This window comes from Streptomyces sp. CB02400 (assembly GCF_001905725.1).
In the GTDB taxonomy this organism is placed as follows: domain Bacteria; phylum Actinomycetota; class Actinomycetes; order Streptomycetales; family Streptomycetaceae; genus Streptomyces; species Streptomyces atrovirens.
Window position 1 is genome coordinate 57,672 of sequence record NZ_LIWB01000020.1, and the last position, 103,270, is coordinate 160,941.

Below are 103,270 nucleotides of genomic sequence, written 5' to 3' on the forward strand. Positions count from 1 at the left end.
GTCGGTACGGCCGTTGGAGGTGCCGGCGGAGAGGCTGATGACGTCGGGCCAGCCGTCCTGGTCGACGGCCTCGAAGAGCTTCTCGCCGAACTCGGACTCCAGGATCGCGCCGGCGTCGTTCAGCGTGCCGCGGACGGTGATGTCGGTGTTGGGGGCGACGGCGGCGACGAGTCCGGCGATGAACGTGCCGTGCCCGCAGTACTGCCGGAGGATCCCGTCGCCGTCGCACTCCTCGACCTGGGCGTCGCCCCGGGTGTGGGCGAGCAGCGGGTAGGAGCGGTGGTCGTGCATGAGGCCGGTGTCGATGACGAGCACGCCGACGGCGGTGTCCGGGTCATGGGCGGTCTCGGCGGCGGCCGGGTTGGGCTGCCCGCCGGGCGCCACCGGCACGGGCTCGTCGCCGGGGCAGGCGTTGACCGCGATCGACACCACGTGGTTGCGGCTGATCAGCCGGCGCCCGGCGCGGCCCTCGGCCGCCGACAGAGCGCGCAGCGCTCCCGCGACCGCCGGGTCGCCGCTGCCGTCTCCCTGGCCCGGGTCGGCGACCTGGATACGGGTGATGCCGGAGCGGTTGGTCTCCGGGCTCGCCCGGCGCACATGGTCCGGGGCGAGCCCGGCGAAGGTGGTGAAGTGCTGTCGCACGGTGTCCTCGACGACGCGGGCCTCTTCTCCGTCGCGGGCGAGGACGACGCCCTTCTCGTAGAGGAACTCGCCCGCGTCGTCCGGTCCCATCGCCAGGGGGACGCCGGGCATCGAGCGCTGGATCTGTGCGAACTGCTCGCGGAATCGCTGTGGTGCCATGGCGTGTCCTCCACTGGTGCGACGGCGGCCGGTGCCGCGGAGCTGTCGTGATGAAGAGCCCCCGGGCGGACGTTTGATACAACGTCACACCTGTGAGGCGTGATGACGGACCACTACCATCGTGGGGTGACAGCGGGAAGCGACACGGTGCTGGAACTGCTGCCGATGGTGTTCGCCGCCCCGGGTGAGGCGCTGGCGAGGGCGGAAGAGGTGCTGGGCGGCCGTCCACCGCCCCTGCACGCCTCCGTCGCCCATCAGGTGATCGGCATCTGGCAGCGGGACTTCGGCGACATGCGGCTGGCCCTGACCCATCTGCGTCGGGCCCGGTCCTGGGCGGCCCGCGCGGACTCGGCCGAGCGGGAGGCGGACGTCCTCGCCACGCTGGGGGTCGCACTGGTGCACGCGGGGCGCACCCGGCAGGGCATGGACGCGCTGCGGCGGGGCGTCGAGCGCGGCACCGGACACACCCGCGCGCGGGTGCTGTTCCGCCGGGCGTACTCGTGGTGGGTGCTGGGCCATCACAAGGAGGCCTTGGAGGACGTACGGCGGGCCATTCCCGTACTGCGGCAGGCCGAGGACGTGATCTGGACGGCGCGGGCGCTGACGCTGCGGGCGACGGTGCATCTGGCGCTGGGTTCGGTGGAGCGGGCGAACGCCGACTTCACGGCGGCCGAGGCGCTGTGGGACACCACAGGCCAGGAGCACGACAAGGCGGACGCGGTGGAGAGCCGGGGGCTGGCCGCGTTCCGCGCGGGCGACGTCCCGGCGGCGCTGCGGCTGCTCGACGAGGCGGAGGAGCGGTACGCCAAGCTCGGCACGCCGACGTTCATGCTGGACATCCGGCGCTGCGAGGTGCTGATGGCGGCCGGTCTCGCCGCGGAGGCGCTGGCCGAGGCGGACGCGGCGCTCCGGGCGCTGGACGGGATCGGCGGGCAGTCCACGCGCAAGGCGGAGCTGCTGCTGGCCGCCGCGCGGGCGGCCCGGCTGGCCGGCGAGCCACAGACGGCGATCGCCCGCGCGGCGCTCGCGGTGCGGCTGTTCGCGGGGCAGCGGCGCACCTGGTGGGAGACGCACGCGCGGCTGGTGCTGATCGGGGCCCGGCACGCGGCCGGGCGCGGTTCGGGCCGGCTGGTCGCGGACGCGGCGGCGGTGGCGGAGCGGCTGGCCGCGCTCGGCGCCCCGGCCGCCCCTGAGGCGTCGCTGCTCGCGGGCCGGATCGCGCTGGACCTGGGCTGGACGGCGGACGCGGAGCGGCATCTGGCGGTCGCCGCGCGGAGCAGACGCGGCGGGCCGCCGCTCGCGCGGATGACGGGCTGGGCGGCGCAGGCGCTGCGCGCGCAGGCCGCCGGTTCCGCGCGGGGCGTACTGGAGGCCTGCCGGCGCGGTCTCGACGTGCTCGACGACCACCGGATGACGCTGGGCGCCTCGGAGCTGCGGGCCCGCGCCACCGCGCAGGGCGCGGAGCTGGCCGCCCTCGCCCAGCAGGCCAGTCTGGTCTCGGGCGGGCCGCGGCGGCTGCTGGTGTGGAGCGAACGCTGGCGGGCCACCGCGCTGTCCACGCCGCCCACCCGGCCGCCGGCCGATCCGGCGCTGCTCAGCGGCATGACCGCCTACCGGGAGATCGCCGCCCGCGCGGAGGAGGCCCGCATGGAGGGCAAGCCCGTGCCGGCGCTGGAGCGCGAACAGCGGCGCCTCGAACGGGAGATCCGCTCCCGGACGCTGCACATGCGCGGTGAGGTCCCCGACGGCGGTGACCGCTTCGACGTCGGCCGGCTGCTCGCGCGGCTGGGCGACAACGACGACGGACAGCTCGTGGAACTCGCCGTGCTCGACGGGCGGGTGCAGGTGCTGCTGTGCGGGCAGGGCAGGGTACGGCGGTTCGAGGCGGGGCTGCTGGCGGCGGCGGAGACCGAGGCCGAGCACGTACAGGCGGGGCTGCGGCGGCTGGCCCACCCGGGGGCGCAGGCGCGGCTGCCGGTGGTGGAGGCCGCGGGCCGCCGGCTGGAGGAGCTGCTGCTGGGTCCGGCCGCGGCGCACCTCGGTGACGGCCCGGTGGTGATCGTGCCGCCGGGGCGGCTGCACCGGGTGCCGTGGGCGCTGCTGCCCTCGCTGCGGGAGCGGGTGCTGAGCGTGTCGCCGTCGGCGAGCAGCTGGCTGCGCGCGAAGGAGACGGCGCCGCCGCCCGGGGGCCGCCAGGTGCTGGTGCGCGGTCCGGGGCTCGCGACGGGCGGCGCGGAGGTGCCCGAGCTGGCCGGCCGCTACGGCGGCGCGACCGTCCTGGAGGACGACGACGCGACGGTGCCGCGCGTGCTGCGGGAGCTGGACGGGGCAGGGCTGGCGCACATCGCCGCGCACGGCGCGTTCCGCGCGGACGGCCCGCTGTTCTCCTCCCTGCGGATGGCCGACGGGCCGCTGATCGTCCACGACTTCGAGCGGCTGGACCGCAGCCCGTACCGCATCATCCTGTCCTGCTGCGACACCGCGCGGTTCGCCACGGTGGGCGCGGACGAACTCCTCGGCCTGGTGACGGCGTTGCTGCCGCTGGGTACGGCGGGGGTGGTGGCGTGCAGCGCCCCTGTCAACGATGCGGCGGTCGTCCCCCTCATGGTGGCCCTCCATGAAGCCCTTGGTACGGGGCTCTCCTTGGCGGAGGCCTTGCGCGATGCGCGTGCCGGGCTTCCGGCCGATGCGGTGCATAGGGCGACGGGGTGGGCCTTCACCGCGTTCGGGGCGGCATGATCCCTCCGTGGGAGGCTGCGGGTGGTCGGTGGTTGCTCGCGCAGTTCCCCGCGCCCCTATGAGGGGGGTGCAGCTGACCCACCTCAAGGGGCGCGGGGAACTGCGCGACCAGCCACGACCCACCCGCAGCCGCCGACGAAACAGGTCCCCCGAGCTGTCAGGCGATCTGGCGGGGCAAGGTGGCCCCCAGCCGGGTGTACGCCCCGTACAGGTGATTTCCGACCGTGCGAACGGAAAGGGTGAGGCGTTCCGCGATCTGCCGATTGCTCAGCCCCTCCGCGGCCAGCGCGACGATCTGCCGCTGACGGGCGGTGAGTTCACCGAAAGCAAGGCCCGCAAGCGCCGGCGTGCGGGCACCCTCGCAGCGGCGGGCGAGAGCGACCGCACGCGTGCGCGCGGTGCGGGCTGCGTGCGGTTCCCGGTGGGCGGAGACCGCCTGCGCGTGCGCCTCCGCGGCGAACAGCAGGAAGCCCCGTCGCTCGAACTCCTCGCCCACCCGGTCCAGTGCGGGCCCGTCGGCCCGTGCGAGGGCGTCGGCGTGGTCGGCGAAGACGCCGGTGAGCCGGCCGGCGGCACGCGCGGGGGTGCCGAGGCGTACGGCGTCGTACGGGTCGCCGTACGCCTCGGGGGTCCCTTCCGCGAGGGTGAGTTCGGTGCGGCAGGACGGGTCGGCGGGGGCGGTGCGCAGGCCCTCGCGTGCCCATGCGGCCGCCTCCCGCAGTGCGCCGCGCAGCCGCGCGTACCGGGCGCGCAGGGCCGCGTACCCGGCGGGGACCGGTGTCCCCTCGCCCACGAGCCAGTCCCCGACGGGCGCCGAGTCCGCCGTCACGTCGGCCCGTTCGATCCGCCGGGTCAGTTCCGCCGACTCGGCGGCCAGGGCGGGGGCGCAGTCCTCGGGTGTGCGGGCGAGGCGGCGGGCGCGCAGCCGGCCGGCGGTGGCCCGCAGGACCGGGCCGTGCAGGGGGTGGGCGAGGCGGATACCGCCGTGGTCGTCGACGTGGACCAGGCCCGCGGTCTCCAGGCGTTCCAGGACGGTGAGGTCGGGGCCGTCGCCGTCGAGCGGCAGGGGTTCGGCGAAGGCGAGGCGGTCGAGGGTCTCGCGGTCCTCGGGGCGGGCGCGGTCCAGGAGGTGGGCGGTGCGTTCGCGTACGGCCGGGGTCAGGGGCAGCGGGCCCCGCCCTTCCCAGGTGCCCGGGACCTCGGTGGGCCGGCCGTGTTCGCGCACCGCGTCCGACAGGTCGCGCAGCAGCCGCAGGTCCCCGTCGCACAGCCGGTGCAGCCGGTTCGCGGTGAGTGGCTCAGGGGTGGGGCCCGCGCCCGCCGCGAGCAGCCGCGCGGTGTCCTCCCGGGGCAGCGGTGGCAGGGCGAGCCGGGGCAGCAGTTCCCCGGTCCACAGCCGGGACACGGCGGCGGGCACCGGTTCGCCGTCGGTGACGACGATCAGCAACCGGGTGCGTCCGTGTACGGCGAGCTGGTGGGCCAGGGCGGCGGAGGCGTCGTCGAGCAGATGGGCGTCGTCGACGAACAGCGTGCGCACACCGGACAGTTGACGCAGTGCGAGGTGCAGGGTGGCGGGCTCGGGCAGCAGCGGGGCGAAGGCGGCGAAGGGCAGGTGGCGGGTCCCCGGCGTCCCGGTGACACGGGCGCAGTCGGTACCCCGTACGGCCTCGGTGACGAGGCGGGTCTTGCCCCGTCCCGCCGGTCCGGTCACCACGAGGCCTCGCCCCGCGCCGGTCAGCGAGCGCCGTACCAGGTCGAGTTCGTCCTCCCGGCCGGTGAACGGCCAGGGCGTTCGCAGTGTCGTCGCGTCCTTCTCGTACGGACCGGTGGCATCGCGTCGCAAGGTCATCACAAGAACAGGAGCACGGATACTCAAGCCTGATACAGGGCGACTTGAGCAGACCCCGACTCAGGCGCCCGGAGCGGCGGCACGGCAGCCTGTGATCCATGACCGTCCGCCACTGCTCGCTGCCGCCGCAGCCGGCCCCCGCGTATCCGCCGGGCCTGGCCGCCGAGCGGCTCGGCGCGTTGATCGGCGGGCGGCGGCTGTGGGTCGACGGCACCGTGCTGCACTACTGCTTCTTCGGCGACGACACCGCGGGGTCGGAGATCGCCGTGCCCGGAACCGGGCGGACCCGGTGGGTTCCGTGGGGCGGGGCCGAGGAGCAGCAGGACGTGGTGCGCGAGTGCTTCGAGGAGTGGCGGGGGCTCGGGCCGGGCCTGACGTTCACCGAGGTCCGCGACCGCACCGAGGCGGAGCTGCGCATCGGGTTCCAGCTCGGTGACGGCTCCTGGTCGGCCGTGGGCAGGGACGCGCTCCGGGTCGGCGTGCACGAGCGCACCATGAACTTCGGCTGGGACCTGACCGCACCGGGTGAACGCGCCACGGCCCTGCACCAGATCGGGCACGCGCTGGGAATGCTGCACGAGCACCAGAGCCCGTACGCCGGTATCCACTGGGACGACGAGGCCGTGTACGCCGAGCTGGCGGGTCCGCCGAACCACTGGAGCCGGGACAGGACGTACCACAACATCCTGCGCAGGCTCGGCCCGGACGAGGCCAACGGCTCCGTCTGGGACCCGCAGTCGATCATGCAGTACGCGTTGCCGCCGGGGCTGGTCCTGGAGCCGGAGCAGTACCACGGGGGTGTGCATCCGCCCGGCACCCTCTCCCCCGCCGACAAGGAGTTCGTGCTCCGCCGGTACCCGCCGGCCGATCCGCCGCTGCCGCCGCCGCTGGTGCCGTTCCGTTCGGTGCCGCTGGGTCTGGGCCCCGGTGAGCAGGCGGACTTCCGTGTCGATCCGCCGGAGACCCGCGACTACACGGTGGGCACCTTCGGCGAGGCCGACCGGGTCGTCGTGCTGTTCGAGGAGCGGGACGGGGAGCCCCGCTTCCTCGCCGGCCACGACGACGGGGGGACCGCGCACAACGCGGCCGTCACGGCCCGGCTGGTCAAGGGCCGCCGCTATTACGTCCGGGTCCGCCTGTACTCCGCGTGGGGTCCGGGCGAGACGGCGGTCATGTGCTGGTGACGGCACCGACCGCACACACCAGAGCCATTTCCGGCGCCGGGGGAGCGGCCGGGGACGTCACCTTCGGGGGAGGGTGACGTCCCCGGCCGGTGTTGTGGGGGTACGGTCCGGAAATCTCCGGCGGGCAGGCGGGCGGCCCTGGCTGCCGGTCTTCTCCGGCACCGCTTGAACTGGGTGCAGACCGCGGTGCCTCCACTGGCATGCCGCCGTCGAACGCGGCGATCGTGCGGTCCGGCTCGATGACGGCGCGGCGCACCGCCGCAAAGCGCGGCCCGTCGTTCCCGTCCGTCGAGGAGACCGCCGACGGGTCGCCCAGCAGCACGGATGACGTCGACGGACATGCCGGACCGTTCGGCCGGCTCTTCTTGCGTCAGGGAGAAAGACGGCGCAAGCAGCGCGGGGCGCGGCCACCCACCGGGCCCACAACGACGACGGCTCCGAACCCAGTGGGTTCGGAGCCGTTCCGATGTCCTGGGACATCGCACTGTCGGGACGACAGGATTTGAACCTGCGACCCCTTGACCCCCAGTCAAGTGCGCTACCAAGCTGCGCCACGTCCCGATGCGGTTCGCGCGGTGGACCGCGTGATCTCGCAGGTCAACAGTACCGCATCGGGACGCGGGTCAGCCGCGTACGGCGGAGGCCGCGGGCTTTGGTCCCGGAATGGCCGGCTGTGCGGAGGGGGAGGCCGGGCGGGTGGTGCGGCGGGCCGGGACCAGGAGGGCCGCGCCCGCTGCCGCGAGGCAGAGTACGGCGAGCAGGGCGAAGCCCCGGGTGTAGCCGGACTCGTACGGCAGGCCCGAGGGCTGGAGCCGGCCGGTGACCAGGACGCTGGTGATCGCGGCGCCGATGGAGCCGCCGATGGTGCGGATGTTGGCGTTCATGCCGGTCGCGGCGCCGGTCTGGTCGACGGGGACGCTGCCGACGATGAGGTTGGCCATGGCGGCGAAGGCCAGTCCGATACCGAGGCCGAACACGCCCGCGGCCAGGGCGATCTGCCACTGCCGGCCGTGCCAGAGGGCGAGGATGGCGCAGGCGAGCGAGCCGAGCGCGGCGCCGGCCGTCAGGAGCGCCTTGGCGCCCACGACCGGCTCCAGCCGGCCGCTGAGCACCCCGGAGAGGAACATCGCGACCAGCATGGGCAGCATCAGCAGCCCGGCGGCGGTGACGCTCGCGCCGAAGCCGTAGCCCGCCGAGTCCGGGGTCTGCACGAAACCGGGGAGGAAGGACCAGATGGCGTACATGCCGGCGCCGAAGAGCAGTGCGGCCGTGTTGGTGGTCCACACGGCGGGCAGCCGCATGACACGCAGGTCGATCAGCGGACTGCGGGAGCGGGACTCGGCGTACAGCCACAGCGCGAACAGGACGACGGCGGCGCCGAGGAGTCCGAGGACGCGGGCGGAGCCCCAGCCCCAGCTGCCGGCCTGGCTGAGCGGCAGCAGCAGGGCCACCAGCCAGGCCGAGAGGAGCCCGGCGCCCGTCCAACTGACGCTGCCTTCGGAGCGGTTGGGGGACTCGGGTATGTAGCGCAGGGCAATCAGGGTGGTCACCGCGACGACGGCCACGGGGATCCAGAACAGCCAGCGGTAGTCGAGTGCGGTGACGATCGGGCCCGCCGCCACCATGCCGACGCCACCGCCGGCGGCGATCACGGCGGACAGGTTGCTGATGCTGCCGCTCACCTCGGAGGCCTGGAACTCGTCGCGGATGATGCCGAAGGAGAGCGGGAACAGGGCGCCGCCGACGCCCTGGACGACCCGGGCGAGGATGAGGACGCCGATGGTCGGCGCGAGGGCGGCGAGCAGACAGCCGATCGCCACGGTGACGAGGACGCCGACGAGGGTCCGCTTGCGGCCGATCAGGTCGCCGACGCGGCCGAGGACCGGGGTGAACACCGAGGCGGACAGCAGGTACGCGGTCATCACCCAGGTCGCGGTGGACTGCGAGGTGTGCAGCGCGTGCTGGACGGTCGGCAGGGCCGGCGCGATCAGCGACTGCAGCATGGAGAACACGCCGGCACCGGTCGCGAGGACCGCGAAGGTGAGGCGGGTGGACGAGCGGGGCATGGAGAGCCTCTCCGAATCCGAACAGGGTGCGGCCGTCGTTCCGCGGTCGGCGTGCCGCGGCGGCCGGGTGCGGGCCGGTGCGGCACGCGGGCGGCATCGGGCACTCCGGCGGCCGCGGGAGGCGGTCGCGGAACGTAGGCACGGGACGGGGGCGGTGCGCCTGGCGCAGGGCCCGTGAGGGAGGTCGTGCGCGGAGGTACGGGAGCAAGGGGGTAGGGGTGCCGAAGCGCCCGTGGACGCGTGCGGCCGCACGCGTCCACGGCGATCGCACCCCGCACTGCTAAAGTGGAGGTACCCCTCCACTGTAGCGGAGGCACCCCTCCGTTTCAATCCGAGTTCTGTCCGGGAGGCAGCCGTGACCGCCCAGCCGTTCCCCGTCAGCGAGATCGTGGCGTCCCGGCGACCGCACCGCAAGGACGCCGCCCGCAACTACGACGCCCTGCTGGCCGCGGCCCGCGAGGCGTTCGCCGAGCACGGCTCGGAGGCCTCCCTGGAGGACGTGGCGCGCCGCGCGGGCGTCGGCATCGGCACCCTCTACCGCAACTTCCCGACTCGCCGGAACCTGTTCGAGAGCGTCTACGCGGGCGAGGTGAACGACCTCTGCCGGTACGCCGAGGAGGTCGCCGGTCGGGAGCCGTGGGAGGCGCTGACGGCGTGGCTGCGCCGGTTCGTGGACTACACGGTCACCAAGCGCGCCATCCGGGAGGCGCTGGACGGCGAGTCGGAGATCTTCCAGGTGTGCCGGGAGTCGATGTACGCGGCGGGCGGTCCGCTGTTCGAGCGGGCGCAGCAGGCCGGACGGGCGCGGGGCGACATCGCCTTCGACGACCTGCTGCGGATGGTCGCCGGGATCACCGCGACGAACTTCGCCGACGACGCCCAGCGCGACCGGGTCCTGACCGTCGCCCTGGACGGGGTACGCACCGAGCGCTGAGCCGCCACGCACCGCGGGGCGGCCCCTCCTCCCCCGGGGCCGCCCCGCGGTCTTGTCAGGTGGTGCGCGGTCAGTGGCGTCCCGTCGGCGGGGGCGTGACGCCCAGCCGTGCGGCGCTCTCGTTCAGCTCGCGCCACACCTTCGGCACCACCGGTGTCTCCCGCTCGGCCGCCACGGCCGTTCGGGGGACACCGGGACAGAACACGCCGTCGGTGCCCTCCGCGACCGGCAGACCCTTGAGCGTGGCCGGGGTGTCGTCCACGGTCCGCGGTGAAGTCCGCCGTGCCGCCGCCGAAGGCGGCCGGGTCGAGGGCGACGAGCAGGGCGTTCTGACGGTGTTCGCGCCCGGCCGGGTCGTCGGAGTGGAAGATCGGTGCGCCGACCAGCACGCCGGTGATCAGCTCAAACGCGAGGGACACGCCCGCGACGAGCACGTGACGGTCCTCGACGGTGAGGCGGAGGTGTGGGTCGGCGGCGAGGTGACGAGGCTGGAGCGGTACGACACCACGTACGTCCCCTCCCCCGTCCCGCACCTGTTCCGCAATGTCGGCGACACCCCGCCGCGCATCCTGTGGGTGTGCTCCTCGGGGCCGGTGACCCGGACGTTCACGGAGACGGGCAGGACGGTGGAGCACCTGTCGGACGAGGACCGGATGGGCCGCGACCGAGCGGCCCCCGAAACAGCCGCGCGCAGTTCCCCGGGGATGCGGGGAACTGCGCGACGGGAGCCGGAATCAGCCGGTGGCGACCAGCTGCCGCGGCTCGCCGTCCCGCCGCTCCGACCGCGCGGTCCGCAGCGCGGCGATGCCGATGAAGACCATCGACGCCGCGCCGGCCATGGCGAAGGCCGTGAAGCCCCAGTCGCCCTTGTCCGCGGCGAGCAACTGGCCGCCCAGCCACGGTCCGAAGACCGCGCCGAAGCGGCCCATGCCGGAGGTCCAGCCGACCGCCGTGGCCCGGTTGGCGGGGGCGGAGCCGATGGACACGGTCGCGTAGATCATCGTCTGGGCGCTGTTGAGGAACACGCCGGTGAGGAAGACGACCACGAAGGTCAGCGTCAGCGGCATGTGGACGCTGAGCAGGAAGACGCCGCCGGCGGTCAGCGCGAACCAGATCGCCGAGATGCGCGGGGCGCCGAAGCGGTCGGAGGCCCGGCCTGCGACCAGCATGCCCACGATGCCGCCGAGGTTGAACAGCACGACGAAGGTGAGCGCGGAGCCGAGTTCGTAGCCCTCGCTGCGCATCAGGGTGGGCAGCCAGGTGGCGACGCCGTAGACGAGGAGCAGGCCGCCGAAGGAGGCCAGCCAGTACAGCAGGGTCTGGACCCACTCGCCGCCGCGGAACAGGTTGAGCAGGTTGGCCCAGGGGGCGCCGGCGGCGGTCCGGTCCTTGGCGGCGGGCAGCTCGACGTCGTAGCGGCCGGCCAGCGCGCGGGCCTCCTCCGTGCGGCCGCGGGCGACCAGGAAGCTCAGCGACTCGGGCAGGAACCGGGCGAGCACGGGGACGAAGAGCAGCGGAACCACACAGACCCAGAAGGCGGCACGCCAGCCGAGTGGCTCGACGATCCACAGGGCCACGTAGGCGGAGAGGATGCCGCCGGCGTGGTGGGCGGTCATCAGCAGGCCGATGGTGAGGGCGGCGCGAGCGCGCGGGGCGTAGTCGGAGACCATGCTGATCGCGGTGGGGAGCAGGCCGCCGAGGCCGATGCCGGCGAGGGTCCGGCCGAGGCCGAAGACGGCGACGCCGTTGGAGACCGCACAGAGGCCGGAGGCCAGCGAGAAGAGCGTGACGCAGGAGACCATCAGCTTCTTGCGGCCGATGCGGTCGGCGACCGTCCCCGCGGCCAGCGCGCCGACGAGCATGCCGAAGGTGGCGTAGCTGCCGAGGTCACCGGCCTGGGCCGAGGTGATGCCGAGGGCCTTCTCCTCGAGCATGTGGGGCAGCACCGAGCCGTAGATGAACATGTCCAGGCCGTCGAAGAGGACGGCGAGCCAGCACAGGCCGACGACCAGCAGGGCCAGTCTGCTGCCGCGGGCGGACAGCGCGGAGGAGGAGGACATCGTTGTTTTCCTCTCGTCCAGGAGGAGTTTCCCTGGAGGGGACGTGTGATGGGGCGACGCTAAGGACCCCGCTCACTCAGTGTCAACACTTTTGTTGACAATCACAGCGACAATTTGGGGGGTGGGTCGCGCACACATGTGTGCGCGACCCACCCCCCGGTGTGCGGTCCTCGTCAGGCGGTCGGCGGTGTGCCGTGGGTGTGGAACGACGCGATGGTCTTCAGGCCCCAGGCCTGCCCCTTGGCCCGCTCCGCCTCGGTCCAGGTGACCAGCGGCCAGTCGGGCGCCAGCACCAGGCGGGTGAGCGGGTTGCACAGCTCGATGCGGTTGCCGCCGGGCTCGTAGACGTAGAGGAAGAACGTCTGCTGGATGGCGTGCTTGTGCGGGCCCGTCTCGATGAACACGCCGGTGTCGATGGCGAGGTCGGCGGCGCGCAGGATGTCCTCACGGGTGTCGGCCGCGAAGGCGATGTGGTGCAGCCGCCCGGAGGAACCGGTCCAGTCCTCGGTGTAGACGACGTCGTACGACTTGTCGGTGAAGGTCAGCCAACGGGCGGCGATCTTCCCGGAGTCGAGCCGGATCTGCTCGGTGGGCCGGGCGCCGAGGAGCTGTTCCTGGAACTCGGCGTTGGCGAGCACGTCGGCGGCGAGGAAGTTGACGTGGTCGAGGCGGCGTACGCCGACGCCCCGGTTGGGCCTGGCCTGCGGCTGGTTCTTCAGCGCCGGCCGCAGTTCGTCGGGCGCCCGGTAGTGCTCGCTCTCCCAGTACAGGGCGTGCTCGTGGCCGTCGGGGTCGGCGGTGAGGTAGAGCCTGCCGATGCCGGGCTCGTCCTCGACCCACTTCCCGGACCGGCCCGCCGCTTCCAGGGCCGCCACCCGGCGCTGCAGCGCCTCCTCGCTGGAGGTGCGCAGCGCGAGCCGGCCGAGGCCGGGCCGTTCGCGGGCGGTGAGGACCAGGCTGTGGTGTTCGTAGTCGTCGTAGGTGCGCAGGTAGACGGTGTCGCCGTCCTGGCCGTTGACGGTCAGGCCGAGGTAGTCGGTGAAGAAGGCGACGCTGGCGTCCAGGTCGGGCGTGAAGAGCTGGGCGTGGCCGACATGGGCGATGTCACCGAGCGGCGGAGTCATGGGTGCCTCCAGGGCGTTGTGCGGGGATCGGTGCCGTCTCGGCGGACCGGGGGAAGACGGTGCCGTCGAAGATCTTGCGCGCGGTGCGTACGACGGCGGTGCGGCGGACCACGGCGGAGCCGGGGTCGACGTGGACATCGACCTCCAGGAAACCGGTGGGGTGTTCGACGCGTACCCGGTCGCCGGACCCGGGGAGTCGCGCGATTCCCTCCCCCACCCCGCCCGGGACGCGCAGTCCGGCCGCCACGCTCGCGGCGCCCAGGACACCGATGGAGGTGTGGCAGCGCACCGGGATGAAGGTGCGGGTGGTGACCGCGCCGCCGTGCCGGGGCGGGGCGAGCAGGGTCAGCTTGGGCACGGTGGCACCCTCGACGTCCCCGAGACCCATCAGGTGCCCGGCCGCCAGCCGGATCTCCTTGAGGCGCTCGGCGAGACTCACGTCCTCTTCCAGATCCTTGGGCGTCTCGTACCCGGTGACCTTCAGCGCCGCCGCCGGGATCAGCACCACCGGCATGCCGTTGTCGACGCAGGTCACCTCGGTACCGGCGATCGTGTCGCGGGCGTTGCCGGTGGGCAGCAGCGGGCCCTCGCCCTGCGGGAACTCGATGACGACCGGGGCGGCCGTGCCCGGCACCCCGGATATCCCGGCGGTGCCGGTGTGGTCGACGCGCCCGCCCGGCGTCGGGAAGGTCGCGACGGCGCGTTCGCCGGTGTTGAGCATGCGGATGCGTACGGACGTCTCGTCGTCCCCGGCGGCCACCAGCCCGCGCTCGACGGCGAACGGGCCCACTCCGGCGAGGATGTTGCCGCAGTTCTGCCGGTCGGTGACCTCGGGCGTGTCCACGGCGACCTGGAGGAACAGGTAGTCGACGTCCGCGTCCGGGTCGGCCGAGCGGGAGACCACGGCGACCTTGCTGGTCAGCGGGTGGGCGCCGCCCAGGCCGTCGATCTGGCGCGGGTCGGGGCTGCCCATGATCCGCAGCAGCAGGGCGTCACGTTCGGCGGGATCGGCGGGCAGGTCGTCGGCCAGGAAGTAGCCGCCCTTGGAGGTGCCGCCGCGCATCAGCATGCAGCGCACCCCGTCGGAGCCGGTCACGGCCGCTCCCCGGCCGCGTACTCGTCGTACGACTGGTAGGTCACGCCCAGTTGCCTCAGCTTCTCGCGCAACCCGTATCGGTCCAGGCCGAGTTGGCCCTCGATGAAGGCCGCGCGGGAGGCGGCCTCCTTGCTCTCCCGCGCCTCGGACGCCTCGGCCGTCCGCCTCGCCTGCTCACGGGGGACGACCACCACGCCGTCGTCGTCGGCGACGATCACGTCACCGGGGCGGATCACCTGCCCGTCGACGGCGACCGGCACGTTCACCGAGCCGCCGGTGGCCTTCACCGTGCCCTGCGCGGAGACCGCCCGGGACCAGGCGGCGAAGCCCATCTCGCGCAGCTCCTGCGTGTCGCGGATGCCCGCGTTGATGATCAGGCCGCGCACACCGCGCCGTCGCAGCGCGGTGGCGAACAGTTCGCCGAACATGCCGTCGGTGGACGGGGAGGTGGTGGTGACGACCAGGATGTCGCCCTCGCCGCACTGCTCCACGGCGGCGTGGATCATCAGGTTGTCGCCGGGCCAGGAGAGCACGGTGACCGCGGTGCCCGCGACCCGTACGCCCTGCTGGACCGGCCGTATCCCCGGTCCGAGCAGCCCGGTGCGGCCCATGGCCTCGCTGATCGTGGCCACGCCGTACCCGGCGAGCGCCTCGACGTCCTCGGCGTCGGCCTTCGGGGGGTCGGTGACGACGACGCCGCTCATGCCAGCTCCTTCGCGATCTGCGGGTACGGGCGCATGAACGCCTCGGCCATGGTCCGGTGCGGCAGGCCCAGGTTGGGGCCCGCGTTGCGCTTGAGCTGGACGCCGCGGCGGACGGCCAGGTCGGTGTAGTAGTCCCACAGGTGCCGCTGGGCGCCGAGGCACTCCATGGCCTCGCGCTTGGTCTCCCACACCTCGGTGATGTCGAGCAGGACCTCCGGCCTGAAGCCGCTCATCTCGGGCTGGTGCGGCTCGAAGTAGAACACGGGCGGGGCGCCGATGATCTCGCCCTCGCCCGGATAGCCGATGGCCTGGGCGAGGACACGGGCCTCCAGTGCCATGCGGTTGGCGGCCGGGTGGTCGCCGTTGTACGGGTCCTCGACGGGGTGGGTCAGCACGACGTCGGGCTGGGTGGCGCGGTAGACCTCGACGAGCCGGTCGGTCAGTTCGGGGGTGGCGGTCAGCGGGTAGTCGCCGGCGTCGAAGAAGCGGACCTCGGCGCCGAGGGTGGCGGCGGCCTTCTCGGCCTCCGCCCGGCGTATCGCCTTGATCTCCTCCAGCTTCTTCCCCTCGCGCCAGGCCTTGGCCGACTCACCGCGCTCGCCGAAGGTCAGGCACGCGATGGTGACCTTCTCCCCGCGCGAGGCGGCCAGGGCGATGGCGCCGCCCGCCCGCCACACGAAGTCCCCCGCGTGCGCGGTGACGACGAGCGTCGAACGCGGGACGGCGGCGGGCGCGTTGGCATGCGTCATGACTGAAGATCTCCTTGGTGACAGGTGACGCCCGCCCCGGTGCGTGTGTCAGTCGCGCAGCGCCTCGATCACGCTGGTGAGGTGGGCACGGACGGCCGCCTCGACCGCCTGCGGGTCCCTGGCCGCGATCGTCTCGATCATGGCCAGATGCTCGTTCAGGGATTGCTGCGGACGCCCCGGTCGCAGCGCCAGCTGGAAGCGGTGCCGCACCAGTTGGGCGTTGAGCCGTTCCAGGAGTTCCACGGCCGTCGCCTGGCCGGAGAACTCCCGGATCCTGGCGTGGAGTTCGTGGTTGAGCTCCGAGTAGGTGAGCGGTTCGCCGTCGGCCACGGCCTTGCGCATCGCCGTGCCCAGGTCCTCGAGTTCGGTGACCTGTGCGTCGGTGACGGCGGCCGCCGCCTTCGCCGCGCAGAGCCCTTCGAGGACCAGGCGGCACTCGGTGATGGCGACCGCTTCCTCCACGGTCACCACCCGCACCCGTGAACCACGGTTGCGGATCCGCTCCACGAGCCCCTGGGACTCCAGCTCGATCAGCGCGGCCCGGATGCTGGCCCGGGTCACGCCGAACTGCTCGGCGAGTTCGTTCTCCACCAGCCGCTGCGCCGGCGCCATCTCGCCGCGCAGGATCGCCTCCCGCAGCTGCCCGAGCGCAAGCTGTCTGGCCTGCTCCCCGGTGCCCGGACGGGCTTGGTTCGGCATGGTTGCCCTCCCTGAGTGAGTGCCTGTCGAACGTAAATCTAGCCAAACAAGATTGTCAACAATTTTGTTCGCCGTATTGCGGGTGTCGCTCCCGGCGCATTGATTGTCCTGTCAAAAGGTTGACATGACGCCGGATCCCCGCAGAAGGTGAGCGGACAGGACACGGACCGGGCCGGAAAGAGGCTTTCATGGTGGACGCACTGGGTGTCGCCGTCGTCGGATTCGGCTGGATGGGGCGGGTGCACACCCAGGCGTACGCACGCGTGCGGCACCACTATCCGCAGCTCGCCCTGCGTCCGGAGCTGGTCACGGTCGCCGAGGAGGTGCCGGGCCGGGCCGAGGAGGCCGCCGCGCAGTTCGGGTTCGCCTCGACGACCCGCGACTGGCGGGAGGTGGCCGCCGATCCCCGGGTGCGGGCCGTCAGCATCACCGCGCCGAACTTCCTGCACCGCGAGATCGGTGTCGCGATGGCCGAGGCCGGCAAGCACATCTGGATCGAGAAGCCGGTGGGCCTGGGCGCGGACGACGCCCGCGCGGTCGCGGACGCGGTCGCTAAGGCCGGGGTCCAGGGGGCGGTCGGCTTCAACTACCGCAACGCGCCCGCCGTGGAGGCGGCCCGCGAGCTGATCGCCTCCGGCGGGATCGGCACGGTCACCCATGTCCGCATCCGGCTCTTCAGCGACTACGCGGCTCACCCGGAGGGCGCGCTGACCTGGCGCTACGAGCGGGAGCGCGGGGGCAGCGGGGTGCTCGGCGACCTGGCCTCGCACGGCGCCGACCTGGCGCGTTTCCTGCTCGGTGACATCGCCTCGCTGACCGCGGACACGGCGGTCTTCCTGCCCGAGCGGGCCCGTCCCGTGGGCGCCACGGCCGGTCACTCCCGCGCGGCCGGCGGCGAACTCGGTCCGGTGGAGAACGAGGACTACGTCAGCTGTCTGCTGCGGTTCGCGTCCGGCGCGCGTGGGGTGCTGGAGGCTTGCCGGGTGTCGGTCGGCGAGCAGAACAACTACGGCTTCGAGGTGCACGGTACCGAGGGGGCGGTGTTCTGGGACTTCCGCCGGATGAACGAACTGGGCGTCAGCCGGGGCACCGGCTACCAGGACCAGCCCGTCAGCACGGTCCATGTCGGGCCGGGGCACGGGGAGTTCGGGGCGTTCCAGCCGGGGGCGGCGAACGCCATGGGGTACGACGATCTGAAGGTGATCGAGGCGTACCGGTTTCTGCGCTCCGTCGCGGAGGGGGTTCCGTACGGGGCGGGGCTCGCGGACGCCGTGCGCAGTGCGGCGGTGCTGGACGCGATGGCGCGGTCGGCGGAGAGCGGGGCCTGGGTGACGCCGGAGGTGCCCTGACGTTTTTTCCTCGCCCCCGCCGCCCCTTCCCGTTCCCGTCCTCAAGGGGCGCTGCCCCTTTTACCCCGACGTGCGGGTGGGTGGATGGTCGCCCGCGCAGTTCCCCGCGCCCCTCTGGGGGCGCGGGGAACTGCGCGAAGGGGGTCTGGGGGCGAAGCCCCCAGGGACGGGACGGGAAGGGGCGGCGGGGGCGAGAAACCCTTCGGCCCAACCCACGGCCGTCACCCTGCCACCGTCGGGGGCGGCATGTTGTAGGGGGTCACCACCTGGACTGCGGAGGGGAGGGTCGGCCCGGCCGGCGGCAGGGCACCGTGCGCCCGCATCACCAGGTGGCAGGCCTCCCGCAGATCGTGCCGCAGATCATGGTGGAGCACGGCGGACAACCGGTGCTCCCGCAGCAACCGGGTGTTGTCGTGATCGAGATCGTGCGCGACGAACACGGCGCACTCCCGCCCCGCGTCCTCGAAGGCCCGCAGTGTCGCGATGTTGCCACCACCGATCGAGTAGACCGCGCGGATCCCCGGATCCCGTTCCAGAGCGGCCCGGACCAGGTCGTACTGCGTGGCGTCCAGCCCCTGCCCCTCCGCGATCTCGACAAGGGCTCGCCCAGGGCACCGGGCGCGCATGACGCTGCGGAAACCCATCTCGCGCTCCTCCTCGTTACGGAAGGAGCCGCTGGAGAGACTGGTGAGCACATTGCCGGGCCGGTCACCCAGCCACTGCCCCATGAGGTAGGCGGCGGTCGCGCCCGCCGCCCGGTTGTCGCTGCCGACATGCCCGATCCGGGCGCTCGCCGGCAGATCCGTCACCAGGGTCACCACGGGAACCCCGGCCGCCACGAGCCGGCCGACGGCCGCGGTGACCTCGGGAACGTCGGGCGCCTTGAGCAGCACGCCCTGGGAGCCGCGCCGGCCGATCCGGTCGAGGACCGCGACCAGCTCCCCCGCCGGGCCCGTCTCCCGGAAGTGGAAGCGGGAGCGGACCACCGCCGGGTGCAGGGAGGGCAGTTCGGCCTCCAGGGCGGCCCGGACGGCGGTGGAGAACCGCTCCGGCGACTGCATCACGATGTCCACCATGAACGTCCGGCCGACCAGCCGGACCTGGGTGCGCTGCCGGTCCAGGTCGGCGATCGCCCGGTGCACCTCCCGCGCGGTGCTCTCCCGCACTCCGCCCCGGCCGTTGAGGACCCGGTCCACCGTGGCCTCGCTCAACCCGGCCTGACGTGCGATTTCCCGGATCGGGAAGGGGTGGCCCACATCCGCTCCTGAGGGGTTTTTGATGGCTTGCTGCTGGTTGTTCGAAGGGTTTGTACTGACAAGAATGACATCAGCCGCGTCGCTCCGTGACCCGAAGGGACGACCCCATGTCAGCCTCCACCCACCAGCGGACGCCCTCGCCGACCGCCTGGCTGTCCGAGCGGGACTGCGACCTGGACGCCTTCCGCGCACTGGTCGAGCAGCCGACGGATGCCGCCGCCTACCCGCACGCCAGTGGCGTCGAGCGGAACGTGCTGCTGTACGACACCGACCGGCTCGCCCTCGCCGACCGCCGTGCCGTACAGGCCGAGCTGGTGCGCGCGTTCGCGGACGGTCCCGGCATCGTGGTGATCCGCGGGGCCTTCGCCGACCCTGCGGTCGTGGACCGGACCACCGCCGTGTTCGACGCCCTGATCGCCGAGCAGCGCGCCTCGGGCGCCGGCGCCGGCGACCACTTCGCCCGGCCGGGCGCCAACGACCGGGTGTGGAACGCCCTGGAGAAGGCGGCCCTGTACGACCCGGAGGCGTTCGCCGAGTACTACGCCAACGACGTGATCGCGCTGGTCTCCTCGGCCTGGCTCGGCCCCGGCTACCAGGTCACCTCCCAGGTCAACGTGGTCAACCCGGGCGGCGCGGCACAGACCGTGCACCGCGACTACCACCTCGGGTTCCTCTCGAACGAGGCCGCCTCCGCCTACCCGGCGCACGTGCACCGCCTCTCCCCCGTGCTCACCCTCCAGGGCGCGGTGGCGCACTGCGACATGCCCGTCGAGTCCGGGCCCACGCTGTACCTGCCGCACTCGCAGAAGTACGAGCCGGGCTATCTCGCCTGGCGGCTCCCGGAGTTCCGGGCGTACTTCGAGGAGCACCACGTGCAACTGCCGCTCGCCAAGGGCGACGCGGTGTTCTTCAACCCGGCGCTGTTCCACGCCGCCGGCTCCAACCACTCGGCGGACATCCGGCGCATGGCCAACCTGCTCCAGGTGTCGTCGGCGTTCGGCCGGGCGATGGAGACGGTGGACCGCGAGTCCGTGGCGGGCGCCGTGTACCCGGTACTCCTCAAGCGGCAGGGCGAGGGCGCCGGCGAGCGGTGGCTGGAGAACGTGATCGCGGCGAGCGCCGAGGGGTACCCCTTCCCCACCAACCTCGACCGCGACCCGCCGGTCGAGGGCCTGGCCCCGCCCTCGCAGGCCGATGTCGTACGCCGGGCCCTGCGCGAGGGCTGGACCGCGCGGACCCTGCGGGGCGAACTGCGGGCCGGCGCCAAGCGGCGCGAGAGCTGAAAGGACCCGGACACAGGCATGGGACTTCTCGACGACAGGATCGTCCTCGTCAACGGCGGCAGCCAGGGCGTCGGTGCGGCCGTCGCGCGGGCCGCGGTCCGCGAGGGGGCGGTCGTGGCCGTGAGCGGGCGGCGCCCGGAGCCGGGTGAGGCGCTGGTGGCCGAGCTGGCCGCCGCGGGCGGCAAGGCGATGTTCGTACGGGCCGACCTGGCGGACGCCGAGCAGGCCAGGGCCTGTGTCGCGCGGGTGGTGGAGGCGTACGGGCGGATCGACTGCCTGGTCAACTCCGCCGGCCTGACCTCGCGCGGGACACTGCTCGACACCACGCCCGAACTGTTCGACCAGCACATCGCGATCAACCTCAAGGCGCCGTTCTTCGCCATGCAGGCCGCCGTCGCCGACATGGTGCGGCGCGCGGCACCCGGCACAATCGTCAACGTCATCACCTCCTCCGCGCACGGCGGGCAGCCCTTCCTCGCGCCGTACGTCGCCGCGAAGGCGGGGCTGACCGGCCTCACCCGGAACGCGGCGCACGCCCACCGCTGGGACCGGATCCGGATCAACGGCCTGAACATCGGCTGGACCGCCACCGAGGGCGAGGACGCCACCCAGCGCGCCTTCCACGGCGCCGGGGACGACTGGCGCGAGCAGGCCGCCGCGCGGCTGCCGATGGGCAGGCTCGGCCAACCGGACGAGATCGCCGACTTCGTGGTCCTGCTGCTCTCCGACCGTTCCGGGGTGGTCACCGGCTCCGTGATCGACTGGGACCAGAACGTCCTCGGCGGCCTCGACTGACCTCCCCGCACGCCCCGCTCGTACGAACCCGCAAGCAAGGAGCACCGCCCCCATGCGCATCGGAATCCTCGGCCTCGGCCGCATCGGCGCCTTCCACGCCGAGACCCTCTCCGGGCTCGGCGCCGTCGAGTCCCTCGTCGTCTCCGACCCGTTCACGGACGCCGCGAAGGCCGCCGCCGAACGGTTCGACGCCGAGGTCGCGGACTCCCCCGAGGCCCTGCTCGCGGCCGGGGTGGACGGCGTGGTCGTCGCCGCCGCGACCGACGCCCACCCGGCGCTGATCCTCGCCTGTGTGGAGGCGGGCGTGCCCGTCTTCTGCGAGAAGCCGGTGGCCCGCACCATGGCCGAGGGGGTGGAGGTGCTGAGGGCGGTCGAGGGCCGTGACGTGCCGGTCCAGATCGGCTTCAACCGCCGCTTCGACGCCGGCTTCGTCGCCGCGCGGGCCGCCGTACGCTCCGGGGAACTGGGCAAGCTGCACACCGTACGCTCGACCACGCTGGACCCGGCGCCGCCGCCGGCCGCGTACATCGCCGCGTCCGGGGGCATCTTCCGGGACTGCTCGGTGCACGACTTCGACATCATCCGCTGGGTGACCGGCCGCGAGGTGACCGAGGTGTACGCGGCCGGCGGCAACCGGGGCGCCGACTACATCAAGGAGGCGGGCGACGCCGACACGACCGGCGCGGTCCTCACGCTGGACGACGGCACCCTCGCGGTGGTCTCCAACAGCCGTCACAACGCCCGTGGTCACGACGTCCGTATGGAGCTCCACGGCTTCACGGACTCCGTGGCGGTGGGGCTGGAGGACAAGCTGCCGCTGCGGTCGGTGGAGCCGGGCGTGACCTTCCCGGCGGGCACCCCGCACGACTTCTTCATGGACCGGTTCACGGCCGCCTACCGTGCCGAACTGGCCGTGTTCACCGAGGTCGTGGCCGGTACCCGCCCCTCGCCGTGCACGGTCGCGGACGCCCTGGAGGCGGGCTGGATCGCCGAGGCGTGCACACTGTCGCTGCACGAGCACCGTCCCGTCACCATCGAGGAGGTACGGCAGGCATGAGCGGGTCCGGCCGGGACTCCTGCGCATCGGAATCCCCGGAGCCGTACGGGCAGGTGAGCGGGCGGGCCTGCGGTCACCGGTACAGCGCGGGCTTCTCCACCAGGTCGACCTCCACCCGGACGCCGCTCTCCAGCGCCCGTACCCCCGCCTCGCACACGGCTGCCGCGGCGTAGCCGTCCCATGTGCTGGGGCCGGTGATCCCGCCGCGCCGCGTGGTGTCGACCCAGGTCTGGATCTCGTCGTCGTAGGCCTGGGCGAAGCGTTCGGTCCAGTCCTGGGTGATGGTGCCGCCCCAGCGGCCTGCCGTGCTGGTGACCAGGGCGTGGCCGTCGCCGATGCGGGCGGTGCCGCGTTCGCAGACCACCTCGGCCTGCACCTGGTAGCCGAAGCCGCAGTTGACGAAGATCTCGACGTCGGAGAGCGCGCCGCCGTCGGTCTCCAGGACGACGAACTGCGGGTCGGTCAGTCCCTCGGGGGCACCGGCCGACGGGGTGGGGCGCAGGACCGTGACGGCGGTGATCTCGTGGCCGAGGAGCCAGCGGGTGGCGTCCACCTCGTGGGCCACGGAGTCGGTGATGAGCATCGCACTGGTGAAGAAGGGCGGGCTGGCCACGTTGCGGTGCCGGTTGTGCAGCATCAGCGGGCGGCCCAGCCGCCCGGTCTCCAGCAGGGCTTTCAGGCGCGCGTACTCGGTGTCGTAGCGGCGCATGAAGCCGACCTGGACCCTGCGGTGGCCGAGGGCCTGTTCGGCCTCCATGACACGCAGGGCGGAGGCCGCGTCGGGGGTGAGCGGCTTCTCGCACAGGACGGGCAGATCGTGCTCGAACGCGGTGAGCAGGGCGGCCTCGTGGGCCGGCCCGGAGGAGGCGATGAGCACGGCGTCGACGTCGGCCGCCGCCATCGCGGCGGCCGGGTCGGTGTGGGCGGTGCAGCCGTCGACGCCCGCGGCGACGGCCTTGGCCCGTTCGGCGTCGATGTCCACGACGGCGGTGACCCGCGCGCCGCTGACGACCCGGTCGATACGGCGTACGTGGTCCGCGCCCATCCGGCCGGTGCCGATGACGGCGATGCGCAGTGGCTCGCGCCGGTTCATGTCTCTCGCCTCCCCTTCGTCGGGTTCGTCAGGCGCCGCAGGAGCGGAGGAACTTGCGGGTCCGTACGGCGATGGGGAGCGGCTTGTCCGGCTCGCAGGGGTACATGTCCTGCTCGACGATCGCGAACAGGTCCACGCCCAGTTTCTGCGCGGCCGTGAGGACCGGTCCCAGCTCGGGGACGCCGGCGGGCGGCTCGCACATCACCCCGCGCTGCACGGCCGGCCCGAACGGGACCTCGTTCTTGACGACGTCGGCGAGGATCTCCGGATCGACCTGCTTGAGGTGGAGGTAGCCGATGCGTTCGCCGTAGGTCTCGATCAGCTTGACGCTGTCGCCGCCGCAGTAGGCGTAGTGGCCGGTGTCCAGGCAGAGGTTGACCAGGCCGGAGTCGGTCGAGTCGAGGAAGCGCTCGACGTGCTCCTCGGTGTCGATGTGGGTGTCGGCGTGCGGGTGGACGACGATGTCCAGGCCGTAGGTGTCCCGCACCTCGCGGCCGAGGCGTTCCATGCCCTTGGTGAGGTGGCCCCACTGCTCGGTGGTGAGCTCCGGGGCTTCGAGGATCTCGGCGGTCTTGTCGTCGCGCCAGAAGGACGGGATGACGACGAGGTGCTTGGCGCCCATGTCCCGGGTGAGCGCGGCGACCCGGCCGACCTGTTCCCAGGTGGTGTCCCATTCGGACGGGCCGCGGTGCAGTCCGCAGAAGATGGTGCCGGCGGAGACCTTGAGACCGCGCTTCTTCACCTCGTCGCCGAGGCGGGCCGGGTCGGTGGGGAGGTAGCCGTAGGGGCCGAGTTCGATCCAGGAGTAGCCGGCCTCGGCGACCTCGTCGAGGAAGCGCTGCCAGGGCACCTGCTGCGGGTCGTCGGGGAACCAGACGCCCCAGGAGTCGGGGGCGGAGCCGACCCGGATGCGGTCGAGCGCGACTGCCATGTCAGGACTTTCCTTCCGGAGTTGCGGCTGCGGGAGTCTGGAGGTCGCCCTCCTCGGGGAGTTCCTCGGTGTCGACGCCGCCGACCTGTGCCAGCTCGTGCTTGAGCGCGGCCAGTTCGGCGCCGCCGGCCATGTGGTTGGTCAGCTCCTCGAGGCCGACCTCGCTGCGGGGGGCGGACAGTTCCATGGTGCCCAGGCGCAGCACGCTGAAGTGGTCGCCGACCATGTAGGCGTGGTGCGGGTTGTGGGTGATGAAGATGACGCCGAGGCCGCGGTCGCGGGCCATCGCGATGTACTTCAGGACCACGCCGGACTGTTTGACGCCGAGGGCGGCGGTCGGCTCGTCGAGGATGAGGACGCGGGCGCCGAAGTAGACGGCGCGGGCGATGGCGACGCACTGGCGCTGGCCGCCGGAGAGGGTGCCGATGGGCTGCTCCAGGTCGTCCAGGACGATGCCCATGTTGCGCAGTTCCTCGTCGGCCGTCTTCTTCATCCGGTCTATGTCGAGGCGGCGGACCGGCCAGGGGCCCTTGGTCATCTCGGAGCCGAGGAAGAAGTTCCGCCACACCGGCATCAGCGGGACGACCGCGAGGTCCTGGTAGACGGTGGCGATGCCCTTGTCGAGGGCCTCGCGCGGGGTGGAGAAGCGCACCGGCTCGCCGTCGACGAGGAATTCGCCCTCGGTGTGCTGGTGCAGCCCCGAGATGATCTTGATGAGGGTGGACTTGCCGGCGCCGTTGTCGCCGAGGACACAGGTCACCTTGGAGGGGTGGACGGTGAGGTCGACACCGTGCAGGGCGCGGATGTTGCCGTAGGACTTGCCGGCGGCGCGGAGTTCGACCAGGGGGCGGTCGCCGTCGGGCGTGGTGTCCTCGCGGACGGAGCCGTGGGTGCCGGGGGTCTTGTCGGTCATTGCGGTCACCTCCGGGTCGCCTGGCGCTGGACCCACAGATTGATGAGGACGGCGCCGAGCAGCATCACGCCGAGGAAGGCCTTGAACCAGTCGGGGTTCCAGCCTGCGTAGACGATGCCCTGCTGCACCATGCCGAACATGAAGGCGCCGAAGACCGGGCCGATCGCGCTGCCGGCGCCGCCGGTCAGCAGACAGCCGCCGATGACGGCCGCGGCGATGTAGATGAGCTCCTGGCCCACGCCCTCGCCGGACTGCACGGTGTTGAAGGAGAACAGGTTGTGCATGCCGACGAACCAGGCGCCGAAGCCGACCAGCATGAACAGGGAGATCTTGGTGAAGGTGACGGGGACGCCGACCGCGCGGGCGCTTTCCTTGTTGCCGCCGACGGCGAAGACCCAGTTGCCGTACTTGGTGCGCAGCAGCACCCAGGTGGCGAGGGCGGCGAAGACGAGCCACCACACCACGGTGATCTTCACCTGGACGCCTGCGACGTCGAAGCTGGAGGCGAAGAGGGCCTTGGCCTGGTCGAAGCCGTCCATGTCGCTGATGTTGTCGGTGGCGACGTTGCCGGTGACCAGCTTGGTCACCGCCAGGTTCACGCCCTGGAGGATAAGGAAGGTGCCGAGGGTGACCAGGAAGCTGGGCAGTCCGGTCTTGACCAGCATCCAGCCGTTGAACGCGCCGATGCCCAGGGAGACCACCAGGGCGACGACCACGCCCATCCACACGTTCAGGGTGAGCTGGTAGCTGAGCATGCTCGCGGTCAGTGCCGAGGTCACGACGGCGACACCGGCCGAGAGGTCGAACTCGCCGCCGATCATCAGCAGGGCCACGGGCAGCGCCATGATCCCGATGACCGACGACTGGTACAGGATGTTCGCCATGGAGCCGCCGTCCCGCACCGGCGGAGCGGCGAACAGGAAGAACACCATGACGGCCACGGCGCCGAGGAACACACCGACCTCGGGACGGGCGAGTAGCCGCAGCGCGAGCGGGCGCCGCACGGTGCGGCCGTCGCTCTGTTTCGGGCCGGGGGCCGGCGGTGGACTCACCGCCGGCTCAGCCTGTTGGGCCATGCTCATCACCGAGTGCCCTTCGCGGCGTACTCGGAGACCGCGTCGACGTTGGACTTGTCGACGAACGCCGGGCCGGTCAGCACCGGCTGCTCACCGCCGCCGCTGTAGTTGCCGTTGTTCTCGTAGAGCCACAGGCCGTCGACGGCGAGGTAGCCCTGCAGGTAGGGCTGCTGGTCCACGGCGAACTCGATGTCGCCGGCCTCGATCGCCTTGGTCAGCTCCTTGTTGAGGTCGAAGGTGGCGACCTTCGCCTCGCTGCCCGCGTCGCCCACCGACTGCACCGCGGTCGGCGCGAAGGGCGCGCCGAGGGTGACGACGTAGTCGATGGAGGAGTCCTGCTTCAGCTTCGCGGTGATCGTCGACTTCACCGACGGCATGTCGGTGCCGTTGACGTTGAGGATCTGGGTCTCGCCCTCGAAGGTCTTCTTCACCCCGTCGCACCGCTGGGTCAGGCCGACGTTGCCCTGCTCGTGGATGACGCAGACGGCGTTCTTCGCGCCGACCTCGTTCAGCTTCTTGCCGAACGCCTCGCCCGCCACCGACTCGTCCTGGCCGAAGAACTCCAGCAGGCCGAGTTCCTTCCAGTCGCTCAGCCCGGAGTTGAGGCCGACGACGGGGATGCCGGCCGCGTTCGCCTTGGCTATGACGGCCTTGAGGGCGTCCGGCTTGGCGAGGGTGACCGCGATTCCGTCGACCTTCTGGTCGATCGCGTTCTGCACCAGGGTGGCCTGGGTGCCGGCGTTCGGGTCGTTGCTGTAGATGAGGTCGACGTTGTCCTTGGCGGCCGCGGCCTCGGCGCCCTTGCGGACGATGTCCCAGAAGGTGTCACCGGGCGCCTGGTGGGTGACCAGGGCGACCTTCATGCGGGGCGTCGACGCCTTGCCCGCGGAGGCGTCGGCTCCGCCCTCCTCGGACTTCTTGCCTCCGGAACCGCTGGAGCAGCCGGCGAGGGTCAGGGCGGCTGCCGCCGCGACCGCGACGAACGCGATTCTGCGGGAGCGGGTGTGAGAAGAGCGGTCCATCTGTCCTGCACCTCACTGTGCTACGCGGGGAAAGGGCGGGAGTCCGAGGATCCGGTGCCCGGAGCCTCGGGAGTCCGGGGGTGTGCCGTGGGACACGGCTGTTGTGCTGGGACGCGATCCAATCCCCAGAAACGCCCGCTGTCAATACTTTGTTAAGACATCATTTCACGTACTAGTCCGAATGTAAGTACAAACTATTGACATCGATGCCCTCCGAGACCTACACCTGTGAGGCGGCAGGTCCCTGGAATCCACGCCCCCACCGTGGCAGGGCGCCCCGGGACCCGCATCCCCAGCAGTTCGAGGAGCGTCGCTCAATGGCCGGCTCACCACAGTATTTCGACTTGATCACCACGAGTCGCATCGGGGTCGATCTTTATCCACTGGAGACCGGCGTTCCGCCGGCGCGGGTGGAGACGTTCGGGAAATTCCTGGGCGGATCGGCCGCGAATGTCACGGTGGCGGCCGCGCGAATGGGCCGTTCCGCGGCGGTGATCACCCGCACCGGTGACGACCCTTTTCGGCACGTTTCCGCGCGAGGCGCTGAAGGAGTCCGGCGTGGACGGCCGCTGGGTCACCCCGGTCGCCGCGTGTCCCACCCCCCTCACCGCGCTCGAGGCCCGCGCCGCATCGTCCTACGCGGCTGCGGGCAGTCGTGCCTCCCCCAGTGCCTCAAGGGCCTGGGAGGTGCCCCCAGGGCGATGGGGATCCCCCCGCTCGTGCGGAGCCGAGAGTGGGGGAGGGTGGGCGCAGCGGCACCCGGCAAGCGCCGGAACAGCTCCGGAACCACCGTCTCCGACCTGGACTGGCGGAACCCGGACCGGGCCCGCCCGTACTACCGCGAGGCGCTGCTGGAAGCCGGGGTGGAGCCGGCCGTGGTCAAGCAGGGTCCCAGGGGCGTGCTCGCCGCGCACCGCGACGGCACCCGGGCCGAGGCGTTCCCCGTGCCGGCCGAGGCGTTCCCCGTGCCGGTCGAGGCGGTCAACGGCCTCGGCGCGGGCGACGCCTTCGGCGGCTCGCTCTGCCACGGTCCGCTCGCCGGCCGGGACCCGGAGCGGACCATGCGCCACGCCGACGCCGCCGGTGCCCTCGTCGCCTCGCGCCTCGCCTGTTCGTTCGCCATGCCGACCGAGCCGGAGGTCGCGGACCTCCTCGCGCGGGCCGCCTCGCCGGGCGCGGCGGGCCTGCCGAGCCAGTCCTGAACGGAGCCCTTCCTTGAAACTCAGCATCCCCGACCTCACCACGGTCCGGGCCCACAACCCGGAGGCCGTCGCCGAGGCCGCCGCCCGCCGGGCACGGCGCCCGCTGATCGGTGACAGCGGCCGGCTGATGATCGTGGCCGCCGACCACCCCGCGCGGGGCGCGCTCGGCATCGGTGACCGCCGGCTGGCCATGGCCCACCGCGCCGATCTGCTGGAACGTCTCTGCATCGCGCTGTCCCGGCCGGGCGTCGACGGGGTGCTGGCCACCGCCGACATCCTGGAGGACCTGCTGCTCCTCGGGGTACTGGAGAACAAGGTCGTCATGGGCTCGATGAACCGGGGCGGCCTGGCCGGGGCGTCCTTCGAGATGGACGACCGCTTCACCGGCCACCGCGCGGAGGACATCGCCCGGCTGGGCTTCGACGCGGGCAAGCTGCTGGTCCGTATCGACTACGACGATCCGGGCTCGCTGGCCACCCTGGAGTCCGCCGCCCGCGCGATAGACGCCATGGCCGGACACCGGCTGCCGGTGTTCGTGGAGCCGTTCATCTCGCGCCGGGTGGACGGCCGGGTCCGCAACGACCTGTCCGCCGAGGCCGTCACCCGCTCCATCGCCATCGCCTCCGGTCTGGGCGGCACCTCCGCCTACACCTGGCTGAAACTCCCCGTCACCGACGACGTCGACGCCATGCCGGAGGTGCTGGGGGCCTCCACGCTGCCGGTCGTCCTGCTCGGCGGCGAGGTCGGCGACCAGGAGGCGGCGTACGAGCGGTGGGGCAAGGCGCTGCGGCTGCCCACCGTGATGGGGATGGTCGTCGGCCGCTCGCTGCTCTACCCGGCCGAGGGCAGTGTGGAGACGGCGGTCGACACGGCCGTCGGCCTGTTGTGAGAAGCCTGTTGCGACCCGGAGGCATGCCATGACACATCACCTTCCCGCGGGCAAGGCCCTCGCCGGCCCCTACGCCGTCGACGTGAGCCCGGAGAGCGCCGGCTGGGGCTACTCCAGCCTGCGCGTCCTTGAGCTGCCGCCCGGCGGCGCGCACACCTTCGACACCGGCGACAGCGAGTGGATCGTGCTGCCGCTGAGCGGCGGCTGCACGGTCACCGCCGACGACGACTTCGGCCACGACACCTTCGAACTCACCGGCCGCACCAGCGTGTTCGACGGCGTCACCGACTTCGCCTACGTCCCGCGCGACGCCCGCACGACGGTCACCTCGGCGGACGGCGGACGGTTCGCGCTCACCGGCGCCCGCTGCACCCGCCGCCTGCCCGCCCGCTACGGACCGGCCTCCGACGTGCCCGTCGAGCTGCGCGGCACCGGGAACTGCTCACGGCAGGTCAACAACTTCGGTGCGGCGGACACGTTCGAGTGCGACAAGCTCATCGCGGTCGAGGTGCTCACCCCGGGCGGCAACTGGTCGTCCTTCCCGCCGCACAAGCACGACGAGCACCGGCCCGGCGAGGAGTCCGTGCTGGAGGAGATCTACTACTTCGGGTTCGCCGCCCACGACGGCACCCCCGGCCTCGGCTACCAGCGGGTCTCCCCGTCCGATCCGGGCCGCGGGACGGACGTACTGGCGGAAGTGCGCGACGGTGACGTCGTCCTCATCCCGGACGGCTGGCACGGCCCGTCCATGGCCGTGCCCGGCCACCACATGTACTACCTCAACGTCATGGCGGGACCCGAGCCGGAACGCGCCTGGCTGATCTGCGACCACCCCGACCACGCCTGGATCCGCGACACCTGGCCGGACCAGGCCGTCGACCCCCGACTCCCCCTCTACACCGCACCGGAGAGGTCCGTATGAGCGCCGCCACCCGCCGACTGACGACCGCGCAGGCACTGGTGCGGTTCCTGTCCGCCCAGTACACTGAACGCGACGGCGTGCGCCGCCGGCTGATCACGGGCACCTGGGGCATCTTCGGCCACGGCAACGTGGCCGGCATCGGGCAGGCGCTCGTCGAGTACGCAGATGTCATGCCGTACCACCAGGGCCGCAACGAGCAGGCGATGGTGCACGCCGCCGTCGGCCACGCCCGTCAGCTCAACCGGCTGTCGGCGCAGGCGGTGACGACGTCCATCGGCCCCGGCGCGACCAACCTGGTCACCGGCGCCGCGCTCGCCACCGTCAACCGGCTGCCGGTGCTGCTGCTCCCCGGCGACTACTTCGCCTCCCGCGTCGCCGACCCGCTGCTACAGCAGCTGGAACACCCTGTCGAGGCCGATGTGTCGGTCAACGACACGCTCCGCCCGGTCTCGCGCTACTTCGACCGCGTCACCCGTCCAGAGGCCCTGATCCCCTCCGCGCTCAACGCCGCGCGGGTGCTCGCCGACCCGGCCGAGACCGGCGCGGTGACGCTGGCCCTCCCCCAGGACGTGCAGGCGGAGGCGTACGACTGGCCGGAGGAGTTCTTCGCCGAGCGCGTCTGGTCCGTACGACGTCCCGCCCCGGACCCCGCGGAGCTGACGGCGGCCGTGGCGGCCGTACGGGCCGCGCGGCGCCCGCTGATCGTCGCGGGCGGCGGGGTCCACCACAGCGAGGCCGAGGAGGCACTGAAGGCGCTGGTGGACGCCACCGGCATCCCGGTCGCCTCCACCCAGGCCGGCAAGGGCTCCCTGCGCCACGACCACCCCGCCGACCTCGGCGGCATCGGCCACACCGGCACGGCGGTGAGCGACGAACTCGCCCGCACCGCCGACCTGGTGATCGGCGTCGGTACCCGCTACTCCGACTTCACCACCGCCTCCGGCACCCTCTTCCAGAACCCGGACGTGCGCTTCCTCAACCTCAACATCACCGGCTTCGACGCCCACAAGCTGGCGGCGCGCACCCTGGTCGGCGACGCGCGCACCGGTCTGGAGCAGCTCGCCGGGGCGCTGGCCGGCCACCGCGTGGAGCCGTCGTACGAGGCGGAGTACCGGGCCGGCAAGGAGCGCTGGGAGCGGGTCGTCGAGACCGCCTACCGCGCGGACGACGACACGGCCGTACCGACGCAGACGCAGGTGCTCGGCGCGCTCGACGCGGTCGTCGGCGACGAGGACGTGGTGATCAACGCGGCCGGTTCGCTCCCCGGCGACCTGCACAAGCTGTGGCGCTCCCGCAGCCCCCGCCAGTACCACCTGGAGTACGGCTACTCCTGCATGGGATACGAGATCCCGGCCGCACTCGGTGTCCAGCAGGCCGCTCCCGGCACCCCGGTGTGGGCGCTGGTCGGCGACGGCACCTATCTGATGAACCCGACGGAGATCGTCACCGCCGTCCAGGAGCGCCTCCCGGTCAAGCTGGTCCTGATCCAGAACCACGGGTACGCCTCCATCGGCGGTCTGTCGGAGTCGGTGGGCGCCGAGCGTTTCGGCACCGCCTACCGTCACCGGGCCGCCGACGGCACCTTCACCGGCGCCCCGCTGCCCGTGGACCTCGCGGCGAACGCGGCCAGCCTCGGCATGGACGTACTGCGCGCCAAGACCGTGCGGGAGCTGCGGAACGCGCTGGCCGAGGCCCGTGCCTCCGACCGTCCGACGTGCGTGTACGTCGAGACCGACCCCGCTCCCACCGCTCCCCCGGCCGAGGCCTGGTGGGACGTGCCGGTGGCCGAGGTGTCCGCCCGCGAGGCCGCCGTCCAGGCCCGCGCACGGTACGACTCCGAGGCCGCCGGCCGCCGCCGGCACCTCTGAACCCGCCCGCGCTGCTACAGGAAGGTACGCCCATGGCGAAGACCGGCGACCCCGCACGTGCCGCGACCGGACCCGCGCTGAGCACCCTGGACTTCGCCCTGGACCGGGGCAGTCCGGTACCGCTGTACTACCAGCTCGCGCAGCAGCTGGAGGCGGCGATCGAGCAGGGCGTCCTCGCCCCCGGCAACCTGCTGGGCAACGAGGTCGACCTGTCCGTGCGGCTCGGCCTGTCCCGGCCCACCGTCCGCCAGGCCATCCAGTCCCTCGTCGACAAGGGGCTCCTGGTCCGGCGGCGCGGGGTGGGCACGCAGGTGGTGCACAGTCAGGTCAGGCGCCCCCTGGAGCTGAGCAGTCTCTACGACGACCTGGAGACGGCCGGGCAGGGCCCGACCACGCGGGTGATCCGCAACGAGACGGTGCCGGCGCCCGCGGACGTGGCGGTCGCCCTGGGGCTGGCCGAGGGCGCCGAGGTGGTCATGCTGGAACGCCTGCGCCGCACCCACGGCCAGCCGGTCGCCCTGCTGTGCAACTACCTCCCGTCGGGTCTGCTCGGCCTCGACAGCGCCCGGCTCGAGGCGACCGGTCTGTACCGGATGATGCGTTCGGCCGGCATCACCCTGCACAGCGCCCGCCAGACCGTCGGCGCCCGCGCGGCCACCGCTCAGGAGGCCGCCGGCCTGGACGAGAAGGAGGGCGCCGCCCTGCTCACCATGCAGCGCACGGCCTACGACGACACCGGGCGGGCGGTCGAGTACGGCACCCACATCTACCGCGCGTCCCGGTACTCGTTCGACTTCCAGCTGCTGGTCAGACCGTGAGGCGGGTCAGTGCGCCGCGTCCAGCCGGGCCCGCTGCTCCGCCGACAGTTCCAGGTCCACCGCCGCCAGGTTCTCCTCCAGTTGGGCCACCGACGACACCCCGGCCAGCGGCAGGATCGGCAGCTCGTGGCCGATCTGCCAGGCCAGCACGACCTGGCCCGGCGTCGCCCCGGTCTCCCGGGCGACCTCGTGCAGCACGGCGAGGCGGGCCGGGGTGCCCGGGTGGTCGTAGTCGGCGGGCAGGCGTTCGGGGCGGGCGTAGGCGCCCTTGAGCAGCGGCGAGTAGGCGACCAGGGTCAGGGCGGGCTCGGCGCGCAGATAGCCGGCCAGCTCCGCGCCCGCGTGGCCGAGGCTGCCGTCGGGGAAGAGGTCGTCGGGGACGTCGGCGCGGGGCCGCAGATAGCTGTGCTGGTACTGGAGGACCTCGTAGCCGGGCAGCCCGGCCGCCGCAGCGAGGGCACGGGCCCGCTCCACCCGCCACACGGCCTGGTTGCTCACGCCGAGCAGCCCCACCGCGCCCTCGGCGACCAGGGCCCCGAAGCCCTCGACCGTCTCGCGCTGGGGGACGGTGTGGTCGTCGATGTGCGCGTACAGCAGGTCCAGCCGCTCCGTGCCGAGCCGTTCGCGGCTGCGTTCGGCGGACTCGCGGATCACCTTCGCGGACAGGCCCTCGGGGTTGTCGGTGTAGCTCGTGCCGGGGGCGAGGGGGCGGGCGCCGAGCTTGGTCGCGAAGACGATCTCGTCGCCGGCCCCGCGGCTGCGGCGCCAGCGGCCGAGCAGTTCCTCGCTCTGTCCGCCCTGGCCGCCGTCGGTCCAGAAGGCGTAGTTGTCGGACGTGTCGATGAAGTTCCCGCCGGCCTCGACATAGCGGTCGAGCAGGGCGAAGGAGGTCTTCTCGTCGGTCACCGACCCGAACAGCATCGCCCCGAGCGCGAGCACGCTCACCTCGCGGCTGTGCGGACCGGTGCCGATGGTGCGGTACTTCATGGGGGTTCCCTCCCGTTCCGTACCCCGTCGTCGGGGCACGGGCCGGGAGTCTTCCGCTTGAAGAGCGCTCCAAGTCAAGCAGGAGCGCGGCACATCGGGCCGACGGAAACTGATCCACTCCGCGATGCGTCCTGGACAACGAGTCGGACGGACGGGAAATCAGGTGGAACGAGCAGCGACAGCGCCCCGAGGGGCGTGGCACCGGTGGATGTGGACGCGAGGGCGGGTGCCCGCCGCTCTCGCGGTGCTGACGGCCGGGCTGCTGGCGTTCCACCGGGTGGTGCCCAACTCGGTGGGCCGCGTGGGAAGTCTGCTGGAGGTGTTCCTGCCGTGGCTCGGGCTGGTGGTCGTCGTGCTGTTCGGCTGGGCCCTGCTGCGCCGTTCGGCCACCGCCCTGGTGGCGCTGCTCCTGCCGACGGTGGCCTGGATGTACCACTTCGGCGGGCTGCTCCTGCCCGGCGCGAAGCCGGGACCGTACGACCTGGTCGTGGTGCAGCACAACGTCAGTGACGAGAACACCGACCCGGCCGGCACGGCTCGCGCCCTGGCCGGCGCCGGACCCGATCTCATCGCGCTGCAGGAGCTGGTGGCCCCGGCGCTCGCGGTATACGAGAAGACGCTCGCCCCGGACTACCCGTACCACGCGGTCCGGGGCACCGTCGGGCTGTGGTCGAAGCACCCGCTCACCGACGCCCGGCTCCTGGACATCAGACCGCAGGACATCACCGATCCCTGGAGTCGCGGGCTGCGGACCGTGGTGCGCACGCCGCACGGCGAGATCGCGGCGTACGTCGCGCACCTGCCCTCGGTCCGTGTGGGGGCGGGCGGCCTCGCGTCCTCCCGGCGCGACGAGAGCGCCGGCCTGCTGGGCAGGGCCGTCGCCGCCGAGCCGCTGGAAACGGTGGTCCTGCTGGGCGACCTCAACGGCACGGTCGACGACCGCGGGCTGGCCCCGCTCACCTCACGGATGAACGTGGCGCGACGGGGCTTCGCCTTCAGCTTCCCCGCCGCCCTCCCGGTGGCCCGGATCGACCAGGTCATGGCCCGCTCGGCGACCGTCCCCCACATCCGCACCCTGCCCGCGACCGGCAGCGACCACCTGCCGGTCGCGGCTCGGATCGCACTGCGATGAACGCGTACCGAACCCGACCGGGTGATGCCGGGGCATCGGCCTGACAGTCGGGTGCCGGGTCCAGTGGGCCCGTAAGGACGGGACACACGCAGGGCCGCGGGCCGACCGACGGAACGACCGGCGGCTCGTGGCCGGGCTGCCGGGCCGGCACCACCCGGCCGGCCGGCGCCCCGTCACCGGCCGTGCCGGCCCGCGGAGAACCGCGACGGCGGCATTTCGGCCACCCTTCGGCCCTCCCGTCCGATTCAGACGTCTTGTCGGGACGCCGACCGGGTATTGCTGCTTAGCATGGCCGTAACACGCGCGCCTCCAGCACCTGGTTCACCGCGGCCGTGCCCGACCCCGGCGGACGGGGTGCGTGGCGGAGGCTCGCGGAGGGGGAAACGGGGGCAGGGGTGGAACATTCGCTCGCGGAGTCATGGCGCGTACGGATCCTGGACGCACGGGGGACGCCGGTCGGCGCAGGGGTGCTCGTGGCCGGTGGCAGGGTGGTGACCTGCGCGCACGTCGTGGAAGGGGCGCTCGGTCCCGATGCCGGGGACCCACGGGAGGCGGAACTCACGGTGGACTTCCCCGGCTCCCTCGCACTCGGTACCGGGCCGGTGCGCGCCTCGGTCGCGCCCCGGGGATGGGCTCCGCCGGACGAGGAGCGGGCCGACGTCGCGGTGCTCGACCTGCACGGGGACGCCCCGGTCGACTGCCGGCCCGCCGGGCTGCGGCCGTGCGGCCCCGCCCGCGACCGGATCGTCCGGGCCTTCGGACAGGTCGTCGGCGCGCCCGCCGGGCTGTGGCTGCGGGCGCGGCTGGTGGGGTCCGGCGGGCTGAGCCCCGAGTGGATGCAGCTCGAGGCGGCGAGCGAGGCCGGGGACCGGCTGCGGCAGGGCTACAGCGGGGCGGGGGTCGTCGACGACTCCGGGTACGTGATCGGCCTGGTGGTCGCGGAGGACACCCGCGCGGAGCGCCGCACCGGCTGGCTCATCCCGGTCGAGGTCGTCGTACGGTACTGCCCCGACCTCGCGGACGCGGTGACCGGCCCCGCCGCCGGGGCGGACGGGGCCCCGGGTGCCGACGGGCCCCGCGGATCCGGTCCCCACGCGCACCGGCCGTACGGCCCGTACGCTCCGGACGGCGACCCCGGCTTCCACGACCCGGCCGGCGACCCCGGTCCGTACGGACCGGACCGCGGTCCCGGTTCGTACGGACCGGACCGCGGTCCCGGCGCGGAGGACATCCTTCCGCCGTCCTGGCCGTCCAGCGCCGAGCGGGATCTCGCCCGGGTGCTCGTGAAGGTGCGGAGCTTCGCCGATCCGCACCGCCGCGAGCGGGTGCTGCGGGACACCGGGGACCACATCGCCTTCCATGTCGAGCGCACCGGGGTCCTGATCAACGACGCCCGGGCGGTGCTCGGGCTCTGCCTGGAGTACGAGGACGGCGTCGACCGGTTCGCGGCGGCGTTGCGCTGGTACGAGTCGGGCTCGCTGCCGATGCGGGAGTTCGACCGCGAGGTCGCCCGGCTGCGTGCGCGGGGGGCCGGCGGCGGGGCCGCCCGATGAGCGGCTCCCGCGATCCGTACTGGGCGCTGGCCAACGAGATGGTCCGGCTCCAGCGCTCGACCGCGGACACCGCCTCGGCCCGGCGGGCGGCGCTTCAGCGGGTCGCGTCGGAGTACGGGGCGGCCCCGCGCTCGCCCGAGGGCGCCACCGTGGAGGCGCTCGCCCTGGAGCTGGCCTACTGCGCCGACCATCCGGGCGGGCTGGCCGTCTATCTGGAGGAGTTCTCCCGCGGCCACCAGAAGACGACCAGCTGGCGGGCGGTGGAGCGGCTGCACCGGCAGCTCTTCCCCTCGGACCTCCTGGAGCCGCACCACCGCCGGACCCTGTGCGAACTCCTGGAATCCTGCGATCAGGCACCCCGGTTGCGCCCCCTCGCCCTGCGCGTCCTGCACGAGACCGGCGCCGGCCCCGCCTCCCCCGGGGACTGGGGGTCCGGCCGGGGCCACGACGAGCGGCACGGCGAGGTCCCGGACCTGCTGGCGGTCTTCGAGGACCTGCCGTACGGCTGGGAGAACGAGCCGCACCCCCTGCTCGTCTTCGTCGAGACCGTCGCCGTCCTGGAGGACACCCCGCTCCGGGCCCGGCTGCACGCCTGGAGCGGGCGGGTCGCCGCCCATCTGGGCTGCCGCAGTCCGCGGCGGCTGGCCCGGCTGCGCGACGAGGTGGCCGCCCGGGCCGGCCGGCCGCTCTCCCCGTACCGGCTCCTCCTGGAGATCACCGCGCGCACGCCCGTGCCCGACCTCTACACCGTGCGGTCCTGGGTGGTGCCGCCCGGCCCGGACGGGGCACGGCCGTACGGCGAGCCGGTGCAGCTTTCCTCACGGGCCGCGATGGAGGACGAGGTCGCGGGCCGCTATCTGTCCTGCGTACAGGAGCTCGGGGAGCTGAGCGCGGGAATGGTGGTCGAGTTCCTGCTGCCGAGGCCGCTTCTGTGGCTGCCGGTGGACCAGATCATGGCCCGGCCGCCGGACTCGGTGGCCCGTCCGATCGGCGCCGACCACACGGTCCTGGTCCGCAGCCGGGACCGGTGGGCGAAGCCGCACTGGCGTCCGCGGCTCCACGCCCGGTCCGACCTCCTCACCACCGCCCCGGAGACCGCCTTCGAGTCGGCCGCCGTGCGCGTGGTGCCGTACGGCGAGCGGCTGCGGCCGGTCGAGCTGCTCCGGCAGCTGCGTCACGACCGCGAGCAGCTCGGCTGGCTGTTCCTCGAACCTCCCCCGTACACCGGTGGTCTGGAGGGGGACGCGGTCAACGTGCTGCTGGAGATGGGGATGCCGGTGATCGTGGCGGTGCGCGAGGTGGGCGGCCATCCGGAGGCGGAACGAAAGACACGGAAAGTACTGGCCGGCAGGCTCATGGAACTGCCCGAGCGGGTAAGGATGCTGAGGGGGGAAGTGGGGCCGGACGCGGAGGTCTTCTCCGTTCTGGACCTGCATCGGCACATCAGCCTAGTGTGGGACGGCCGTGACGGACTGGAGGGGGCGGACTCCGCGCTGGGGCATCCGTCGACCGGGGGTGGCTTGCGATGAGCGGGACCGTGCACCGCGTGACGGGCGGCACGAACGGTGCGGGTGGGACCGACGGATCCTCCGTCCCCGGCTGGTGGGTCTTCCGGGACACCGGTGAACACCGCTCACCGCAGGACGAGGTGCTGCCGAAGCTCCCCCCGCCGCCGGCCTGGCGCCGTTTCCGGCCGGAGTCCGAACGCGGTCCGCTGGACGTGCCGCTGCCCGCCGACGACCAGGACACCCGGCGCCGGCTCGGCAGGCGGCGCGGCGGCACGCTGGCCCCGAAGACGCTGCACGTCGTCAACGCCGCGATCCATCTGCGCCGTCCGCTGCTCGTCACGGGCGCGCCGGGCACCGGGAAGTCCTCCCTCGCCCACCAGATCGCCTCCGAGCTGGGGCTGGGCAGGGTGCTGTGGTGGCCGGTGGTCAGCCGCACCACGCTCCGCGACGGTCTGTACGACTACGACGCCATCGGCCGGGTCCAGGACGCCCCGCAGCCGGGACGCCGCTCCCCCGCCGGGGACGGCCCGCTGCCCGGCATCGGCCGCTACCTCACGCTCGGCCCGCTGGGGACGGCCCTGCTGCCGTGGCGGCGGCCCCGGGTGCTCCTCGTCGACGAGCTGGACAAGAGCGACGTGGACCTCCCCAACGACCTGCTGCACATCTTCGAGGAGGGCGAGTACCACGTCCCCGAGCTGGAGCGGCTCGCCCAGTCGCGGCGCCAGGTGGAGGTGGCCACCGCCGACCACGACCACCGGGTCACCGTGACGGCGGGCCGGGTGCGCTGCGCCGAGTTCCCCATCGTGGTGATCACCAGCAACGGGGAGCGCGACTTCCCACCCGCCTTTCGCCGCAGGTGTCTGGAGGTGCGGATGCCCGCACCGGACGGGCAGCGGCTCGCCGCGATGGTCGCCTCCCACTTCGGCGGGGTGCTGGACGAGCGGACGCGGGAGCTGGTGCGGGAGTTCGTGGAGCAACGGGGCGACAGCGCCGACCTCGCCATCGACCAACTGCTCAACACCGTGCACATGCTCACCAACGGCGCCGCCGAGGCGGACGGCACCTCCTGGCTGCAACTGCGCGACGCCCTCTGGCGGAACCTGTCCTCGGACACCTCACCATGACCGGACCCGAGGGCTCCGCAGAGCCCACGGCCCGCGAATGGGCGGAGGCGCTCTGGCTCGCGGAGGTGATCGGGCAGGAGGAGGGGCCACCGGGCCCCGACCGGGACACCGGCGACCGGGACACGGGCGACCGGGACACGGGTGGTCCGGGCGCCGACGGCCGCGAAACCGGCGCGGCCCCCGACAGTCCTTCCGGAGTCTCCCCTGCGCCGGAGGACACGTCCGAAGCGGCGGACACCGGCACAGGAACGGACACCGGAGCGAACACCGGAACGAACGACGGCACGGACACCGGGACGGATCCCGAGAGCGGCGCGGGCGGAACGGCGACGGCGCACGGTCCCCCCGCTTCCGGCTCCGGCGCCACCGGCCCGGCCGTCCCCGACGGCCCGCTGCCCGCCCTCCCCCGGATCTCCCACACGCTCTCCTCCGGCCGGGGGGCCGTCGCCGGGGAGGAGTTACCCGGCGCGCTCCGCGACGCCCGGGGCCTGGCCCGGTCCCTGCGACCGCTCAATCGCCGGCTGCCGGGCGGCGCCCGGCGACGGGTGCTGGACGAGGAGGCGACCGCCGTACGGGCGGCCGAGACCGGCCAGTGGCACCCGGTGCTCACCCGGCCACCCGACCGCTGGTTCGAAGTGGCCCTCGTCGTGGAGCGCAGCGTGTCCATGACGGTGTGGCAGCCGGTGGCCCGCGCGTTCGCCGAACTGCTGCGTACGCAGGGCGCGTTCGCCGACGTACGGCTCTGGTCGCTGGACACCCGGGACGGCAAGCACGCGGTGCTGCGCTCGGCCGACGGGGGGCTTCGGCACAGCCCCGCCGAACTGTTCCATCCGGACGGGCGCCGGATCGTCCTGGTGATGAGCGACTGCGTGGGCGACGCCTGGGCGGGCGGGGCCGTGCCCCGGCTGCTGCACACCTGGGGCAGACGCGCGCCCGTCGCCGTGCTGCAGCCGCTTCCGACCCATCTGTGGGACCTCTGCGACGGCGTGCCGATGGACCTGCGGGTGCGCGCCTTCGCGCCGGGGCTCCCCAATTCCCGTCTCGAACTGCTGCGGTACGGCCGGTGGGAGCGGCCCCGCGACAGCGACCCGGCCGATCCGCTGCCCGTCCCCGTGCCCGTGCTGGAGCTGGAACCCGGCTGGTTCGCGGGCTGGGCCCGGATGGTGACCGGGGGCGCTCTGCCGTGGGCCGAGACGACCTCGCTGCTGGTGGACGAGCAGGGGCTCACGCCGCACTGTCTGCCTCCGTTCACCTGGGAGGAACGGCGCCGTCCGGTGCCGCCGGACCTGGCGGTGCGGCGGTTCCTGCAGCACGCCTCCCCGGCCGCGCGGCGGTTGGCGGCCCGGCTCGCGATGGTGCCGCTGCGGCCCGAGGTGGTGGAGGCGGTGCGGCAGGGGCCGACGGCGGCCGGCGGACCGCTGCCGTTCGCGGAGATCCTGCTGGGCGGACTGCTCGCGTTGCGCACCACGGCCGCCCGGGGGCGGACCGGCGAGGAGTACGTGTTCGAGTTCCTGGACGGGGTACGCTCCCGGCTGCTGCGCGGGCTGGGCCGCACCGAGCTGCTGCGCACGCTCCAGGAGACCTCCGCGCTGGCCGGACGTGCGGTCGGGGCCCGGACGGACCTGTTGCGCACCGTGATCGGCAGCCGGGAGAAGCCCGACGCGGACACCCTCACCGATCTGGACCGCGAGATCCTCGACGCCGCGGGGCCCGCGCTCAAGGCGCTCGGTCCACCCTATGGTGCGGTTTGGGACCCGGTTGGGGGGACGGCTCCGTTCGGTCCGGTCACCACCGGGGAAGGGGTGACGGCGGAGGATGACCCTGCACCGGACCCGGCGGGGAGCGCTCCGGCGGACGGCACCTCGCGGACCGGCGGGCCCGCGGACGGCGGGGCGGGCGGAGAAGAAGACGGCCCTCACCCCGGAAGCGAGGCCGGGACCGGAGCCGGCCCCGGCATCCCCCAGGACAACGGCACAACGCCCCCGAACGCAAAGGACACCACCACCATGGAACCCCCAGCGGCGGGAGGCACCGCACCGGGTGTCACGCCCCCCGGCCCCGACGACACCGGCACCGGCACCGGCACCAAGGGACCGGCCCCTTCCGGCCAGTCCCGCTCACCCCGTTCCGTACCCCTGCCCAATCCGCACTTCGCCGGGCGTGAGACCGAATTGGCCGAGCTGCACCGGCAGTTGGGGACGAGCACACGGGCCGCCGTCCTGCCGCACGCGCTGCACGGCCTCGGGGGCGTCGGCAAGACGCAGCTCGCCCTGAAGTACGTCCAGCTGCACCGGCACGAGTACGACCGGGTGTGGTGGATCGACGCCGAGCAGCCCGCGGTGATCCGCGCCCAGCTGACCATGCTGGCGCCGGAACTCGGCCTGGTGCCGGACCGGCAGAGCGACACGGTGGCGCGTGTGCTGGCAGCGCTGGCCTCGGGCGCGCCGCACAGCCGCTGGCTGCTGGTGTTCGACAACGCGGGACAGCCCAACGAGGTCATCCCGTACCTGCCGTCACTGATCGGCGACTCCGAGGGGACCGGACGCATCCTCATCACCTCGCGCCACGCCGGCTGGTCGGACCGGGTGCTCGCGACCAAGGTGGACGTGTTCACCCGCGCCGAGAGCCTGGACTTCCTGCGGACGCGCGCCCCCTGGGCCGGTCCGGAACAGGCGGACCAGCTGGCCGAACTCCTCGGCGATCTGCCGCTCGCCCTGGAGCAGTGCGCGGCTCTGCAGCGGCAGACCGGCATCGCGGTGCCGGACTTCCTGACGATGATCGAGCGGCGACGGGCCGAGGTGCTGGCCGAGGGGGTCGACTCGATCACCCTGCCGGTGGCGGCGGTGTGGCGGGCCTCCATGGAGACGCTGGCCATGCAGGCGCCGGGCGCGCTCGAACTCCTGCGGCTGCTGGCCTTCTTCGGGCCCGAACCGGTGGCGCTGGACTTCCTGCACGACGCCAGGATGCTGCCGTTGCCCCCGGCGCTCATGCGGCTCGCCCGCGACCAGCTGTCCCGGGGCCGTGCCATCCGGGCGATCAACCAGTTCTCGCTGCTCACCGTCGACAACGTGGCCGGGACGGTGCAGATGCACCGACTGGTGCGAGCGGTCCTCCAGGACGAACTGCCGGCCCAGGAGCAGAGCGAGATGCGGCACCTGGTGCACCAGGTCATCGCCGCGCACGACCCGGGCGACACCCAGCGGCCCGAGCACTGGCAGAACTACGCCGACATCCTTCCGCACCTGGAGCCGACGGGGCTGCCTCGCTGCGAGGACCGGCACATCCGGGACACCGCGATCAATCTGATCACCTATCTGCTGGCGCGGGGCGTACTTCGCGGAGCGGCGCAGCTCGGCGAGCGGATCAGCACGGACTGGCAGTCGTTCCTGGGCGCGGACGACCTCCAGACCCTGTGGGCGACGCGGCACCGGGCGAGCGCGCACTGGCAGCTGGCCGAGTTCGCCGTCTCGCGGCCGCTGAGCGAGGAGGTGCTGCGGCGGCTCCGGGAGACGGTGGGCGACGACCACGAGTACACGCTCACGGCCGCCGGAGTACTCGCCGCCGACCTGCGGACGGCGGGCCGGTTCGCGGACGCCATGGAACTGGACGAGGACGCGTACCGGCGCAGCGTGAACATGTACGGGACGGAGGACCCGTTCACCCTGCGGGCCGGGCACAACTACGGGGTGAGCCTGCGCGTCAACGGGCGCTACGGGGAGGCCCTGGACCTCGACCGGCGCGTCTACCAGGACCTCCGCACGGTCCTCGGCCCCACCGCGCTCTCCACCCTCTTCTCCGTCAACAACGTGGCCCGCGACATGCGCGAGTGCGGCGAGTACGCGGCGGCTCTGGAGCTCCAGGAGCAGACGCTCGCGCAGTACCGCGCGCAGTACGGCGACCGGCATCCGCACACCATGCGGGCGATCAAGAACATGTCGGTGACCTGCCGCAAGGCCGGTCGGTTCGACCGGGCGCGGACGCTGGCCGAGGAGGTGCTCGACCTGTACCAGGCGATCCTCGGGCCGATGCACATCGACACGCTCGCCGCGTTCGCCAACCTCGTCAACGACCTGCGGCTGACGGGCGACGCCGAGGCCGCCGAGCGGCAGGGCGCGCAGGCCTTGGAGCGGTACCGGACGGTGCTCGGCACCGAGCACCCGCTGACGCACGTGGCGGCCGTCAACCACGGTGCCGCGCTGCGCGCGGTGGGCAAGTTCCCGCAGGCGTTCCGGCTCGACCAGGAGACCGCGCCCGGTCTCGAACGGGTGTTGCACGAGACGCATCCGTGGTCGCTGCTCGCGCACGTCAACCTGGCGACGGGGCTGGCCAGGACGGGCGATCACGAGGCGGCGCGCGACCTGGGCGAGCGGTGCGCCCGGACCCTGGAGGAGCGCTACGGGGACCGGCATCCGGCAACCCTGGCCGCCCTGCGCAACGTGTCGCTCGACCTCGTGTCCTGCGGGGAGGAGGAGCGGGGCGCGGAGCTGCTGGCCTCGGTGGTGCGCCGCTACCACGAAACCCTGGGGGCCGATCACTGGGAGACGCTGTCGGCGGAGGCCGGGCGACGCGCGGAGTGCGACATCGAGCCGCCCCCGCTGTGACGCTCCGGCACCCGTGGGCCGGCGGTGGCCTCACGGGAGCGGGCGGCGGTCCCGCTCTTCCCAGCGGTCCCGCTCTTCCCACGAGGCGAGGACGGCGCGCAGGGCACCGAGCAGCCGCCGGCCCTCCTCCGTCGTCCAGTCGTCGTGGGCGGTGAGGGTGGCGAGGGCGGTTGCGGCGGTGCCCCGGCAGTGCTCGTACAGCCGCCGGGCGGCGGGGTTGCCGAGCCGCAGTTCGGTGCGCCAGAAACCGGCCGTGACGAGGAAGGCGGAGCCGCCCTGGAGCAGCGCGGCAGGTGGACGGGGCCGATCGCTCCAGGGGGCGTCGGCCCGGGCTCCGGGCGGGGAGTCGAGCAGTTCGACGAGGTCCATGGCGGCGTAGAGCAGCGAGTGCTGGGTCTCGTGGACGAGGTCTGCGGCGAGTTCGGCCGGGTCGTCGACCGGGGAGAGCGCGACCAGTCCGGTCGCGTCGCCGAACGAGGCGCTGTGCCAGCCGGTTCCGTCCTCCTCCGTGAGCGGCACGAGCACCCGCAGCACCTCCGCGACCGTCTCCGCCCGCTCGGGGTGGCGCTCCGTCAGCAGGCGCCACGCACCGTCGAGTCGACGGACCCAGCCCGCGTGCCCGGCGGGCGACAGGGGGCGGGGAGGCAGGGGCGCGGGGCCGCCGAGCCGCAGCGGGTCGAGGGTGTCGAGCCGTACGGCGGCCCGGCCGCCGAGGCGCAGCCGCGGCACGGGGAACCAGCCCCCGGTGCCGTCGGGCCCGGCCGCCGGGGCACCGTGGATCGGTACCGGCCGCTCCCCGTCCCGTACGGCCGCGGCGCCGCTCCCGTCGCACAGGACGGTGGCGGCACCGGGGCCCGGGGCCGGGAAGAGGACAGCGCCGAGCCCGGGCAGAACCAGCGCCGTACCGTCCGCGACCGGCACCCGGATCCGAAAGCGGAGCCCGGCGCGGAGGGCCGCCGCGGCGGCGAGACGGGCGAGTCCGGCAGCGGGTTCGCGATCGGTGCCGCGCGCGGCTCCGCCCTCGGGGACACGGGCAGGGGCGTGCCGCGCGAGCCAGGCTCCGGCCTCCGGGTCGCCGAGCAGTTCGGCGAAGACCTCCGGCCGGGCGCGTCGGACCTCGGCGAGCAGGGCCACCGCCGCCGCCCAGTGCGGGTCGGTCCGGTGACACCGGTGGGCGACGCGGAGCAGCAGGAGGTTGCGGTTGCGGCGGGCGGTGCGCAGAGCGGCGAGGACGGCCGGACCGGGGGTGCCGGCGGCCAGGGACCCCCAGAAATCCTGCCGGGAAGCACGCGGGGACAGGGACCGGGTGCTCATCCGTCGTGCTCCGCGCCCCGGCGGCCCGGAGTCCGCCCCGCCGTCGCCTTCGCCCTCGTCGCCGCCTCTGTCCTCGTCACCGCCTTCGCCGTCGCCGTCGCCGTCGCCATCGCCGGGAAGTCTGCGGCGACGGTCCGTGCCACATGGCCGATGAACCGGGCGAGGTCGGGGCAGTACACGGACGGGTTGTCGTGACCCGCGCCGCCGGATCCCGCCCGGTAGCGGTGCGGATAGTGGCCGCCGCCGCACACGGCCACCAGCGGGCAGGCCCGGCAGCCGGCGCAGAGCCCCGCCCGGCCGGCCTGGCGGGCCACGACGCCCGGGTGGCGGAGCAGCGCGTCGAACGGGTCGCGGTGCACGCTGAGTCCCGTACGGTCGGCCCCGTCGTAGGTGGTCTTGAGATGGTCGGAGAGCGTGAGCGAACCGTCGGTGTCGATCACTGCGAGCCGGCTCGGGCCGCCGCCGATCACCTCGCTGCCGGAGGCGCCGCCGAGCAGCAGGTCGATCACCGACTCGAAGAGGGTGACGCGCGGCGCCCGGCCCGCGCTTCCGTACCAGCGGTCGAAGACCCGGACGAGCCAGTCGGCGTACGGGGTCCGGGCCGGGTCCGGGACGCGGCCGGGCGGGGGGACGGTCCAGTTGCCGAGCGGCAGGATGAAGGTGAGGGCGGGCGGATCGTACGAGAGCAGGTGGTCGTACGTGGTGAGCGGGTCGGTCGTCGGGTCGACCGTGGTGAGCAGTCCGCTCCAGAGCGGACGGTGCTCGGGGCGGGCGAGGAGTGCCAGCGCGGCGGCCACCCGGGCATGACTGCCGCGGCCGGCCGGGTCGCGGCGGTACCGGTCGTGGACGGCGGGCGGGCCGTCCAGGCTGACACCGATCCGGATGTCCTCAGCGTGGCAGAGCCTCAGGACCGTCTCGTCGAGGAGGGTGCCGTTGGTCTGGAGGGCCACCTCGGCACGGGTGGCGGCGGGCAGCGCGGCCCGCAGTCCGCGGACGAACCGGGCGAGGAACTCCCCGCCCGCGAGCAGGGGTTCGCCGCCGTGCAGGATCACCCGGACGGAGCGGAGGGAGTGGCGGCGGGCGTGCTCGGCGATCCGCAGGACGAGCCGCCCGGCCGTCGCGGGGGCCATTCCGACCGGCTGGGTGCGCCAGCCCCGGTCCTCGCTCTCGTACACGTAGCAGTAGCGGCAGGCGAGGTTGCAGCGGCTGTGCACCTTGACCAGGAACTCCCGGAACGGGAGCGGCGGCCGGGACCGTTCGGGCACGGTCACACCAGGGGGTCGTCGATGGGCACTGCGGACGAGTTGTAGGCGGCGAGCGGTGCCTCCTCGGCCATCAGCCGGTCGAGGACGCGCCGGGCTGCGCGGGCGAGCACCGGGTTCGGCGCGTCGAGGAGCTCCTCCAGCGGAAGCCCCGCGAGATCCGGGAGATCCGGGAGATCCGGGAGACAGGGAACCCTCGGGAGATCCGGCAGGTCCGCCGGTTCCGCCCGGTCCATCGGTTCCGGCACCCTCGCGGGCGGTACGACGTCCGGACCTCGCTCGAGTGGACCGGCCCTCATGCACTCCCCCTGTCGCGCGCGTGTCCCACGGCCCGCCCGCCTCCGGTGTCCCCGCGCTCCGTCCTGCGCGGAGCCGTGCGGGCTCCTCTCCATGTCATGGCCATCCATCGCCCCCGCCAAACAGATGACCGATTCATCGACGGCGTGATCGAGGCGGCGCGGCAATGGCGCGGGCCTGCCTGTCCCTGGGCCACAATACGTGCGACGCGGCCCGAACAGCCAGGGAGTTCCGATGAGTTGGAAGCGAAAGACCACAGGCCCTCGCTCCACCGCCGAACACCCTCTGCCACGGTCCGTGGCCAGGCTGTTCCCCACTCCGGGGGCATCGGCCGACCCGCTGTCCCGCTGGATCGTGCCGGCCCTGCTGATCGGCGCGGTGGCGGGGCTGGGCGCGGTGGCGCTGTTCGGACTGCTGCATCTGGGCACCGAGTTACTCCTCGAAAACATCGCCGGATTCCGCCCGTACCGGACCTCCGCCGAGGGCGGCTTCCGTGAACTGGTCCCGTCCGAACGCCCCTGGGCCGTCCCGCTGGTGGCCGCCGGGGGCGCGCTCCTCGCCACCGCGTTCGCCGTCTGGCTGGCCCCCGAGGCGCGCGGGCACGGGACGGACTCCGCGATCGCCGCCGCACACCACGATCCGTCCGGGATGCGCGGCCGGACGACCGTGGTGAAGCTCGTCGCGTCAGCACTGACCCTCGGTTCCGGCGGTTCGGGCGGTACGGAGGGGCCCGCCGCGCAGATCTCGGCGGCGTTCGGCTCGGTGATCGCCCGCCGTACCGGCATGTCCCGGCGACAGGCCCGCACCGCCCTGGTGATCGGCCTCGCCTCGGGCGTCGGCGCGATCTTCCAGGCCCCGCTGGGCGGGGCACTGCTCGGCGCGGAGCTCCTGTACCGCAGGGAGATGGACGCCCGGGTGCTGCCGAAGGCGCTCTTGGCGGCCTGCTCGGGCTGGCTGGTCTTCGGCGCGTGCTACGGCTTCGCGCCCGTCCTCGGGCGGCACTCGGCGGACGGATTGGGCTTCGGAGCCGGCGACTTCGTCCTGATCGCCGTGACCGGGCTGCTGTGCGGACTGGCCGGCCGGCTCTACACCGGCGCCTTCTACGCCGTGCACCTGCGCACCGAGGACCGCGTCCGGTCCGTACCGGCCAGGATCGCCGCCCCGGCGGCCGCCGCCCTGCTCGTGGGCGTCCTCGGGCTGCTGGTGCCCGGTGTGCTCGGCACGGGGTACGGCCTGATGGAGGCGCTCACCGACCGTGAACTCGTCGCCGAACTTCCCGTACTGATGTTGCTCGCCATCCCGCTCGCGAAGATCGCGGGCACGGCCCTGACCGTCGGCTCCGGCGGCTCCGGCGGCATCTTCGGACCGTGCATGGTCGTGGGCGCGGGGACGGGCGCGCTCGCCTGGCGCCTCGGCGAGGCGCTGCATCTGCCGTCGGCCGGGCCGCTCCCGTACGTGGTGGTGGGCATGGCGGCCTGCCTGGGACCCGTGGCCAACGCGCCGCTCGGCGTGCTGGTCATGGCGACGGAGATGGTCGCGGACGCCTCCCTCCTGGGGCCGGGCATGCTGGCGGTCCTGTGCGCGTCGGCGGTGACGGGACGCACGACGCTGTACCGGAGCCAACTGGAGCGCCGGCCGCGGGAGACGGCCGAGGAGCAGGACGAGGCGACGGAGAGCCGGTCCGGGACGGCGCACACCCCGAACCCGGTCCCGACGGCGGCCCGGACTCCTGTCCGGGAGCCCGGGCCACCGCCGGAGCCGAAGCCCGCACCCCTGGCCACCGGCGGGGCGACGGTGACGGCGGCCGGCTCTGCCGCGGACCCGACGGCCGACCCCGTCGCCGGGCCCGCGGTCCCGCCGGCGGCTCAGCCCTCGCCGTCCGCCCCCGCCTGCGCGCCCGACTGACCTCCGGCCGCGTCGTCCCCGTTCCCGCCTCCGGCCGGGGGTGCTTCGTCCTCCTCGGGCCGTCGGTCCTGCTCGCCCCGCTCCCAGACCACCTTGACCTTGAGGTGTCCCTCGACCCCGGTACGGGCGATCACCGCACCGGTCTCCACGTTGAACTTCACCCCGAACTCGAGCTCCACCGTCGACGGCGGTGCGGGCAGCGACACCATCCGCTCCAGCGTCCGCCCGGCCATCTGCCGGACCTGGTCGAGCCCTTCCTCGAACCGTCCCGCCGCGACGTCCACGGCACCGTTCCCCGACCGGTCACGACTCCGGGCCCGCACGATCTCCGGATCCTGGTCCTCGAAAGCCACGTACACCGCGGCGTCCCCGTCGCCGAGTCCGAACCGCGCCAACTCCTCCGGCATGTCCCCTCCGCCCGCTCCGGACCGGGCCGTGCGCCCGGCGGCGCCAGCCTACGGCGCGAGGCGCCAAAGCACACCGAAACGGACCGTCCTCGAACCCCTCACCGAACAGGCCTGACGGAGCGCGCCCGGCCCCGTCGTCGCGGTCACCACGGCGGCCCCACGACACCTGTCTTCGGTCGGCGCCCCGGAAACAGTCGGGGGCCGTTCCAGCTCTTCGCTGGAACGGCCCCCGGCCTACGACTTCGCAAAGTCGGGACGACAGGATTTGAACCTGCGACCCCTTGACCCCCAGTCAAGTGCGCTACCAAGCTGCGCCACGTCCCGGTGCGATCGCGTGGGGTGAATCCGCGTGATCGCGCGAACAGCACTTTACCCCACGCCCCCGGCGCGGCCCGAATCGGACCGGGCGCGGGACAATCGGCGTATGGGCAGCATGGAGAGCACGTCGTCGGGCCGGACGGCCGCCGCGCGGGACCGGGACAGCGAGGGGCGGGCGCGCAACGCCCGGCCGCGGGACGGACTCGGGCGGCCCCTGCCGTACGGCGCACCGGGGGTGCCCCGGCAGCCCGAGGGGGTGGTGCGGCGGCCGGAGGAGAGCGTCGCGGAGGCGCAGCGGCTGCTGGACGAGGGGAAGCCGTTCCACGCGCACGAGGTGTTCGAGGACGCCTGGAAGTCGGGGCCGGAGGAGGAGCGCGAGCTGTGGCGGGGGCTGGCGCAGCTCGCCGTGGGGCTCACCCATGCCGCGCGCGGGAACGTCACCGGCGGGGCGCGGCTGCTGCGGCGGGGAGCCGGCGCGGCGGAGGCGTGGACCTCGGGAGCCGGCCACCGGCCGCACGGGATCGATCTTCCGGGCGTGATCGCCTGGGCCCGCGAGCTGGCCGCCGAGGTGGAGGCGGGTGTTCCGGTGGACGCGGGGGCGCGGGCGCCCCGGCTGCGGGGGGCCTCCTGACGGAGGGGTCGGGTGCGGTGCACGCGCTGTCAGTGGCGTGCGGCAGACTCGGGGGCGTGCGAGAGATTCATGTCATCGGTATCGGCGCGGGCGACCCCGACCAGCTGACCCTGCAGGCGGTCAGGGCGCTGCGGAGCACGGACGTGTTCTTCATCCTGGACAAGGGCGAGGCGAAGGCGGACCTGACCCGGCTGCGCCGGGACATGCTCGACACGCACATACCGGGGGGTGCCTACCGCGTCGTCGAGGCACGTGACCCGGAGCGGGACCGGACGGCCGGCGGGTCGGCCTACTCCCCCGCCGTCGGGGACTGGCGCAGTGCCCGCGCGGACATCTACGAGCGGATGATCTCCGAGGAGCTGGGCGAGGACCAGACCGGGGCGTTCCTGGTGTGGGGGGACCCGGCGCTGTACGACAGCACGATCGGCATCCTCGAGGAAATCCTGGAGCGCGGCCGTGTCGCCTTCGACTACGACGTCGTACCGGGCATCAGCAGTGTGTCGGCGCTCGTCGCCCGGCACCGGACCGGGCTCAACCGGGTCGCCCGCCCGGTGCAGATCACCACGGGGCGGCGGCTCGCCGAGGGGTTCCCGGAGGGTGTGGACGACGTGGTGGTGATGCTGGACGCCCATCAGAGCTTCCGCGCGTACGCCGACCAGGACGTCGACATCTACTGGGGCGCCTACATCGGCACGCCGGACGAGATCCTCGTCTCCGGGCCGCTGGCCGAGGCGGCTCCCCGTATCGAGCGGCTCCGCGCGGAGGCCCGCGAGCGCAAGGGCTGGATCATGGACACGTATCTGCTGCGCCGCAGACCGGCCGAGGGCTGAGCATCCGGTCGGGTGCGCCCGGCCGCCGAACCGCCGGGGCACACCCTGGCGGAGTGCCGGGCCGCCGGTCACGGCCGGCCAGGGGCGTCCAGCCGGCGCAGGGCCCCGGAACGCCGTCGACGGCGGTCACGCCGCACGGTAGAGGCGGGCGGCGCACAACGACGGTCCCGGAGGCCCGGGCTGCGGGCCCCGGTGAATGTGACGGCCGACCGCGTCCCGCGCGGCCGGGCGTGGGCTGCGTGGCCGGGCGTGGGCTGCGTGGCCGGGCATGAGACGAGCCGTCCGGCTCAAGGCCGAACGAGAGCGTCCAGTCGGCGCAGGACCGTCGGCACGTCGGGAACTGCTGTCACCCCGTCCGGCAGGAGCGGGCGGCGTACGACGACGACCGGGAGGGCGAGGTCGCGGGCCGCGGTGAGTTTGGCGGCGGTCGCCGCGCCGCCGCTGTCCTTCGTCACCAGTACGTCGACGCGGTGGTCGCGCAGGAGGGCCGTCTCGTCGGCCACGGTGAAGGGGCCGCGGGCCAGGAGCACGCGCGTGTGCGGCGGCATGGGCGGCTCGGGGGGCTCGACCGACCGGACGACGAAGCGCAGGTCCGTCAGATGGGCGAAGGCCGCGAGGCCGAGGCGGCCGGTGGTGAGGAGGACCCGGTGTCCGAGCCGGGGCAGCAGATCGGCCGCCGCCGCCAGTGACGGGACCGGGTGCCAGTCGTCGCGCGGCCCCGGCTGCCAGCCGGGGCGGCGCAGGACCACCAGGGGCAGCCCGGTGGCGGTCGCGGCCCGTGCCGCGTTCGCCGTGATGGTCTCCGCGAAGGGGTGCGTGGCGTCGACCACCACGTCCACGCGCTGCTCGCACAGCCAGTCCGCCAGCCCCTGGGCGCCCCCGAAACCGCCGACGCGCAGCTCGCCGGCGACCGCGCCCGGCCGGGACACGCGTCCGGCGAGGGAGGTGGTCACCCTGAGACCGGGGCGGGCGGACAGCTCGCCGGCCAGTGCGCGTGCCTCGGTGGTGCCGCCGAGGACCAGGACGTGGGGGGGCATGGCGCCGAGGGTACGAGGCCCGGACGCCGCGACCGGCACCGGCCCGCCCGACGAAGATCGGCAACCGGCCGCACACACGTACCCACACGCCCTACGATGACGCCGGGTGACTGGAGGAAGCATGGCCGTGGACTGGAGCAGGCGGGGCTATCACGCCCAGCGATGGGCGGCGCGGGGGGCGCTGGCCGCCGCCGCGCTCGCGGTGTCGACCCCCCTCGTCTACGGCGGGCTGCGCGGTCTGCTGCTGCTGGTGTGCGGGATCGCGGGAGTGGGGCTCAGCGCGGCCGCCGTGTGGTGGACGCTGACCCTGCGGGGCCCGCTGCGGTGGGTGTCCGCGCTGGTCGCCGTGTGTGTGCCGGCCGGGCTGGTCGCCCTGTTCGCCGTGACCCTGTTCTGGTCGCTGCCGGTGTCCCTGGCCCTGTGGGGGCTGGCGGTGTGGAGCGGACGGTTCGCGCTGCGCGGTACGGGCGGCGGGCAGGCCCAGATGCGGGAGCGGCGGCTGCCGCCGCCCCGGCGGCCGGTGCTGATCATGAATCCCCGGTCGGGCGGCGGCAAGGTGGGCCGGTTCCGGCTGCGGGAGAAGGCGGAGCGCCTGGGCGCCCGGGTGGTACTGCTCGAACCCGGCGAGCAGCACGACGTCACCGCGCTGGCCCGGGCCGCCGTCGCGGACGGCGCGGATCTGCTGGGCGCCGCCGGCGGCGACGGCACCCAGGCGCTGGTGGCGGCCGTGGCCGCGGAGCACGACATCCCGTTCCTCGTCATCAGCGCCGGGACGCGCAATCACTTCGCCCTGGACCTCGGTCTCGACCGCGGCAACCCGGCCGCCTGTCTCGACGCGCTCACGGACGGTGTCGAGCTCCGTGTCGACCTGGGTTTCGCGGGTGAGCAGCCCTTCGTGAACAACGCCTCCTTCGGCGCGTACGCGGCGATCGTGCAGAGCCCCGCCTACCGCGACGACAAGATAGGCACCAGCCTGGAGATGCTGCCCGACCTGCTCACCGGTCAGCAGGGGCCCCGGCTGGTCGCCCGCGCGGGGGACACGACGCTCACCGCGCCGCAGGCCGTGCTGGTCAGCAACAATCCGTACCGCACCGGCGACCCCTTCGGCCTCGGGCGGCGGGAACGGCTCGACTCCGCCGCGCTCGGCGTCCTCGGGGTGAAGCTGGAGGGCGCCATCAGCGCCGCCGCCCTGCTGCTGAACCCCGAGCCGAGCGGGCTCACCATCCTGACCGCCACCGAGGTCGTCGTCGAGGCGGACCGCGCGGAGATCGAGGCCGGGGTCGACGGGGAGGCCATGATCCTGCCCGCCCCCGTCCACTGCCGCATCGCACCCGGCGCGCTGCGCGTCCGGGTCCCGCGCAGGCGGCCCGGCGTCACACAGGCCCCGCCGCGACTGGACTGGCGGCGGCTGCGCAAGCTGGCGGCGACGGTCGGCCGTACCGCCGCGCCGAGCCGGCTCCACCGCCCGTACGAGGCACCCCACGGACCGTGGCCGCCGGCCGGACCGCACGCCGGTCCGGGCGGTCCGGACGAGCCGAGCGGGCGGAACGAGCCGGCCGGGCCCCGCTCAGGGCACCAGTAGCTGGACGCCGCCCACCACCGTCGCCGCGATCACCAGCCGTTCGAAGAGCCGCTGGTTGATCCTGTTCACCGCCCACTTGCCGAGGAACGCGCCGGGCACCACGAACAGCACGAGCGCCGCGTCGAGGAGGAGCGAGTCGGCGTCGATCAGGCCGAGACCGGCGCTGAAGGGCAGCTTGGAGGTGTTGACGATCAGGAAGAAGAACGCCGAGGTGCCCAGGAAGCCGAGCTTCCGGAAGCCCGCGGAGAGCAGGTACATCGACATCACCGGGCCGCCCGCGTTGGCGACCATGGTGGTGAAGCCGCCGAGGACGCCGTAGGAGCGGGCCTTGGCGCGGCCGGCCCGGGTGGTGACCCCGTCGGGCTCCTTCTCCGCGTCGGCCGTCCGCCGCCGCCACACCGTCACCCCGGCCATCAGCAGCAGGATCGCCCCGATGGAGATCCGTACGATCCCGTCGTCCGCCCACACCAGGAACAGGGTCCCGGCGACGACGCCCGCCGCGACCGCCGGGAACAGCCGCCACAGCGTGGGCCAGTGCGCGTGCCGGCGGTAGGTGAGGACGGCGAGCACGTCCCCGGCGATCAGGATGGGCAGCAGGACGCCGGTGGAGGCCTTGGCGGGCAGCATGGCGGCGAAGATGGCGAGGCTGACCGTGTTGGCCCCGCTGACGGCGGTCTTGGAGAAACCGACGAGCAGGGCCGCGAAGGCGAGCGCGGCGAATTGCCAGCCGTTGAGGTGCCAGAGCGTCATCATGTTCATTGCGAGAACAGATGCTATGCGCAGGCAGTCGACGCCGGTGAGGACCGTCTCACCCGATGGCGCCCGGGGCGCTGGTCAGTGCCTCTCGACCAGCACCGCACTGCCCTGCCCCACGCCCACGCACATGGTCGCAAGGCCGCGTTCGGCGCCGGTGCGGCGCATGCGGTGCAGCAGGGTGGTGAGGATGCGGGCGCCGGAGCAGCCCAGCGGGTGGCCGAGCGCGATGGCGCCGCCGCTGGGGTTGACCAGGCCGGGGTCGATGCCGAGCTGGTCGACGCAGGCCAGGGCCTGTGCCGCGAACGCCTCGTTGAACTCGGCCTCCTGGAGGTCGCCGATCGCCCAGTCGGCGCGGGCGAGCACCTTGCGGGTGGCGGGGACGGGGCCGATGCCCATGACGTCCGGGTGGACGCCGGCGGAGGCGCCGGCGACGTAGCGGCCGAGCGACTCCAGGCCCAGCTCGTTCAGGGCCTCCTCGCTGACCAGGATCAGGCCGGCGGCGCCGTCGTTCATCGGGGAGGCGTTGCCCGCGGTGACCGAACCGCCCGCGCGGAACACCGGCTTCAGCCGGCCCAGCTTCTCGATCGAGGTGTCCTCGCGGACGCACTCGTCGGCGTCGACGACCACCCCGTCCGGGCGGGTCACGGGCAGGAGTTCGTCGTCGAAGTGGCCGTTCTTGCGGGCTTCGGCGGCACGCTGGTGGCTGCGCAGGGCGAACTCGTCCTGGCGTTCGCGCGGGATGCCGTACCGGGCGGCGACCTCCTCGGCCGTCTCGCCCATGGCCAGCACCCCGTGGAGGTCCTTCATCGCGGGGTTGACCAGCCGCCAGCCGAGGCGGGTGTCGGCGGTCTCCATGCGGTGCGGGAGGGCCTCGTCGGGGCGGGGCAGGACGAACGGGGCGCGGCTCATCGACTCGGAGCCGCCGGCGATGACGATGTCGGCCTCGCCGGCCGCGATGGTGCGGGCGGCGGTGGTGACGGCCTCGAGGCCGGAGGCGCACAGCCGGTTGACCGTGGCGCCCGGCACGGACTCGGGGAGCCCGGCGAGCAGCGCGGCCATGCGGGCGACGTTGCGGTTGTCCTCGCCGGCCTGGTTGGCGGCGCCCCAGTAGACGTCGTCGACGCGGGCCGGGTCCAGCTCGGGCACGTCGGCGACCAGGCCGCGGATCACGGCGGCGGCGAGGTCGTCGGGCCGTACGGTGGAGAGGGCTCCGCGCAGTTTGCCGATGGGGGTGCGGCGGGCGGCCGCGAAGTGGACGGGACGCACGAGGGGACTCCTGACCGATGCCGATGGCTGTGCTGTGGGGTCGGCGACTACTCTTAATTAGCACCGCTAGTTTTTGACTATAGACCGCCGGGCGGCTCCCTGGGAAGCTCCCCACCGGCCATGGGCCGGGTTTGCGACCGAGGGCCAGGGGCACCCGCGCGTTCATGGAGTGGTTGCGGAGCGCGGCCTGTGCGGGAGAGGACCCGGAGCTGTTCTTCCCCGTCGGATCGACGGGGCCGGCGTTGCGGGACCTCGCCGCCCCCAAGCGCGTCTGCGCGCGGTGCCGGGTGACCCCGCAGAGTCTCGGCTTCGCGCTCGACAGCGGTCCGACCTCGGGCGTCCGGGGCGGCACCGGTGAGGACGAGCGCGCGGCGCTGCTCCGTCGGACCACGGACGATTCGAGAAGGAGGAACAGCACCCCATGACCGTTGTGAGGAGCACCCTGCCCGACGAGGCCCGCCGGGTTTCCTGCGAGGCCCTCCAGGACACCCTGGTGGACCTGCTCGGGCTGTCGCTGATCGGGAAGCAGGCGCACTGGAACGTCGTGGGCCCGCGGTTCCGTTCGGTCCACCTCCAGCTGGACGAGGTGGTCTCCGCCGCGCGCACCCACGCCGACACGGTGGCGGAACGGGCCGCGGCGCTCGGCGTGCCGCCGGACGGCCGCCCGGAGACCATCGCCAAGGTCTTCTCGCTGCCGGCCCCGAACGAGGGCTGGCTGCGCGACTCCCGGGCCGTGGAGGTGATGACGGAGGCGCTCGGCGCGGCCGTCACGCGCCTGCGCGAGCGCATCGACGCCACCGAGAAGGCGGACCTGGTCACCCAGGACCTGCTGATCTCGATCACCGCGGAACTGGAGAAGCAGCGCTGGATGTTCGAGGCGGAGAACTTCCCCGGCGAGTCCTGACCGTCACGGCACCGAAGCACACGCACGTAAGGGGCACATCATGAGCGACGCCCTCGAGATGGACGCGCTGTGGGACGACTTCCACCGCGTGGTGAACATGACCTCGGCGGAACTGGCGGCCTGGCTGCGGGTGAGTGACGCCGACGAGACGACCGAGCCGCTGCCGGACCGGGCGGGCAGCGAGACGGGACAGCACGTCCTCGCCATCCTGCAGAAACGCCGCACCGACCTCACCGAGGACGATCTGCGGGTGATGGAGGAGGTCGTGGACACCGTCACGGCGCAGACGGACCTGGAGAACGAGCCCGTGGCCGAGGACACCCCTCGCCGGCACCGTCTGATGACGCTCGGCCACGACCCGCTCAAGCCGTAGCCGCCGTGGCCGGCCGGGACGAGCGGGTGGTCCGTGCCCTCGTCGACGCGCACGGCCGGACGTACGCGGAGGAGGCCGGCATCGGGCTGAAGGACACCCCGCAGCCGCTGTACCGACTGCTGGTGCTGGCCCATCTGCTCAGCGCCCGCATCAAGGGTTCGATCGCCGTGGCCTCCGCCCGTGCCCTGTACGAGGCGGGGCTGCGCGATCCCCGCCGCATGGCTCAGGCCGGCTGGCAGGAACGGGTGGACGCGCTCGGCCGGGGCGGCTACCGGCGCTACGACGAGCGCACCGCGACCCAGCTGGGCGACGGGGCCGAGCTGCTGACCGAGCGCTGGGGCGGTGACCTGCGCGGGCTCCGCGAGGAGGCGGACGGCGATGTCGGCGAACTGCGCCGTCTGCTGCGGGAGTTCCCCGGTGTGGGTCCGGCGGGCGCCGACATCTTCCTGCGCGAGGTCCAGCGGGTCTGGCCGGAGGCGGCACCGCTGCTGGACGCCAAGGCCCTCGAAGGCGCACGGCGGTTGGGGCTGCCGCAGGACCCGGACCGGCTCCTCGCCCTCGCCGGACGCACCGAACCGGCCGTCCTGGCGGCGGCGTTGGTCCGCGCGGCGATCGACGGGCACGTGGCCGAGGACTCGTTGCGCCGGGCCGATGCCCCGTGACCCTCCGTCAACAGGGCTTTTCCACTCCCTCATTCACGGGACAACGTGATCACCACGCGGCACAATGGCCGCGGCGGTCCGATCGCGGCCGTACGGGCGAGGGAGAGGGAGAGACCGTGAGTGAGAGCCACACCCCGCCGAGCGGCTCGGCGAGGCTGAACACCGGTGTGGCGCACAACGCGCGCGTGTGGAACTACTGGATCGGCGGCAAGGACAACTACGAGGTCGACCAGCGGGTCGGCGACCACGTCGCCTCGATCAACCCGGTGGTCCGGGACGTCGCCCGCGCGGACCGGGACTTCCTGGGCCGGGCGGTGACGTATCTGACCCGCGAGCGCGGTGTGCGGCAGTTCCTCGACATCGGCACCGGCCTGCCGACGGCGGACAACACCCATGAGATCGCGCAGCGGATCGCGCCGGACTCGCGGATCGTCTACGTCGACAACGACCCGATCGTGCTCGTCCACGCCCGCACCCTGCTGACCGGCACGCGCGAGGGCGCCACCGACTACATAGACGCCGATGTGCACGACCCGGACGCCATACTGGAACGCGCCGCCAAGACCCTGGACCTCACGCGGCCCGTCGCGGTGATGATGCTGGGGATCCTCAACTTCGTGCTCGACACCGAGAAGGCCCGGGAGATCGCCCGTCGGGTCATGGCGGCGGTGCCCTCCGGCAGCTTCCTGGTCCTCACCCACCCCACGTTCGACCCCGAGGTCGGCGGCGAACTGCAGGTCCCGGCCATGGAGTTCTGGAACGCGAACGCCACTCCCCCGATCACCGCCCGGAGCGCCGCGGACATCACCGCGTTCTTCGAGGGGCTGGAACTGGTGGAGCCCGGTCTGGTGTCCTGCTCGCAGTGGCACGCCGCCTCCGACTCCGCCGTCGCGGTGCCGCAGTACGGCGCGGTGGCCGTGAAGCCCTGACCGCTGAAAGTATGATCAAGCAATGTCTGACATGACCGAAACCACGCCGGGCTGGCTGTCCTCCGACGACCTGGAGATGGCACGCGCCCAGATGCCGATCCTGTACGTCGAGGCCGTGCCCGTGCGCGTCGACGACAGCGGTGAAGTCACCAGCGTCGGTCTGCTGCTGCGCATCGGGCCCGACGGAACGGTCAGCCGGACTCTGGTCTCCGGCAGGGTGTTGCACCACGAACGGGTCCGGGACGCCCTGCTGCGCCACCTGGAGAAGGACCTCGGCCCGGTGGCGCTGCCCCGCGTCCCGGCGTCGCTCCAGCCGTTCACGGTCGCGGAGTACTTCCCCACGCAGGGCATCACCCCCTTCCACGATCCCCGTCAGCACGCGGTGTCGCTGGCGTACATCGTGCCGGTGACGGGTGACTGCCGGCCCCGGCAGGACGCCCTCGACCTGGTGTGGTTCAGCCCGCAGGAGGCCGTGTCGCTGGCGGTGCAGAGCGAGATGCCGGGCGGTCACGGGGTGCTGCTGAAGCAGGCACTGGCCCACGCGGGCTGCGTGATCTGACGCGGCGGGGGCGCTAGTTTCCCGCGTGGGTGAGGTTGGTGCCGGTCGACGGGTCGAAGACATGGGCCTTGCCCATGTCGACCCGGAGTTCGACGGGGGCGCCCTCGCGGGCCCGGGTGGCGGCGTTCAGCCGGGCCACGATCTGCTGGGCTCCCCGGGCCCCGGTGTCGCGCGCGCCCGAGTCCGTGGCGAGTTCCTCCAGTTCGGCGGTGGTCACCGGACCGCCCTCCGCGCTGAAGTAGACGTACGCGTCGGAGCCCAGCGACTCCAGCACGTCCACGGTGGCGGTGACGACGGGGCCGCCCGTCTCACGCGCCAGGCTCGCGTCCTCGAAGGCCTCGGGGCGCAGCCCGACGATCACCTCGCGCGGCGCGTCCCGCCGTTCCAGCACCCGGCGCATGCGGTCGTCGAGCGGCAGGTCGCCCAGCGGGGTGCGCAGGAGGCCGCCGGACAGGGAGGCGCCCACGAAGTTCATCGCCGGGGAGCCGATGAAGCCCGCGACGAACAGGTTGCGCGGCATGTCGTAGAGCCGGGCGGGGGTGCCGACCTGCTGGACCAGGCCCTGCCGCATCACCACGACCCGGTCGCCGAGCGTCATCGCCTCGGTCTGGTCGTGGGTGACGTACACGGTGGTGGTGCCCAGGCGGCGCTGCAGCCGGGAGATCTGGGTGCGCATCTGCACCCGGAGCTTGGCGTCCAGGTTGGACAGCGGCTCGTCCATGAGGAACGCCTTGGGATCACGGACGATCGCCCGCCCCATCGCCACCCGCTGGCGCTGTCCGCCCGAGAGGTTGGCGGGCTTGCGGTCCAGGAACTCGCCCAGGTCGAGCACCCGGGCGGCCTCCTCGACCTTGCTGTCGATGACGGCCTTGTCCACCTTGGCCAGCCGCAGCGGGAAGCCCATGTTCTCCCGCACGCTCATGTGCGGGTACAGGGCGTAGCTCTGGAACACCATGGCGACGTCGCGCTCCTTGGGGGCGAGGTCGTTGACGACCCGGCCGCCGATGCGCAGGGTGCCCTCGGTGATGTCCTCGAGCCCGGCGATCATGTTCAGGGTGGTCGACTTGCCGCAGCCGGACGGGCCGACCAGGATCACGAACTCGCCGTCGGCGATGTCGAGGTCCACCTCCCGCACGGCGAGGGAGCCGTCGGGATAGCGCTTGGTGACTCCCTCTAGGACGATCTCGGCCATGGGCGGCGCCTCCTTGCCTTCACGCTCATCCCTTGACCGCCCCGGAGGTCAGTCCGGCGACGATCCGCCGCTGGAAGAGCAGGACGAAGATGATGATCGGAACGGTGATCACCACGGCGGCGGCGGCGATCGACCCGGTGGGCTGCTGGAACTGCGAGCTGCCGGTGAAGAACGCGATCGCGGCGGGGACCGTGCGCGCGGACTCGGTGGAGGTCAGCGAGATCGCGAACAGGAAGTCGTTCCAGCAGAAGATGAAGACGAGGATGGCGGTGGTGAACACGCCGGGCGCGGCGAGCGGCACGATGACCAGCCGGAAGGCCTGCGCGGGCGTGGCCCCGTCCACCTTGGCGGCCTTCTCCAGGTCCCAGGGGATCTCCCGGAAGAACGCCGACAGGGTGTAGATCGCCAGCGGCAGCGAGAAGGTCATGTACGGGATGATCAGCCCGGGCCAGGTGTCGAAGATCCCGATGATCCGCTCGATGTTGAACAGCGGGGAGACCAGGGAGATCGGCGGGAACATGGCGATGAGCAGCGACATGCCGATGAGGAGCTGCTTGCCGGGGAACCGCAGCCGGGCCACCGCGTAGGCGGCCATGGTGCCGAGGATCACCGCGATCACGGTGGCGATCAGGGCGATGCCGATCGAGTTGATCAGCGCCCGGGTGAACTCGGAGGTCGCGAAGATGCCCCGGTAGTTCTCGAAGGTCCAGTCCCGCGGGATGTAGTTGCCGTCGGTGAGGGTGCCGGGGTCCTTGAACGACAGCGCGGCGATCCACCACACCGGGAACAGGGCGTACAGCACCACCACGACGTTGACGAAGCCCCACCGGGTGGCGTGCGAGGTGCCCGCGGCGGCCATCAGCGCTTCACCTCCGCGCCCGGTGCGGCGGCGCCGAACAGCTTGACGAAGGTGAAGGCGATGATCCCGACGCAGAGGAAGATCAGGACCGAGATCGCCGACCCGATGCCCAGGTTCAGCGCGGTGAACAGGTTGTCGTAGCCGAGGATGGACAGGGAGCCGGTGCCGTGGGCGCCCGAGGTCAGGACGTAGATGTTGTCGAAGATCCGGAAGGCGTCCAGGGTGCGGAAGAGCAGGGCGACCAGGATGGCGGGTTTCATCAGCGGCAGCATGACCTTGGTGAACCGCTGCCAGGGGGTGGCGCCGTCGACCATGGCCGCCTTGAGGGTCTCCTCGGGGACGAGGGCGAGGCCGGCCAGCAGGAGCAGCGCCATGAACGGGGTGGTCTTCCACACCTCGGCGAGGACGATCAGCCACAGCGCGGGCCACTGCTCGGTGAGCGGGGCGTCGCCGCTGGGCAGCAGCTCGGCGAGGTAGCCGAGTTCGGGGGTCCAGGCGTACTGCCAGGAGAAGGCGGCGACGACGGTGACGATGCCGTACGGGACGAGGACCGCGGTGCGCACCGTGCCGCGCGCGAAGAGCGTGCGGTGCATCACCAGGGCGAGGCCCATGCCGAGGACGAGCTCGATGGCCACGGACACGGCGGTCAGGAACACCGTGACCCAGAAGGCGTCCCACCAGAACGGTGAGGACAGCACCGCGCCGTAGTTGCTCAGGCCCACGAACTCGGCCCGTGCCGGGAAGCGCAGGTCGTAGCGCTGGAGGGACAGGTAGACCGCGTAGCCGATGGGGTAGGCGGTCACGGCGACCATGACGAGGACGGCCGGTGCGCACAGCAGCCAGCCCAGTCGGCGCTCCTGCCTGGCGCCGGCGGAGAGGGGCTTCCCGCCCTTCGCCTCGTCCTTCGTCGGCTCTGCCATGGTGCTCACGGGATCACGCCCTCGGATCGCAGGGCCTGGTCGATCTGTTCCCTGATGGTGTCGACCGCGCTCTCGGGCTCGATCCGGGACGGCGGGGACAGGGCGTGGGAGACGGCGATCGACACGTTCTGGTAGGCGGGGGTGAGCGGCCGTACGCTCGCCCTCTCCAGGGAGGACAGGACCTCCTTGGAGAAGGGGTACTGCTTCATGAAGGCGGGGTCGTCGTAGAGGGCGCGCAGGGTGGGCGGGAGTCCGCCCTCGAGCGCGGCGGTGAGCTGGTTCTCCCGGTCGCGCAGGCACAGGGCCGCCTCGAAGGCCAGGCCGGGGTGGCGGGAGTAGGCGCTGACGGCGAGGTCGATGCCGCCGACGGTGGGGCGGGAGGGGCGGTCGGCGTCGACGCGGGGGTAGGGCGCCCAGCGGAACTCCTTGAACAACCGCGGGTTGTTGCTTCTCATCGACGGATAGACGAACGGGTAGTTGAGTTCGAAGGCCGCGACGCCGGACTCCATGGCCAGGCGGTTCTGGTCCTCCATCTGGTTGGGCAGGGAGGGGTCGGCGGCCGGGGAGTCGGCGAGGTCGCGCATGATCGAGGCGGCCCGTACGGCGGGCGGTCCGAGGGAGGGCTCGGTGGCACTCGGGTTGAGGATGGCGCCGCCCGCGCTGTTGACCAGGGAGTTGAACCAGACGGTGAGGCCCTCGTACTGGGCGCCCTGGATCTCCACGTAGTGCGGTTCGCCCCGCCGGGCGAGCTCGCGGGACATGTTCAGCATCTCGGACCAGGTCTTCGGCGGGGTGGGCACCAGGTCCTCGCGGTACCACAGGAGCTGGATGTTGGTGTTGTACGGGACGGCGTACAGCTTGCCCTTCCAGGTGGCGGTCTGCAGGGGGACGCGGAGCGTGCCCTCGGTGGCCCGGCGTTTCGTCTCGCCGGTCCACTCCCGGATCCAGCGGGCCTCGGCGAACTCGGCGGCCCAGGTGACGTCGAGGCCCAGGATGTCGAGGGAGTCGTCCTCGGCGGCGAGCCTGCGCACCAGCTGCTGGCGCTGGCCGTCGGCGGCGCGGGGCAGTTTGTGATAGCTGATGCGGTAACGGCCGCCGGACGCCCGGCTGCAGCGGTCGGCGGCCTGCTGCAGGGCGCCGGAGTCGTCGGGGAAGTTGTACCAGTCGAGGGTGGGCCGGGAGGTGTCCTCGTCACCGCCGCAGGCGGCGAGCGCCGATGCCAGCAGGGTCAGCGCGACCAGCGCCCGCGTCCGTCGCGGCCTTCCGGCACGTCCGCGCCTCGCGTGCACGCGCTCCACACCTCGCTTCCGGGATCGCGGCGCGGGTGTCCGACCCCGCGGCGGCGCCTACCCGGCGAACGTTAAACAGGACATAGGGCGACATCAAGGACATTCGTCAATGACTCACCCATGGCGCTCGATGGGCGGGGGCCGGTTCGGTCCGGGCGCGACCGCCGGGGCCGAGCTCGGCCGTTGTGCGGAGGAACGGCGAAAAGGCCGTACCGGGTATCCCCGATACGGCCTCCGACCTGCTGTTCGACAAGTCGGGACGACAGGATTTGAACCTGCGACCCCTTGACCCCCAGTCAAGTGCGCTACCAAGCTGCGCCACGTCCCGTTGCCCGTCTGACCTGGGGATTCCCCCGGCCGAACGCGCACGGAAACCATACCGCACTCCAGGCGGTGATCGCGCATCCGTTTACGGCCGCGGGCTCCTCCCGGAGCGCGCCTCCTCGGGCGGCAGGCCCAGCCGGGGGTGCGCCTCGAGGAGCCGGGGCGGGGCCGCCTGGCGCCAGGAGTCGGCGAGGATGTCGCGCAGCTCGCCCTCGTCCTCCAGGGCGGCGAGGCGGACCCTGACCCAGGCGAACTGCGCCTCGTGGCCGGCGATCCAGAACTTCTCCGGTTCGGCGAGGGCCAGTTCGTCGCGCTCCTCCTTGGGGCAGCGCACGGCGATGGAGGTCTCGTCCTCGGGCAGGGTGGCGAACATCTTCCCCGCGACCCGGAACGTGGGCATGCTCCAGGCGACCTTCTCCGTGGTGTCCGGCAGGGACAGGGCGATCCGTCGTACGTCTTCGGCATCCGGCATGGCAGGCACCGTAGCGGCCGGCACTGACACTCACCCGGTGGCGGGCGGTACGGGGTCCGCTCCCGGACGCTTGTAGTAGATCGTCGTCGGCCGCAGCACCCCGGCGGGGTCCGCCGCGTAGTCGGGGATGGCGCCGACGGGGGTCCAGCCGGAGGAGTGGTAGAGGTGCTCGGCGGGGCTGCCGGTCTCGGTGTCCAGGTGCAGCAGGGTGACGCCCCGCGCGGCGGCCGCCTCCTCCGCGACGGTCAGCAGCCGCCGTCCGAGGCCCCGGCCACGGGCCTCGCGGTGCACCATCAGCTTCACCAGTTCCGCGCGGTGGACGCTGTTGGGCTTGTCGGGGAGGGCGAGGCTCACGGTGCCCAGCACCCTTCCGGGTTCCTCGTACGCCGCCCACACCGCGAGCCGGCCTGCGGTGACGGCCGCGGACCGTTCCCTCCACCAGCCGGCCGCCTCCGCGCGGTCGAGCGGGGCCAGGAAGCCGACGGAGGCGCCGCCGTCCACCGTGTCGGCGAGCAGTTCGGCCAAGGACGGGGCCAGGTCGGCCAGGCGGGCCGCGTCCAGCCGGACGATGTTCACGGTCGCACCACCGCCAGTACGTAGCGCACGCCCTCGGGGCCGGGGCAGCGGAACCGGGTGGGGCCCCAGACGCGGAGTCTGAGGCAGTCGCCGTCGCCGAGACGGTGCTCGACGTCCCGGTCCGTCACGGCGAGGGCTCCTTCCAGGACCCAGATGTGCTGTTCCAGGCCGGGTACGGGCGGCCGGTCGTAGGTGATGTCCGCACCGGCGTCGAGCCGGCCCTCGACGAGTTCGCCGCGCAGCCCGCCGTGCGGCGGGGACACGGACCGGCGGACGAAACCGGAGGCCCTGTCCTCCCACACCGGCTGGTCGGCGGCCCGCACCAGCGGCGCGGGCTCCGCCTCGATCTCGCTGAGCAGTTGGGACATGGTCCGCCCGTAGACGGCGCACAGCCGGTTGAGCAGGGAGGCGGTGGGACTGGTCTCCGCGCGCTCGGCCCTGGACAGGGTGGACCGGCTGATCCCACTGCGCTCCGCCAGCTCTCCGAGCGACCAGCCGTGCTCGCTCCGCAGTTCGGCCAGGCGCCCGCCGAGCCGGACGTCGACGGGGTCCGGGGAGGCGTCCCCGGTCTCATCATGTTTCACATACGGGATTCTATCCCGTATTCGAGATGATAGGGAGTGGTCACCGGCCGGCTCTGGCGAGGTTGTTGTACAGCCGCCTCAGATGCTTGGCCACGGGGCACTGTGTGCCGTCCGCACCGCATTGACGGCAGCTCCGAAGGTGCTGCTCGTAGTCCTGGCGGGCCTGCTCGAGGCTGTCGTACGACGGTTGCATTCGACTTCCTGAAGGTCGTCCGGGCACCACGGATCACGGGCGCCGCAGGGGGATGGGGCCACCTCGACTGGTTGCCTGAGGCGCACACATCAACTTTGATCTTGTTACTCGCAGTACGGCAAACCGGGCCGGCGAGCTGTGGTCCCGCGGGCGTTTCACAGCCGGGCGCCGCGGCGCTCACCGCGCAGCAGCCACGCCAGGTAGGCGCCGCCGGCCACACCGGTGAGCACGCCGACCGGCAGCAGTGCCGAGCCGGTCAGCCGCTGGGTGACCAGGTCGGCGGCGGTCACCAGGAGCGCCCCCGTCCATCCGGCGGGCAGGACGTTCGGCCCCGCGGCCCGGGTCACGCGGCGTGCCGGCTGCGGGGCCGCCATCGCCACGAACGGGACCGGGCCGGCCGCCGCGACGGCCATCGCCGTGAGTCCCGTACCGGCGGCGAGCAGGACCAGGCGGCTGCGCTCGGGCGGCACCCCGAGCGCGGCGGCGGTGTCGTCGCCCATCTCCAGCATCGTCAGCCGCCGCGCGTGGACCAGGACGACCGGGAGCAGGGCCGGCAGTCCGAGCGCCGCGACGCGTACGTCGGTCCAGTCGCGGGCGTTGAGGGAGCCGATCGTCCAGCTCGCCGCCTGGGCGGCCTTGCCGATGTCCGCGCGGACGTACAGGAAGCCGGTGGCCGCGCCGAGCACGGCGGACGCGCCGATGCCGACGAGGACCAGCCGGTAGCCGTGCACGCCGCGCCGCCAGGCCAGCAGGTACACGGCGGCGGCGGTGGCGAGGCCTCCGCAGACCGCGCCGGCCGCGGTCTGCGCGGCACGGCACCCGTGTCGAGGACGATGATCGCGACCAGTGCCCCGGCCGAGGCGCCGGACGTTCGAGGAGAAGAAGCGCGTCACCGTCGAGGGCGCGGGCCCGGCCGGCCTGACCCTCGACGAGAGGACCGGCGCCCTCTACGCCGCCGACCTGGGCAACGACCGGCTCATCGAGCTGAAGCGCGGCTCCACGACCCCGCGCTTCCTCCCGGCCGGTGACGGCCCGATCTCTGTCTCCCTGTCGAAGAACGGCCGGACGGCCTACACCGCCGACCAGACCTCGGGCACCCTGTCCGTGATCGACCTGCGCGAGGGCACCGTGACCAAGTCCGTGGCGACCGGCGCCGGCGCCCTCTCGGTGGCCACCGACGAGCGCTCCGGCGACGTCGTGGTGGTCAACCGCACCGCCGTCACCGTCACGGTGGTCGACCCGCGCGAGGGCGTGGTCGAGGAGACCGTGGCCACCGGGGCCAACCCCAACCACGTGGAGATCACCGACGGCACCGCCTACGTGACCGACAAGTCCGGCGCCACGCAGACCGAGGACACCCTGGCCCGGATCCGCCTCGCCCGCTGAGGCCCCGGCGGGGGCGGCCGGTCCTGCCTGCCGCCCCCGTTCTCGCTGCGCGGCCTTCGCGGGCGTCAGCCTTCGCGGGCGTCAGCCGCCCGAGCAGACGGCGCCGTTGAGGCGGAAGACCGTCGGCTGCGGGTTGGGCCCGTCATTGGCGCCGACGAAGCCGAACGAGGCCGTCGACCCGCCGTCCGGGGCCAGCGCCCCGGCACCTTCGGGAGCGGTCACCCGTACATGCGTGCCCGTCTGGTGGAACGTGGCGTTCCAGCCGGAGGACACCGACTGGCGGTCGGTCGGCCAGTCCCAGTCCACGGTCCAGCCGGTGATCGGGGTGTCCGAGAGGTTCCGGACGGTGACCGTGGCCACGAAGCCGTTGCCCCAGCTCGTGTCGCGGTGGTAGGTCACCGCGCAGGGGGCGTCCGGCGGAGTGCCGGTGGTGAAGGTCAGCGGAGTGGACGGGGCGGAGAGCCGGCCAGAGGCGTCGGCCGCCAGCACGTTGACCGTGTGGGTGCTGCCCGGGGGCAGGTTCCGCAGGGTCACGGACGTGCCGGTGGTCTCGCCCACCACATGGGTGTGCGCGCCGTCGCGCTCCTGGACCAGGTAGCGGGTGGCGCCCGCCGCGCCCTCCCAGGACAGGCTCGCGGTGGTGTCGGTCACCGCCTCCAGCCGCGGTGTCCCCGGGGCCCCGGCGTCGGACGCCCCCGGCCCGGTGCCGGACTGCGGAGTGAGGGTGACGGTGAGCATCCCGTACGGCGGCACGGTGACCCGGGAGGCGGACGCCGTACCGTCGGTGACGTCGGTGATGTCGCTGTCGCCGCGCGCGTAACGGCTGACCTCGGGTGCGGCGGCGGACGGGGTGAAGCCCTCGTAGTCGAGGTCCACGGTCCGCGCGGCGTCCGGGTCCTTGTTGATGAGCAGGACGCTCAGCCGTCCGTCGCGACGGTGCACGGCGTGGGCGGAGACGTCCTGCGCGGAGGACGCGGCGGCGACCAGGGTGTCGCCGGCGGTGCCCAGTTCGCTGGTCATCTTCATGCCGTAGTAGGGGTGGAACGGTGTGTTGGGCGCCGGCTCGCAGACGTCACCGGTGCAGGCGCCGCTGGAGAGCATCCCCATGTCGCCGTAGTCCGTCTCGCCGTCGACGGTGGTGATCCGGCCCGCGCCGTTGTGGGTGTTCCACCAGTCGACGGTGAAGACACCGTTCTCCAGGGCCGTCATGAACGCATCGGCGGCGAACAGGCCGTTGGGGCGGGCGGTGAGCATGGCGCCGCCGGTGTTGGTGTTGATCTCGGTGAGGGCGATGCCGATGCGCGGTGAGTCGGCGCCCGCGTACCGGTCGAGCTGGCTGCGGACCTCGCGCAGTTCGCCGGGCAGCCTGGTCAGCCTGGCCATGGCGTCCTCGGCGGTGGTGTCGGCGCCGCCCGCGTACCAGTGGACGCTCACGAAGTCGATGACGTCGGTGACTTCGGAGAGCACGGTGTGGTTCCAGTCGCCCGGATCGCCCTCGCCGACGACGCCGTCCGGCCAGTGGCCCGGGGTGGTGAGGACCGCGCCGATCTTGACGGTGGGGTCGACGGCCTTCATGGCCTCTGCGTAGGCGCGGACCTGACGGGCGTACTCCCGGGGGCTCTTGTCCTCGTGCTCGTCGTGCTCCCAGCCGTTGCCGTAGTGGCCGTTGCCGTAGATCTCGTTGCCGATCTCCCAGTACTTCGCGTCGTAGTCCTTGGTGACGTTGGCGTACCGGACCCAGCCGGCCGCCTCCTCGGGCGTGCCGGAGCCGTAGTTGGCGATCAGGATCGGCTGGGCGCCGGTGGCGCGGACGGTGCCCATGAAGGCGTCGAAGCCGGTGCCGGGGGCGACGTATCCGCCGGGCGCCGTGTGCGTCTCCCAGTGGTAGATGTCCGCGTACGAGCCGCCGGGGTAGCGCATCGCCCCGACGTCGGCCGCCTTCATCAGGTCGGCGACCTCGGGATCGTTCATGTGCGAGTCCCAGATGGCCGTGTTGACCCCGCGCGCGGTGTCGGACATGCGGCCCAGCGATGCCTGCGTGTTGACCTGGACGTCGACGTCCGCGGCGGGGGTCTCGGGCGCGGCGGCCGACGCGACACCGGTGGCGTTCAGCGGGGACAGCAGGGCGAGCGCGGCGGTCAGGGCGGCGGCGGTGCGTACGAGGTGACGGGTGCCGGTACCGGCCGGCCGGCCGGATCTCTGCGGTAAGGACATGGGGGATCCTCCCTCGGGGTCCGGCGGCACGGGCGGGCGGCGGGTGCCGGACCCGTGCGGCCGGACAGGCGGAGTGCCGGTGCGGCAGCAGGACGTTCCGCGCCGGTGGCACAGGAAACGGTGCGTGGATGCGGTGCGGTCGCGCACGGGCGGCGCGCGGCGGATCACGCTGGTGGGAGCGCTCCCATGATGGGAGTGGTGTGACCTTCTGTCAACAGGCGGGCTCCGGGGGCATCGGTGTGACCGTCCGTCCGGAGGAGAGCCTTGGGAGCGCAGGCCGGCGCGAGACGGCGGGCGCCCACCACGACCGGACGTGTCAGGTGTCCTGACGGACGTGCTCAGACGTCCTGACGGACCTGAAGGGCCTTGGCCGGGCCTTCGACGGGGTCGACGACCGTGGCGGCGACGCGGAACCGGCTGTCGAGCGCGGACCAGATCTCGTCCAGCAGGTCCTCGGCGGTCTTCGCCTCGACGGCCGTCTCGGCATAGGGCGCGGCGACGGAGACCCGCTCGCCGTCGGACACGTACGTCGTGAGCAGAACGGCCTCACCGGGCTCCAGGTCCCGCACCGCGAGGGTCATCACGTTCGTCGACGGACGCGAGGCACGGCTGGGGCGCGCGGCGCCGAGCACGGCGGCGCGGCCACCGTCGAGGCTGATCAGCGCGGTGATGCGGGAGGTGCGGATCGGCGGGTCCGGCTCGTACTCCAGTCCGCCGAGCGCCACGGTGGGCGCGGCCCCGCCGCGCAGCCGCTCGGCCACCTGGGACACCTGCTCGCCGTTGCCGAGGACGAGCCAGTCCCGTGTGGTCGTCACGGCGGCGTAGTGCCGCAGCGGGTCGTGCTCGCCGGGAGCCGGCGGGCCGACCACCAGGTCGCCGTCGACCAGACGCAGCGCACGGTCCCGGGACGCCGCACTGCGCCCCGTGAGGAAGTAGCCGCCCAGAACGGCTCCGGAGTGCGTGCGGGCGTACAGGACGCCCCGTCCGGGGTAGGGGTCGGCGGCCAGCAGTTCGTGCAGTGTGAGCATCCGGTCGGCTTTCTGATCGGTCGGTCCGAGGAGGTACCTGAAGATACCGTTCAGCCGTCCCCGCGCTGCGACTTGATGCCGTTCAGTCCTCGGTGACGTCGATGGGGTGATCGCCGCATCCCTCGAAGACGCTCGGGGCCCCGTGGGTGATCACGAGCACGTAGGAGGTGGGGACGAGGGGACAGTCCTGTTCTTTCCACTGCACGGCGAAGACGGTCCAGACGGCGAGCAGGATCACGACGACGACGGACGGCACGCTCCGTGTCGTGTGCCGGCTGCCGTCACCGCCCTCCGCGTGGCGGCGGACGGGCCCCCCGGGGCGGGCCGGACCGCCGGGGCCGCCTGCCGGCGGTTCGCTTCGGGCCTTCGAACGTTCCCAGGGGCGTCCGCCCTCGGGCTCCCCCATGTCGTCCATTCTCATCGCGTCGGTTCTCTCCTTCGCCCGGCACAGGGGTGTGCGCCATCCGCCCCCGGACACCAGGTGCCCTCCGGCGCCGGGCAGGCACGAGCTCACCCGGGTGTCGCCGCTTCACTGTGCCAAGCACGGACAACCCAGTCCTCGGCGGGGAGCGCAGCCATCCTTGTCATGGAGCGCAGCCCGGACCTCGCCGGCGTGACACCACCGGCGGTCGAGGATGGCCGGAAACCTACTCGTCACACGGACCCGGTGCTCGTACGAACGTGCGACGACGTCCCGTGGTCCCGTCGAGCACCGGGTGTCCGGGGGCGGACTCGGTGCTCTCGGTGCTCTCGGTGCTCTCGGTGCTCTCGCCGAGGAAGCCGCCCGACTGGTGCCGCCACAGCTTGGCGTAGGCGCCGTTCGTCGCGAGCAACTCCTTGTGGGTGCCCTGTTCGACGACGCTTCCGCGGTCGAGGACGACGAGACGGTCCATGCCGGCGACGGTGCTCAGGCGGTGGGCGACCACGAGGGCCGTACGTCCGTCCATCAGCCGCCACAGGGCGTCCTGGACGAGGAGTTCGCTCTCCGAGTCCAGCGCACTGGTCGCCTCGTCGAGCAGCAGGATCGGGGCGTCGCGGAGGACGGCCCTGGCGAGGGCGACGCGCTGGCGCTGGCCGCCCGAGAGTTTCACTCCCCTCTCCCCCACCAGGGTGGCGAAGCCGTCGGGGAGTTGGTCGGCGAACTCCGTGACGTGTGCGGCCGCGGCCGCCGCGTGGATCTCCTCGTCGGTGGCGCCGGGCCGGGCGAAGGCGATGTTGTCCCGCAGGCTGCGGTGGAACATCGCGGGTTCCTGCGGAACGTACGCGATCAGTGAACGCAGGTCGGCCTGGCGCAGCCGGCTGATGTCCTGACCGCCGATCAGGACGCGTCCGCCGTCGATGTCCGACATCCGCAGCAGGAGCCGGGTGAGCGTGGTCTTGCCGCCGCCGGACCTGCCGACCAGGCCGATCCGCGTGCCTGCGGGCACATCCAGGTCGAGGCCCCGGAAGATCGGCTTCGCGCCGGCGTGGGCGAACGTCACCGCCTCGAAGCGGACGCCGGTGTCCCGCGGTGCGAGCGGTTCGGGTTCCGCCGGATCGAGCACGGTGGGCGGGTCCAGCAGCAGCTCCGTGAACTGTGCGGCCTCGGTCATCGAGCTTTCCAGCCGCCGGTAGATCTGGTTGAACTCGAACATGATCTGGGTCGCGTTGGAGTAGTAGGTGAAAGCGACGACGATCTCCTCCACTCCCTGTCCCGGGCCGCCGAAGGCGACGGCGACCAACAGGCCCAGCACGTTGGTCAGCACGGACATGGGGGCGACCAGGACGTCGACGCGCAGATTGCCGTAGTCCCACGACTTCAACGTCAGGCGCCGGGAGTCCGCGACACGACTGCGGTGTTCCTGGGCCTCCCGGCGCTCGGCCGCGAACGCCCGGATGGTCTCCATGTTCATGAGGCTGTCGGCGACATGGCCGGAGACCCGGGCGATCGCCGCCTCACGGTCGTTGACGAGCCTCTGCCGGCGCCGGATCAGAGGTGTCGCGGCCACCACGGTCAGCGCGATCATCACCAGGAGGCCGGCGACGAGCATCGGTTCGTAGCTCCACAGCACCACGGCACCGAACACCAGGGGGACGAGACTGCCCACGATCCGGTACGTCACCGTGTCGACGAAGTCCTCGAAGCGCTTGCCGAAGCTCAACACCCTTTTGGTCAGGGAGCCGGCGAAGTTGTCGTGGAAGAACGCCGCGTCCTGGGCGAGGAGTTCGTCCATGCCGCTCACGTACAGGTGCTCCATGCCGAGGGCGTCCACGCGGTTCAGGCAGTGCTGCCCGATCCGCCACACGGCCTCGGCGAGCAGCAGCACCGCGCCGAAGCCCAGCACGTACGGCAGTGCCGAGGCGAGGGTGAGACCACCGTCGTCGGCGGCCTGCCCCGCCAGTTTGGCGATCAGCAGGGGGGCGATGTAGCGGATGCCGATGTTGCCCACGGCCGGCAGCAGCAGCGCGGGCAGGGCCAGCAGCCGTAGTCGCAGCAGTTCCCGGCCGTAGCGACGCAGCGCCAGAACGACCGCGCTCCTGCCCGGCGTCGGCCCTCGCGTATCTGTTGTCCCCATCACACTCCCGGAGGCTCGGAAGTCGGCAGTCTCCCGTCGGGGGAGGTTCCCGGTCCAGGCATTTACCGCGGACTGGCGAGAACCGGACACCGATGTGTTCAACGCACACAGCGGACGTATCAGCTGGTGAACTTCCGGTGATCGGTGCGGCCGTTTCGGCACGGGAGTCAGCACGGTGCTGCGCGCATACACAGTCCCCGAACTATGGCGTCCCGCCACATGTGCGCCTGACCTGCGTATTTCTACGGGGTGCCGGCACGTACCCGCCCCCACCGCACACGAGGAAGTGGCGCACATGGCCTCCCCAGCAACCGCTCCCCCGCCTCCCGGCAACCTCAAGCGCATCGTCGCCGCGTCCCTCATCGGCACCGCCATCGAGTGGTACGACAACTCATTCGATCGGGCTAGGACCCGCGGTTTTCCATGAGTCCGGCCTTCGAGGTCAGCACGGAACCAGCACGGGGTTCGTGGCGTGCTGACCCGGTGCTGTCCGACCTGCGTCACAGCACGCTCGATCACCCCCGACGGCATCCGCACATGGTTGCTCAGTGTCACCGGCAGCCCGAGCCGACAGGGACAGGTCAACTGCTCGGTAAGAGGGCCTGTCACAAGGTCACCTGACCCGGCCGCGTTCACGCTGATCTGGTTCAGGCCGATGCCTCACAGTGACTACAGGGCGGTGGTCCCGGGCGGCGGCCGGGGCACCGTGCGGCCGGGCACGGCGGCGTCCGCCGTGCCCGGGCGCGGACGGGTCAGCCGGTGAAACCGGCCGTGATGGAGGTGAACTCCCAGTTGGGGCGGTCGCGGTTGACCGACCAGAAGGCGAGCCGTCCGATGTGGTGGGAGTTGGCCCAGTCGCGGATCTGGGTCCAGATCCGCGGGGTGGTGATCTCACCGGTGTCGCTGCTGTTGTTCATGCCGGAGATGCCGATGTGGGCGTATGCCTGCGCCTCGGTCCAGCCGAAGACGGACATGAGCTTGCCCTTCAGGCCCTCGGTCGCGTTCACCGTGCTGCCGTACATGTCGGCCTGGCCACCGAAGTTGAACGGCATGATGGTGAAGTTGTCGATGTCCGCCCCGAGGGCGTGGGAGCGCTCGATGAGGCGGTTGCCCCAGGAGTTGGGGCCGGTGTTGAGGGTCGGGAAGGTGAGGATCGTCCGCAGGCCCGGGTTGTTCTGCTTGACGATCTTCAGGGCGCCGAGGATGCGGTCCTGGACCGCCGCGTTCTCGAACTCGTCGGTGTTCTCGATGTCGACGTCGATCGCCTTGAGGTCGTAGGCGTCGATCACCTTCTGGTAGGCGCCGGCGAGAGCTTCGGGAGTGGCGCAGTTGGGGCCGAGCTTGTTGCCGCTCCAGCCTCCGATGGAGGGGACGATGTCGCCGCCGGCCGCGCGGATCGCTTCGATGGTCGACTCGTCCACGCCTCCGGTGAGGGGGCGCTGGCTGTCCCAGGCGGGGTTGCATCCGTTCTGCGCGAGGATGAAGGCCATCGTGTACCACTTGATGCCGGTGGCGTTCATGACCTCGGTCGCACTCGGCGGATTGCCCCAGCCGAGATAGAGGTAGGGCGCGGCCTGGATGAAGCGGGTGTCGTCGCCGCCCTTCTCGTCAGTGGTCGCGGTGACGGCCTGGGAGTCCGGGGACACGTTTCCCGCCCGGTCCTTCGCCCGGACGGTGAAGCGGTAGTCGGTGCTGGGCGTCAGGCCGGAGACCGTCGCGGTGGTTCCCGTCACCGATGTCGCCAGGACACCGTCGCGGTAGACGTCGTAGCCGGTGACGCCGACGTTGTCGGTGGAGGCGTTCCAGGCGAGCGAGACGCTGGTCGCGGAGGTGCCGGTGACCCGGGGGGAGCCCGGCGCGGTGGGGGCCTCGGCGTCGTCGCCGCCACCGGGACCGTCCAGGCTGATGTCGTCGGCGTGGTAGGTGCCCTGGCCGTACCAGCCGTGCAGGTAGACCTCGGCGGTGCGCTGGGAGGCGCCGGTGGTGAAGGAGACGGTCAGCTGTTTCCAGTCGGAGGCGGAGGCGGTCCACGTGGACGCGTCGCCGTCGACGCCGAGGTACACGTAGTTCCCGCGCACCCAGGCGGACAGGGTGTACTCGGTGTCGGGCTGGACGGAGACCGTCTGTGCGCACCGTGCGTTGTCGGCGGTGCTCGCGGCGCCCGCGAGCGCCTTGGTGCCGCCGTGCACGGGGCTGCTCACCACGGATCCCGTACCGTCCGAGCAGGACCAGTCCGACAGGGTGCCGGACTCGAACCCGGGGTCGGACAGCAGGTTGGCGGCTTGTGCGGCGGAGGGCGTGGTCAGTGCGCCGGCGCTGCCGATCAGGGCGGCGGTGGCGCAGGCGAGGATGCGGTGTCGGGTTCTCACGCTGTCTCCCGATGGGGTGGAGGAGAGCCGATGCGGTGGGGGTGTGCGGGGACCGGCGTACGCTCCTTCCGGGGCGTACGCCGGCCGGTTGCGATCGGGTGGTGCGGCGGTTCAGCAGGCACCGAGGTCTTCCCAGACGCCCCATTCGCCGGTGGCGCCGGGCTCCTCGCCCGTCACCCACCACTTGGCGCGCCAGGTGCGGCCGCCGTGGGAGACGGTCTCGCCGCCGGTGTAGACGCTCCCGGCGTTCCAGACCGGCGCGATGCAGTCGCCCGGCTCGTCGTCACCACCGCCGTCGTCACCGCCGCCGATGTTGACGTCGATGCAGGCGTAGAAGGCGTTGGCGGTGTCCGCGATGTTCCAGACGGCGAGCACCTTCTGCCGGCCGGTGAACCCGCCGAAGTCCAGCTGGTGGCTGACCGAGGCGGGGGGCTGGGCGCCACGACCGTCGAACTGCGCGACCTTCTGGTCACCGATGAAGTACTGCCAGTTGCTGGTGGCGTGCCGTGCCTCGATGGTCCAGGTGAAGGTGTGCGTGGTGCCGATCGGCGTGACCCGCCAGCCCTTGCTGTCGTCGTCCAGGTCGGCCCACCGGGGGTCCCCGCCGCTGCAGTCGCGCAGTCCCTTCGGGCCCTCGACGCTCGCCGGTTCCCACTTGATCTGACCGCACTGCACCACGCGGTTGGCGCACTGGTCCTGCCGGCTCCCCGGCGAGACCACCCAGCCGTGGGCGCTCGCCGTCGGCGCCGGCAGGCTGATCGCGACCACGGGAGCGACCAGCGCTCCCACGGCGACAGCCACCTTTCTTTTCATGCTCATGACATTCTTCCCCTTCGGTCTCCGTCGAACCAGCCCGCCCCGGCGTACGACGTTGCCGATCAGGCAACCTCACAGCACAGGTCTAGACCTGCGCATGTCAGGTCTAGACCTTAGCGACCCTGTGGGTGCCGTCAAGAGGTTGCGCACGAGGGAGTGAACGGCCGCGCGACCGCGCCGACTTCGGCCGGCTCCCGAAACGACGGCCGGCGTGAAGCAGGCCGCCGGCCGGACGACGGTCATCACGGACGGTGGCCACCACGGCACCGGCCCGGTCGTCCGGCATGCCAAAGATCATTCACGGGGCGGGCCCCAGGGCGGGGGCGACACCCGGAGCGGCCGCCCGTTCGCGGGGAGAGCCGGGCGCCGAGCATGCCGGACGCCGTCGAGCCCATCACCCGGGCCGATGATCCAAAACGTCCGGTGTGACCTTGGATATACCCTTTGGTGCCCGGTCGTGCGTAGCCTGACCAACTGCTCTCGCACGCAGTGCCGCGATATCGGGTGCACATCACATCGATCGTTCAGGAGACCCATGCGCCCCCGGATAGCCTCTCTCCCGCCCGTCGCCCTGGCGGGCGGTGCCCTGACCGTCGGCATCGGCGGCCTGTACCTCGCCGGGCTGCTGCTCACCGGCGGTGAGATCGAGGCGGGTACGACGGTGCGCGGCATGGACATCGGGGGCCTGACCCGTGAGGAAGCCACCCGGAAGCTGGAACAGCACCTGGCGGAGGCCGGCCCGCGGAAGCTGGCCGTACAGGTCGGCGACCGCGAGGGCGCGGTCGATCCACGGCAGGCGGGGCTCGCCTTCGACATCCGGGAGACCCTGGACCGGGCGACGTCCACCGGCGCCGATCCGGTCAGTGTGATCGGCGGGCTGTTCCGCTCGGGCGGTGACATCGAGCCGGTCCTGCGAGTCGATGAGGACAAGGCCCGTGCCACCCTCGGGAAGCTGGCGAAGACGCTCGACCAGAAGGTCCGCGACGGCGCTGTCTCCTTCGCAGGCGGCCGTGTCGAGCAGACCGCGCCGCGCACCGGGTACGCGCTGGACGTGGACGCCGCGATCGGCTCACTGCGCACCTCCTTCCTGCGCGGCGCGACGGACTCGGTCACGGTGCTGCCCGCACGCGAGACCAAGCCGAAGGTCACGGCGGAGGAGACGCGACGGGCGGTGCGCGAGTTCGCGCGGCCGGCGATGTCGGCACCGGTCACGCTCACCGCGGGCGGCAAGCGGTTCACGCTCTCCCCGGCCGTGCTCGGCGAGTACCTGACCATGCGGCCGGACGACACCGGCAGGCTCACACCGGACCTCGACAGCAAGGGCCTGCGCGCCGCCCCCGCGGTGACCGGCGCCCTGAACGGCCTCCCCGCCACGCCCCGGAACGCACGGCTGGCACTCCAGGGCGACAAGGCCGTGGTGACCGCCGACGCCACACCCGCCGTGGAGGTCACCGACAAGGCCCTGGGCAAGGCCGTCCTGCCCCTGCTCACCGAGTCGGGCACCGCCCGCACCGGCGAGGTGGCCACCCGGCGGATCCAGCCGGAGGTCACCCGCGAGAACGCGGCCCGGCTGGGGCTCACCGAGAAGATGTCCTCCTTCACCGTCGACTTCGAACCGGCCGCCTACCGCACGACGAACGTCGGCCGGGCCGTGGAACTCATCAACGGCTCCGTCGTCATGCCGAACGAGACCTGGAGCTTCAACCGGACCGTCGGCGAACGCACCGAGGCCAACGGTTTCGTCGACGGCATCATGATCTACGACGACCAGTACACCAAGGCGCCCGGCGGCGGTGTCTCCGCCGTGGCCACGACCGTCTTCAACGCGATGTTCTTCGCGGGCGTCAAGCCCGTCGAGCACGGCGCCCACTCCTTCTACATCGAGCGCTACCCCGAGGGCCGCGAGGCGACGGTCGCCTGGGGCAGCCTGGACCTGAGGTTCACCAACGACTCCGGCAAGGCCATCTACATCCAGGCCGAGTCCACCGACACCTCGCTGACCGTCAGCTTCCTCGGCACGAAGAAGTACGACGAGATCACGTCGGTCAAGGGGCCGCGCACCGACGTGCAGCAGCCGGAGACGAAGGTGAGCACCGACGAACAGTGCGTGCCGCAGACCCCGCTCGAGGGCTTCGACGTCACCGTGGAGCGGGTCTTCCACGACGACGGCCGGGAAGTGAAGCGGGAACCGTTCCGCACCCACTACACCCCACGCGACGAAATCACCTGCGAAGAGACGCCGAGCACGCGTCAGCCCTGAGGAACGCCACCCCATCGGTCTGCCCGGCAGGACATCGTCCCGGCCTCGCCCGCCCGTACGCCCCGACCGGCCCACGGATGCCACGAGGCCACGCACCCGAGGGATTCCCCGCTCACGCCCACAGACGCGGGACCGCAGATCGGGCTCTGTCCCGCATTCGGTGGTGCCGAAGGGTGATGGCCGTCGTCGATGTGGCGGACGAAGGCGAGCTCATCCGGGTGTCGGCCCGGTGGTCGGCATCGTCGAGATCCACGTGCGCCGGGACGCGGGAACTCCCTCGATGACCACCATCAGCGCATGGTGATCACCAGCTTACCCGTGGTGCGCCCCGTCTCTCCCAGAGCGTGGGCCCGGGCGCCTTCGGCGAGGGGGAAGGTGCCGGAGACGTGGGCGCGGAGCTTGCCACGGTCGACGAGTTCGGCGACGGCGCGCATCCCGGCCTGGTCGTGCTCGACGAGGAGACCGACGGCGCGGACCTGTGCCTTCTCCGCCGCGGCCTGGGTGTCCTCGGCACCCGGCAGCAGGGAGACGACGACGCCACCGGGACGGAGCACGCTCACGGAACGGGTGGCGGTCTCCCCGCCGAGGGCGTCCAGGACGACGTCGTAGCGCTCGTCGGTGTCGGTGAAGTCCTCGGAGCGGTGGTCGATACAGGCATCCGCGCCGAGTTCGCGCAGGAAGTCGTGCTTGGGGGCGCTCGCCGTACCGGTGACGTGCGCGCCGCGCTCCTTGGCGATCTGTACGGCGAGATGACCGACACCGCCGGCCGCGGCGTGGATCAGCACCCGCTGCCCGGCCCGGAGGTCCGCGGTTTCGACGAGGGCTTGCCAGGCGGTGAGCGCGGCCAGCGGCAGGGCGGCCGCCTGGACGTGGTCGATCCCGGCGGGCTTGGCGGCGAAGGCGCGGGTGGGGCCGGTGACGTACTCGGCATGGGAGCCGACCCCGTACGGGTAGGGCAGCATGCCGAACACCTCGTCACCTGGCCGGAAGAGGGTGACACCGAAGCCGGTCCCCACCACGGTGCCGGAGACGTCCCAGCCTAGGGTCAGCGGCGGGGGCGGCAGGAAAATACTCAGGGCGCGGTGCTTGAAGTCCGTGGGGTTGAGTCCGGCCGCGTGCACGGCGACGAGGATCTCCCCGGGGCCGGGCGTCGGCCGCGGAAGCTCGGTCGGCCGCAGTACCTCGGGGCCGCCGAGGACCGTCTGGTGCAGGGCGAGCATCACGGGGGCGCCGCCCGTGGCGGCGGGGTCCGAGGAGCTGAGGTTCTCAGGGATGTCGGTCGAGGTCATGCCTCGATCCTGGCCGTACGGTCACGGCGGGCACGATGGCAAGAAGGTCTTCTTCCGATACATTCCTGCCATGACCGTCGAGACTCCCACCGTCCGTTCCACGTCCGCCGGGCCCTCCCGGGTCCGTGGCCTCGCCGAGCGCACGGCCGAACTGGACCGCCTGATGCGTCCGGACCCGCGGCCCGGCGCCCACAAGGTCGTCGTCCTCGCCCTCGACGGCGTCTATCCCTTCGAACTCGGCATCCCGCACCGGGTCCTGGGTTCCGCCGACGGCCGCTACGAGGTGCTGTCCGCGAGCGTGGACGGGCAGCCTGTGCGCACCGACTCGGATCTCACCGTCACCCCCGGGCACGGCCCTGAGGTGCTGGCGGAGGCAGACACCGTGGTCATCCCTCCGTACGCGATCTCCCGGGCCTCGGTCACCGCCCCGGACCCGCAAGGCCTCGCCGCCCTGGCCCGCGTCCGCCCCGGCACCCGTCTGGTGTCCATCTGCACCGGCGCCTTCCTGCTGGCCGCCGCCGGTCTCCTGGACGGGCGCCGGGCCACCACCCACTGGGCGCTGACCGACCACTTCAAGGAACTGTTCCCCCGGGTCGAGCTCGACGCCGGCGTGCTCTTCGTCGACCACGGTGACGTGCTGACCTCCGCGGGGGCGGCGAGCGGTGTCGACGTCTGCCTGCACCTGGTGCGCCAGGACCACGGCAGCGAGGTGGCCAACCAGGTCGCCCGTCGCTGCGTCGTGCCGCCGTACCGGGACGGCGGGCAGGCGCAGTACATCGAGCAGCCCCTGCCACCGGCGAGCAGAACCGGCACCGGGCCGACCCGCGACTGGGCACTGCAGCGGCTGCAACTGCCTCTGTCGCTGGACGAGCTGGCCGGGCACGCGGCGATGAGCACCCGTACCTTCGCCCGGCGCTTCCGGGAGGAGACCGGTCTGAGCCCCGGCCGCTGGCTCGTCCAGCAGCGGCTGCGGCGGGCGCGGCAGCTGCTGGAGACCAGCGACCTGCCGGTGGAACGGGTCGCCCACGAAGTCGGCTTCGCCACCGCGACCTCGCTGCGGCGGCACTTGGCGGCCGAGGCGGGGGTCGCCCCGTCGGCGTACCGGCGCACCTTCCGTGCCTCCGGTGCGGCCGCGGGCGACGTCAGTGCGCCGGCAGCACCCGGGCAGAGAGGCTCCACCGGCCTGCCGCCCTCACGGACGGCGGGCCGTCCCATGCGCTGACGCCCAAGGCACCCGTACCGACCCGCGGGTGGAACACCGAGCTCGGCTTCTGACAGCGCGCTCCGGCCACCCTTTCGCCGGGTGCGAAGCCGACTTCCGTAAGGGTCGGTACACGATGACCGACCACGGGTGACCCCGGAGCCGGCCGACCGGGTCTGGCTCATGAGGGATCAGCCCGCGCCGGAAGCGGTACAGGACCGGTGGTCGGCGCTCGGCGCCGCGCTCGCGGCCGGCCACCACGGCGGCGCCGGTGAGCTCACCCACCGAAACCCCCGGCCCCTGGTGTCAGAGTCCTCGCTCGATGGCCCGCAGCAGCCTCTGCTCGGCCTCTTCCGCCTGACCGGGGAGCAGGCCCCGCAGGGGTCCCTCGATGAGGAGTACGGCCATGCCGTGCACGGCCGCCCAGACGAAGTACTCGGCGCCCGGGCGGCGTTCGACGGGCAGCATGCCGCAGGCCGACAGGTCGTCCAGGGCGTCCGACAGCAGCCGGAAGGCGGTGCGGCCGCCGGTTCCGGCCGCGGCCTCGGTGTCGGTGTTCTCCAGGTCCGAGGTCACGAACGCCGCGCGGAACAGACCGGGTTCGGCCCGTGCGAACGAGAGGTAGCCGCGGACCAGGGCCCTCAGGCGCGCGCGGGCCACGGCCTGCGCCCCGGCTTCGTCCCCCTCCGGTCGCTCGTCGGCCTCTTCCGCCGTCCGCAGCTCCATGGCACGGGCGAGTTCCGCCAGGGCGGCCTGGGACACCGCGCTCAGCAGGGCACGGCGGTCGTCGAAGTGGCGGTAGGCGGCGTTGGGCACGACACCTGCCTGCCGGGTGGCCTCCCTCAGGACCACCGCGTCCGGGCCGCCGGTGCGGGCGAGTTCCACGCCCGCCGCGATCAGCGCCTGCCGCAGGTTCCCGTGCCGGTAGGTGTCCCGGGTCGCCATCGGTCCTCCTCGTTCCTGTGACCGTCTCCCGAGGGATGTGGACGGCGTACACAACTGGGGGTACTGTACGACACCTCCCCTCGCCCGCACCTCGACGGGCGCGGCCCACCAAATGTGGACGGCGTACACAAAGGTCGGGAGGGGGCGTGGAAGGACATCCATCAAGGGGGCGGAGTTGGAAGAAGCAGTGCGTCTCGAAGCCGTGTCCAGGCAATACGGTTCCGGGCGATCGGCGGTGACCGTGCTCGGCCCGCTCGACCTGTGTTTCACCCGGGGGAGCTTCACCGCGGTCATGGGGCCCTCGGGGTCGGGCAAGTCCACCCTGCTCCAGTGCGCCGCGGGGCTGGACCGGCCCAGTGCCGGCCGCGTCGTCCTCGACGGCACGGACATCTCGTCGCTCGGCGAGACGGCGCGAACCGCCTACCGCAGGAGGGCCACGGGTTTCGTCTTCCAGGCGTACAACCTGCTGCCCTCGCTCACCGCGGAACAGAACATCGCACTGCCGCTGCGACTCGACGGACGGCGCCCGACTCGTGGGGAGATACGGAGGGCGCTGGAGCGGGTGGGTCTGGCGGACAGGGCCGGCAGCCGTCCGGGCGAGCTCTCCGGCGGCCAGCAGCAACGCGTCGCCGTGGCCCGTGCCCTGGTGACCCGGCCCGCCGTGCTCTTCGCGGACGAGCCCACCGGGGCCCTCGACCTCGCCACGGGGCGCGAACTCCTGCGAGACCTGCGGGACCTGGTGGACACGCCGGGCCGCCACGGGCTGGGAACGGTGGTCATGGTCACCCACGATCCGCAGGTCGCGGCCTTCGCCGACCGGGTGGTGTTCCTCGCCGACGGTCTCGTCGCCGGGGAGCTGCACGGCCCGGCTCCGGAGGCGGTCGCCGCCCGGATGGCGGCGCTGGGCGGAACGCGGGGCGTGGCCGTGTCGGAGGCCGCGCGATGCTGAGGGTGGCGCTGGGCACGGTGGGTGCCCGATGGGTGTCGTTCCTGGGGGCGTTCACGGCCGTGGTCCTGGCGGTCGCCCAGCTCACCGCGCTGGGTGTGGCGCTGTCGGCCTCGGCCGAGAGCCCTGACCGTCCGCCGCGCCGCTTCGCCGGCGCCCCCGCCGTCGTCCTGCCCGTCGACCCGCGGTGGGACCCTGCCCGGCACGATCTGGGGGTGCGGTCGCTGCCGGAGTCACGAGGACTGCCGCCGCGACTGGTGCGGGAGGTGTCCGGCACGGGGCACACGGTGGTGGACCGGTCCTTCTACGCGCAGGTGGCCGACGGCCCCGACGACCAGGTCGGTCATCCCTGGCCGGTGGCGCGTTACGGCGGGTACCGGCTGAGCGACGGCCACCCGCCGCGCGCCGCGCACGAGATCGTCGTACCGGCCGACCGGGCACGTGTGGGGGCGGAGGTGACCGTGCTCACGGCGGCCGGGCCGGAGCGGCGCACCGTGGTGGGGACCGTGGCCCCGGTCCCCTGGGAGAAGGCCGTGTTCTTCACGGAGGCCGAGGCCGCCAGGCTCTCGCCGCGGATCGACGCCCTGGTGGCCACGGGCCCCGTCGGCCGGGTACGGGAGGCCGTGGCCGACGACGCGGCAGTACTCACCGGGCAGGACCGTCGCCGGGCGGACGCCGACGCGGGCACCGACCGGAAGGCGCTGGACAACACTCTCACCCTGCTGCCCGTCATGGCCGCGGTCGCGGGTACCACCGCCGTGTTCGTGGTGGCGTCGACCTTCGCCTTCGCGGTGGTGCAGCGTCACCGGGAGATCGCTCTGCTGCGCGCCATGGGCGCCACCGGCCGACAGGTGCGGCGCATGGTCCGCGGTGAGGCGTTGCTGGTGGGCTGTTGCGCGTCCGCGGTAGGGGGCCTGCTGGGTCTGCTGGGCACCGGATGGCTGACGGCCCTGCTCGTCGCGCTGGACATCGCACCGCCTTGGTTCCGGGTGGAACTGTCGGCACGTCCGCAGGTGCTGGCGCCGGCCGGCGCGGCGTTCGTCACGGGTGTCCTCGTGGCACTCTGCGGAGCCGTCGGGGCGTCGCGCAGGGCCTCGCGCGTCGAGCCCGTGGAAGCGTTGCGGGAGGCGGCGGTCGACGACACGCCGGGGCGTGGGCGGATGCTGCTGGGCGGGGTGGGGCTCGCCTGCGCGGTGGGCACGGCGGGCTGGATCGCACTGATGGCACCGCGCACGGTCCTCTCCCCCACCGTGTACGTCGTCAGCCTGCTCGTGCCCGTGGTGGCCACCGCCCTGCTCGCTCCCCTCCTCGTGGGTCCGGTGGTCCGGGCGCTGATGCGGCCGCTGCGCCGCCTGCCGGGGCCGGTCGCCCTGCTGGTGCGGCAGAGCGCGCTCACCGCGCGCCGTCGTACGGCGGCCACCGCCGCTCCCGTCCTGCTGACGGTCGGTCTCGCCCTGTCCCTGCTCACGGCCACCGACTCACTGGGGGCGGCACGGAACGAGGGGCTGCGCGAAACGATCGGCGCACCGTATGCCCTGGTGCCCGACGGCACACCGGGCATCAGCGCACAGGTGGCGGGGCGGGTGGCCGGCATCGACGGCGTACGGCTGGCCGCGCCGGTGCTCACCACGATCCGTCTGCCGGACGGCGACGGACGGTTGGAGGAGAACGACGGGCTGGCCGTTGATCCCGGGGCGTTGCGCCGGACGACGCGGCTGAGGGTCGTCGGCGGGTCGCTCGCCGACCTGGACGGCAACAGCATGGCTGTCGCCGAACGCTGGGGCGGAAAGGTCGGCGACCGGATCCCGGTAGTGCTCGCGGACGGCCGGCGCGTCGTCCTCACCGTGGCCGCCACGTATGCCGCCCTGCCCGGCGAGGATGTCGCCTACCTGCCGCAACGGCTCGCCTACACAGGGTTGTTCGCCCGTGACGGTCTGGTCCGTCGTGCCTACCTCGCCCTCGATCCCGGAACCGACCGTGCGACCGCGCTCGCTGCGGTCCGGGCCGCGGTCGAGGGGAGCGGGGCACGGCTGACGAGCCGGCGGGAACTGATCGCCACCGAGGCCGCCCTCGGCCAACGGCTGACCGAGACCCGCCAGCGGGCCACCGGTGTGATCGTGGTGCTGTTCTGCTTCGTGGCCATTCTGAACACCCTGTTGATGGTCACCGCGGACCGCCGCCATGACATGACCGCGCTCCGTATGGTCGGGGCAACCCCCCGGCAGACCCTGTGGTTCTTCGTCGCCGAGTCCTTGCTGGTCGCGGCGGTCGGGGTGGTACTGGCGCTACTCGCCTTCGGCGTCAACCTCATCGGACTGGTGGGCGCCCTCGGGCAGTTGTTCCCGGCCGCGCCGGTGTCGGTCCCGTACGCGACGGTGGCCGCAGTCACGGGTGTTTCGGGACTCCTGGTGGTGACCGGCACGGTGGTGCCCGTGATGGCGGCCCTGCGCACGGGCGGGGACGGCTGGGTCCGTTGAGCGCCGCGCGAGACGGCATGCGTATGCGTCACGCTCTGGCGAGCGCGGCGCTCGGCACCGCGCTCACACTCGGAGCCCTGACCGTGCCGGCAGCAGCCGCCCCCGCGACCACGGCCACCGGGGCCGTGTCAACGCAGGCGAGCGAGGATTCCTCGTGGTCACCGGCTTCCGTCCCGGCCTCGTGGCGTCCCTTCGAGCGGTACTACTGGTACCTCGAATGCCTCGCCGCCGGCGTGGCCAACACTGTGGGGCCCAGCGGTTGGGCGATCGACTACGACTGCAGGGTCGACACGTCGAACTCGAACCACTACAGGCTCTGGCTCTACTACTGAGCCGAGGCCTCGTCGGGCCTTTGGGATGCGGTGCCCCGCGGCGGCTCCCGGGATCCGGGGGTCGCCGCCGTCCGCCATCACGGCTGGAAGTCGAGGCACGGCGAAGCCTGCGCGTGCGCCGCCATCCGCTTCGGGCGGTGTGACGAAGCCGTACCACCGCCCGGGGCCGCCTGCGCATCACTCTGCTGCCGAACCCGCAGTACGGGGCGGAGGCCGGTTCGCCGCGACGGGAATCACTGTTCGGCCAGTCGGGCCTTCGCGAGCTCGTCCCGCACGGCAGGGGGCGTTCCGTCGGGCAGTCGTACGGCCTTCACCGCCACGTCGACCCGCAGCACCTCGTCGTGGGCCCGCCGCACCTGGCCCGTCCCGCCCTCGGCCAGCCTGCTCAGGAGGCGGTACCGTCCCGCGATCAGCCCTGTCGGCGCGTCCATCCGTGGCTCCCCGTGTCCTGACACGGATTCAGCGTACGGAACGTGCCACCCGGAGCGGCAGTCTCGAGCCGGGGCTGCCGGCTCACGGGTTTCGGCCCGCCAGACGCTCCCAGTGCGGCGGGTGCCCGGACCGGGAGGCCATCGCGCGGTCAGGTGACGGTGGTGGCCGTCCCGCCTCCGCCGGTGGCGACGCCGCCGCCGGGCTTGGGTGCGGAGAAGGGGGGCCTGTCCGGTAGGCACGTTGTTCCGACCGGGGGAAGGGTGCCGTCGATCAAGTAGCGGCTCTCGTGGTCCTGGACGCAGCTGCTGGGGTTGAGCAGTGCGGTGTGCCCGTGTCCGTCGACGGTGAGCAGGCGGGCGTCGGCCAGTTCCTCGGCCATGGCCTGTGAGGCCGAGTAGGGGGTGGAAGGGTCGTAGCGGGTGCCGACCACCAGGACGGGGTGTGCCGTCGGTTTGTTCCACGGGCCGCGGTAGCGGTCGGCGGCCACGGTCGGCCAGGTGGCGCACCCCTCGCCGGCCCAGGTCCAGAAGCGTCCGGCGTCGCCCGCGCGGGCGGCGGCGGCCTCCTCCAGGGCGTGGTAGACGCCCGGGACACGCGGATTGGGGCTGTCGCCGCAGAGCACCGCAGCGCCCTGTTCCTCGCCCAGGTACGGGTTCGGATCCGGGACCGGTGGTGGGGGCGGGAACGGGGACGGCTCCGCGACGCGGCCCTGCCACAGGTCCTGCAGTCTCCCGGCGAGTTCCGTCCACCCCGGGTGGACGACGTAGAGGCTGTTCACCACACTGGCGAACGTGCCGGCATAGGTCCACGAGCCTACGGGCTGCTCACGGAGCCGCCGCATCAGCCGGTCGAACTTGTCCCGGGTGGTTTTCGGGCTGCCGGCGGAGAAGGCGCAGTGGGCGGTGGTGGTGGACCCGCACAGGGTGAGGAACCGGTCCAGGGTCGCCGCCGCGGAGCGGTCGGATCCCATGCGCAGGAAGCTCGTGAGCCGGGGGTCGTCGTCGGAGGCGTGGTTCGTCCAGGCCTGCGGGTCCCAGTTGCTGTCGAGGACCATGGCGCGGACCTTGCCGGGGAACAGGTTGGCGTAGGTGGCGCCCAGGATCGTGCCGTAGGAGATCCCCTGGTAGGTGAGGTGCGGATCGCCCACCGCCTGGCGGAGCCGGTCGAGGTCGCGGGCGGTGTCGGCGGTCGACACATGGCGCAGGAGCTCGGGGGCACGCTGCTCACAGCGCCGTGCCAGGTCCTGGTACGCGGCGATGAAGGCCGCCCGCTCCTCTTCGCCCACGGGGAAGCCCGCCGCATGGTTCGCGTTCCAGTCGGCGGCTTCCTCGGGGCTCCCGAAGCAGTCGACCGCGGTGCTGTTGCCGACTCCGCGGGGGTCCCAGCTGACGATGTCGAACCGCTCCCGCACCTCGCGTGGGAAGGACTCGTAGTTCTGTGGCATCTGCACGGTTCCGGGGCCGCCGGGGCCGCCGGGGTTGAAGAACAGGGTGCCGATACGCCGACCGGGGTCGGTTGCCTTCCGTCTGACGACTGCCAGTTCGATGGTGCGACCCCGTGGATCGTCGTAGTCCAGCGGCACCTTCGCGGTCGCGCAGTCGAACTCGCTGCCTGGTACGCACTGGCTCCAGTCCAGCTGCGGGGCGGGCACGGTGGGGGCACCGCCGGCCGAGGCGATGTTCGGCCCGGTCACCATCGTCGAGCAGGTCAACAACGCCGTGATGACCGCGGTACGACGACGGCGGCGGCCGCCTACGGGTCCGCGTATGGGGGGCATGGGCATACTCCGTCCCTCTGGCTCCATGGCTGAGCGCCCGAGGCCACCACTGCGCCGGTCCTCGGCACGCATCCGTTTCGACAACACCGCGACGCGGCGCGACGTGCGAGGCAACCGCAGCCGAATGGCCGAGCCACATCGGCCGGAAACGCTCACGGTGGTGATCGCCGCCATCACCCGACCTGTGCCCGAGGGCCCACTCTCCAGATGGCGTCCCGGAGCCGGCCGTCGCACCCTGAGCGCCGGGAGGCCGCCGCCGGGGGCGGGGTGTCGTGATCAATCCTCGCGGCGCCGACGCGCGAGATGGACGGTGATGTCGGCGGCCATCCCGACTCTGTCCGGCAGTACCTGCGTGATCCGGCCGAACACCTGCTCCCGCTCCGCGGTCGGCAGGACGAGATAGGCCGAGATGGTGGAGAGATGACCAACGTAGTCGCGGGCGCTCATCGTCACACGCCGTTCGATCACGGCCTGCCGAACGTCGGTGAACCACTCGGACCGTTGCAGCTCCGTACCCGGCCACTGCATCTCATGACCCGGAGGCGTCCCGTCGGGCGACGGAATCTCGTCACTCTCCAGGAACGGCGCTCGCGCCGCGCGGACAGCCTCCTCCACAGCCGGGTCGGCCAGTCGAAATGGTCCGCCGCACGAGGCGAATACGCCACCCGGTTCCAACAGCGCGGCCATACGCGGCCACCGGCCCTCCGGGTTCGTCCAATGCAGCGCTGCTGCCGCGTAGACCAGCCCATACCGTTCGCCCGGTCGCAAGTCCTCGAACGCAGCCTGCAACGGCCTGACGTTCGTCGGCACGTGCTTGCGCAACTCGGCGAGCATGGACCCGTCAGGATCGGTGGCGGTCACCGTTACCCCCCGCCGAGCGAACAGGCGGGTTGCCTTGCCTGTCCCGGCGCCGATCTCGAGGGCGGTCCGAACCGGGTGGCCCGCGTATGCCATCACCATGTCGAACAGCTCCACGGGATACCCCGGCCGGAACCGTTCGTATGCTTCCGCCACCACTCCGAAACTCAGCGCGCGACCAGACATGCCCAGCATCGTGACACGAAGAACGAGTCCCTCGTTCCCGGAGTCCGTGGCCGACGTCCTGGAGCCACAGCGCCGAAAGCCTCACTGTCTCCAGGCCTGGCAATCGGTCTCTGCTCGATCTGTCGGGCAGTCCGCGTCGCGGTGAACCGTTCGGCGCCGTTCCGGAGTTCGCGCTCGCGCTGCGGGTCGTAGGACTCCTCCGGCGAGCGGGTCGCACGGCTGCGGTCGGCATAGGATCCGGTCGGCGCCCCGGTCGTGCCGAGAACGACGTCGGCGAGGCAGCGGCCCGCGGCACCACGGCTGGTGGCGAACGGCGCGAGGACCATCACCGGCAGGACGCGCCGCATCGCGAAACGGGCCATGGGTCCCGCGTTGCGGGCAAGGCCGGTGCCGGGGACGAACCCCGGGTTGTAGGTGACAGCGTCGATCCCGCCCGGCGCCTGTGCGCCGCGGTGCGGGGAAGGCGCCCCTGCGGGCCAGGATCTCCGGGGATTTCCGGTCCGGGCCGGAGCGACGAAGCGGTTCTGGAGCAGTCGTACGAACAGGTGGTCGGCGAGCACGTTGACGGCGAAGGTGGACTCGAACCCGTCGGGTCCCTCGGTCAGGGCGTTGGTGTACTGGATGCCCGCATTGCCTACGAAGCCGCTCAGCGAGGGGAGTTCACCGCCATCGAGTCGGTCACGGGTCTCGGTGGCGGCCGGGCGGACGCTCTCCGGTGAGCTGATGTCCGCCGAGACGTACGAGACCGTGTGACCGCCCGTGGCGAGCTGTGAGCCGGAGGAATCACGGCGACGACGAGGAGGTGCACGCCTGACGACCGGCGCAGGGCGTGCTCCGCGGCGACGCGGCCGATCCCGCGGCTCGCGCCGGTCATCACGATGGTGTGCTGCGTGGGAAGTTGTTCCTTTGTGGTCAGCCGATGGCGCTCGGTTCGGGGAATCTCCACGTTCGCCGCTGCCGCCGGCGCCGGCCAGTGCCGTCCCCGTCACCGGGACTGGCAGTACCCGGGCCCATCCGGCGCCGCACGGCGAGAACGAACCCATGGCTTCCTCCCGTTCCGCTTTCGGTGCGCTCCTGCGCGCCTGGCGTGACCGACTCTCCCCGGCGGACGCCGGGTTCACCGTGGCGGATGGCCGTCGTGCCCCGGGACTGCGCCGCGAGGAGCTCGCGCAGCCGGCCGGGCTCTCCGTCGACTGCATTCGGGCCCGGCTCGCAGTTCCACGGGTTCGTCAACGACCCGCGCCGGGCACTGGCCATGGTCCGGGTCACCGTCCTGGAGGCGGCACACCCTCAGATCGGCGCCGTACGGATCGACGACTCCACGTCCGTCGCTCATCCCTGGCGGCGTCTGCGCAACACCTTCCTGAGTCTGCAGCGCACGTCCGGTGCCGACGATCACGTCCGAAGCCGCGAGGCGGCCCGGCTCAACCGCCTGCACGCACGACTGAACGGTACCGACGCCCACCATCGTCCCTACGCCGCGATGGACCCCGGCGTACGAGCGTGGGTCGTCGCACCCATGAAGGACTTCCTGTCCTTCATGTCCGGCCGCCGGCGCTCCACGCCCCACGACCCACTGCTCGCACAGGCATGACTCTCCTGTGCGCACGCCGCCGGCCGTTTCGGGCCGACTGGGTGGACGTTCCCCATCCCGTGATGCCCTGAGCGTCGGCATCCCGTGGTGGCTGACGTGGAGAGCATGCCCCCCGGCTCATCCTTCGTCGAGCGGCGTTCAGTTGGCTGTCCCGGCATGGTCACAGCAGGTGGAGAGAGTGTCCTCCAGCCCCCACTCACCACCTGTGACAAGGAGCGGGAATGACCCCTGCCGATTCCTCTCACCCCGACAGACGCAGCCTGCTGCAGGCCGCCGTCGCGATTCCCGCTGTCGGCGCCATGAGCGCCGCCGCGCTGGCCACCGGCGTCGAGCCCGCGCACGCCGCCCCGGACGCGGCACGCCCGGGTCGCTTCGACCCCGCCTCGCCGCGATTCGGCCTCGCGGTGCTGCCCGACACGCAGTACCTGTTCGACGCCGACAGCGCCGACCCCGAGCCGCTGCGGGCCACGTTCCGGTACCTGGTGGGCCGGCGCGGGGACGCCAACCTCGCCTTCATGACGCACCTGGGCGACATCACGGAGCACGGCACACGCGAGGAGATCACCCTCGCCGCCCGCACCTTCCGGTTGATCGACGGTCACCTGCCGTACAGCGTCCTGGCCGGGAACCACGACATCGCCTCCGGTGACGACCAGCGGGGTGACACTCCCTATCTGGACGCCTTCGGCCCGCACCGGTTCGCCTCCGCGCCCACCTTCGGCGGCGCCTCCCCCGACGGCTACAACAGCTACCACGTCCTGCGCGCGGCCGACCGCGAGTGGCTGGTCCTCGCCCTGGACTGGCGGGTGTCCGACACCGGCCTGCACTGGGCCCAGGGCGTGCTCGACGAGCACCGCACCTTGCCCGCCGTACTGACCACCCACGACCTGGTGTGGGCCGGGGACGACGGCGCGGCCCATCTGTCCGACAACGGCGCCCGCATGTGGGACAAGCTCATCCGCCGCAACGACCAGATCTTCCTCGCGCTCGGCGGGCACTACTGGCCGCCCGGCCGCACCGTCCTGGCCAACGATTTTGACAACGATGTCCACCTGCATGTCACCAACTATCAGGACCGTTACTACGGCGGCGCGGGGATGATCCGCCTCTACGGCTTCGACCTCGTCCGAGGCGTCATCGATGTGGAGACGTTCTCCCCGTGGTTCCTGGCCCGCGACGCGTCCGACCGCACCCCGTTGGAGGCCGAGACACTCGAACTGACCGGTCCCGTCGACCGGTTCAGCCTGGAGATCGACTTCGCCGGCCGCTTCCGGCGCTTCGCTCCCCCTGTGGTGCCGAAGCCGCGGCCGGCCCCAGCCGTCATGCCCCGTGGCACAGTCGCCTACTGGCGGTTCGACTCCTCGGGCGCGGCCCTGCCTGCGGCGGGCGCCCCGGTCCCGGACGGGACCGTCGTGCGTGACCTGTCCGGCAACGGCAACGACCTCACCGTCAGCCGGCTGCACGACAGTGACCCGAAGGTGCTCACCGTCTCGGCCGAACACCACCCCGGGCAGCCCGCACACGCCAGTCTCCGCTTCGACGGGGGCAAGAACCCCGACCGCGGAGCCATCCTGACCACCGGCTCTCACGCGCGCCTCAACAGCGAGAAGTTCCCGCGCGGTTACACCATCGAGACGTTCGTACGGCTGCCCGAGCCGTACGAGGGCGACCACGCCTGGATGGGCATCCTCAGCTGGGAGGGACGCAACGGCGACATCGGCAAAACCACTGGCTGGTCTCCGCTGGAACCCACGTGCAGCCTCAACGTCTCTCCGGAACGCTTCCTTCAGTTCGTGGTGTATCCGGACCGCCAGGACGCCGACCCGACCTCGTGGAGCCATGCGATCCCGGTCGGACGCTGGACCCACATCGCCGTCGTCAACGACGCCCGCCGCACCATCGTGTACGTGGACGGCTCGAAGATCGCCCGCAATCCGGCCCAGCCGTCGACCGGCATCGCCACGCTCGGCAAACCCTTCGTGCTCGGTGCCACCCAGTTCGACGAGCGGTTCGGACAGGGCTTCTACGGCTGGATGGGCGACACCCGCATCGTCGGCCGCCCGCTGTCCCCGGCCGAGTTCCTGGCCCCCGCCGGCTGATCGCAGCGGTACGGTGTCGCCCGGCATCGGCCACCACCCCGCACCCGCATGTCCGTATCTGTGGGTCAGCCGTCCCTGAGGACGGTTCCGAGTGGGGGGCCGGCCGGGGAGGGTGGGATGAGCCGGGACGCGACCCGGCTCTCCGATCTTCCTTGTCGAGGAGGCACCGTGCCCGAAACGATCGCCGGGATCGCGATCCCGGATACTGCCCTGGTCCGCGAGGCCGGCGCGCTTGTGCGCCAGGCGGCGGACGACACCTTGTTCCACCATTCCCGCCGGGTGTTCCTGTGGGGAGTGCTCAAGAGCGCCGCCCGGGGGCTTGAGGTGGATCCCGAGCTCGCCTACGTCGGCGGGCTCTTCCACGATCTCGGCCTGACGGACGACTACCGCACGAAGGACCGCCGGTTCGAGCTCGACGGTGCGGAGGTGGCGTACGCGTTCCTTCGGGACCACGGCCGCTCCGAGGAGGAGGCGCGCAACGTCTGGCTGGCGATCGCGCTGCACACCACGCCGGAGGTTCCGCTCCACCTGGCGCCCGAGGTCGCCGTGGTGACCCTGGGCGTCGAGACCGACGTCCTGGGCCTGGGGCTCGACGAGATCACGCCGGAGCAGCGTGCGGAGGTGGTGGCCGTCCACCCGCGGCCGGACTTCAAGAGGCGCATCCTCCAGGCGTTCTACGACGGCATGTCCGACCGGCCCCGGACCACGTTCGGCACGATGAACGACGACGTGCTCGCCCACTTCGACCCGTCGTTCCGGCGTGAGGATTTCGTCCGGATCATTCGGGAGAACGCCTGGCCCGAGTGACCTGATCGGCGACGCTGCAGCGGTGATGGGGAGGGCGTCGACCGGCGGGGCGCTCCGGCCGGCGGTCCTGGGCAGGGGCCGGCGCCTGAGCCCCGAGGCCCCGCCTTCGGACATCCTGGGAGGGAGCAGGGAGAGGAGCGGACAGCCCATGACGGATCACCGTGTGGCGTTCCTGGTGTTCGACGGCATGAAGATGCTGGACGTATCGGGCCCCGCGGAGGTGTTCGCCGAGGCGAACACGTTCGGCGCCCGGTACACGCTGTGCTACGCCTCGCCATCCGGCGAGCCGGTGCGCACGTCGATCGGCACACGCCTGGCGGTGGACTCGAGCGCGGCCGACCTCGAGGACGTCGAAACGCTCGTGGTCACGGGTGGGGATCGACTCGTCACCGAGCCGATCCCCACGATGCTGTCCGACGCCGTCCGGCAGCTGCGTACCCGCGTGAGCAGGCTGGTCTCCATATGTACGGGTTCATTCGTTCTCGCCGCCGCCGACATACTGTCGGGGCGTCGCGCGACCACCCACTGGCGACACGCCCCGCTGCTCGCCCGCGCCTACCCCGACATCCAGGTCGAGCCGGATTCACTCTTCGTCCAGGACGGTGACGTCATCACGTCGGCCGGCATCAGCTCCGGGATCGACCTGGCGCTCTCCATCGTCGAACACGACCACGGAGCGGACCTCGCCCGCGACGTCGCCCGCAATCTGGTCATGTTCATGCAGCGCCCTGGAGGTCAGTCCCAGTTCTCCGCACCGCTGAAGGTCCGGGTGCCGCGCACCCCCGCGCTGCGTGCGGTCACCGACCTGGTCGCGGCGCAGCCTGCGCTCAAGCACAGCACCGACTCGCTGGCGGACCTCGCCGGGGTGAGCCCCCGGCACCTCACCCGGCTGTTCAGCGCCGAACTCGGCACGACACCCGGTAAGTTCGTCGAGACCGTGCGACTGGACCACGCGAAGGCCCTGCTCGACGCCGGTCACGGCGTGGCCGAAACCGCTCGGGTGGCGGGTTTCGGCAGCGCCGAGACATTGCGGCGGACGTTCGTGGCCCGGTTCGGCGTCCCGCCGGCTCACTACCGCGCCCGGTTCGCGACCACGCGTCCCGATCCCCGCCCTCGGTAGGACCTGGCCCGCAGCAGGTCCAGGCGTGTCCGGCGGCAGGGATCACTCGCCGCCGGCTCCATCGGCCTGCGTCCGTGGCGGCCGGACGTGCCGTCATTTCCGGTGGCCGGCCGTCACCAGGGAGCCGTCGATGAGGTAGCGCAGCCGGGAGCGGGCGGTGATGCCCAGCCTGGGGAAGCTGCGGTAGAGGTGCGAGCCGACTGTGCGCGGGGAGCCGATGCCGGAACCGATCGGTGTCGCGGCCTCCACCAGTTCGCGCAGTTGGCGATCACCGCACAGCGCCGGCGATGTGGACACGGCGCCGTGGGCGGCCAGGCGGGCACCGCGGGTCATGCCAGGACTCCTCACCTGTGCCTCCGGCCGGACATCCGCCTTCCGCGCGTCCACTTCGACGGACACCCCGGCGAAAGCTGCCGCCGCCCTCTCACGCCGAGGCCGGCGATCCTCCGTCATCCCCGAGCACGTCCGCCAGGTCCGCACCGCCGACCGGACGAGCCCGGCCCCCTGACGCCCGGACGATTCCCGGTTCCGGGCCCCCGGCATCGCACCTTTTACGGTGCCGGACGGGTCAGGACAGGACAAAAGCGCCCGATTTGGAGCGGCCCCGGACCATGCCCGACCATGGGCGCCGTCCCGGCGATCCCGGGCAGCAGTTCGAAGAGAGGCGCACCACCCCATGCACGTCACCGGAACCGTCCCCCCACCGGCTCCGGCCCCGCAGGAGACCCCCGCGGCCCCCGCCGACACCACCGGTCACCCCGGCCGACACGCCCGCCGTTTCGGGCTGCCCGTCGCCACCGCCCTGGTCATGGGCAACATCATCGGCGGCGGCATCTTCCTGCTCCCGGCCTCCGTCGCCCCGTACGGCACGATCAGCCTGCTCGCCTTCGGTGTCCTGACCGTCGGCGCCATCGCCCTCGCCCTGGTCTTCGGCCGGCTCGCCGAACGGGACCCGCGCACCGGCGGCCCGTACGTCTACGCCCGTGAGGCCTTCGGCGACTTCGCCGGCTTCCTCGCCGCCTGGGCGTACTGGATCACCACCTGGGTGTCCAACGCGGCCCTCGCCGTCGCCGCCGTCGGCTACCTCGACGTCCTGATCCCGGTGAACGACCACCGCTGGACCGCCTGCCTCGCCGCCCTCGTCCTGCAGTGGCTGCCCGCGCTCGCCAACTTCGCCGGCACCCGGTACGTCGGCGCCGTGCAGCTGGTGTCCACCGTGCTGAAGTTCGTGCCGCTGCTGCTCGTCGCCGTCGGCGGGCTGTTCTTCTTCGATCCGGACAACCTCGGTCCCTTCCACGCCGGAGGCGGCAGCGCGATCGGCGCGGTGTCCGCCTCGGCCGCCATCCTGCTCTTCTCCTACCTCGGCGTGGAGTCCGCCGCCGTCAGCGCGGGCGAGGTCAAGGATCCTCGGCGCACCGTGGGACGCGCCACCGTCATCGGCACCGCGGGCGCGGCTCTCGTCTACCTGCTGGGCACACTCTCCGTCTTCGGCACGGTCGCCCACGACCGCCTGGTCGACTCCGGCGCGCCCTTCTCGGACGCCGTCAACGCCATGTTCGGCGGCGCCTGGGGCGGCTGGGCCGTGGCGCTGGCCGCGCTCGTGTCGATGACCGGCTGCCTCAACGGCTGGACGCTGCTCAGTGCCCAGACCCCGTACGCGGCGGCGAAGGACGGGCTGTTCCCCGCCGCGTTCGCGCGCAGGCGGCGCGGAGTGCCCACGGTCGGCGTCGGTGTCACCGTCGTCCTCGCCTCACTGCTGACCGTCTACAACTACACCTCCGGCTCGGCGAAGGTCTTCGAGGTCCTGGTCCTCGTCACCACGTTCACCGCGACCGTGCCGTACCTGCTGGCCACCGCCGCACAGATCTTCCACCTCCTCTCCGGGCACCGCGACCGCGTCGACCGCGCACGGCTGGCACGCGACGCCGTGATCGCCTCGGTCGCGGCCGCGTTCTCGCTGTGGCTGGTCGCGGGCGCCGGATACGCGGCCGTCTACCAAGGCGTGCTGTTCCTGCTCGCGGGCGTGCTGGTCCACGCGGTGATGGCGGCCCGCAAGCAGCGACCGAAGGCGCCGGCCGGCGGGTAGTGACGCGTCACCGCGCAGTCATCAGCAACCGGCTCACGCCGGGAGCGTGCGTGGCGTGTCCCGGCGGGCTCGTGGATCGTTGGCTGGTGGGAACCCGTGCACTCCATCGCTCCCGAGGAGCCCCCGCGGCCAGTTCGAGCCCGCTGTACGCCGACCGGGACGAGGGCCCGCCGCCCCTTTGGTGTCCGTTCGCCGAACGTACGCACGCCCGGGCGCGGACGTGAGGCGGCGGCCGGCGGTGGTGCTGCGCGTCATGGCGGTCCGCAAGAGCTTCGGGTCCCGGCAGGTCCTGCGCGGGGTCGGCTTCGAGGCGCGGGCGGGGCAGCTGGTGGGCATCGTCGGGGAGAACGGCGCCGGGAAGACCACCCTGCTGCGCGTCCTCAGCGGCGACCTGCGTCTCTTCCAGATCGCCTACCGTCTGCGCGGGACACGAACGGGTGCGGTGACGGTTTCGGCTCGGACCGCCGGCGGTCAGAAGGAAGTGAGGAAGGAGATCCGCCATGCCGACACAGGGACCCGAAGAACAACCCGCGGCCGAGCTCGACGCCCGCTACAGCTCCGCGCTCAATCCCCACCCGGGCGCCGCGGAGGTCACCGCCACCGAGTGGGCCGAGGCCCGACAGCGGTTGGAGACCACGGAGATCTTCTGGGTGTCCACGGTGCGGCCCGACGGGCGGCTGCACGTCACACCCGTGATCACCGCCTGGCACGACGGCGTGCTCTACTTCTCCACCGGGCCGGGAGAGCAGAAGGCGAGGAACCTCGCTCACGACGCCCACTGCGCGCTGACCACCGGCGGGAACTCGCTCACCGAAGGGCTCGACCTGGTGGTCGAGGGCAAGGCCGTGCCGGTTACGGATCCGGCGGTGCTGGAGGAGGTGATCGCCGCGTTCGAGGCGAAGTACGGGCCGCACATCACCTCACCCCAGGGCACCTTCCACGGGATCGGGGGCGCGTTCCGGAAGGGGGACGCGGTGGTGTACGCGGTGGCCCCGGTCACGGCGTACGGCTTCGGCCGGGACCACGGGGTCTACACCCATACCCGGTGGGTGTTCTGAGCGGTGGTCGGGACAGCAGGAGTCCGCAGGTCCTGCTGCCCGGGGCGTGAACCGTCCGGCCGGGACGAATCGGCACGGGGGAAGGGGACGGATCCGGTGAACGACGGTGAGCAGTAACGGAGTTACTGCGAAACGGCGCGACGCCCGTCCGCGCTGAACGTCAGGCCGCGCCGTGAGGAAGGGGGGCGGCGTCCACCTGATGGCGATCACCGTCGCGTACCGAAAGGCCAGGATCCGCGTCCCGCCCTGCGCCCGGTGCAGGAAGGCCTGGCGCCCCGCGCTCCGCTCCCGGATGCCGGCCGTGTGGAGCCTGGTCCTCGCGCTCATCCTGGTGCCGTCCGCGCTCATCATGGGCGGACTGACGGCCTGGTACTACGATTCGGGCGTGGTGTTCGCGATCGCCGCCGGCATCGGGGGGATTGCCGTCGCGGTGGGTCTTCCGGCGTACCGCGCCCAGGACAGACACCCCGAGGGCCTGCGCCATCCGCACAGCCATCCCGACGTGGTGGCCCTCACCGACAGCGGCTTCGGCACCCTCGACCAGGGCCCGCTCAAGGCTTCTCGCCGCGCGCGTACGGGCCGAGGAGATCTCGGAACGCGGCGTCACCGGGGGGCTCGAACTCCTTGGTGTCCGCGCCGCGTTCGACGAACGGTGTGCACGCTGCGGCGGTGCGGGCGGCCATGTGGTGGGTGCCGAGCAGGCGGCCGGTACGGGCCTCCAGGACCCGTACCTCGTACCGGCCCTCGTAGTGGGAGATCTCCCGGCTCGCCTCGGCGGGCTCCTCGTACCGGCACACCCTCAGGAGCTTGCCCATCCCCTCGTACCGGGCGCAGGCGACGAGTTGTACCCGCTCGGGCAGTGGCGTGAACGGGTCGGCGCGGTCGGAGCCGCCGGCGCCCTCGAACTGGTGCAGCAGCCCGTTGACATGGACCACCATGGGGCGGGGTCCCGACGCCGACACGCGTGCCGCCCGGGGGACCGGACGGCTCCCGTCCTCCTGGCACAGGCCGCCGAACGAGAAGAGGTTGAGGCGCGTCTCCACGGGGCTCTCCGGCACGGAGGCCGTCGGAGTGACCGGCCGCCCGGAGGGTCCAGGGGCGACGGAGAAGGCGGGGGCCGTGGCGGATCCGCCGGTATCGCCGTCGCCACCCGAGGGCCGTGCCAGCAGCCCGATCAGGACCGCGACCCCCGCCAAGGCCACCACCCCGGCCCAGTAGCGCGCCCGTCCAGCCACCCCGTCCGCCCCCTTCCGGCATCACCGCCCGCCGATCCGCCCTCCTCCGTTACGTCCCGGGCGGCGGAAGGCGGTGGGACCACCGTAGCCGCTCGGCGCGGACGGCCGGCGGTTGCGACGTCTACTGCGAGCCGACGAGTGAGGAGTTGGAACCGCAGGTGTTCTCGAACCGCTTGGCCGACGCCGTCGGGCCCGGCGGTCAGGGTTCGTCTCGCGATCTCTGCAGGTACGTGGAACACGGCACCGAGGCGCAGCTGCCGACCCGCTTCCATCCGGAACGCCAGGACACCACCGCACCAGGATGGATCCGCCTTCTCGAACTGGTGGAGAAGGCGGCGGTCCTCGACGTAGCGCAGGGCGACGGCGGCGCATGCCTCGTTGATCTCGACCGCGTCGATGTCCTCGACGGCCAGGTCGGCCTGGGCGAGCGCCTCGCGGGAGACCGCACGGCACCACCGGAGTCCGGCAGGGGCCGCCCAGCCGGATCACCGGTCGCGGCCGGGCGCCCGGCCGCGACCCGGAGTCGGGGATGCCGCCCGGCTCGGTCAGCCGGTGTGGACCTTCAGAGCGGAGCGGACGGCGGATTCCAGAGCGCCCTCGATCCAGGCCGGCTTGATCGAGGTGTGGTCCCCCGCGAAGTGCAGGGGTCCTTCGGAGGTGGGGATGTCGGGAAACAGCTCTGTGTGCTGGCCGGGGAAGAGCACGGATGCCTCTCCGTAGGCGTAGTGGTCCCGCATCCACGACTGGGTCCGGCATTTGCCGGTGAAGAACACCTCGCAGCGGCGGCCGAAGACCGCCTGCACTCCGGCGAGGGCGCGCAGACAGCGCTCCTCGTCGGCGTAGGCGTCCCACTTGAGGGCGTCGTCGGACCAGCTGTAGGAGGCGAGCACGATGCCGCCGTCGCTGCCTTCCATGGGCTGGGCGTGCTCGAAGTACATGAACCGGTTGGCGTTGTCGCTGACAGAGCCGCCACCGCGGACGTGGGCGGCCTCGACCTCACCCTCCATGGCGGGCCTGAAGGCGGTGAAGCAGTGCTTGTGGTCATCGGGGATCGTCACCCCCAGGTCCTTCACCGACTTGTGGGCACCGAGATGTCCGGCGTCCCTGACCTTGCCCGCCCGATACTTTTCGTAGAGGCCGTCCTCGATCGTGTCGAGGGCCCGCTTCCACTGTGCCTCCGTGAACTCCCACCAGCGCCGGGAGAATTCCAGCAGCACCTTGGTCGCGGCGTCGTAGTGCAACTCCGTGATGGCCCGGCGCTTGCCGTACGACAGCGGAGGGTCGAATGCGACGTGCCGCAGTCCGGAGAAGGGCACGGTGATGATCGCCTCGTCGCCCTCGAAGACCTCCGTGGTGCCGCCCTTACCCGTCTGGCAGTCCTCCGAGACGGTGTGCACCCGCACTTTGCCGCCCGCGCGTTCGACGCGTACGGCACGCCGGTCGAGCCGTACCTTTCCCTTCACGGGTGCGTACAGCGCGTCGGCGAGCAGCGCGGTCCCGCCCTTGATCTCCCAGAACTTGGTCCCGGGGGAGATCAGTGCGCTGGACAGGAAGCTGTGCAGGAAGGAGAGGTGCAACCGCGAGGTGAGGTTCTGGACGGTGCCGACCAGGTCGATGGTGTTGGTGTCGAGCCCCGCGGCTTCGGTGAGGTAGCGGTACATGGACCAGTGTCCGTACTTCTCGAGCACCTCGGTCCACCCGTCGACAAGGGCGGTCCCCTCTTTGCCCCGGACGAGTCGGTGTACGGGTTCGAGCGCGTCGGCGAGGATGGCGGCGGCGGTCATTTTCCGGTGCGCGCCGGTGACGTTGAAAGTGTCGTTGACCCTTTCCGGGTTCTTCTCGTAGTCGGCCCGGCGCTCATGGATGCCGTTGACGTGCATCCAGGTGCGATTGGTCTTCGTCGCCGGGTCGTCCGGATCGACGTCCACCAGGTAGAACTCCTGGCGGGGAAGGTCGAACTTCTTCAGCAGGGCCATCAGGAGCGGGTGACTGTCCGGCAGCCGCATGGCACCGGCCTCGGCGTACTGCCGGGGATCGGCGAACGGCTGCGCGCCGTTCTCATGGCCGCCCTTGCGGAAGGTCTTGACGCGGCCGCCGACCCGGTTGCCGTTGGCCTCGATCACGACGACGTCGTGGCCCGCCCGGTTGAGCAGGTCGGCGGCGAGCAGGCCGGCCGGCCCCGCCCCGACGACCAGTACCCGCTTGGTGGCCTTTCCCCTGCCGGTCGGCAGACCGTTGTCGACGATCTTCACGTAGGCCGGGACCAGGGGCTTGTCGTGTTCGTCGTGGACCACGACGGCGCGGGCGACCGTCCGGTACGCCTTCGGATCGGTGCCGGGCGGGGCCGCACCCGGCTTGACGGCGGGCGCGGTGGCGGGACTGAGCGCGGTCGCGGGGGTGGCGGAGGCTGCGGTGAGCCCGACCGCGAGCGCCGAGGCGCCGGTCGCCGTGACCACGGTGCGCCGGGAGGGAGTGGCGTCCTGGTGTGTCGACGGAGTGCTCACGTCCGAGGTGTTCGCGTTCTGAGTGTTCATCGCGCATCACTCTTGGTGCGCGAGCGGCACGCGGGGTAGCGCCTTCACACGGACGTGCCGCTCAAACCACCCGAACGGGTCTGCGGTCCGTGCCCATGTTCACCAGGGACTCGCGCTCCCGCGTGAGTGGAGTTCGGCAAGGCGGAGGACGGTACCGGATCCAGGCGACCGGGCCCACCGACGAGGGGAAGGCCGCACCCGACGGCCGTCCCCTCCGTTGGCGGAACTCAGCGACGGCGCTTTCGCGGTCGGGGCACCTCCCGGCGTGACCGAGCCGGGCGGTGGAGACGTCGACACGCGGCTCCGGAGTGCGGTGGCGACGTGCGACGGCTCCGGCGAGGTCGGTGAAACCCACCGCGTAGGAACGGGCGACCGGATGCCGGCAGTCGTCCCGTCCGCCGGCCTGCAGGGCGAAGAAGCCGCCGAGACCCGCCACGTCGTGCAGGGCGGCGGCAATGGACGCCGTCGAGGCACGGGCGTCTTGCGCGGTTCTCGTCCTCCTTCCGACTCTCCGTCCGTACGGTCAGGAGGCCGTACGCCGTCGTGGCGGCGTGATGGCGTACAGGTCGAGAACGTCCGGCGAAGGTGCCACGCCCGGTCCGCCGGCGCGGGCCCAGGCGGCGATGTCCTCGGTCGCGTCCGGGTCGTTGACCAGTCCGAGCCAGACGGGCCGGGCACCGGCGGCCCTGCCCTCCGCGGAGGGCTGGACGACGATGACGTTGGCGTGTTCGCAGACGTCGAGGCAGGCGGACACCCGCACCGGCACCTGGGCGCGCAGACGTGCCGTCTGGGCCGCGTGGTCGACGCCGGTCACTTTGGGGCTGCCGCAGCAGCAGTCGCGGCACACGACGACGCGGCACGGCACGGGGCCAGTGGCCGCTTCGGTCCTCGCGTCGTCCGTCGTTCGTCCGGTCGGCGTTGCGGGCATGCGGTGCCGTCCCTCTCTCCGGGGAGATCCGCCCCGGTGGTCCGTCGAGGAGGCGACCGCGTGAGTCTCCTGGCTCTCGGGTCGATGCTCGTCCCGGCCTTCCCACCCGTTGCCGGGCAGTGGCCTGTAGGGAAGCACTCGCCGATCACAGTGGCGGGACCGCGCCGGATTCACACCGGCTTCCTCGTTCCGCCGTCGCCTTGTCGCCGGCCATCATCCCATCCCGGGACACCGTCCCGTCCGCCCGGTGCCGACCGTCAGTCCGTCTCCTGGGCGTGGGGGGTCGTCGCGGGCGGATGGGTCGGACGGTCCCGTCCGCCGTCACGGCCGGACACCACCACGGCGACCAGCCCGACGACGACGGCCCCGACCGCGACCCGTCCTGCCGCCCGCACCCACCACCCCGGACGGGCCGCGCCCCCGCCGGGGGAGCCCAGCCGTTCGGCCCGCCGGGCAGGTCTCAGCAGACGCAGCAACAGCAGCGCGGCGACCGGGAGTTGCAGTAGCCACAGCACGGTGCGCGGCCACTCCCCGTACCAGACGTTGGTTCCGTACAGCAGTGTGTGCCACACGCTCAGCACGTAGACGACGATCACGAAACGGTGCAGCCGTCGCCAGGTGTTCGCCCCGATGCGGTGTCGGACGTAGAACAGGAGCCCCAGCGGAATCGCCAGGTACAGGGCACCCTGTCCGATCGGGATGGCGACCTGGCCAGTTCCGGAGTCGTACCAGCCCGGCACGAAGGTGTCCGCGAAGGCCACCCACAGCCGTTCCGCCCACGCCACCTTCGTCTCGTAGCGCACGAGTTCCGCCGCGAACATCAGCGCGTGGGCGAACATCAGCGCCGTCGTCGTCAGGCTCGTGGTGCGGTGCCAGCGCTCCAGCACCTGCCGGGAGACCGGCAGCCGGGCGGGGCGCGGCCCCGACAGCAGCAGACCGAGCATGACCGTGCCCCAGGCCCACAGCAGGCCCGACCACCCGAACGCCTGGCTGAGCAGGTACATCCAGTAGGTGCCGGGGTCGTCCATGAACGGCATGACCGCGACCGTGTCCGACTCGCCGGACTCCATGCGCGCCCACAGGAACGCGAACACGAGCGCCGTGACCACCACCGCCGCGCCGGCGTCGGGCAGGGCTGCCCGCAGGTCGCCGCGCAGCGCGACGCGGTCACCAGGGGGCCGTCGCCGTTCGCGCGGGGCCACTGCCCCGTCTTCGTCCGGCCTCGCGTCTGACGTCATCAGGGGCCTCCGGGGCACGGGCCATCGCAGCAACGGTGCGCATGTGTCGTGAGGCAACAAGTCTGGCTGAGGGGACGGTGATCCCCAGAGGCGTTATCCGGCCAGAGCCACCACGAGGAGTGCGCGGGGCACACCTGGTTCCTGCCTCCCCCTCCACGTTCAAGACAACCGCCGAAGCCCCGCTGTCGCAGGGATACGAGCGCCTCCGCGCTGATACACGCAGTCGGTTCGCGCCTCCCGTCCGCACGGACGCCCGGTGGCGCGACGCAAGAGGGAACCCGGTGCGAATCCGGGGCTGTCCCGCAGCGGTGAGTGGGAACGAAAGCCGTCGATCTCACTGGGTCCGCGTCAGGGCCGGGGAAGAGACGGCCGGCAGGTGTCCGCCCTTTCGGCGGACGTGCCCGCGAGTCCGAAGACCTGCCACTGCTCCCGCGTCCCGCGGGCTGTGCACGTGACCTCGTGGACTGGGTCGGCGGCATGGACGGTCGTACGTCGTGCGTGTGGCCGTGCCTCCTTCCCTGCCGATGTCCAAGGGCCGGGACGGACAAGAAGTGTGCGTCACCCAGTCGGTTCTCTTCGGGTACACCGTCCCTGGGCCGACGCGCCGGCCGGTGGGCCGGGGCTGGCGGTGCCGAGGCCCGGCATTCGCACCCGCCGGTCACGTCCGCTGGAGTG

86 protein-coding genes, 3 tRNA genes, 4 pseudogenes and 2 riboswitches (1 of these 95 running past the window's edge) are annotated in these 103,270 nt (G+C 72.5%); of the genes and pseudogenes, 42 read left to right on the forward strand and 51 right to left on the reverse strand.

Going from position 1 to position 103,270, the window contains the following annotated elements; all coding sequences use genetic code 11:
* Positions 1 to 801, reverse strand: the 5' portion of a protein-coding gene (locus AMK33_RS33845; RefSeq protein ID WP_073936840.1) for a S8/S53 family peptidase. Its footprint begins 630 nt before the window's first position; only the first 801 of its 1,431 coding nucleotides appear in the window; it begins with the start codon at positions 799 to 801; its stop codon lies beyond the left edge, outside the window.
* Positions 802 to 903: 102 nt separating this feature from the next.
* Between AMK33_RS33845 and AMK33_RS33850 the strand changes: the two genes are divergently transcribed.
* The gene (locus AMK33_RS33850) at positions 904 to 3,540 is read left to right on the forward strand and encodes a CHAT domain-containing protein (RefSeq protein WP_201263133.1); all 2,637 of its coding nucleotides are present in this window, start codon (positions 904 to 906) and stop codon (positions 3,538 to 3,540) included.
* Positions 3,541 to 3,697: 157 nt separating this feature from the next.
* Here the strand turns inward: AMK33_RS33850 and AMK33_RS33855 are convergent, their stop codons facing one another.
* The gene (locus AMK33_RS33855; RefSeq protein WP_073936842.1) at positions 3,698 to 5,389 is read right to left on the reverse strand and encodes a LuxR family transcriptional regulator AbsR2; all 1,692 of its coding nucleotides are present in this window, start codon (positions 5,387 to 5,389) and stop codon (positions 3,698 to 3,700) included.
* Between the two features lie 98 nt (positions 5,390 to 5,487).
* On the opposite strand from AMK33_RS33855, the gene absR1 reads away from it, so the two are divergent.
* The gene (absR1, locus tag AMK33_RS33860; RefSeq protein ID WP_073936843.1) at positions 5,488 to 6,573 is read left to right on the forward strand and encodes a beta-glucuronidase AbsR1; all 1,086 of its coding nucleotides are present in this window, start codon (positions 5,488 to 5,490) and stop codon (positions 6,571 to 6,573) included.
* A gap of 487 nt (positions 6,574 to 7,060) precedes the next feature.
* Here absR1 and AMK33_RS33865 read toward each other — a convergent pair.
* Both AMK33_RS33865 and AMK33_RS33870 read right to left on the reverse strand, forming a co-directional pair.
* A tRNA-Pro gene (locus AMK33_RS33865) sits at positions 7,061 to 7,134 on the reverse strand.
* 62 nt (positions 7,135 to 7,196) lie between these two features.
* Positions 7,197 to 8,639 carry an MFS transporter gene (locus AMK33_RS33870; RefSeq protein ID WP_073936844.1) on the reverse strand — a complete coding sequence of 481 codons (1,443 nt, stop codon included), beginning with the start codon at positions 8,637 to 8,639 and terminating at the stop codon, positions 7,197 to 7,199.
* A 355-nt stretch (positions 8,640 to 8,994) separates the two neighbouring features.
* Here AMK33_RS33870 and AMK33_RS33875 point away from each other — a divergent pair, with 355 nt between their 5' ends.
* Complete coding sequence (locus AMK33_RS33875) at positions 8,995 to 9,573, forward strand: TetR/AcrR family transcriptional regulator (RefSeq protein ID WP_073936845.1); 579 nt, start codon at positions 8,995 to 8,997, stop codon at positions 9,571 to 9,573.
* Between the two features lie 70 nt (positions 9,574 to 9,643).
* Here the strand turns inward: AMK33_RS33875 and AMK33_RS43365 are convergent, their stop codons facing one another.
* Positions 9,644 to 9,835, reverse strand: coding sequence for a hypothetical protein (locus AMK33_RS43365; protein ID WP_073936846.1), 192 nt, complete (start codon positions 9,833 to 9,835; stop codon positions 9,644 to 9,646).
* 172 nt (positions 9,836 to 10,007) lie between these two features.
* Here AMK33_RS43365 and AMK33_RS44240 point away from each other — a divergent pair.
* Positions 10,008 to 10,094 (forward strand): annotated as a pseudogene (locus AMK33_RS44240) (cupin domain-containing protein); the annotation flags it as partial.
* Between the two features lie 213 nt (positions 10,095 to 10,307).
* Here AMK33_RS44240 and AMK33_RS33890 read toward each other — a convergent pair.
* The 6 genes from AMK33_RS33890 to AMK33_RS33915 form a co-directional block, all read right to left on the reverse strand.
* Positions 10,308 to 11,633 carry an MFS transporter gene (locus tag AMK33_RS33890; protein WP_073936847.1) on the reverse strand — a complete coding sequence of 442 codons (1,326 nt, stop codon included), beginning with the start codon at positions 11,631 to 11,633 and terminating at the stop codon, positions 10,308 to 10,310.
* 173 nt (positions 11,634 to 11,806) lie between these two features.
* On the reverse strand, positions 11,807 to 12,757 hold the full coding sequence (locus tag AMK33_RS33895) for a VOC family protein (RefSeq protein WP_073936848.1): 951 nt from the start codon (positions 12,755 to 12,757) through the stop codon (positions 11,807 to 11,809).
* Positions 12,738 to 13,853: a 4-oxalomesaconate tautomerase gene (locus tag AMK33_RS33900; protein ID WP_235618273.1), complete on the reverse strand. Its 1,116-nt coding sequence runs from the start codon at positions 13,851 to 13,853 to the stop codon at positions 12,738 to 12,740. The genes AMK33_RS33895 and AMK33_RS33900 overlap by 20 nt, the downstream gene beginning before the upstream one ends.
* Positions 13,850 to 14,557, reverse strand: a complete 708-nt coding sequence (locus tag AMK33_RS33905) for a 4-carboxy-4-hydroxy-2-oxoadipate aldolase/oxaloacetate decarboxylase (RefSeq protein ID WP_073936849.1) — start codon at positions 14,555 to 14,557, stop codon at positions 13,850 to 13,852. Before AMK33_RS33905 ends, AMK33_RS33900 begins: the two co-directional genes overlap by 4 nt.
* Complete coding sequence (locus AMK33_RS33910; RefSeq protein ID WP_073936850.1) at positions 14,554 to 15,306, reverse strand: PIG-L deacetylase family protein; 753 nt, start codon at positions 15,304 to 15,306, stop codon at positions 14,554 to 14,556. The genes AMK33_RS33905 and AMK33_RS33910 overlap by 4 nt, the downstream gene beginning before the upstream one ends.
* A gap of 48 nt (positions 15,307 to 15,354) precedes the next feature.
* Positions 15,355 to 16,005: a GntR family transcriptional regulator gene (locus AMK33_RS33915; protein ID WP_073936851.1), complete on the reverse strand. Its 651-nt coding sequence runs from the start codon at positions 16,003 to 16,005 to the stop codon at positions 15,355 to 15,357.
* A 188-nt stretch (positions 16,006 to 16,193) separates the two neighbouring features.
* Here AMK33_RS33915 and AMK33_RS33920 point away from each other — a divergent pair, with 188 nt between their 5' ends.
* The gene (locus AMK33_RS33920; RefSeq protein WP_073936852.1) at positions 16,194 to 17,354 is read left to right on the forward strand and encodes a Gfo/Idh/MocA family protein; all 1,161 of its coding nucleotides are present in this window, start codon (positions 16,194 to 16,196) and stop codon (positions 17,352 to 17,354) included.
* A gap of 221 nt (positions 17,355 to 17,575) precedes the next feature.
* Here AMK33_RS33920 and AMK33_RS33925 read toward each other — a convergent pair whose 3' ends face one another.
* The gene (locus tag AMK33_RS33925; protein ID WP_073936853.1) at positions 17,576 to 18,610 is read right to left on the reverse strand and encodes a LacI family DNA-binding transcriptional regulator; all 1,035 of its coding nucleotides are present in this window, start codon (positions 18,608 to 18,610) and stop codon (positions 17,576 to 17,578) included.
* 107 nt (positions 18,611 to 18,717) lie between these two features.
* Between AMK33_RS33925 and AMK33_RS33930 the strand changes: the two genes are divergently transcribed.
* From AMK33_RS33930 to AMK33_RS33940, 3 genes are read left to right on the forward strand one after another with little or no spacing between them, the layout of a single operon-like run.
* Positions 18,718 to 19,893 carry a phytanoyl-CoA dioxygenase family protein gene (locus AMK33_RS33930; protein WP_073936854.1) on the forward strand — a complete coding sequence of 392 codons (1,176 nt, stop codon included), beginning with the start codon at positions 18,718 to 18,720 and terminating at the stop codon, positions 19,891 to 19,893.
* 18 nt (positions 19,894 to 19,911) lie between these two features.
* Complete coding sequence (locus AMK33_RS33935; RefSeq protein WP_073936855.1) at positions 19,912 to 20,688, forward strand: SDR family oxidoreductase; 777 nt, start codon at positions 19,912 to 19,914, stop codon at positions 20,686 to 20,688.
* 52 nt (positions 20,689 to 20,740) lie between these two features.
* Positions 20,741 to 21,745, forward strand: coding sequence for a Gfo/Idh/MocA family protein (locus AMK33_RS33940; protein WP_073936856.1), 1,005 nt, complete (start codon positions 20,741 to 20,743; stop codon positions 21,743 to 21,745).
* A gap of 73 nt (positions 21,746 to 21,818) precedes the next feature.
* On the opposite strand, the gene AMK33_RS33945 is transcribed toward AMK33_RS33940, so the two are convergent.
* The 5 genes from AMK33_RS33945 to AMK33_RS33965 are packed head-to-tail and all read right to left on the reverse strand — an operon-like array spanning position 21,819 to position 26,780.
* Entirely contained in the window at positions 21,819 to 22,838 is a 1,020-nt protein-coding gene (locus AMK33_RS33945; RefSeq protein ID WP_073936857.1) for a Gfo/Idh/MocA family protein, read from the reverse strand.
* Between the two features lie 28 nt (positions 22,839 to 22,866).
* Positions 22,867 to 23,769, reverse strand: a complete 903-nt coding sequence (locus AMK33_RS33950) for a sugar phosphate isomerase/epimerase family protein (RefSeq protein ID WP_073936858.1) — start codon at positions 23,767 to 23,769, stop codon at positions 22,867 to 22,869.
* Between the two features lies 1 nt (position 23,770).
* Positions 23,771 to 24,682 (reverse strand): ATP-binding cassette domain-containing protein, encoded by a 912-nt coding sequence (locus AMK33_RS33955; protein WP_073936859.1) that lies wholly within the window; start codon positions 24,680 to 24,682, stop codon positions 23,771 to 23,773.
* A gap of 5 nt (positions 24,683 to 24,687) precedes the next feature.
* Entirely contained in the window at positions 24,688 to 25,764 is a 1,077-nt protein-coding gene (locus tag AMK33_RS33960; protein ID WP_073936860.1) for an ABC transporter permease, read from the reverse strand.
* Positions 25,764 to 26,780 (reverse strand): sugar ABC transporter substrate-binding protein, encoded by a 1,017-nt coding sequence (locus AMK33_RS33965; protein ID WP_073936861.1) that lies wholly within the window; start codon positions 26,778 to 26,780, stop codon positions 25,764 to 25,766. The genes AMK33_RS33960 and AMK33_RS33965 overlap by 1 nt, the downstream gene beginning before the upstream one ends.
* A 317-nt stretch (positions 26,781 to 27,097) precedes the next feature.
* Between AMK33_RS33965 and AMK33_RS45330 the strand changes: the two are divergent.
* The 6 genes and pseudogenes from AMK33_RS45330 to AMK33_RS33990 form a co-directional block, all read left to right on the forward strand.
* Positions 27,098 to 27,289 (forward strand): annotated as a pseudogene (locus AMK33_RS45330) (PfkB family carbohydrate kinase); the annotation flags it as partial.
* A gap of 234 nt (positions 27,290 to 27,523) precedes the next feature.
* The gene (locus AMK33_RS45335; RefSeq protein ID WP_443030946.1) at positions 27,524 to 27,982 is read left to right on the forward strand and encodes a PfkB family carbohydrate kinase; all 459 of its coding nucleotides are present in this window, start codon (positions 27,524 to 27,526) and stop codon (positions 27,980 to 27,982) included.
* Between the two features lie 13 nt (positions 27,983 to 27,995).
* Positions 27,996 to 28,871: a Cgl0159 family (beta/alpha)8-fold protein gene (locus AMK33_RS33975; protein WP_073936862.1), complete on the forward strand. Its 876-nt coding sequence runs from the start codon at positions 27,996 to 27,998 to the stop codon at positions 28,869 to 28,871.
* Between the two features lie 28 nt (positions 28,872 to 28,899).
* Positions 28,900 to 29,793 carry a 5-deoxy-glucuronate isomerase gene (gene iolB / locus AMK33_RS33980; protein WP_073936863.1) on the forward strand — a complete coding sequence of 298 codons (894 nt, stop codon included), beginning with the start codon at positions 28,900 to 28,902 and terminating at the stop codon, positions 29,791 to 29,793.
* Positions 29,790 to 31,661, forward strand: a complete 1,872-nt coding sequence (gene iolD / locus AMK33_RS33985) for a 3D-(3,5/4)-trihydroxycyclohexane-1,2-dione acylhydrolase (decyclizing) (protein ID WP_073936864.1) — start codon at positions 29,790 to 29,792, stop codon at positions 31,659 to 31,661. Before iolB ends, iolD begins: the two co-directional genes overlap by 4 nt.
* Positions 31,662 to 31,693: 32 nt before the next feature.
* Positions 31,694 to 32,479, forward strand: coding sequence for a GntR family transcriptional regulator (locus tag AMK33_RS33990; RefSeq protein WP_073936865.1), 786 nt, complete (start codon positions 31,694 to 31,696; stop codon positions 32,477 to 32,479).
* Between the two features lie 6 nt (positions 32,480 to 32,485).
* On the opposite strand, the gene AMK33_RS33995 is transcribed toward AMK33_RS33990, so the two are convergent.
* Positions 32,486 to 33,466, reverse strand: coding sequence for an aldo/keto reductase (locus AMK33_RS33995; RefSeq protein ID WP_073936866.1), 981 nt, complete (start codon positions 33,464 to 33,466; stop codon positions 32,486 to 32,488).
* Positions 33,467 to 33,674: 208 nt separating this feature from the next.
* On the opposite strand from AMK33_RS33995, the gene AMK33_RS34000 reads away from it, so the two are divergent.
* The 5 genes from AMK33_RS34000 (at position 33,675) to fxsT (ending at position 43,384) form a co-directional block, all read left to right on the forward strand.
* Positions 33,675 to 34,598 (forward strand): endonuclease/exonuclease/phosphatase family protein, encoded by a 924-nt coding sequence (locus AMK33_RS34000; protein ID WP_107425295.1) that lies wholly within the window; start codon positions 33,675 to 33,677, stop codon positions 34,596 to 34,598.
* Between the two features lie 395 nt (positions 34,599 to 34,993).
* On the forward strand, positions 34,994 to 36,151 hold the full coding sequence (locus AMK33_RS34005) for an effector-associated domain 2-containing protein (RefSeq protein WP_158075153.1): 1,158 nt from the start codon (positions 34,994 to 34,996) through the stop codon (positions 36,149 to 36,151).
* Positions 36,148 to 37,680 (forward strand): VMAP-C domain-containing protein, encoded by a 1,533-nt coding sequence (locus AMK33_RS34010; RefSeq protein WP_073936869.1) that lies wholly within the window; start codon positions 36,148 to 36,150, stop codon positions 37,678 to 37,680. Before AMK33_RS34005 ends, AMK33_RS34010 begins: the two co-directional genes overlap by 4 nt.
* A complete protein-coding gene (locus tag AMK33_RS34015) occupies positions 37,677 to 38,783 on the forward strand; it encodes an AAA family ATPase (protein ID WP_079195066.1) in 1,107 nt (368 codons plus the stop codon). The genes AMK33_RS34010 and AMK33_RS34015 overlap by 4 nt, the downstream gene beginning before the upstream one ends.
* Positions 38,780 to 43,384 (forward strand): FxSxx-COOH system tetratricopeptide repeat protein, encoded by a 4,605-nt coding sequence (gene fxsT / locus AMK33_RS34020; RefSeq protein ID WP_073936870.1) that lies wholly within the window; start codon positions 38,780 to 38,782, stop codon positions 43,382 to 43,384. The genes AMK33_RS34015 and fxsT overlap by 4 nt, the downstream gene beginning before the upstream one ends.
* Before the next feature lie 30 nt (positions 43,385 to 43,414).
* On the opposite strand, the gene AMK33_RS34025 is transcribed toward fxsT, so the two are convergent.
* The 3 genes from AMK33_RS34025 to fxsA are packed head-to-tail and all read right to left on the reverse strand — an operon-like array spanning position 43,415 to position 46,196.
* Positions 43,415 to 44,698 (reverse strand): aKG-HExxH-type peptide beta-hydroxylase, encoded by a 1,284-nt coding sequence (locus AMK33_RS34025; protein ID WP_073936871.1) that lies wholly within the window; start codon positions 44,696 to 44,698, stop codon positions 43,415 to 43,417.
* The gene (locus AMK33_RS34030) at positions 44,695 to 45,963 is read right to left on the reverse strand and encodes an FxsB family cyclophane-forming radical SAM/SPASM peptide maturase (RefSeq protein WP_235618274.1); all 1,269 of its coding nucleotides are present in this window, start codon (positions 45,961 to 45,963) and stop codon (positions 44,695 to 44,697) included. The genes AMK33_RS34025 and AMK33_RS34030 overlap by 4 nt, the downstream gene beginning before the upstream one ends.
* Before the next feature lie 2 nt (positions 45,964 to 45,965).
* Positions 45,966 to 46,196, reverse strand: a complete 231-nt coding sequence (fxsA, locus tag AMK33_RS41860) for an FxSxx-COOH cyclophane-containing RiPP peptide (RefSeq protein WP_073936873.1) — start codon at positions 46,194 to 46,196, stop codon at positions 45,966 to 45,968.
* A gap of 295 nt (positions 46,197 to 46,491) precedes the next feature.
* Here fxsA and AMK33_RS34040 point away from each other — a divergent pair, with 295 nt between their 5' ends.
* On the forward strand, positions 46,492 to 48,162 hold the full coding sequence (locus AMK33_RS34040; RefSeq protein ID WP_079195067.1) for a chloride channel protein: 1,671 nt from the start codon (positions 46,492 to 46,494) through the stop codon (positions 48,160 to 48,162).
* Here AMK33_RS34040 and AMK33_RS43370 read toward each other — a convergent pair.
* Together AMK33_RS43370 and AMK33_RS34050 are read right to left on the reverse strand one after the other, a co-directional pair.
* The gene (locus AMK33_RS43370) at positions 48,123 to 48,569 is read right to left on the reverse strand and encodes a CU044_2847 family protein (protein WP_073936875.1); all 447 of its coding nucleotides are present in this window, start codon (positions 48,567 to 48,569) and stop codon (positions 48,123 to 48,125) included. The two genes, AMK33_RS34040 and AMK33_RS43370, sit on opposite strands and share 40 nt — an antisense overlap.
* A 250-nt stretch (positions 48,570 to 48,819) precedes the next feature.
* Positions 48,820 to 48,893: transfer RNA gene (locus AMK33_RS34050), tRNA-Pro, on the reverse strand.
* Positions 48,894 to 48,993: 100 nt separating this feature from the next.
* Between AMK33_RS34050 and AMK33_RS34055 the strand changes: the two genes are divergently transcribed.
* Positions 48,994 to 49,518, forward strand: coding sequence for a DUF309 domain-containing protein (locus AMK33_RS34055; RefSeq protein ID WP_073936876.1), 525 nt, complete (start codon positions 48,994 to 48,996; stop codon positions 49,516 to 49,518).
* 56 nt (positions 49,519 to 49,574) lie between these two features.
* Positions 49,575 to 50,348, forward strand: a complete 774-nt coding sequence (gene cobF, locus AMK33_RS34060; protein ID WP_073936922.1) for a precorrin-6A synthase (deacetylating) — start codon at positions 49,575 to 49,577, stop codon at positions 50,346 to 50,348.
* Between the two features lie 287 nt (positions 50,349 to 50,635).
* On the opposite strand, the gene AMK33_RS34065 is transcribed toward cobF, so the two are convergent.
* A complete protein-coding gene (locus AMK33_RS34065) occupies positions 50,636 to 51,385 on the reverse strand; it encodes a cobalt-precorrin-6A reductase (protein WP_073936877.1) in 750 nt (249 codons plus the stop codon).
* A 121-nt stretch (positions 51,386 to 51,506) separates the two neighbouring features.
* Between AMK33_RS34065 and AMK33_RS34070 the strand changes: the two genes are divergently transcribed.
* A complete protein-coding gene (locus AMK33_RS34070; protein WP_073936878.1) occupies positions 51,507 to 52,967 on the forward strand; it encodes a diacylglycerol/lipid kinase family protein in 1,461 nt (486 codons plus the stop codon).
* Here AMK33_RS34070 and AMK33_RS34075 read toward each other — a convergent pair.
* A complete protein-coding gene (locus AMK33_RS34075) occupies positions 52,953 to 53,726 on the reverse strand; it encodes a sulfite exporter TauE/SafE family protein (RefSeq protein ID WP_073936879.1) in 774 nt (257 codons plus the stop codon). The genes AMK33_RS34070 and AMK33_RS34075 overlap by 15 nt on opposite strands.
* 75 nt (positions 53,727 to 53,801) lie before the next feature.
* Positions 53,802 to 54,989 (reverse strand): thiolase family protein, encoded by a 1,188-nt coding sequence (locus AMK33_RS34080; RefSeq protein WP_073936880.1) that lies wholly within the window; start codon positions 54,987 to 54,989, stop codon positions 53,802 to 53,804.
* Between the two features lie 164 nt (positions 54,990 to 55,153).
* Between AMK33_RS34080 and AMK33_RS34085 the strand changes: the two genes are divergently transcribed.
* The 6 genes from AMK33_RS34085 to AMK33_RS34110 all read left to right on the forward strand — a co-directional run bounded on the left by AMK33_RS34085 (position 55,154) and on the right by AMK33_RS34110 (position 58,416).
* Positions 55,154 to 55,414: a WhiB family transcriptional regulator gene (locus tag AMK33_RS34085; protein WP_073936881.1), complete on the forward strand. Its 261-nt coding sequence runs from the start codon at positions 55,154 to 55,156 to the stop codon at positions 55,412 to 55,414.
* Positions 55,411 to 55,893, forward strand: coding sequence for a Dps family protein (locus AMK33_RS34090; protein WP_073936882.1), 483 nt, complete (start codon positions 55,411 to 55,413; stop codon positions 55,891 to 55,893). Before AMK33_RS34085 ends, AMK33_RS34090 begins: the two co-directional genes overlap by 4 nt.
* 40 nt (positions 55,894 to 55,933) lie before the next feature.
* Positions 55,934 to 56,266, forward strand: coding sequence for a DUF3140 domain-containing protein (locus tag AMK33_RS34095; protein WP_073936883.1), 333 nt, complete (start codon positions 55,934 to 55,936; stop codon positions 56,264 to 56,266).
* A gap of 5 nt (positions 56,267 to 56,271) precedes the next feature.
* Positions 56,272 to 56,928: an endonuclease gene (locus tag AMK33_RS34100; protein WP_073936884.1), complete on the forward strand. Its 657-nt coding sequence runs from the start codon at positions 56,272 to 56,274 to the stop codon at positions 56,926 to 56,928.
* A 116-nt stretch (positions 56,929 to 57,044) separates the two neighbouring features.
* Positions 57,045 to 57,857 (forward strand): SAM-dependent methyltransferase, encoded by an 813-nt coding sequence (locus AMK33_RS34105; protein WP_073936885.1) that lies wholly within the window; start codon positions 57,045 to 57,047, stop codon positions 57,855 to 57,857.
* A 31-nt stretch (positions 57,858 to 57,888) separates the two neighbouring features.
* The gene (locus AMK33_RS34110; RefSeq protein WP_073936886.1) at positions 57,889 to 58,416 is read left to right on the forward strand and encodes an NUDIX hydrolase family protein; all 528 of its coding nucleotides are present in this window, start codon (positions 57,889 to 57,891) and stop codon (positions 58,414 to 58,416) included.
* A gap of 13 nt (positions 58,417 to 58,429) precedes the next feature.
* On the opposite strand, the gene AMK33_RS34115 is transcribed toward AMK33_RS34110, so the two are convergent.
* The 9 genes from AMK33_RS34115 to AMK33_RS34155 form a co-directional block, all read right to left on the reverse strand.
* Entirely contained in the window at positions 58,430 to 59,608 is a 1,179-nt protein-coding gene (locus AMK33_RS34115) for an ABC transporter ATP-binding protein (RefSeq protein ID WP_073936887.1), read from the reverse strand.
* A 25-nt stretch (positions 59,609 to 59,633) separates the two neighbouring features.
* Positions 59,634 to 60,467, reverse strand: a complete 834-nt coding sequence (locus AMK33_RS34120) for a carbohydrate ABC transporter permease (protein WP_073936888.1) — start codon at positions 60,465 to 60,467, stop codon at positions 59,634 to 59,636.
* Positions 60,467 to 61,387 carry a carbohydrate ABC transporter permease gene (locus AMK33_RS34125; protein ID WP_079195068.1) on the reverse strand — a complete coding sequence of 307 codons (921 nt, stop codon included), beginning with the start codon at positions 61,385 to 61,387 and terminating at the stop codon, positions 60,467 to 60,469. Before AMK33_RS34125 ends, AMK33_RS34120 begins: the two co-directional genes overlap by 1 nt.
* Before the next feature lie 5 nt (positions 61,388 to 61,392).
* Positions 61,393 to 62,676 (reverse strand): ABC transporter substrate-binding protein, encoded by a 1,284-nt coding sequence (locus AMK33_RS34130; protein ID WP_201263134.1) that lies wholly within the window; start codon positions 62,674 to 62,676, stop codon positions 61,393 to 61,395.
* Between the two features lie 254 nt (positions 62,677 to 62,930).
* A tRNA-Pro gene (locus AMK33_RS34135) sits at positions 62,931 to 63,004 on the reverse strand.
* Between the two features lie 81 nt (positions 63,005 to 63,085).
* Complete coding sequence (locus AMK33_RS34140) at positions 63,086 to 63,472, reverse strand: MmcQ/YjbR family DNA-binding protein (protein ID WP_073936890.1); 387 nt, start codon at positions 63,470 to 63,472, stop codon at positions 63,086 to 63,088.
* A gap of 30 nt (positions 63,473 to 63,502) precedes the next feature.
* The gene (locus AMK33_RS34145) at positions 63,503 to 64,048 is read right to left on the reverse strand and encodes a GNAT family N-acetyltransferase (RefSeq protein ID WP_107425299.1); all 546 of its coding nucleotides are present in this window, start codon (positions 64,046 to 64,048) and stop codon (positions 63,503 to 63,505) included.
* Entirely contained in the window at positions 64,045 to 64,632 is a 588-nt protein-coding gene (locus AMK33_RS34150) for a helix-turn-helix domain-containing protein (RefSeq protein ID WP_073936891.1), read from the reverse strand. The genes AMK33_RS34145 and AMK33_RS34150 overlap by 4 nt, the downstream gene beginning before the upstream one ends.
* Before the next feature lie 348 nt (positions 64,633 to 64,980).
* A complete protein-coding gene (locus AMK33_RS34155) occupies positions 64,981 to 65,583 on the reverse strand; it encodes a FecCD family ABC transporter permease (RefSeq protein ID WP_235618275.1) in 603 nt (200 codons plus the stop codon).
* Between the two features lie 88 nt (positions 65,584 to 65,671).
* Between AMK33_RS34155 and AMK33_RS34160 the strand changes: the two genes are divergently transcribed.
* Positions 65,672 to 66,211: a YncE family protein gene (locus AMK33_RS34160; RefSeq protein ID WP_073936892.1), complete on the forward strand. Its 540-nt coding sequence runs from the start codon at positions 65,672 to 65,674 to the stop codon at positions 66,209 to 66,211.
* A gap of 81 nt (positions 66,212 to 66,292) precedes the next feature.
* Here the strand turns inward: AMK33_RS34160 and AMK33_RS34165 are convergent, their stop codons facing one another.
* The 6 genes from AMK33_RS34165 to AMK33_RS34190 all read right to left on the reverse strand — a co-directional run bounded on the left by AMK33_RS34165 (position 66,293) and on the right by AMK33_RS34190 (position 75,196).
* Complete coding sequence (locus AMK33_RS34165) at positions 66,293 to 68,425, reverse strand: cellulose binding domain-containing protein (RefSeq protein WP_073936893.1); 2,133 nt, start codon at positions 68,423 to 68,425, stop codon at positions 66,293 to 66,295.
* Between the two features lie 338 nt (positions 68,426 to 68,763).
* Entirely contained in the window at positions 68,764 to 69,453 is a 690-nt protein-coding gene (locus AMK33_RS34170) for an IMP cyclohydrolase (RefSeq protein ID WP_073936894.1), read from the reverse strand.
* An 82-nt stretch (positions 69,454 to 69,535) separates the two neighbouring features.
* The gene (locus tag AMK33_RS43120) at positions 69,536 to 69,874 is read right to left on the reverse strand and encodes a hypothetical protein (RefSeq protein ID WP_167748611.1); all 339 of its coding nucleotides are present in this window, start codon (positions 69,872 to 69,874) and stop codon (positions 69,536 to 69,538) included.
* A 226-nt stretch (positions 69,875 to 70,100) separates the two neighbouring features.
* Entirely contained in the window at positions 70,101 to 72,008 is a 1,908-nt protein-coding gene (locus AMK33_RS34180) for an ABC transporter ATP-binding protein (protein ID WP_107425302.1), read from the reverse strand.
* 752 nt (positions 72,009 to 72,760) lie between these two features.
* Positions 72,761 to 74,377, reverse strand: a complete 1,617-nt coding sequence (locus AMK33_RS34185; RefSeq protein WP_073936896.1) for a carbohydrate binding domain-containing protein — start codon at positions 74,375 to 74,377, stop codon at positions 72,761 to 72,763.
* A 111-nt stretch (positions 74,378 to 74,488) separates the two neighbouring features.
* Entirely contained in the window at positions 74,489 to 75,196 is a 708-nt protein-coding gene (locus tag AMK33_RS34190) for a lytic polysaccharide monooxygenase (protein ID WP_073936897.1), read from the reverse strand.
* A 532-nt stretch (positions 75,197 to 75,728) separates the two neighbouring features.
* On the opposite strand from AMK33_RS34190, the gene AMK33_RS34195 reads away from it, so the two are divergent.
* Positions 75,729 to 77,453: a VanW family protein gene (locus AMK33_RS34195; RefSeq protein ID WP_073936898.1), complete on the forward strand. Its 1,725-nt coding sequence runs from the start codon at positions 75,729 to 75,731 to the stop codon at positions 77,451 to 77,453.
* A 290-nt stretch (positions 77,454 to 77,743) separates the two neighbouring features.
* Here AMK33_RS34195 and AMK33_RS34200 read toward each other — a convergent pair whose 3' ends face one another.
* Complete coding sequence (locus AMK33_RS34200) at positions 77,744 to 78,742, reverse strand: NADP-dependent oxidoreductase (RefSeq protein WP_073936899.1); 999 nt, start codon at positions 78,740 to 78,742, stop codon at positions 77,744 to 77,746.
* A gap of 70 nt (positions 78,743 to 78,812) precedes the next feature.
* Here AMK33_RS34200 and AMK33_RS34205 point away from each other — a divergent pair, with 70 nt between their 5' ends.
* Entirely contained in the window at positions 78,813 to 79,964 is a 1,152-nt protein-coding gene (locus AMK33_RS34205; protein ID WP_073936900.1) for a GlxA family transcriptional regulator, read from the forward strand.
* 285 nt (positions 79,965 to 80,249) lie between these two features.
* Here AMK33_RS34205 and AMK33_RS34210 read toward each other — a convergent pair whose 3' ends face one another.
* Complete coding sequence (locus AMK33_RS34210) at positions 80,250 to 80,888, reverse strand: TetR/AcrR family transcriptional regulator (protein WP_073936901.1); 639 nt, start codon at positions 80,886 to 80,888, stop codon at positions 80,250 to 80,252.
* A gap of 175 nt (positions 80,889 to 81,063) precedes the next feature.
* Here AMK33_RS34210 and AMK33_RS34215 point away from each other — a divergent pair, with 175 nt between their 5' ends.
* The 3 genes from AMK33_RS34215 to AMK33_RS34225 are packed head-to-tail and all read left to right on the forward strand — an operon-like array spanning position 81,064 to position 84,643.
* Positions 81,064 to 81,837 carry an ABC transporter ATP-binding protein gene (locus tag AMK33_RS34215; RefSeq protein WP_073936902.1) on the forward strand — a complete coding sequence of 258 codons (774 nt, stop codon included), beginning with the start codon at positions 81,064 to 81,066 and terminating at the stop codon, positions 81,835 to 81,837.
* The gene (locus AMK33_RS34220) at positions 81,831 to 84,311 is read left to right on the forward strand and encodes an ABC transporter permease (protein WP_073936903.1); all 2,481 of its coding nucleotides are present in this window, start codon (positions 81,831 to 81,833) and stop codon (positions 84,309 to 84,311) included. Before AMK33_RS34215 ends, AMK33_RS34220 begins: the two co-directional genes overlap by 7 nt.
* Positions 84,312 to 84,334: 23 nt before the next feature.
* Complete coding sequence (locus tag AMK33_RS34225; RefSeq protein WP_143203888.1) at positions 84,335 to 84,643, forward strand: hypothetical protein; 309 nt, start codon at positions 84,335 to 84,337, stop codon at positions 84,641 to 84,643.
* Between the two features lie 233 nt (positions 84,644 to 84,876).
* Here the strand turns inward: AMK33_RS34225 and AMK33_RS34230 are convergent, their stop codons facing one another.
* The 3 genes from AMK33_RS34230 to AMK33_RS34240 form a co-directional block, all read right to left on the reverse strand.
* A complete protein-coding gene (locus AMK33_RS34230) occupies positions 84,877 to 85,074 on the reverse strand; it encodes a hypothetical protein (RefSeq protein ID WP_073936905.1) in 198 nt (65 codons plus the stop codon).
* Between the two features lie 149 nt (positions 85,075 to 85,223).
* Entirely contained in the window at positions 85,224 to 86,852 is a 1,629-nt protein-coding gene (locus AMK33_RS34235) for an alpha/beta hydrolase (RefSeq protein ID WP_235618276.1), read from the reverse strand.
* Positions 86,853 to 87,128: 276 nt separating this feature from the next.
* Entirely contained in the window at positions 87,129 to 87,896 is a 768-nt protein-coding gene (locus AMK33_RS34240) for a class I SAM-dependent methyltransferase (RefSeq protein WP_073936925.1), read from the reverse strand.
* Between the two features lie 1,129 nt (positions 87,897 to 89,025).
* Here AMK33_RS34240 and AMK33_RS34250 point away from each other — a divergent pair.
* The 4 genes and pseudogenes from AMK33_RS34250 to AMK33_RS34265 all read left to right on the forward strand — a co-directional run.
* Positions 89,026 to 89,418: pseudogene (locus tag AMK33_RS34250) on the forward strand (oxygenase MpaB family protein); the annotation flags it as partial.
* Positions 89,419 to 89,711: 293 nt separating this feature from the next.
* Complete coding sequence (locus AMK33_RS34255; RefSeq protein ID WP_073936907.1) at positions 89,712 to 91,589, forward strand: LamG-like jellyroll fold domain-containing protein; 1,878 nt, start codon at positions 89,712 to 89,714, stop codon at positions 91,587 to 91,589.
* A 168-nt stretch (positions 91,590 to 91,757) separates the two neighbouring features.
* Positions 91,758 to 92,396 (forward strand): HD domain-containing protein, encoded by a 639-nt coding sequence (locus AMK33_RS34260; protein ID WP_073936908.1) that lies wholly within the window; start codon positions 91,758 to 91,760, stop codon positions 92,394 to 92,396.
* Positions 92,397 to 92,544: 148 nt separating this feature from the next.
* Positions 92,545 to 93,516, forward strand: coding sequence for a GlxA family transcriptional regulator (locus AMK33_RS34265; RefSeq protein ID WP_073936909.1), 972 nt, complete (start codon positions 92,545 to 92,547; stop codon positions 93,514 to 93,516).
* A gap of 93 nt (positions 93,517 to 93,609) precedes the next feature.
* On the opposite strand, the gene AMK33_RS44250 is transcribed toward AMK33_RS34265, so the two are convergent.
* Positions 93,610 to 93,849 (reverse strand): hypothetical protein, encoded by a 240-nt coding sequence (locus AMK33_RS44250; RefSeq protein ID WP_079195071.1) that lies wholly within the window; start codon positions 93,847 to 93,849, stop codon positions 93,610 to 93,612.
* A gap of 343 nt (positions 93,850 to 94,192) precedes the next feature.
* On the opposite strand from AMK33_RS44250, the gene AMK33_RS34275 reads away from it, so the two are divergent.
* From AMK33_RS34275 to AMK33_RS34285, 3 genes and pseudogenes are all read left to right on the forward strand, one after another.
* Entirely contained in the window at positions 94,193 to 95,602 is a 1,410-nt protein-coding gene (locus AMK33_RS34275) for an amino acid permease (RefSeq protein WP_073936911.1), read from the forward strand.
* A 253-nt stretch (positions 95,603 to 95,855) separates the two neighbouring features.
* Positions 95,856 to 95,990, forward strand: a pseudogene (locus AMK33_RS44255) (ATP-binding cassette domain-containing protein); the annotation flags it as partial.
* 112 nt (positions 95,991 to 96,102) lie between these two features.
* A complete protein-coding gene (locus AMK33_RS34285; protein ID WP_073936912.1) occupies positions 96,103 to 96,660 on the forward strand; it encodes a pyridoxamine 5'-phosphate oxidase family protein in 558 nt (185 codons plus the stop codon).
* 551 nt (positions 96,661 to 97,211) lie between these two features.
* On the opposite strand, the gene AMK33_RS34290 is transcribed toward AMK33_RS34285, so the two are convergent.
* The 4 genes from AMK33_RS34290 to AMK33_RS34310 form a co-directional block, all read right to left on the reverse strand.
* Entirely contained in the window at positions 97,212 to 97,895 is a 684-nt protein-coding gene (locus AMK33_RS34290) for a hypothetical protein (protein ID WP_235618277.1), read from the reverse strand.
* Positions 97,896 to 98,440: 545 nt separating this feature from the next.
* The gene (locus AMK33_RS34295) at positions 98,441 to 100,429 is read right to left on the reverse strand and encodes a flavin monoamine oxidase family protein (protein ID WP_235618278.1); all 1,989 of its coding nucleotides are present in this window, start codon (positions 100,427 to 100,429) and stop codon (positions 98,441 to 98,443) included.
* A gap of 523 nt (positions 100,430 to 100,952) precedes the next feature.
* Positions 100,953 to 101,357, reverse strand: a complete 405-nt coding sequence (locus AMK33_RS34305; RefSeq protein ID WP_073936914.1) for a hypothetical protein — start codon at positions 101,355 to 101,357, stop codon at positions 100,953 to 100,955.
* Between the two features lie 42 nt (positions 101,358 to 101,399).
* Positions 101,400 to 101,588: riboswitch (cobalamin riboswitch) on the reverse strand.
* Between the two features lie 26 nt (positions 101,589 to 101,614).
* A complete protein-coding gene (locus AMK33_RS34310; protein WP_073936915.1) occupies positions 101,615 to 102,595 on the reverse strand; it encodes a ferric reductase-like transmembrane domain-containing protein in 981 nt (326 codons plus the stop codon).
* A gap of 211 nt (positions 102,596 to 102,806) precedes the next feature.
* Positions 102,807 to 103,033, forward strand: a riboswitch (cobalamin riboswitch).
* Positions 103,034 to 103,270 lie beyond the last annotated feature (237 nt).

Excerpts from the sequence above, each read along its gene's own strand:
- AMK33_RS33850 (WP_201263133.1), top strand. The coding sequence starts at position 904 with ATGACGGACCACTACCATCGTGGGGTGACAGCGGGAAGCGACACGGTG.
- AMK33_RS33855 (WP_073936842.1), bottom strand. The coding sequence starts at position 5,389 with ATGACCTTGCGACGCGATGCCACCGGTCCGTACGAGAAGGACGCGACG.
- absR1 (WP_073936843.1), top strand. The coding sequence starts at position 5,488 with ATGACCGTCCGCCACTGCTCGCTGCCGCCGCAGCCGGCCCCCGCGTAT.
- AMK33_RS33870 (WP_073936844.1), bottom strand. The coding sequence starts at position 8,639 with ATGCCCCGCTCGTCCACCCGCCTCACCTTCGCGGTCCTCGCGACCGGT.
- AMK33_RS33890 (WP_073936847.1), bottom strand. The coding sequence starts at position 11,633 with ATGTCCTCCTCCTCCGCGCTGTCCGCCCGCGGCAGCAGACTGGCCCTG.
- AMK33_RS33895 (WP_073936848.1), bottom strand. The coding sequence starts at position 12,757 with ATGACTCCGCCGCTCGGTGACATCGCCCATGTCGGCCACGCCCAGCTC.
- AMK33_RS33905 (WP_073936849.1), bottom strand. The coding sequence starts at position 14,557 with ATGAGCGGCGTCGTCGTCACCGACCCCCCGAAGGCCGACGCCGAGGAC.
- AMK33_RS33910 (WP_073936850.1), bottom strand. The coding sequence starts at position 15,306 with ATGACGCATGCCAACGCGCCCGCCGCCGTCCCGCGTTCGACGCTCGTC.
- AMK33_RS33915 (WP_073936851.1), bottom strand. The coding sequence starts at position 16,005 with ATGCCGAACCAAGCCCGTCCGGGCACCGGGGAGCAGGCCAGACAGCTT.
- AMK33_RS33920 (WP_073936852.1), top strand. The coding sequence starts at position 16,194 with ATGGTGGACGCACTGGGTGTCGCCGTCGTCGGATTCGGCTGGATGGGG.
- AMK33_RS33930 (WP_073936854.1), top strand. The coding sequence starts at position 18,718 with ATGTCAGCCTCCACCCACCAGCGGACGCCCTCGCCGACCGCCTGGCTG.
- AMK33_RS33935 (WP_073936855.1), top strand. The coding sequence starts at position 19,912 with ATGGGACTTCTCGACGACAGGATCGTCCTCGTCAACGGCGGCAGCCAG.
- AMK33_RS33940 (WP_073936856.1), top strand. The coding sequence starts at position 20,741 with ATGCGCATCGGAATCCTCGGCCTCGGCCGCATCGGCGCCTTCCACGCC.
- AMK33_RS33945 (WP_073936857.1), bottom strand. The coding sequence starts at position 22,838 with ATGAACCGGCGCGAGCCACTGCGCATCGCCGTCATCGGCACCGGCCGG.
- AMK33_RS33950 (WP_073936858.1), bottom strand. The coding sequence starts at position 23,769 with ATGGCAGTCGCGCTCGACCGCATCCGGGTCGGCTCCGCCCCCGACTCC.
- AMK33_RS33955 (WP_073936859.1), bottom strand. The coding sequence starts at position 24,682 with ATGACCGACAAGACCCCCGGCACCCACGGCTCCGTCCGCGAGGACACC.
- AMK33_RS33960 (WP_073936860.1), bottom strand. The coding sequence starts at position 25,764 with ATGAGCATGGCCCAACAGGCTGAGCCGGCGGTGAGTCCACCGCCGGCC.
- AMK33_RS33965 (WP_073936861.1), bottom strand. The coding sequence starts at position 26,780 with ATGGACCGCTCTTCTCACACCCGCTCCCGCAGAATCGCGTTCGTCGCG.
- iolB (WP_073936863.1), top strand. The coding sequence starts at position 28,900 with ATGACACATCACCTTCCCGCGGGCAAGGCCCTCGCCGGCCCCTACGCC.
- iolD (WP_073936864.1), top strand. The coding sequence starts at position 29,790 with ATGAGCGCCGCCACCCGCCGACTGACGACCGCGCAGGCACTGGTGCGG.
- AMK33_RS33990 (WP_073936865.1), top strand. The coding sequence starts at position 31,694 with ATGGCGAAGACCGGCGACCCCGCACGTGCCGCGACCGGACCCGCGCTG.
- AMK33_RS33995 (WP_073936866.1), bottom strand. The coding sequence starts at position 33,466 with ATGAAGTACCGCACCATCGGCACCGGTCCGCACAGCCGCGAGGTGAGC.
- AMK33_RS34000 (WP_107425295.1), top strand. The coding sequence starts at position 33,675 with ATGTGGACGCGAGGGCGGGTGCCCGCCGCTCTCGCGGTGCTGACGGCC.
- AMK33_RS34010 (WP_073936869.1), top strand. The coding sequence starts at position 36,148 with ATGAGCGGCTCCCGCGATCCGTACTGGGCGCTGGCCAACGAGATGGTC.
- AMK33_RS34015 (WP_079195066.1), top strand. The coding sequence starts at position 37,677 with ATGAGCGGGACCGTGCACCGCGTGACGGGCGGCACGAACGGTGCGGGT.
- fxsT (WP_073936870.1), top strand. The coding sequence starts at position 38,780 with ATGACCGGACCCGAGGGCTCCGCAGAGCCCACGGCCCGCGAATGGGCG.
- AMK33_RS34025 (WP_073936871.1), bottom strand. The coding sequence starts at position 44,698 with ATGAGCACCCGGTCCCTGTCCCCGCGTGCTTCCCGGCAGGATTTCTGG.
- fxsA (WP_073936873.1), bottom strand. The coding sequence starts at position 46,196 with ATGGACCGGGCGGAACCGGCGGACCTGCCGGATCTCCCGAGGGTTCCC.
- AMK33_RS34040 (WP_079195067.1), top strand. The coding sequence starts at position 46,492 with ATGAGTTGGAAGCGAAAGACCACAGGCCCTCGCTCCACCGCCGAACAC.
- AMK33_RS43370 (WP_073936875.1), bottom strand. The coding sequence starts at position 48,569 with ATGCCGGAGGAGTTGGCGCGGTTCGGACTCGGCGACGGGGACGCCGCG.
- AMK33_RS34055 (WP_073936876.1), top strand. The coding sequence starts at position 48,994 with ATGGGCAGCATGGAGAGCACGTCGTCGGGCCGGACGGCCGCCGCGCGG.
- AMK33_RS34065 (WP_073936877.1), bottom strand. The coding sequence starts at position 51,385 with ATGCCCCCCCACGTCCTGGTCCTCGGCGGCACCACCGAGGCACGCGCA.
- AMK33_RS34070 (WP_073936878.1), top strand. The coding sequence starts at position 51,507 with ATGGCCGTGGACTGGAGCAGGCGGGGCTATCACGCCCAGCGATGGGCG.
- AMK33_RS34075 (WP_073936879.1), bottom strand. The coding sequence starts at position 53,726 with ATGAACATGATGACGCTCTGGCACCTCAACGGCTGGCAATTCGCCGCG.
- AMK33_RS34085 (WP_073936881.1), top strand. The coding sequence starts at position 55,154 with ATGGAGTGGTTGCGGAGCGCGGCCTGTGCGGGAGAGGACCCGGAGCTG.
- AMK33_RS34090 (WP_073936882.1), top strand. The coding sequence starts at position 55,411 with ATGACCGTTGTGAGGAGCACCCTGCCCGACGAGGCCCGCCGGGTTTCC.
- AMK33_RS34095 (WP_073936883.1), top strand. The coding sequence starts at position 55,934 with ATGAGCGACGCCCTCGAGATGGACGCGCTGTGGGACGACTTCCACCGC.
- AMK33_RS34110 (WP_073936886.1), top strand. The coding sequence starts at position 57,889 with ATGACCGAAACCACGCCGGGCTGGCTGTCCTCCGACGACCTGGAGATG.
- AMK33_RS34115 (WP_073936887.1), bottom strand. The coding sequence starts at position 59,608 with ATGGCCGAGATCGTCCTAGAGGGAGTCACCAAGCGCTATCCCGACGGC.
- AMK33_RS34120 (WP_073936888.1), bottom strand. The coding sequence starts at position 60,467 with ATGGCCGCCGCGGGCACCTCGCACGCCACCCGGTGGGGCTTCGTCAAC.
- AMK33_RS34125 (WP_079195068.1), bottom strand. The coding sequence starts at position 61,387 with ATGGCAGAGCCGACGAAGGACGAGGCGAAGGGCGGGAAGCCCCTCTCC.
- AMK33_RS34140 (WP_073936890.1), bottom strand. The coding sequence starts at position 63,472 with ATGCCGGATGCCGAAGACGTACGACGGATCGCCCTGTCCCTGCCGGAC.
- AMK33_RS34165 (WP_073936893.1), bottom strand. The coding sequence starts at position 68,425 with ATGTCCTTACCGCAGAGATCCGGCCGGCCGGCCGGTACCGGCACCCGT.
- AMK33_RS34170 (WP_073936894.1), bottom strand. The coding sequence starts at position 69,453 with ATGCTCACACTGCACGAACTGCTGGCCGCCGACCCCTACCCCGGACGG.
- AMK33_RS43120 (WP_167748611.1), bottom strand. The coding sequence starts at position 69,874 with ATGAGAATGGACGACATGGGGGAGCCCGAGGGCGGACGCCCCTGGGAA.
- AMK33_RS34180 (WP_107425302.1), bottom strand. The coding sequence starts at position 72,008 with ATGGGGACAACAGATACGCGAGGGCCGACGCCGGGCAGGAGCGCGGTC.
- AMK33_RS34190 (WP_073936897.1), bottom strand. The coding sequence starts at position 75,196 with ATGAGCATGAAAAGAAAGGTGGCTGTCGCCGTGGGAGCGCTGGTCGCT.
- AMK33_RS34195 (WP_073936898.1), top strand. The coding sequence starts at position 75,729 with ATGCGCCCCCGGATAGCCTCTCTCCCGCCCGTCGCCCTGGCGGGCGGT.
- AMK33_RS34200 (WP_073936899.1), bottom strand. The coding sequence starts at position 78,742 with ATGACCTCGACCGACATCCCTGAGAACCTCAGCTCCTCGGACCCCGCC.
- AMK33_RS34205 (WP_073936900.1), top strand. The coding sequence starts at position 78,813 with ATGACCGTCGAGACTCCCACCGTCCGTTCCACGTCCGCCGGGCCCTCC.
- AMK33_RS34210 (WP_073936901.1), bottom strand. The coding sequence starts at position 80,888 with ATGGCGACCCGGGACACCTACCGGCACGGGAACCTGCGGCAGGCGCTG.
- AMK33_RS34220 (WP_073936903.1), top strand. The coding sequence starts at position 81,831 with ATGCTGAGGGTGGCGCTGGGCACGGTGGGTGCCCGATGGGTGTCGTTC.
- AMK33_RS34225 (WP_143203888.1), top strand. The coding sequence starts at position 84,335 with ATGCGTCACGCTCTGGCGAGCGCGGCGCTCGGCACCGCGCTCACACTC.
- AMK33_RS34230 (WP_073936905.1), bottom strand. The coding sequence starts at position 85,074 with ATGGACGCGCCGACAGGGCTGATCGCGGGACGGTACCGCCTCCTGAGC.
- AMK33_RS34235 (WP_235618276.1), bottom strand. The coding sequence starts at position 86,852 with ATGCCCCCCATACGCGGACCCGTAGGCGGCCGCCGCCGTCGTCGTACC.
- AMK33_RS34240 (WP_073936925.1), bottom strand. The coding sequence starts at position 87,896 with ATGTCTGGTCGCGCGCTGAGTTTCGGAGTGGTGGCGGAAGCATACGAA.
- AMK33_RS34255 (WP_073936907.1), top strand. The coding sequence starts at position 89,712 with ATGACCCCTGCCGATTCCTCTCACCCCGACAGACGCAGCCTGCTGCAG.
- AMK33_RS34265 (WP_073936909.1), top strand. The coding sequence starts at position 92,545 with ATGACGGATCACCGTGTGGCGTTCCTGGTGTTCGACGGCATGAAGATG.
- AMK33_RS44250 (WP_079195071.1), bottom strand. The coding sequence starts at position 93,849 with ATGACCCGCGGTGCCCGCCTGGCCGCCCACGGCGCCGTGTCCACATCG.
- AMK33_RS34275 (WP_073936911.1), top strand. The coding sequence starts at position 94,193 with ATGCACGTCACCGGAACCGTCCCCCCACCGGCTCCGGCCCCGCAGGAG.
- AMK33_RS34285 (WP_073936912.1), top strand. The coding sequence starts at position 96,103 with ATGCCGACACAGGGACCCGAAGAACAACCCGCGGCCGAGCTCGACGCC.
- AMK33_RS34295 (WP_235618278.1), bottom strand. The coding sequence starts at position 100,429 with ATGAACACTCAGAACGCGAACACCTCGGACGTGAGCACTCCGTCGACA.
- AMK33_RS34305 (WP_073936914.1), bottom strand. The coding sequence starts at position 101,357 with ATGCCCGCAACGCCGACCGGACGAACGACGGACGACGCGAGGACCGAA.
- AMK33_RS34310 (WP_073936915.1), bottom strand. The coding sequence starts at position 102,595 with ATGACGTCAGACGCGAGGCCGGACGAAGACGGGGCAGTGGCCCCGCGC.